106 protein-coding genes (1 of these 106 cut by a window edge) are annotated in these 113206 nt (G+C 69.4%); 53 read left to right on the forward strand and 53 right to left on the reverse strand.

From position 1 onward, the window contains the following. Window positions 1-132: 132 nt before the first annotated feature. Window positions 133-600: a BLUF domain-containing protein gene (locus AC07NX_RS12180; RefSeq protein WP_494642080.1), complete on the reverse strand. Its 468-nt coding sequence runs from the start codon at window positions 598-600 to the stop codon at window positions 133-135. A gap of 150 nt (window positions 601-750) precedes the next feature. Continuing rightward, entirely contained in the window at window positions 751-1119 is a 369-nt protein-coding gene (locus tag AC07NX_RS12185; RefSeq protein WP_494642082.1) for a response regulator transcription factor, read from the reverse strand. A 220-nt stretch (window positions 1120-1339) separates the two neighbouring features. Between AC07NX_RS12185 and AC07NX_RS12190 the strand changes: the two genes are divergently transcribed. From AC07NX_RS12190 to AC07NX_RS12210, 5 genes are all read left to right on the forward strand, one after another. After that, window positions 1340-1969: a PepSY-associated TM helix domain-containing protein gene (locus AC07NX_RS12190; protein WP_494642084.1), complete on the forward strand. Its 630-nt coding sequence runs from the start codon at window positions 1340-1342 to the stop codon at window positions 1967-1969. An 11-nt stretch (window positions 1970-1980) separates the two neighbouring features. Further along, a complete protein-coding gene (locus tag AC07NX_RS12195; RefSeq protein WP_494642086.1) occupies window positions 1981-2529 on the forward strand; it encodes a DUF2271 domain-containing protein in 549 nt (182 codons plus the stop codon). A 17-nt stretch (window positions 2530-2546) separates the two neighbouring features. Continuing rightward, window positions 2547-3437 (forward strand): DUF4198 domain-containing protein, encoded by an 891-nt coding sequence (locus AC07NX_RS12200; RefSeq protein WP_494642088.1) that lies wholly within the window; start codon window positions 2547-2549, stop codon window positions 3435-3437. Between the two features lie 192 nt (window positions 3438-3629). Further along, the gene (locus AC07NX_RS12205; protein ID WP_494642277.1) at window positions 3630-4574 is read left to right on the forward strand and encodes an FAD:protein FMN transferase; all 945 of its coding nucleotides are present in this window, start codon (window positions 3630-3632) and stop codon (window positions 4572-4574) included. After that, window positions 4571-6124 carry a flavodoxin domain-containing protein gene (locus AC07NX_RS12210; RefSeq protein ID WP_494642090.1) on the forward strand — a complete coding sequence of 518 codons (1554 nt, stop codon included), beginning with the start codon at window positions 4571-4573 and terminating at the stop codon, window positions 6122-6124. The genes AC07NX_RS12205 and AC07NX_RS12210 overlap by 4 nt, the downstream gene beginning before the upstream one ends. A 167-nt stretch (window positions 6125-6291) precedes the next feature. Here the strand turns inward: AC07NX_RS12210 and mobA are convergent, their stop codons facing one another. Beyond that, complete coding sequence (gene mobA, locus AC07NX_RS12215) at window positions 6292-6828, reverse strand: molybdenum cofactor guanylyltransferase (RefSeq protein WP_494642092.1); 537 nt, start codon at window positions 6826-6828, stop codon at window positions 6292-6294. 181 nt (window positions 6829-7009) lie between these two features. Between mobA and xylR the strand changes: the two genes are divergently transcribed. Then, window positions 7010-8068, forward strand: a complete 1059-nt coding sequence (gene xylR / locus AC07NX_RS12220) for a transcriptional regulatory XylR (RefSeq protein ID WP_494642094.1) — start codon at window positions 7010-7012, stop codon at window positions 8066-8068. A gap of 44 nt (window positions 8069-8112) precedes the next feature. Here the strand turns inward: xylR and AC07NX_RS12225 are convergent, their stop codons facing one another. Both AC07NX_RS12225 and AC07NX_RS12230 read right to left on the reverse strand, forming a co-directional pair. Further along, complete coding sequence (locus AC07NX_RS12225; RefSeq protein WP_494642096.1) at window positions 8113-10638, reverse strand: hypothetical protein; 2526 nt, start codon at window positions 10636-10638, stop codon at window positions 8113-8115. 114 nt (window positions 10639-10752) lie between these two features. Beyond that, window positions 10753-10959, reverse strand: coding sequence for a DUF427 domain-containing protein (locus AC07NX_RS12230; RefSeq protein ID WP_494642097.1), 207 nt, complete (start codon window positions 10957-10959; stop codon window positions 10753-10755). A gap of 208 nt (window positions 10960-11167) precedes the next feature. On the opposite strand from AC07NX_RS12230, the gene AC07NX_RS12235 reads away from it, so the two are divergent. The 7 genes from AC07NX_RS12235 to AC07NX_RS12265 all read left to right on the forward strand — a co-directional run bounded on the left by AC07NX_RS12235 (window position 11168) and on the right by AC07NX_RS12265 (window position 17339). After that, entirely contained in the window at window positions 11168-12319 is a 1152-nt protein-coding gene (locus AC07NX_RS12235) for a fumarylacetoacetate hydrolase family protein (RefSeq protein WP_035087907.1), read from the forward strand. Window positions 12320-12356: 37 nt separating this feature from the next. Continuing rightward, entirely contained in the window at window positions 12357-13103 is a 747-nt protein-coding gene (gene xylB, locus AC07NX_RS12240) for a D-xylose 1-dehydrogenase (protein ID WP_494642098.1), read from the forward strand. A gap of 164 nt (window positions 13104-13267) precedes the next feature. After that, window positions 13268-14149 (forward strand): SMP-30/gluconolactonase/LRE family protein, encoded by an 882-nt coding sequence (locus AC07NX_RS12245; protein ID WP_494642100.1) that lies wholly within the window; start codon window positions 13268-13270, stop codon window positions 14147-14149. Continuing rightward, on the forward strand, window positions 14136-15917 hold the full coding sequence (gene xylD, locus AC07NX_RS12250) for a xylonate dehydratase XylD (protein ID WP_494642101.1): 1782 nt from the start codon (window positions 14136-14138) through the stop codon (window positions 15915-15917). The genes AC07NX_RS12245 and xylD overlap by 14 nt, the downstream gene beginning before the upstream one ends. A 193-nt stretch (window positions 15918-16110) precedes the next feature. Continuing rightward, window positions 16111-16374 carry a hypothetical protein gene (locus AC07NX_RS12255; protein WP_494642102.1) on the forward strand — a complete coding sequence of 88 codons (264 nt, stop codon included), beginning with the start codon at window positions 16111-16113 and terminating at the stop codon, window positions 16372-16374. Window positions 16375-16383: 9 nt separating this feature from the next. Then, window positions 16384-16800: an MmcQ/YjbR family DNA-binding protein gene (locus AC07NX_RS12260; protein WP_494642103.1), complete on the forward strand. Its 417-nt coding sequence runs from the start codon at window positions 16384-16386 to the stop codon at window positions 16798-16800. After that, window positions 16797-17339, forward strand: a complete 543-nt coding sequence (locus AC07NX_RS12265) for a GNAT family N-acetyltransferase (RefSeq protein WP_494642105.1) — start codon at window positions 16797-16799, stop codon at window positions 17337-17339. Before AC07NX_RS12260 ends, AC07NX_RS12265 begins: the two co-directional genes overlap by 4 nt. On the opposite strand, the gene AC07NX_RS12270 is transcribed toward AC07NX_RS12265, so the two are convergent. Continuing rightward, the gene (locus tag AC07NX_RS12270) at window positions 17270-19474 is read right to left on the reverse strand and encodes a TonB-dependent receptor domain-containing protein (RefSeq protein WP_494642106.1); all 2205 of its coding nucleotides are present in this window, start codon (window positions 19472-19474) and stop codon (window positions 17270-17272) included. The two genes, AC07NX_RS12265 and AC07NX_RS12270, sit on opposite strands and share 70 nt — an antisense overlap. Window positions 19475-19748: 274 nt before the next feature. On the opposite strand from AC07NX_RS12270, the gene AC07NX_RS12275 reads away from it, so the two are divergent. The 4 genes from AC07NX_RS12275 (at window position 19749) to AC07NX_RS12290 (ending at window position 24485) form a co-directional block, all read left to right on the forward strand. Continuing rightward, window positions 19749-21188, forward strand: a complete 1440-nt coding sequence (locus tag AC07NX_RS12275) for a sugar porter family MFS transporter (RefSeq protein ID WP_494642107.1) — start codon at window positions 19749-19751, stop codon at window positions 21186-21188. Between the two features lie 154 nt (window positions 21189-21342). Then, the gene (locus AC07NX_RS12280) at window positions 21343-21594 is read left to right on the forward strand and encodes a DUF6289 family protein (protein ID WP_494642109.1); all 252 of its coding nucleotides are present in this window, start codon (window positions 21343-21345) and stop codon (window positions 21592-21594) included. Window positions 21595-21815: 221 nt separating this feature from the next. Then, on the forward strand, window positions 21816-23456 hold the full coding sequence (locus AC07NX_RS12285; RefSeq protein ID WP_494642111.1) for a family 43 glycosylhydrolase: 1641 nt from the start codon (window positions 21816-21818) through the stop codon (window positions 23454-23456). Between the two features lie 162 nt (window positions 23457-23618). Continuing rightward, complete coding sequence (locus AC07NX_RS12290) at window positions 23619-24485, forward strand: rhamnogalacturonan acetylesterase (RefSeq protein ID WP_494642112.1); 867 nt, start codon at window positions 23619-23621, stop codon at window positions 24483-24485. Window positions 24486-24618: 133 nt separating this feature from the next. Here AC07NX_RS12290 and AC07NX_RS12295 read toward each other — a convergent pair whose 3' ends face one another. Both AC07NX_RS12295 and AC07NX_RS12300 read right to left on the reverse strand, forming a co-directional pair. Beyond that, on the reverse strand, window positions 24619-25386 hold the full coding sequence (locus AC07NX_RS12295; protein WP_494642114.1) for a YceI family protein: 768 nt from the start codon (window positions 25384-25386) through the stop codon (window positions 24619-24621). Window positions 25387-25605: 219 nt separating this feature from the next. Then, window positions 25606-26205 (reverse strand): TetR/AcrR family transcriptional regulator, encoded by a 600-nt coding sequence (locus AC07NX_RS12300; protein WP_494642116.1) that lies wholly within the window; start codon window positions 26203-26205, stop codon window positions 25606-25608. 188 nt (window positions 26206-26393) lie between these two features. On the opposite strand from AC07NX_RS12300, the gene AC07NX_RS12305 reads away from it, so the two are divergent. The 3 genes from AC07NX_RS12305 to AC07NX_RS12315 are packed head-to-tail and all read left to right on the forward strand — an operon-like array spanning window position 26394 to window position 32194. Then, window positions 26394-27560 carry an efflux RND transporter periplasmic adaptor subunit gene (locus AC07NX_RS12305; protein ID WP_494642117.1) on the forward strand — a complete coding sequence of 389 codons (1167 nt, stop codon included), beginning with the start codon at window positions 26394-26396 and terminating at the stop codon, window positions 27558-27560. A 12-nt stretch (window positions 27561-27572) separates the two neighbouring features. Next, complete coding sequence (locus AC07NX_RS12310; protein ID WP_494642119.1) at window positions 27573-30767, forward strand: efflux RND transporter permease subunit; 3195 nt, start codon at window positions 27573-27575, stop codon at window positions 30765-30767. A 2-nt stretch (window positions 30768-30769) separates the two neighbouring features. Then, window positions 30770-32194: an efflux transporter outer membrane subunit gene (locus AC07NX_RS12315; protein WP_494642120.1), complete on the forward strand. Its 1425-nt coding sequence runs from the start codon at window positions 30770-30772 to the stop codon at window positions 32192-32194. A 339-nt stretch (window positions 32195-32533) separates the two neighbouring features. Here the strand turns inward: AC07NX_RS12315 and AC07NX_RS12320 are convergent, their stop codons facing one another. Continuing rightward, window positions 32534-33037: a lipocalin-like domain-containing protein gene (locus tag AC07NX_RS12320; RefSeq protein WP_494642122.1), complete on the reverse strand. Its 504-nt coding sequence runs from the start codon at window positions 33035-33037 to the stop codon at window positions 32534-32536. 89 nt (window positions 33038-33126) lie between these two features. Between AC07NX_RS12320 and AC07NX_RS12325 the strand changes: the two genes are divergently transcribed. Beyond that, window positions 33127-33702 carry a CGNR zinc finger domain-containing protein gene (locus AC07NX_RS12325; RefSeq protein WP_494642124.1) on the forward strand — a complete coding sequence of 192 codons (576 nt, stop codon included), beginning with the start codon at window positions 33127-33129 and terminating at the stop codon, window positions 33700-33702. Window positions 33703-33851: 149 nt separating this feature from the next. Here the strand turns inward: AC07NX_RS12325 and AC07NX_RS12330 are convergent, their stop codons facing one another. Then, entirely contained in the window at window positions 33852-34319 is a 468-nt protein-coding gene (locus tag AC07NX_RS12330) for an Lrp/AsnC ligand binding domain-containing protein (RefSeq protein WP_132091128.1), read from the reverse strand. A gap of 602 nt (window positions 34320-34921) precedes the next feature. Between AC07NX_RS12330 and putA the strand changes: the two genes are divergently transcribed. Next, on the forward strand, window positions 34922-38014 hold the full coding sequence (gene putA / locus AC07NX_RS12335; RefSeq protein ID WP_494642126.1) for a bifunctional proline dehydrogenase/L-glutamate gamma-semialdehyde dehydrogenase PutA: 3093 nt from the start codon (window positions 34922-34924) through the stop codon (window positions 38012-38014). 166 nt (window positions 38015-38180) lie between these two features. Here the strand turns inward: putA and AC07NX_RS12340 are convergent, their stop codons facing one another. After that, entirely contained in the window at window positions 38181-38852 is a 672-nt protein-coding gene (locus tag AC07NX_RS12340) for a glutathione S-transferase family protein (protein WP_494642128.1), read from the reverse strand. On the opposite strand from AC07NX_RS12340, the gene AC07NX_RS12345 reads away from it, so the two are divergent. The 3 genes from AC07NX_RS12345 (at window position 38851) to AC07NX_RS12355 (ending at window position 42120) form a co-directional block, all read left to right on the forward strand. Beyond that, window positions 38851-39006, forward strand: coding sequence for a hypothetical protein (locus AC07NX_RS12345; RefSeq protein ID WP_494642129.1), 156 nt, complete (start codon window positions 38851-38853; stop codon window positions 39004-39006). The two genes, AC07NX_RS12340 and AC07NX_RS12345, sit on opposite strands and share 2 nt — an antisense overlap. Window positions 39007-39065: 59 nt before the next feature. After that, window positions 39066-40397 carry a glycoside hydrolase 5 family protein gene (locus AC07NX_RS12350; protein ID WP_494642130.1) on the forward strand — a complete coding sequence of 444 codons (1332 nt, stop codon included), beginning with the start codon at window positions 39066-39068 and terminating at the stop codon, window positions 40395-40397. Between the two features lie 118 nt (window positions 40398-40515). Further along, window positions 40516-42120, forward strand: a complete 1605-nt coding sequence (locus AC07NX_RS12355; protein ID WP_494642131.1) for a carboxylesterase/lipase family protein — start codon at window positions 40516-40518, stop codon at window positions 42118-42120. Between the two features lie 306 nt (window positions 42121-42426). Here AC07NX_RS12355 and AC07NX_RS12360 read toward each other — a convergent pair whose 3' ends face one another. Further along, window positions 42427-42816 carry a globin family protein gene (locus tag AC07NX_RS12360; protein WP_494642133.1) on the reverse strand — a complete coding sequence of 130 codons (390 nt, stop codon included), beginning with the start codon at window positions 42814-42816 and terminating at the stop codon, window positions 42427-42429. A 130-nt stretch (window positions 42817-42946) separates the two neighbouring features. After that, entirely contained in the window at window positions 42947-44131 is a 1185-nt protein-coding gene (gene carA / locus AC07NX_RS12365; RefSeq protein WP_035088110.1) for a glutamine-hydrolyzing carbamoyl-phosphate synthase small subunit, read from the reverse strand. A gap of 267 nt (window positions 44132-44398) precedes the next feature. Between carA and AC07NX_RS12370 the strand changes: the two genes are divergently transcribed. From AC07NX_RS12370 to AC07NX_RS12385, 4 genes are all read left to right on the forward strand, one after another. Continuing rightward, window positions 44399-44689: a DUF1272 domain-containing protein gene (locus AC07NX_RS12370; protein WP_494642134.1), complete on the forward strand. Its 291-nt coding sequence runs from the start codon at window positions 44399-44401 to the stop codon at window positions 44687-44689. 176 nt (window positions 44690-44865) lie between these two features. Then, the gene (locus AC07NX_RS12375; protein ID WP_494642135.1) at window positions 44866-44997 is read left to right on the forward strand and encodes a hypothetical protein; all 132 of its coding nucleotides are present in this window, start codon (window positions 44866-44868) and stop codon (window positions 44995-44997) included. A gap of 97 nt (window positions 44998-45094) precedes the next feature. After that, complete coding sequence (locus tag AC07NX_RS12380; RefSeq protein ID WP_494642136.1) at window positions 45095-45271, forward strand: hypothetical protein; 177 nt, start codon at window positions 45095-45097, stop codon at window positions 45269-45271. Window positions 45272-45338: 67 nt separating this feature from the next. Further along, the gene (locus AC07NX_RS12385; protein WP_494642138.1) at window positions 45339-46034 is read left to right on the forward strand and encodes an HAD family hydrolase; all 696 of its coding nucleotides are present in this window, start codon (window positions 45339-45341) and stop codon (window positions 46032-46034) included. A 133-nt stretch (window positions 46035-46167) separates the two neighbouring features. Here the strand turns inward: AC07NX_RS12385 and AC07NX_RS12390 are convergent, their stop codons facing one another. The 4 genes from AC07NX_RS12390 to AC07NX_RS12405 all read right to left on the reverse strand — a co-directional run bounded on the left by AC07NX_RS12390 (window position 46168) and on the right by AC07NX_RS12405 (window position 50876). Then, window positions 46168-47319, reverse strand: coding sequence for an acyltransferase family protein (locus AC07NX_RS12390; RefSeq protein WP_494642139.1), 1152 nt, complete (start codon window positions 47317-47319; stop codon window positions 46168-46170). Window positions 47320-47330: 11 nt separating this feature from the next. Then, entirely contained in the window at window positions 47331-48728 is a 1398-nt protein-coding gene (locus tag AC07NX_RS12395) for a M23 family metallopeptidase (RefSeq protein ID WP_494642141.1), read from the reverse strand. Window positions 48729-48965: 237 nt separating this feature from the next. Next, window positions 48966-49661 carry a response regulator transcription factor CtrA gene (gene ctrA, locus AC07NX_RS12400; RefSeq protein ID WP_029914069.1) on the reverse strand — a complete coding sequence of 232 codons (696 nt, stop codon included), beginning with the start codon at window positions 49659-49661 and terminating at the stop codon, window positions 48966-48968. Window positions 49662-50090: 429 nt separating this feature from the next. Beyond that, the gene (locus tag AC07NX_RS12405; protein WP_494642142.1) at window positions 50091-50876 is read right to left on the reverse strand and encodes a LytTR family DNA-binding domain-containing protein; all 786 of its coding nucleotides are present in this window, start codon (window positions 50874-50876) and stop codon (window positions 50091-50093) included. 124 nt (window positions 50877-51000) lie between these two features. Here AC07NX_RS12405 and AC07NX_RS12410 point away from each other — a divergent pair, with 124 nt between their 5' ends. The 4 genes from AC07NX_RS12410 to AC07NX_RS12425 all read left to right on the forward strand — a co-directional run bounded on the left by AC07NX_RS12410 (window position 51001) and on the right by AC07NX_RS12425 (window position 55109). Next, window positions 51001-51999 carry an alpha/beta hydrolase family protein gene (locus AC07NX_RS12410; protein WP_494642143.1) on the forward strand — a complete coding sequence of 333 codons (999 nt, stop codon included), beginning with the start codon at window positions 51001-51003 and terminating at the stop codon, window positions 51997-51999. Window positions 52000-52172: 173 nt separating this feature from the next. Continuing rightward, window positions 52173-53510: a flagellar protein export ATPase FliI gene (gene fliI / locus AC07NX_RS12415; protein WP_494642144.1), complete on the forward strand. Its 1338-nt coding sequence runs from the start codon at window positions 52173-52175 to the stop codon at window positions 53508-53510. Between the two features lie 14 nt (window positions 53511-53524). After that, window positions 53525-53944: a flagellar export protein FliJ gene (locus AC07NX_RS12420; protein ID WP_494642146.1), complete on the forward strand. Its 420-nt coding sequence runs from the start codon at window positions 53525-53527 to the stop codon at window positions 53942-53944. Window positions 53945-54041: 97 nt separating this feature from the next. Then, entirely contained in the window at window positions 54042-55109 is a 1068-nt protein-coding gene (locus tag AC07NX_RS12425) for an endo-1,4-beta-xylanase (protein ID WP_494642147.1), read from the forward strand. 27 nt (window positions 55110-55136) lie between these two features. On the opposite strand, the gene AC07NX_RS12430 is transcribed toward AC07NX_RS12425, so the two are convergent. From AC07NX_RS12430 to fliK, 13 genes are all read right to left on the reverse strand, one after another. Beyond that, entirely contained in the window at window positions 55137-55562 is a 426-nt protein-coding gene (locus AC07NX_RS12430; RefSeq protein ID WP_494642148.1) for a helix-turn-helix domain-containing protein, read from the reverse strand. Window positions 55563-55686: 124 nt separating this feature from the next. Further along, window positions 55687-56079 carry a DUF4282 domain-containing protein gene (locus AC07NX_RS12435; RefSeq protein WP_494642149.1) on the reverse strand — a complete coding sequence of 131 codons (393 nt, stop codon included), beginning with the start codon at window positions 56077-56079 and terminating at the stop codon, window positions 55687-55689. A gap of 114 nt (window positions 56080-56193) precedes the next feature. Then, window positions 56194-56754: a hypothetical protein gene (locus AC07NX_RS12440; protein WP_494642150.1), complete on the reverse strand. Its 561-nt coding sequence runs from the start codon at window positions 56752-56754 to the stop codon at window positions 56194-56196. A 142-nt stretch (window positions 56755-56896) separates the two neighbouring features. Next, entirely contained in the window at window positions 56897-59008 is a 2112-nt protein-coding gene (flhA, locus tag AC07NX_RS12445) for a flagellar biosynthesis protein FlhA (RefSeq protein ID WP_494642152.1), read from the reverse strand. A gap of 144 nt (window positions 59009-59152) precedes the next feature. Next, entirely contained in the window at window positions 59153-60517 is a 1365-nt protein-coding gene (gene flbD / locus AC07NX_RS12450) for a sigma-54-dependent transcriptional regulator FlbD (RefSeq protein WP_494642153.1), read from the reverse strand. A gap of 73 nt (window positions 60518-60590) precedes the next feature. Beyond that, window positions 60591-60926, reverse strand: coding sequence for a flagellar motor switch protein FliN (gene fliN / locus AC07NX_RS12455; protein ID WP_035072446.1), 336 nt, complete (start codon window positions 60924-60926; stop codon window positions 60591-60593). Between the two features lie 5 nt (window positions 60927-60931). After that, window positions 60932-61573, reverse strand: a complete 642-nt coding sequence (locus tag AC07NX_RS12460) for a FliH/SctL family protein (protein ID WP_035072444.1) — start codon at window positions 61571-61573, stop codon at window positions 60932-60934. Window positions 61574-61585: 12 nt separating this feature from the next. Next, window positions 61586-62602, reverse strand: coding sequence for a flagellar motor switch protein FliG (gene fliG / locus AC07NX_RS12465; RefSeq protein WP_035072442.1), 1017 nt, complete (start codon window positions 62600-62602; stop codon window positions 61586-61588). A 3-nt stretch (window positions 62603-62605) separates the two neighbouring features. Beyond that, on the reverse strand, window positions 62606-64252 hold the full coding sequence (fliF, locus tag AC07NX_RS12470) for a flagellar basal-body MS-ring/collar protein FliF (RefSeq protein WP_494642154.1): 1647 nt from the start codon (window positions 64250-64252) through the stop codon (window positions 62606-62608). A 247-nt stretch (window positions 64253-64499) separates the two neighbouring features. Beyond that, window positions 64500-64781, reverse strand: coding sequence for a CtrA inhibitor SciP (gene sciP, locus AC07NX_RS12475; protein ID WP_007675208.1), 282 nt, complete (start codon window positions 64779-64781; stop codon window positions 64500-64502). A 169-nt stretch (window positions 64782-64950) separates the two neighbouring features. Continuing rightward, window positions 64951-66645 carry a flagellar hook protein FlgE gene (gene flgE, locus AC07NX_RS12480; RefSeq protein WP_494642156.1) on the reverse strand — a complete coding sequence of 565 codons (1695 nt, stop codon included), beginning with the start codon at window positions 66643-66645 and terminating at the stop codon, window positions 64951-64953. 140 nt (window positions 66646-66785) lie between these two features. Next, window positions 66786-67472 carry a flagellar hook assembly protein FlgD gene (locus AC07NX_RS12485; RefSeq protein WP_494642157.1) on the reverse strand — a complete coding sequence of 229 codons (687 nt, stop codon included), beginning with the start codon at window positions 67470-67472 and terminating at the stop codon, window positions 66786-66788. Between the two features lie 11 nt (window positions 67473-67483). Next, the gene (gene fliK, locus AC07NX_RS12490) at window positions 67484-69148 is read right to left on the reverse strand and encodes a flagellar hook-length control protein FliK (protein WP_494642158.1); all 1665 of its coding nucleotides are present in this window, start codon (window positions 69146-69148) and stop codon (window positions 67484-67486) included. Window positions 69149-69551: 403 nt separating this feature from the next. Between fliK and flgK the strand changes: the two genes are divergently transcribed. From flgK to AC07NX_RS12510, 4 genes are all read left to right on the forward strand, one after another. After that, window positions 69552-71666, forward strand: coding sequence for a flagellar hook-associated protein FlgK (gene flgK, locus AC07NX_RS12495; protein ID WP_494642160.1), 2115 nt, complete (start codon window positions 69552-69554; stop codon window positions 71664-71666). Between the two features lie 9 nt (window positions 71667-71675). Then, window positions 71676-72599 carry a flagellin gene (locus tag AC07NX_RS12500; RefSeq protein ID WP_494642161.1) on the forward strand — a complete coding sequence of 308 codons (924 nt, stop codon included), beginning with the start codon at window positions 71676-71678 and terminating at the stop codon, window positions 72597-72599. Between the two features lie 56 nt (window positions 72600-72655). Further along, entirely contained in the window at window positions 72656-73882 is a 1227-nt protein-coding gene (mnmA, locus tag AC07NX_RS12505) for a tRNA 2-thiouridine(34) synthase MnmA (protein WP_494642162.1), read from the forward strand. A 312-nt stretch (window positions 73883-74194) separates the two neighbouring features. Next, window positions 74195-74326 (forward strand): hypothetical protein, encoded by a 132-nt coding sequence (locus tag AC07NX_RS12510; RefSeq protein WP_494642163.1) that lies wholly within the window; start codon window positions 74195-74197, stop codon window positions 74324-74326. 1 nt (window position 74327) lies between these two features. Here the strand turns inward: AC07NX_RS12510 and AC07NX_RS12515 are convergent, their stop codons facing one another. After that, window positions 74328-74897, reverse strand: a complete 570-nt coding sequence (locus AC07NX_RS12515; protein ID WP_494642165.1) for a sugar transferase — start codon at window positions 74895-74897, stop codon at window positions 74328-74330. Window positions 74898-75079: 182 nt separating this feature from the next. After that, the gene (locus AC07NX_RS12520; protein WP_494642166.1) at window positions 75080-75583 is read right to left on the reverse strand and encodes a winged helix-turn-helix transcriptional regulator; all 504 of its coding nucleotides are present in this window, start codon (window positions 75581-75583) and stop codon (window positions 75080-75082) included. Window positions 75584-75813: 230 nt separating this feature from the next. Between AC07NX_RS12520 and AC07NX_RS12525 the strand changes: the two genes are divergently transcribed. After that, a complete protein-coding gene (locus tag AC07NX_RS12525) occupies window positions 75814-77001 on the forward strand; it encodes an acetyl-CoA C-acyltransferase (protein ID WP_494642167.1) in 1188 nt (395 codons plus the stop codon). A 161-nt stretch (window positions 77002-77162) separates the two neighbouring features. Here the strand turns inward: AC07NX_RS12525 and AC07NX_RS12530 are convergent, their stop codons facing one another. Then, on the reverse strand, window positions 77163-77762 hold the full coding sequence (locus AC07NX_RS12530) for a DUF3617 domain-containing protein (RefSeq protein ID WP_494642168.1): 600 nt from the start codon (window positions 77760-77762) through the stop codon (window positions 77163-77165). A 79-nt stretch (window positions 77763-77841) separates the two neighbouring features. On the opposite strand from AC07NX_RS12530, the gene AC07NX_RS12535 reads away from it, so the two are divergent. Further along, complete coding sequence (locus tag AC07NX_RS12535) at window positions 77842-78111, forward strand: GNAT family N-acetyltransferase (RefSeq protein ID WP_019847996.1); 270 nt, start codon at window positions 77842-77844, stop codon at window positions 78109-78111. 37 nt (window positions 78112-78148) lie between these two features. Here the strand turns inward: AC07NX_RS12535 and AC07NX_RS12540 are convergent, their stop codons facing one another. Beyond that, a complete protein-coding gene (locus AC07NX_RS12540) occupies window positions 78149-79018 on the reverse strand; it encodes a LysR substrate-binding domain-containing protein (RefSeq protein ID WP_494642170.1) in 870 nt (289 codons plus the stop codon). 93 nt (window positions 79019-79111) lie between these two features. Here AC07NX_RS12540 and bla point away from each other — a divergent pair, with 93 nt between their 5' ends. The 3 genes from bla (at window position 79112) to AC07NX_RS12555 (ending at window position 83394) form a co-directional block, all read left to right on the forward strand. Beyond that, window positions 79112-80011: a class A beta-lactamase gene (gene bla / locus AC07NX_RS12545; protein ID WP_494642172.1), complete on the forward strand. Its 900-nt coding sequence runs from the start codon at window positions 79112-79114 to the stop codon at window positions 80009-80011. A 131-nt stretch (window positions 80012-80142) separates the two neighbouring features. Continuing rightward, entirely contained in the window at window positions 80143-82653 is a 2511-nt protein-coding gene (locus AC07NX_RS12550) for an MASE1 domain-containing protein (protein ID WP_494642173.1), read from the forward strand. Window positions 82654-82737: 84 nt separating this feature from the next. After that, a complete protein-coding gene (locus tag AC07NX_RS12555) occupies window positions 82738-83394 on the forward strand; it encodes a glutathione S-transferase family protein (protein WP_494642174.1) in 657 nt (218 codons plus the stop codon). A 259-nt stretch (window positions 83395-83653) separates the two neighbouring features. Here the strand turns inward: AC07NX_RS12555 and AC07NX_RS12560 are convergent, their stop codons facing one another. From AC07NX_RS12560 to AC07NX_RS12585, 6 genes are all read right to left on the reverse strand, one after another. Further along, entirely contained in the window at window positions 83654-84223 is a 570-nt protein-coding gene (locus tag AC07NX_RS12560) for an OmpA family protein (protein WP_494642175.1), read from the reverse strand. A 327-nt stretch (window positions 84224-84550) separates the two neighbouring features. Next, window positions 84551-87145, reverse strand: a complete 2595-nt coding sequence (gene clpB, locus AC07NX_RS12565; protein WP_494642177.1) for an ATP-dependent chaperone ClpB — start codon at window positions 87143-87145, stop codon at window positions 84551-84553. 169 nt (window positions 87146-87314) lie between these two features. Further along, the gene (locus tag AC07NX_RS12570; protein ID WP_494642178.1) at window positions 87315-88064 is read right to left on the reverse strand and encodes a M48 family metallopeptidase; all 750 of its coding nucleotides are present in this window, start codon (window positions 88062-88064) and stop codon (window positions 87315-87317) included. A gap of 86 nt (window positions 88065-88150) precedes the next feature. Next, entirely contained in the window at window positions 88151-88489 is a 339-nt protein-coding gene (locus AC07NX_RS12575; RefSeq protein ID WP_494642179.1) for a response regulator, read from the reverse strand. A gap of 10 nt (window positions 88490-88499) precedes the next feature. Further along, window positions 88500-89543 carry a sensor histidine kinase gene (locus tag AC07NX_RS12580; RefSeq protein ID WP_494642180.1) on the reverse strand — a complete coding sequence of 348 codons (1044 nt, stop codon included), beginning with the start codon at window positions 89541-89543 and terminating at the stop codon, window positions 88500-88502. 94 nt (window positions 89544-89637) lie between these two features. Further along, complete coding sequence (locus AC07NX_RS12585; protein WP_494642182.1) at window positions 89638-91053, reverse strand: M20/M25/M40 family metallo-hydrolase; 1416 nt, start codon at window positions 91051-91053, stop codon at window positions 89638-89640. 193 nt (window positions 91054-91246) lie between these two features. Between AC07NX_RS12585 and AC07NX_RS12590 the strand changes: the two genes are divergently transcribed. Together AC07NX_RS12590 and AC07NX_RS12595 are read left to right on the forward strand one after the other, a co-directional pair. Then, window positions 91247-91804 carry a hypothetical protein gene (locus AC07NX_RS12590; protein ID WP_494642183.1) on the forward strand — a complete coding sequence of 186 codons (558 nt, stop codon included), beginning with the start codon at window positions 91247-91249 and terminating at the stop codon, window positions 91802-91804. A 107-nt stretch (window positions 91805-91911) separates the two neighbouring features. Further along, on the forward strand, window positions 91912-92304 hold the full coding sequence (locus AC07NX_RS12595) for a SecDF P1 head subdomain-containing protein (protein WP_494642184.1): 393 nt from the start codon (window positions 91912-91914) through the stop codon (window positions 92302-92304). Between the two features lie 106 nt (window positions 92305-92410). Here the strand turns inward: AC07NX_RS12595 and AC07NX_RS12600 are convergent, their stop codons facing one another. Further along, window positions 92411-93490: a DUF4167 domain-containing protein gene (locus tag AC07NX_RS12600; protein WP_494642186.1), complete on the reverse strand. Its 1080-nt coding sequence runs from the start codon at window positions 93488-93490 to the stop codon at window positions 92411-92413. A gap of 295 nt (window positions 93491-93785) precedes the next feature. Then, the gene (gene prmC, locus AC07NX_RS12605; protein WP_494642187.1) at window positions 93786-94634 is read right to left on the reverse strand and encodes a peptide chain release factor N(5)-glutamine methyltransferase; all 849 of its coding nucleotides are present in this window, start codon (window positions 94632-94634) and stop codon (window positions 93786-93788) included. 84 nt (window positions 94635-94718) lie between these two features. On the opposite strand from prmC, the gene AC07NX_RS12610 reads away from it, so the two are divergent. The 3 genes from AC07NX_RS12610 to AC07NX_RS12620 are packed head-to-tail and all read left to right on the forward strand — an operon-like array spanning window position 94719 to window position 95526. Then, the gene (locus AC07NX_RS12610) at window positions 94719-94994 is read left to right on the forward strand and encodes a type II toxin-antitoxin system ParD family antitoxin (RefSeq protein ID WP_494642188.1); all 276 of its coding nucleotides are present in this window, start codon (window positions 94719-94721) and stop codon (window positions 94992-94994) included. 19 nt (window positions 94995-95013) lie between these two features. Next, entirely contained in the window at window positions 95014-95190 is a 177-nt protein-coding gene (locus AC07NX_RS12615; RefSeq protein WP_494642190.1) for a CopG family transcriptional regulator, read from the forward strand. 42 nt (window positions 95191-95232) lie between these two features. After that, window positions 95233-95526: a type II toxin-antitoxin system RelE/ParE family toxin gene (locus AC07NX_RS12620; RefSeq protein ID WP_051968741.1), complete on the forward strand. Its 294-nt coding sequence runs from the start codon at window positions 95233-95235 to the stop codon at window positions 95524-95526. On the opposite strand, the gene AC07NX_RS12625 is transcribed toward AC07NX_RS12620, so the two are convergent. Continuing rightward, window positions 95523-96284: an MOSC domain-containing protein gene (locus AC07NX_RS12625; protein WP_494642191.1), complete on the reverse strand. Its 762-nt coding sequence runs from the start codon at window positions 96282-96284 to the stop codon at window positions 95523-95525. The two genes, AC07NX_RS12620 and AC07NX_RS12625, sit on opposite strands and share 4 nt — an antisense overlap. 100 nt (window positions 96285-96384) lie before the next feature. On the opposite strand from AC07NX_RS12625, the gene AC07NX_RS12630 reads away from it, so the two are divergent. After that, on the forward strand, window positions 96385-97638 hold the full coding sequence (locus AC07NX_RS12630) for a YihY/virulence factor BrkB family protein (protein WP_494642193.1): 1254 nt from the start codon (window positions 96385-96387) through the stop codon (window positions 97636-97638). Window positions 97639-97676: 38 nt separating this feature from the next. Next, complete coding sequence (locus tag AC07NX_RS12635; protein ID WP_494642194.1) at window positions 97677-98207, forward strand: GNAT family N-acetyltransferase; 531 nt, start codon at window positions 97677-97679, stop codon at window positions 98205-98207. A 172-nt stretch (window positions 98208-98379) separates the two neighbouring features. Here the strand turns inward: AC07NX_RS12635 and AC07NX_RS12640 are convergent, their stop codons facing one another. After that, the gene (locus tag AC07NX_RS12640; protein WP_494642195.1) at window positions 98380-99246 is read right to left on the reverse strand and encodes an alpha/beta hydrolase; all 867 of its coding nucleotides are present in this window, start codon (window positions 99244-99246) and stop codon (window positions 98380-98382) included. A 260-nt stretch (window positions 99247-99506) separates the two neighbouring features. After that, a complete protein-coding gene (gene prfA / locus AC07NX_RS12645; RefSeq protein WP_019848794.1) occupies window positions 99507-100577 on the reverse strand; it encodes a peptide chain release factor 1 in 1071 nt (356 codons plus the stop codon). Window positions 100578-100738: 161 nt separating this feature from the next. Here prfA and AC07NX_RS12650 point away from each other — a divergent pair, with 161 nt between their 5' ends. Continuing rightward, the gene (locus tag AC07NX_RS12650) at window positions 100739-101251 is read left to right on the forward strand and encodes a DUF1993 domain-containing protein (protein ID WP_494642196.1); all 513 of its coding nucleotides are present in this window, start codon (window positions 100739-100741) and stop codon (window positions 101249-101251) included. Window positions 101252-101394: 143 nt separating this feature from the next. Here AC07NX_RS12650 and AC07NX_RS12655 read toward each other — a convergent pair whose 3' ends face one another. Next, window positions 101395-101874 (reverse strand): molybdopterin-dependent oxidoreductase, encoded by a 480-nt coding sequence (locus AC07NX_RS12655; protein WP_494642198.1) that lies wholly within the window; start codon window positions 101872-101874, stop codon window positions 101395-101397. A gap of 163 nt (window positions 101875-102037) precedes the next feature. Continuing rightward, window positions 102038-102712, reverse strand: a complete 675-nt coding sequence (locus AC07NX_RS12660; protein WP_494642200.1) for a LysE family translocator — start codon at window positions 102710-102712, stop codon at window positions 102038-102040. A gap of 95 nt (window positions 102713-102807) precedes the next feature. On the opposite strand from AC07NX_RS12660, the gene AC07NX_RS12665 reads away from it, so the two are divergent. Both AC07NX_RS12665 and AC07NX_RS12670 read left to right on the forward strand, forming a co-directional pair. Beyond that, window positions 102808-104190, forward strand: coding sequence for an aminotransferase-like domain-containing protein (locus AC07NX_RS12665; protein WP_494642201.1), 1383 nt, complete (start codon window positions 102808-102810; stop codon window positions 104188-104190). 77 nt (window positions 104191-104267) lie between these two features. Beyond that, entirely contained in the window at window positions 104268-104654 is a 387-nt protein-coding gene (locus AC07NX_RS12670) for an OsmC family protein (protein WP_494642202.1), read from the forward strand. Between the two features lie 206 nt (window positions 104655-104860). Here the strand turns inward: AC07NX_RS12670 and ispG are convergent, their stop codons facing one another. After that, entirely contained in the window at window positions 104861-106000 is a 1140-nt protein-coding gene (ispG, locus tag AC07NX_RS12675) for a flavodoxin-dependent (E)-4-hydroxy-3-methylbut-2-enyl-diphosphate synthase (RefSeq protein WP_494642203.1), read from the reverse strand. Window positions 106001-106136: 136 nt separating this feature from the next. Here ispG and AC07NX_RS12680 point away from each other — a divergent pair, with 136 nt between their 5' ends. Next, on the forward strand, window positions 106137-106943 hold the full coding sequence (locus AC07NX_RS12680) for a hypothetical protein (protein WP_494642204.1): 807 nt from the start codon (window positions 106137-106139) through the stop codon (window positions 106941-106943). Between the two features lie 219 nt (window positions 106944-107162). On the opposite strand, the gene AC07NX_RS12685 is transcribed toward AC07NX_RS12680, so the two are convergent. The 5 genes from AC07NX_RS12685 to AC07NX_RS12705 all read right to left on the reverse strand — a co-directional run. After that, entirely contained in the window at window positions 107163-108242 is a 1080-nt protein-coding gene (locus tag AC07NX_RS12685; protein ID WP_494642206.1) for a helix-turn-helix domain-containing protein, read from the reverse strand. A 177-nt stretch (window positions 108243-108419) separates the two neighbouring features. Then, the gene (gene ptsP / locus AC07NX_RS12690; RefSeq protein ID WP_494642207.1) at window positions 108420-110684 is read right to left on the reverse strand and encodes a phosphoenolpyruvate--protein phosphotransferase; all 2265 of its coding nucleotides are present in this window, start codon (window positions 110682-110684) and stop codon (window positions 108420-108422) included. Between the two features lie 202 nt (window positions 110685-110886). Further along, window positions 110887-111354 carry a glycine zipper 2TM domain-containing protein gene (locus tag AC07NX_RS12695; protein ID WP_494642208.1) on the reverse strand — a complete coding sequence of 156 codons (468 nt, stop codon included), beginning with the start codon at window positions 111352-111354 and terminating at the stop codon, window positions 110887-110889. 130 nt (window positions 111355-111484) lie between these two features. Continuing rightward, entirely contained in the window at window positions 111485-112429 is a 945-nt protein-coding gene (locus AC07NX_RS12700) for a DMT family transporter (protein ID WP_494642209.1), read from the reverse strand. Window positions 112430-112515: 86 nt separating this feature from the next. Continuing rightward, window positions 112516-113206 carry the 3' portion of an AraC family transcriptional regulator gene (locus tag AC07NX_RS12705; RefSeq protein ID WP_494642210.1) on the reverse strand. It continues 41 nt past the right edge of the window, so 691 of the gene's 732 nt are visible here — the last part of the coding sequence; its start codon lies beyond the right edge, outside the window; its stop codon occupies window positions 112516-112518.

Consider the following 113206-nt stretch of genomic DNA (forward strand, 5'->3'; position numbering starts at 1 on the left):
CCCTGGGTCCCGGACAAGCGCTACGCCCGCCCGCCGTCAGGCGGGCCGCTTGCGCGACCCGAGGCCGGGATGACAACGAATTAGCGCGCTGATTTCGCTTGGGTGTCACCGACACGCAATCGAGTACGGACCCTAGACCGACGCCAGGTCCTGTTGCCGGGTCAAGGCCAGTTTGTGCACGTCCGCGACGGTCCGCAGCAGGCGCATCACGGCATGCTCCGGAAAGTCCGCCGGCTCGAAGGTCGGCCGTCGATCGAGCTCTCCAAGGATCATCGCGTCGGTCGGCGAGAGTTGACGCGCGCACATGCTCCAAAGTCCGAATTCGCGAACCGTGACGACGCCTTCGCCGAGGAGGATCGCGTCGCGATGCCTACGGTCGGTGCAGATATGCTTGAAAAGCTCGTGGACCTCGTCGGTCGGCCCTTCCAGGGCCTGCAGGAACCATCCTCGATGCGCGATCAGCAGGCCGGTTATGCCTTTGAGGCGGTTGTTGCCGATCGCCGAAGCCAGGATCTGCTCGATGTTCTCGTCCAGGTTCGCCAGGCACTCGGCGGTGGCGCGACTGGCGTAGACGACGCGAACGAGAGGCTGGGTCTGCATGGATCACCTGTCGGCTGGGCTGGCCTCTAGGTACGGCGCCAACCTACCGGCCCCGGTTAATCGCCGTGTGCGGCGGATCGTCGCCTGCTCGACGGAGACGCGAGGCGACCGGGAATCCCTCTCTCATGGAGAGAGGGAAAATCAAAGCCTTCACGCCGCCTGGGGCCAGCGCGCCTCCAGGGCCCGGACCGCGCCCAGCAGGCGGCCGGGGGTGATGGGCTTTTCGAGGCGGGCGTCGCCGCGCTCGTCGTCCTTCAGCAGGTGCTCGTCGCGGGCCGAGGCCAGCAGCACGGCCGTGCGCGCGCCCCGGCGGCGGCGGGTGGCCTTGATCAGCTCGCCGCCGTTCATGCGCGGCATGGCGAAGTCGGTGATCAGCATGTCGGGATCGAAGGCGTCCATGGCCTCCAGCGCCTGCTCGCCGTCGCGGCAGATCAGGACGTCGAAACCCGCCTCGCGCAGGGTGATTTCATGGATGGTGGCCAGGAGGATGTCATCCTCCGCGACTAGGATCTTGTGCAACGCCCGCCCCAACATGCTTAACGACTGGTTAAGCACGATTAGCCCGGGCCAACGGCGCCGTCGCCGTGCGCTATCGTCGCAGCCGGCAACCCAGAAGCCCCTTATTTTCATGGGAAAACTCAGACGTGTGGCGGCGATCGCACGGGAAGGCTTGCTTTTGCAAGTCGTTCTCAAGTATGGGCTTCAAGCTCAGCCAAGACCCCTCTCGCCCCCGGATCTCGTGAAGACCGCACCCGCCCAGCAAAGCCGCTCGTTCTGGCTCAAGCAGCTGCACCAGTGGCACTGGATCAGCGCCGCCCTGAGCCTGGTCGGCATGCTGCTGTTCGCGGTCACCGGCTTCACCCTCAACCACGCCGGCCAGATCGAGGCCGAGCCCAAGGTCGTCGACCGCAAGGCCACCCTGCCCGCCGACCTGCTGGCCCTGCTGGCCAAGGGCCCGGCCGAGGGCAAGCGGCCCCTGCCGATCCGGGTCGAGACCTGGCTCGACGAGGCCGTCGACGCCGACATCGCCCGCCGCGAGGGCGAATGGTCGCAGGAGGAGGTCTATGTCGCCCTGGCCCGCCCCGGCGGCGACGCCTGGATCAGCATCGACCGCGCGACCGGCGCCGTCGAGCACGAGAAGACCACGCGCGGCGCGATCAGCCTGCTCAACGACCTGCACAAGGGCCGCAACGCCGGCAAGGCCTGGGGCTGGTTCATCGACATCTTCGCCGGCGCCTGCGTGGTCTTCGCGGTCACCGGCCTGATCCTCCTGCAGTTCCACGCCCGCAGCCGCCCCCTGACCTGGCCCCTGGTGGCCGGCGGGCTGGTGATCCCGCTGCTGCTCGTCATCCTTTTCGTCCACCTGTGAGGCGTCCCGCCATGAAGCGCTCCCCCCCGAAGCTGTCGCTGTCCCTGCTGACCTTCTCGGCCCTCGGCGCCGGCGCCGCCACGCCCGCCCTGGCCGCCGACCTGGCCGTCACCGTCGAGGTGCCGCGCCTGACGGTGGCCGAGTACCACAAGCCCTATGTCTCGATCTGGATCGAGAACCCGGCCGACGCCACCGCCGCCGGCACCCTGGCGGTCTGGTACGACGCCGGCTCCAAGGAGGACAAGGGCGTCAAGTGGCTGAAGGACATGCGCCAGTGGTGGCGCAAGGCCGGCCGCACCATGAGCTTCCCCGCCGACGGGATCAGCGGCGCGACCCGCGCCCCCGGCCCGCAGAAGCTGGTGTTCAGCGGCGCCAAGGGCCCGCTGAAGGACCTCAAGCCCGGCCAGTACAACCTGGTGGTCGAGGCGGCGCGCGAGGTCGGCGGCCAGGAGTCCGTCCGCGTCCCCTTCACCTGGGGCCCAATGGGGGGCAAACCCGGCAAGCCCGCCGCCGCCAAGGGCGCGACCGAGGTCGGCGCCGTCACCGTCGCCGTCAAATAGATCGAGAAAGACACGCCATGTCCCTGCGCACTCGCCTTCTCGCCGTCGCGGCCGCCGGCCTCGTCCTGGCCCTGCCTCTGGCCGCCAACGCCCACCGCGGCTGGATCGTGCCGTCGTTCACCGTCCTGTCGGGCGACGGCGCCTGGGTGACCGTCGACGCGGCCATCTCCAACGAGCTGTTCTACGCCGACCACAATCCGATGCGCCTGGACGCCGTGGTCGTCACCGCCCCGGACGGCTCGGTCGACAAGGTCCAGAACGCCCTGACCGGCAAGTACCGCTCGACCTTCGACGTCCAGCTCTCCAAGCCCGGCACCTACAAGATCGGCTCGGCGGTCAGCACGATCATGGCCAGCTGGACGCAGGACAGCCAGGTCAAGCGCTTCCGCGGCTCGCCGGACGACTTCGCCAAGCAGGTCCCGGCCGGCGCCGCCGACCTGAAGACCATCAAGAGCTTCAACCGCAACGAAACCTTCGTCACCCGCGACGCGCCGACCACCACGGTGTTCGCGCCGACCGGCAAGGGGCTGGAGCTGGTCCCGGTGACCCACCCCAACGACCTGGTGGCCGGCGAGGCGGCGACCTTCAAGTTCCTGCTGGACGGCAAGCCCGCCGCCGACCTGGAGGTGACCTTCGCCCCCGGCAATTCGCGCTACCGCGCCACGCCCGGCGACTTCAAGGTCAAGACCGGCGCCGACGGGTCGTTCAAGGTCACCTTCCCCGAAGCGGGCATGTACTGGATGAACGCGGTCGTGCGGACCGGCGAGACCGGCCGTGGCCCGGGCGGGCCGGGCATGGGCGGCCCCGGCGGCGCGGCTCCCGGCGGCGCCCCTGCGCCCGCCACGCCCTTGGCCGGCGACGGCATGAGCGCCAGCTACACCGCCACGCTCGAAGCGCTGCGGCCTTAGGGTTCAAAAACAGGTGTCATCCCGGAAGCCTCGCAGAGGCTGTCCGGGACCCAGGTGACTGGGTGAAGGCGGTGCGGCTGTCCTGGGTCCCGGACAAGCGCTGCGCGCTTTCCGGGATGACAACCTCTTTGAACTGCGATCCCCATGACCCGCGTCCTCGTCCCCCAGCTCGCCGAGCCCCCCGCCCGCCCGATCGGCGGCGCGGTGCTGGCGCTTGGCGGCCAGACCATGGGCACGACCTGGTCGGTCAGGCTGGTGGCCCCGCCGACCGCCGACGCCCGGGCCCTGACCGCCATGGCCCAGCGCGCGCTGGACGGCGTCGTCCGGGAAATGAGCCCGTGGGAGCCGCTGTCGGACCTGTCGCGCTACAACCGCGCCGCCGCCGGCGGCTGGACGCCCCTGCCGCCGGCCTTCGCCCGGGTGCTGCGCGCCGCCCTGGAGGTCGCCGAACAGACCGACGGCGCGTTCGATCCGACCCTGGGGGCCCTGGTCGACCTCTGGGGCTTCGGTCCCCGTCCCTTCTCCGGCGCGCCGCCGGAAAGCCAGGACATCGCCAGGGCGCGCGAGGCCGCCGGCTGGCGCCGGATCGTGCTGGACGGCGACAGCCTGTTCCAGCCCGGTGGGCTGCGGCTGGACCTCAACGGCATCGCCAAGGGCTTCGCGGTCGACCAGGTCGCCGCCGCCCTCGACCGGGCCGGCGCCCGCTCGTACCTGGTCGAGGTCGGGGGCGAGCTGCGCGGGACCGGCGCCAAGCCCGACGGCCAGCCCTGGTGGGTCGAGCTGGAGCGTCCGCCGGCGGCCAATGACGGCCTTCGCACCCTGGTCGCCCTGCACGGCCTGTCGGTGGCCACCTCCGGCGACTACCGCCGATATTTCGAGCACGGCGGCCGCCGCTACGCCCACACCCTGGACCCGGCCACCGCCGCGCCGGTCGTCCATTCCACCGTCAGCGTCACGGTGCTGGGCGAGACCTGCCTGCGGGCCGACGCCTACGCCACGGCCCTGACGGTGATGGCGCCGGACGCCGCCCTGGCCTTCGCGACCGCGCACGACCTGGCCGCGATGATCCTGGCGCGCGGCCCCGCCGGCCTGGAGGAGCGCCTGTCGCCGGCCCTGTCGGCGATGCTCGACGCATGAGCGGTTTCTGGGACGCCCTGACGCCTGAAACCCGCCGCCTGTGGGCCGCCGGCCTGGTCCTGGGGGCCTACGTCCTGTTCTGCCTGGCTATCGCCTGGCGCCAGCGGCGACGCGGCCGCGCCGCCCGCCGCGCGGCCCAGGCCCTGGCGGCCGGGACCGGCGCGCCGATCCTGGTGGTCCACGCCAGCCAGACCGGCTTCGCCGAGGAACTGGCCCTGGCCACCGCCAAGCTGCTGGGCGACGCCGGCGCGCGGGTGACCCTGAAGAGCCTGGCCGAGATCACCGTCGCCGACCTGACGACGGCCAAGAATCTCGAGGGGGCCCGGGCCCTGTTCGTGGCCAGCACCACCGGCGAGGGCGACGCCCCCGACGCCGCCCGCCGCTTCATCCGCGACGTCATGGGCGGCCAACCCGCCCTGGACGGCTTGGCCTATGGCGTGCTGGCCCTGGGCGACAGCAGCTACGCCCAGTTCTGCGCCTTCGGCCGGACGCTGGACGGCTGGCTGGCCCATCGGGGCGCGACGCCGCTGTTCGACCGGGTCGAGGTCGACGACGGCGATCCGGCCGCCCTGCGCCACTGGCAGTCGCACGTCGGCGTGCTGGCCGGCGTCACCGACGCCCCCGACTGGACCCGCCCGCGCTACGGCCGCTGGCGGCTGGCCGAGCGTCGTCACCTGAACCCCGGCGGTCCCGGCGACGCGGCCTTCCATCTTCGGCTCGAGCCGCTGGACGCCGCGACCTGGGAGGCCGGCGACATCCTGGAGGTCGGCCCGCGCAACGACCCGGCCGAGGTCGCCGCCCTGCTGGCGCGGCTGGGGCTGGATCCGTCCGCCCCCGTGGTCGCCGAAGAGGGCGCGAGGCTGGGCGAGGTCCTGTCCTGGCGCCGCCTGCCGCACGACGGCGCGACCCCGACGGCCGCCCAGGCCCTGGTCGACGCCCTGCCGCCCCTGCCCCACCGCGAATATTCGATCGCCTCCCTGCCGGCGGACGGCGGCGTCGAGCTGCTGGTTCGGGCGATGAGGCGGGCCGACGGCCGACCGGGGCTGGGGTCGGGCTGGCTGACCGCCCACGCCGCCGAGGGGGCCGAGATCGCGGCCCGGGTGCGGACCAACCGCGCCTTCCACGGCCCTTCGGACGGCCGGCCGCTGATCCTGATCGGCAACGGCACGGGCCTGGCCGGGCTGCGCGCCCATCTCAAGGCCCGGGCGGCGGCGGGACACGACCGCAACTGGCTGGTGTTCGGCGAGCGGACGGCCGCCCATGACTACTTCCACCAGGACGAGATCGAGGCCTGGCGCGCCGGGGGCGTGCTGGAGCGCCTGGACCTGGCCTTCTCCCGCGACCAGGACCGCAAGGTCTATGTCCAGCACCGCCTGATCGAGGCCGCCGACGCCCTGCGCGCCTGGGTCGCCGACGGGGCGGCGCTCTATGTCTGCGGTTCGCTGGAAGGCATGTCGGGCGAGGTCCACGCCGCGCTCGTATCGGTGCTCGGCGCGGAGACGATGGAGCGCCTGGCGGACGAGGGACGGTATCGGCGGGACGTGTACTGAGGGGCCGAGATCCGCCCCCAGCACCCCAAACCGTTGTCATCCCGGAAGCCCCGCAGGGGCTGTCCGGGACCCAGGGGACTGGGCTAGTGCGGTGCGGTTCCCCTGGGTCCCGGACAAGCGCTGCGCGCTTTCCGGGATGACAACCAAGAGGAACGCAGGTCTCCCCTTCAGCGCAACGCCGCCCGTTCCTCCGGCGTATTCGCCCCCCGCAGTCGCAGTCGCACATCCTCGTCGCAGGCCAGCGCGACCAGCCGGGCCCGCTCGACCAGCCGCCGCAGGGGCCAGCCGGCCTCCGCCTCGGCCGGCAAGGCGGCCAGGGTCACGACCATCGGCACCGGCAGGCCGTCATAGACCGCCCCCGGCTCGGCCGCCGCCAGCAGCGGCGCCAGGTCCTCCACCGTCACGGTCGGCGCGTCGACGGCCAGCACCAGGGCCCGCGTCAGGCCGTGCGCCGCCAGGGCCCGCGCTCCGGCCAGCACCCCGCCGACCGGCCCCGCCCCGGGCGCCGGATCGTCGACATGCTCCAGGCCGAGGTCGCGTCCCGCCGTCAGCACGCGGACGGCGCCGGCCGCGCGCGCCAGGGCCGCCACGCGGTCGACCGCCCGCTGGCCGTCCCAGTCCAGCGCCGCCTTGTCGGCGCCCATGCGGCGCGAGGCGCCGCCGGTCAGGATGATCGCCCCAAAGGAAGTCGCTTGCCGGGTCATGGCGCCAATCTAGGCCAGGCGAGGGGCGCCGTCTGCACCCGCCCGGTCGCGACGGGTCCGGACAATGACCGGGCAAGACCCCGCCGCCAGGACCTCTCGCCGGTTCAGAGACTTGCGGCCTGGCTTCCAAGACATGGGCGAAACGGTCTAGTGTCCGCCGCGATCAAGGGACGGACCATCGATGAACGACCGCAACGAGCGTCAACGCCGCCGCACGACCCAGAGCGCGACCATCCGCGACGTGGCGGCCCTGGCGGGGGTCTCGCCGATGACGGTGTCGCGGGTGATCAACCGCGAGACGACGGTCAAGTCCGAAACCAAGGCCCTGGTCGACGCGGCGATCCGCGACCTCAACTACGCCCCCAACCCCGCCGCCCGCAGCCTGGCCGGCTCGGCCCCGTTCCGCATCGGCCTGCTCTACGACAACCCCTCGACCGGCTACCTCTCGGAATTCCTGGTCGGCGCCCTGGACGAGAGCAGCCGCACCGGCGCCCAGGTGGTGATCGAGAAGTGCGCCGAGCCCGAACTGGCCGGCGCCACCCTGACCCGGCTGCTGAAGACCGGCGTCGACGGCCTGATCCTGCCGGCCCCGCTGTGCGAGAGCGCCCAGGTCCTGGCCGAGGTCAAGGCGGCCGGCGCCGCCGCCGTGGCCGTGGCCCCGGGCATGCCCAGCGCCGACATGGCCACCATCCGCATCGACAACGAGGCCGCCGCCTTCGAACTGGCCGAGCACCTGCTGGGCCTGGGCCACAAGCGCTTCGGCATCATCAAGGGCCACCCCAACCAGACGGTCAGCCAGCAGCGCCTGGACGGCTTTCTCTCGGCCCTGAAGGCGGCCGGCGTGCCCGACGAGAACGTCCGGGTCGAGCAGGGCTACTTCACCTATCGCTCGGGCCTGGAGGCGGCCGAGCGGCTGCTGGCCGAGGACGACCGGCCCACCGCCATCTTCGCCGGCAACGACGACATGGCCGCCGCCACGGCGGGCGTCGCCCACCGCATGGGCCTGGACGTGCCGGAAGACGTGTCGATCGTCGGCTTCGACGACACCTCGATCGCCGCCAACATCTGGCCGGCCCTGACCACCGTCCACCAGCCGATCGCCGCCATGGCCCGCGCCGCCGTCGACCTGGTGCTGGAGGAGATCCGCCGCAAGCGCGGCAAGGCCGGCGAGCCGCGCCAGCTGATGCACCCCCACACCCTGATCGTCCGCGATTCTACGGGGCCGGCGCCGGAGGGGTGAGGGACGGGTTGGGGGCTAGCCCCGGCGGCGCGGTTCGACCCATCTCAGACACTGGGATATGGGTTGACGACCGAACTGACGTACCATCCACCTTGGTAACGTTTCATGGCTCGGAACTCGCCACCGCCTTTCAAGACAATCGCAGCGTTGTCCTTGCCGAGCAATCGGTCTTCACCATAACCGCTGAGGTCGGCCCAATCGAAGTGCAAGGTCATATCGGACGACGCGTAACATGAGATTTCCTGACCAGGATAACCATCTGTAATCCTGTTCAAAGCCCCGCTCCCGGAGAGAATAAAAGACCTGCGCCCCAGGGCGGAAAATCCGCCGGAGGCAAACGACACTGTTTTCGGTTCACCGTCTCCAGAGATCACCTCTACGCGGACCCCAGGCGGTAACTTGGACAGCGGATAGGCGATCACTTCCGAAAGCTTGATCTCTCGAGCGACGATCCGGATGTTGACGTTGCTAAATGAACCGTATGCGCTGTCTATAGCGTCCCAAAGCGCGAGCGCGTACTTCGCGTTGCTGACGATCAATATCAGATCGATATTGCGCCAGACAAGCTTACCTCGGAATACGACTGACACGCCGGCTTGACTGACGGCGACGTTGAGGCTGAGCGTGAGTTCCGAGCCCCTAACAGTAAGGACAGTCGCGCCAGACGGAATGTTCGGACCGGTGACGATCGTGCCGGGTAACAGATAGCCGCCCGTGCCGAGCGGATCCCCAACGACGGTTACAACAGGCGACCCGGCGACGGTGTTGACGGTGCGGGCGACGACAATCGTGGGAGGCAACCTGCACGCCGCATCGTCGACGGGCCCATCAATCACCGCACGCAAAGTTACGTTCTCGATTAGGCCGCCGTAGTCGAGTCCCAAGAAGCAATTTGGTCCGCAAAGGACAATATCGGCAGTCATGTTCGACGTAACGTCGAATCCAGTCCCCTTTATCCGATCGGTAAAGACACCGGAGACTACGGTTCGCTGACAATTCGAGGCGTCACCACCTCCTTCGCCCAGCCCCCAGATATCCCCTGAACCGTTACCAATAAGATCACAATCCGTATAGACCTCGTCGGTGTTGTTAAAACGAGATACACAGAAGGCGACGGGGGTATAGCCGGGACCATCGTATACGCGATACGATTTTACGCTGCGATCGACGCGTAATGACCCATGAACGTGGGAGCAGCCTTGAATGTCGTAGCCGTGATATCCGCAGCCGATAACCCGCGAATGGGTCAAATCCACATCACGAACTCCATGTACGACAATGCCCGCCCAACCGACGTCTGAGACGGTCACGCCTAGCCACATGGCTTTGTTATCTTTCCAAGCTCCGTTGTAGTCGTGAATTTCCACGCCGATGAAGCTGTACCTTTTTACTTGACACAGCAACTTAAGGTTACTCACCTGCGCCGAGTTGCGGATGCCATAGACCCAAACCGACGGTGTTGTGATTCCTCCGCCGTCAAACACCACGTCCTTCTCGATCGTTACGTACGAGGTCGCGATCTGGAGGTGAATTGTGCCGGACGCCGCCTCCGGAACCAGCAAGAACCGTCCTGAACCAACGATCCGAGTCCCCGGAACGGAGATCGTCAGCCCAAGGGTGAGGTAGGTATATCCTAGAGTGTCAATGACACCGCCCATATTCAGGGCACGTTGAACGTAGGCGGTAAGGTCAGCTGTATTTGTTCCATTAATAATGGAAGCATGTTTATCGGCAGGGATAGTGTCAAACAAGGTGCGGTGCTGATTCAGCTTGTTGTCGACATCCGTCGTTTGACCAAGGGCAACATCAGGACTGTACGCGATATTACTGGCTATATCGGCCCCGATGAGGAACCGGGCCGTCGGCGCGTCCACTGCCCCGGCGATCGATCGACCGAGACTCGTAAACGGGGTTGTTCCTGCGGATCCAGTCCCATTGCCGTAAATCAACAGATCGTTGGTGAGATTGGTGTTGGCGAGCGCGTTCAAGGTCGTCGACAGGGGCTGATACCGACTGTCACCGTCTCCCCGGGTCAGGATCGCACCCGCCGCCGCGACGCCCGTGGCGGTCAACGCCACATCGCCTCCCGCGGACCGGGTGAACACACCTGAGCCAGCCACGAGATGAAGAGCCAGGGCTTGCCCCGCCAACGCAAAGGTGGAGCCCGTTAGGATTAAACCCACCCCACTGGCCGAGTATGATATCGTCGCCGACTGCTGAACAAACGTGATCGCGGTGCTGTCTAGTGTGCCGATGCTCGCGACGGTAGACGCCCAGCCGGTTGCGCCCTGTGTCGTTCCACCGCCCACGAATATTCCCGCGTCATAGACCTCTGACCAGGTATCCATGTCACTGGCCCGAGCCCACGCGCCTATGGCCGAGACGTAGATGCCGTTCTTACTCGCGACGGACTGGTTTTTGACGAGCACTCGCGACTGGTTGGTGACGACCCCGTCGATGGTTTGCTCTCCGGACAGGGTAATGTTCGCGGTCGTCGCGACGGCGACTGAGAATTTATTCAAGACATTATCGGCGTCATAGCGCGAGCCCCTCTTGATCCGCTTGGCCACGCCGGTGCGCGGCTACAACCTAGAAATGTTGGATACCTGCCTGCGGAGTGCTCGCCCAGCTTGAAATGGCCTCAACCGCTGGCCTGTCGCGCCTTTGCTGGACGTCGCCCGCCTCTATCGGCTGGCGCTGGAGCACGGACAGCCGGCGTCCAGCGGAAGGCTGTAGAACGAGAGGCTGTAGCAGGACGCCTCGCGCAGCGTCAGGGCGTCGCGGGTGTCGGCGATCACCTTGCCGCCCAGGGTGACGACCACGCGCCGGGAATTTGGCGTGACGGTGATGGGGTGGTCGGGCCCCGGGATCTTGATCGGCCGATCGGTCATGGCGTTGTCCTGCTTGAGCTTGCGCCGTTAAGATGGTTTCAAGCGCGCGCGCCCGCCAGGGGCGGCTTGCCGACCGGCGCGATTCGCCCGGCGCGGCGGGGCTTGCGTTGGGCGTCGTGTTAGCGCTAACAACGTGATCTACGAGTGACGGGGGGCGTGGGCGGCGAGTCAAGACCGGTCCAACGCGCCCGCCAGGGAGAGACGACCGGTGGCCCTCAGTGATTTCCTTCCCGACGACTGGCGCGACGCGACCCTGCTGGGCCGCATCGATTTCGGCCAGGGTCCGACTCCCGTCCTGATCCGCGGCGGGCGGATCGAGGACGTCAGCAAGATCGCCCCGACCACCTCCGACCTGATGAACGCCTTCGCGCCCGGCGCGGCGATCCCGGCCGGCGTCGACCTGGGCCCGCTGGAGGACCTGGACGTGCGGGCCGTCTGGGAGAACCCGGACGGCGCGGCCGCCAAGCTGCTGGCCCCGGTCGACCTGCAGGTGCTGAAGGCCGCCGGCGTGACCTTCGCCGTCTCGACCCTGGAACGGGTGATCGAGGAGCGGGCCCGCGGCGACGCCGCCGCCGCCCTGCAGATCCGCGAGCAGCTGTCGGCCAGCATGGGCGGCGACCTGCGCAGCGTCGATCCGGGCTCGGAGGGCGCCGAGCGCCTGAAGCAGAGCCTGATCAAGAGCGGCCTGTGGTCGCAATACCTGGAAGTGGCCATCGGCCCCGACGCCGAGATCTTCACCAAGGGCCCGACCCTGTCGTCGATGGGCTGGGGCGACCATGTCGGCGTGCGCAGCGACAGCCACTGGAACAACCCCGAGCCCGAGGTCGTGCTGCTGTGTGACGGATCGGGCCGGATCCGCGGCGCCTCGCTGGGCAACGACGTCAACCTGCGCGACTTCGAAGGCCGCTCGGCCCTGCTGCTCAGCAAGGCCAAGGACAACAACGCCTCGTGCGCCATCGGCCCGTTCTTCCGCCTGTTCGACGACGGCTTCGGCCTGGACGACGTCCGCTCGGCGGAAGTGACGCTGAAGATCACCGGCCGCGACAACTTCGTGCTCGACGGCCACAGCAACATGAGCCTGATCAGCCGCGACCCGGCGGTGCTGGCCGGCCAGGCCTACGGCAAGCAGCACCAGTATCCGGACGGCTTCGTCCTGTTCCTGGGCACGATGTTCGCCCCGATCCAGGACCGCGACGCGCCGGGCCAGGGCTTCACCCACAAGGTCGGCGACCGCGTCCGCGTGGCCACCCCGAAGCTGGGCGTGCTGGAGAACGAGGTGACCACCTGCGATCTCGCCGCCCCGTGGACGTTCGGCGTCTCCGCCCTGATCCGCAATCTGGCCGGCCGCGGCCTGCTGTGATCTCCCTGAAAATCGTCTCTTCCTGGTCGTGACGCGTATGTCCTCCGCCATCTATCCCAGCCTCAAGGGCAAACGCGTCGTCATCACCGGCGGCGGCTCCGGCATCGGGGCCGGCATCGTCGCCGGCTTCGCCCGCCAGGGCTCCGAGGTGATCTTCCTCGACGTCGCCGACGAGGACTCCAAGGCCCTGGCCGCCCAGCTGGCCGGCTCGCCGGTCGCGCCGGTCTATATCCGCTGCGACCTGACCGACCTGGACGCGGTGGCCAGGACCTTCGCCGAGATCGGCCCCGTCGACGTGCTGGTCAACAACGCCGGCAACGACGACCGCCACAAGCTGGCCGAGGTGACGCCCGCCTATTGGGACGAGCGCATCAACGTCAACCTGCGCCACATGCTGTTCTGCACCCAGGCCGTGGCCCCGGGCATGAAGGCGCGCGGCGGCGGGGCGGTGATCAATTTCGGCTCGATCAGCTGGCACCTGGGCCTGGAGGACCTGGTCCTCTACGAGACCGCCAAGGCCGGCATCGAGGGCATGACCCGGGCCCTGGCCCGCGAGCTGGGCCCCGACGACATCCGCGTCACCTGCGTGGTGCCGGGCAACGTCAAGACCAAGCGCCAGGAGAAGTGGTACACGCCCGAGGGCGAGGCCGAGATCGTCAAGGCCCAGGCCCTGAAGGGCCGGCTGGTCCCCGACCACATCGCCTCGCTGGTGATGTTCCTGGCCTCGGACGACGCCAGCCTGTGCACCGGCCACGAATACTGGATCGACGCCGGCTGGCGTTGATCGCACAAGATTGTCATAGCGTGCGCAGCGCCCTCTTCGGTGTCATCCCGGAAGCCTCGTAGAGGCTGTCCGGGACCCAGGGGCCGCCGCACCGCATTCGCCCAGTCCCCTGGGTCCCGGCCCTACGCTACGCTCCGGCCGGGATGACAACGGAGAAAGAACTGATGCCCGAACCCACCTGCGTCTGGGACCTGAAAGCCACCCTCGGCGAAGGCCCGATCTGGTCCGCCGAGGAGCAGGCGGTGTGGTTCGTCGACATCAAGAGCCACAAGGTCCATCGCTTCCATCCGGCCAGCGGCGCCACGGCCAGCTTCGACGCCCCCGACCAGATCACGTTCCTGGCTCCGCACGCCGGCGGCGGCGGTTTCCTGGCGGGGCTGAAGAGCGGCCTGCACCGCTTCGATCCCGCGACCGGCGCCTTCGTGTTCCTGGCCCAGATCGAGCCGCTCGAGCTCAACAACCGCCCCAACGACGCCACGGTCGACGCCGAGGGCCGCCTGTGGTTCGGCACCATGCACGACGGCGAGGAAACCCCGACGGGCGCGCTCTACCGCCTCGGCGCCGACGGCAAGCCGGTCCAGCAGGACGAGGGTATCTGCATCACCAACGGACCCTGCGCCTCGCCCGACGGCAAGACCTTCTACCACACCGACACCCTGGAAAAGATCATCTGGGCCTATGACCTGGACGCCGACGGCGAGCTGTCGAACAAGCGGGAGTTCTTCCGCCTGGATATGGAGGACGCCTGGCCCGACGGCTCGGTGGTCGACAGCGAGGGCTATGTCTGGACGGCCCTGTGGGGCGGCCACGGCGCCCTGCGCCTGTCGCCCCAGGGCGAGGTCGTCGACCGGGTGACCCTGGACGCCATCAACGTCACCAAGCCCTGCTTCGGCGGGCCCGACTTGAAGACCCTCTACTTCACCACCGCCCGCAAGGGCCTGAGCGACGCGCAGCTGGCCGCCTATCCGCTGTGCGGCGGCCTGTTCGCCCTGCCCGTCGCCGTGGCCGGCCAGCCCCAGTACGAGGTGCGCCTTGACCGCCCCTGACAGAACGCCTCGCCGCTTCCGCTCGCGCGACTGGTTCGACAATCCCGACCATATCGACATGACCGCCCTCTATCTGGAGCGGTTCATGAACTACGGGATCACCCCGGAGGAGCTGCGCAGCGGCAAGCCGATCATCGGCATCGCCCAGACCGGCAGCGACATCTCGCCCTGCAACCGCATCCACCTGGACCTGGTGACCCGCGTGCGCGACGGCATCCGCGACGCCGGCGGCATCCCGATGGAGTTCCCGGTCCATCCGATCTTCGAGAACTGCCGCCGCCCGACCGCGGCCCTGGACCGGAACCTGTCGTATCTGGGCCTGGTCGAGACCCTGCACGGCTATCCGATCGACGCCGTGGTCCTGACCACCGGCTGCGACAAGACCACCCCGGCCGGCATCATGGCCGCCACCACGGTCAACATCCCGGCCATCGTCCTGTCGGGCGGGCCGATGCTGGACGGCTGGCACGACGGCGAGCTGGTCGGCTCGGGCACGGTGATCTGGCGCTCGCGGCGCAAGCTGGCGGCGGGCGAGATCGACGAGGCCGAGTTCATCCAGCGCGCCGCCGACAGCGCCCCCTCGGCCGGCCACTGCAACACCATGGGCACGGCCTCGACCATGAACGCCGTGGCCGAGGCCCTGGGCCTGTCCCTGACCGGCTGCGCGGCCATCCCGGCCCCCTATCGCGAGCGCGGCCAGATGGCCTATCGCACCGGCCAGCGGATCGTCGACCTGGCCTATGAGGACATCAAGCCCAAGGACATCCTGACCAGGAAGGCGTTCGAGAACGCCATCGCCCTGGTCGCGGCGGCCGGCGGCTCGACCAACGCCCAGCCGCACATCGCCGCCATGGCCCGTCACGCGGGTCTCGAGATCACCGCCGACGACTGGCGGGCGGCCTATGACATCCCGCTGATCGTCAACATGCAGCCGGCCGGCAAGTATCTGGGCGAGCGCTTCCACCGGGCCGGCGGCGCGCCCGCGGTGCTGTGGGAGCTGCTGCAACAGGGCCGCCTGCACGGCGACGTCCTGACCGTCACCGGCAAGACCATGGCGCAGAACCTGGAAGGTCGCGAGACCAGGGACCGCGAGGTGATCTTCCCCTACGCCCAGCCCCTGGCCGAGAAGGCCGGCTTCCTGGTGCTGAAGGGCAACCTGTTCGACTTCGCGATCATGAAGTCCAGCGTCATCGGCGCCGACTTCCGGGCCCGCTACCTCAGCAAGCCCGGCCAGGAGGACATCTTCGAGGCCCGGGCTGTCGTGTTCGACGGTTCGGACGACTACCACGCCCGGATCAACGACCCGGCGCTGGAGATCGACGAGCACTGCATCCTGGTGATCCGCGGCGCCGGCCCGATCGGCTGGCCCGGCTCGGCCGAGGTGGTCAACATGCAGCCGCCGGACGCCCTGCTGAAGCGCGGGATCATGAGCCTGCCCACCCTAGGCGACGGCCGCCAGTCGGGCACCGCCGACAGCCCCTCGATCCTCAACGCCTCGCCCGAGAGCGCGGTCGGCGGCGGGCTGTCCTGGCTGCGCACCGGCGACACCATCCGCATCGACCTGAACACCGGCCGCTGCGACGCCCTGGTGGACGAGGCGACCATCGCCGAGCGCCGCAAGGAAGGTATTCCGGCCGTCCCCGCGACCATGACGCCGTGGCAGGAAATCTACCGCGCCCATACCGGCCAGCTGGAGACCGGCGGGGTGCTGGAGTTCGCGGTCAAGTACCAGGACCTGGCGTCGAAGCTGCCCCGGCACAATCACTGAAGATCGAAGGCCCTCGGAGCGATCCGGGGGCCTTTTGGTTTAAGGCGGCGATCACTTGGGGAGCAACACCCCGAAGAGCGCCGCGCCGCCGGGACGTCGAAACGCCAGCCTGTTGCCAAAGCCCAGATCCTGCCCGATCAATGACCATCCGTTCCCGCGCCGACAGGCCGGTGCTTCCAGCGAAGGTCCGCGCATGCGCCCGATCCTGACAGCCTCAATCCTGTTGGCGACGCTCGCGACGGGCGCCTGCACCGACAGCAGGAGAGCCAGTCGAGAAGCCACCTGGGGCGACAAGCCGGCGGACATCGTCTGCTGGTCCTACGGGACCCAGACCTTCGCCGGACGCTCGACCGGCAAGGTCGAGTATGATGAGGGCGGCCGGATCTCATTCGTCGACGCGGCCAACGGCCGCTACACCACTGTCGAAGGCGAGTGCCGGGTCGTCTATTCGAAGTAGCCGGACCAGATGTCGGGCACGCGTCCCCAGGTCCCGTCCCAGATCGTCGCCCGGCTTCGCGCGATCTGCCGCGCCCTGCCCGAGACCCGCCAGGAAGCCGCCTGGGTGGGAACCCGCTGGCGGGTGCGCGACAAGACCTTCGCCCATGTCCTGATGATCGCCGACGGCTGGCCGGCTGCCTACACCCAGGCGGCCGGAACCGACGGCCCGGCCTGCGTGGTGACCTTCCGCACGCTGGATCGGCAGTTCGACCCGGTCGATTTCGAGGCCCGGCCGTTCTTCCGTCCGGTCTGGTTTCCCAACATCGTGGGCGTGGTCCTGGACGCGGCCACCGACTGGGCACAGATGGCGGACCTGCTGAAGGTGAGCTACCGCGTCCTGGCCCCAAAGACGCTGGTCGACACCCTGGACGGAGCGGCGCGATGATAGCTGTGCGAGACGCCGAGCCGGCGGACCTGAAGCCCTTGGCCCATCTGTGGTGGTCCGGCTGGCGCGACGGTCACGAGGGATTGCTGCCCGAGGCCCTGACCCGTCTGCGCACGCTGGAGAGCTTCGAAGACCGCATGGCCGCCGCCTTGCCGAAGGTGCGAACGCTGGGCCCTGTCGGCGCGCCATTGGGCTTCCACCTGATCAAGGACGACGAGCTCCATCAGTTCTACCTGGCCGCCGAGGCGCGCGGGACCGGGGCGGCGGCCGTGCTGATGGCCGACGCCGAGGCGCGCCTGGCCCAGGCCGGGATTACCGTCGCCTGGCTGGCCTGCGCGATCGGCAACGCCCGCGCCGCACGGTTCTACGAGAAGTCCGGCTGGACGATGGCGCGGGTCGAGAACGTGCCGACCGAGACCTCCGAGGGGCTCTTTCCGCTGGAGGTCTGGCGCTACGAGAAGCAACTGGCCTACCCCCCCACCGCCCCGCCGCCGAAGTCGAACTGCTCGGGCCGGGCCTTGCCGCCGCCCAGGCTGTAGGTGAAGCCGAAGAACACCGCCCGCACGTTGGCCCCGCGGTCGATCCGCTCCCGCAGGCCCGGGGTGTCGAGCACGGTGGTGTCGTGGAACGAGTCGAGCACGTCGTTGGCGGTGACCACGAGGTTCAGCTTGTCGCTGACCTTGCGGCGGTAGCCCAGGTTCAGCAGCGAGATCGGCTCGCGATAGCCCTGCGGCGTCAGGCGCTTGCCCGAGGTGAAGCCGTTCAGCTGGAAGAAATCCTTGGGCGTGGCCTGCCAGCTGAGGCTGGCGCGGCCCGACAGCGTCGTGCCCGACCGCGTGTCGGTGAAGCCCAGGTCGCCGGCGTCGATCTCGTTCCAGAAGGCGTTGCCGCTGATGTTGTAGCTGAGCTTGGGGGTCAGCTTGCCGTTGGCCACCAGCTCCAGCCCGCCGTTGCGGCTCTTGGTCAGGTTCTCGCGCGTGGTCAGGAACACGCCGCCGCCCAGGTCGCGCACCACGTCGGTCACGCCGTCGCGGCTCTCGCGATAATAGGCCGTGGCCAGGTACGAGGCCGGGCCCTTGCGGTACTGCCAGCCCAGTTCGTAGGAGTCGGTGATCTGCGGCTTCAGGTCGGGATTGCCGGCCCGGTAGGTGTTGGGGTCCTGATAGATCCGGTAGGGGTTCAGGTCCTGGACCTGCGGGCGCTGGACGCGCCGGCTGTAGTTGGCGATCAGGGTCTGGGTCTGGCTCAGGGTGTAGCCCAGGTGCAGCGACGGATAGACCTTGAAGTAGCTGTTGTCGTCCTTCTGGCCCGAGGTCACCTGGTGGGTGCGGATCTCGACCTGCTCGGCCCGCAGCCCGGCCAGGGCCGTGAAGTCGCCGAACGGCCGCTCGTAGGTGACGTAGCCGGCATAGACGTCCTGGTCGTAGAGGAAGCGGTTGGTGCGGCTGGGATCCACGACCTGGCCGGCCAGCGACGGGCCGCGGGTTCCGTGGTTGTCGTAGTCGTTGTCGACGCCCTCCAGGTCGAGCCCGGTCTTCAGCTTGGACTCGCCGGACATCGGGCGGGTGTAGTCGAGCTTGAAGTTGACGCGGTCCTGGTCGGCGCCGAAGCCGTAGGTCTCGTAGACGTCGGCCCCGGTGGTGTTGTCGATGAAGGCCTGGCCGTCGCGCTGAAAGTCGGTGACCTCGTATTCCAGGTGGGCGTCCAGCGCGTGCTCGGCGCTCTTGAACTGGTGGCGCCAGTCGCCGCTGACCGCGCCGTTGTCGCGGCTCATCCTGGCGCTGGACGCGCGGGCGTAGGCCAGGGCCGAGGCGCCGGGCGTCGCGCCCAGGACCGTGAAGGTCTCCTCGCCGCCGGTGCTGTAGTCCATGCCCCGGAACCGCACCTCGCCGCTGAGTCGGTCCTTGGGGGTGAGCGTGTAGTCGACGCCGCCGCGCAGGTTCACCGCCCGGCCGGCGTTCTTGAACGCGCCGTCCTGCACGGTGCGCGCGCCCGGGTCGGTCGCGGTGACGGTGTCGCGCTCGTCGGTCGACCAGAAGGCCTGGCGGTCGTAGCGGAGGCCGGCGTCGCCCGAGAGGGTCAGCTTGCCCTTGACCAGGTTGCCGGTGACGCCGGTGTTGTAGCGGCTGTCCGGACCGACGTTCAGCTTGACCGAGCCGGTCGCGCCCGGCTTGCGGGTCTTCTTGGTGATCAGGTTGATGATCCCGGCCGTGCCGTCGGGGCGATAGGCGGCCGAGGGGTTGGTCATCACCTCGACGCGGTCGATCTGGTCGGCCGGCATCTGCTGCAGGGCGTCGGCCTTGCCGTCGCCGTTGAACATGCTGGACGGCTTGCCGTCGATCATGATCGTGACGTTCGGATCGCCGCGCAGGCTGACATTGCCTTGCATGTCGACCTCGACCGAGGGGATGTTGCGCAGGGCGTCGGCGATCGAGCCGGTCTTGGCCGACAGGTCGTTGGCGACGCTGTAGCTGCGGCGGTCGATCGAGGTGCGCATGGCGGTGGAGTCGCTGGTCACCGTCACGCCCTCGACGGCGGTCGGCGCGTCGGCGGGCTTGCCGGCCGCCGTCGGTCTCGGCGCGGCCTGGGACGGCGGCGCGGCCTGGGCCTGGGCCAGGGCCAGGCTCGGCGACAGACCGGCCACGGCGGCGAGCAGCAGAACTCTCAAACGCAACGGACTTCCCCCGAAGAAACCGCCGGCGGACGCTCGCCCCCGACGCCAAGGCTAAGACGCCATCACGGCGCGCGGGGCAAATGTCTTTTCGGCAATGTTCCGGGGCAGCCCCCGTGGAGACGGATGACAACGTTGCCAATGCACCTTAAGCCTGGACATCTAGAGGGTGCTTGCGGCCTGATACCGCTAACATTAAGGTCGGGCCAACCAAGAGCCCAAGGCGGGACTCGTTAGGGATCAAACGCGGCCTGCGGGCCAATCGGGGAAGACCAAAGTGGCATCAGTTTTGAGCGCCGGGCCCAGCCCTGGCATGAGCGCCGACGGCGCCAAGGTGAACATGGCCTTCATCGCCGCCATCGTGGCCGTCGCCACCATCGGCGGCTTCATGTTCGGCTACGACAGCGGGGTCATCAACGGCACCCAGGAGGGCCTGGAGAAGGCCTTCAGCCTCAGCAAGCTGGGCACCGGCCTGAACGTCGGCGCCATCCTGATCGGCTGCGCCGTGGGCGCCTTCGCCGCCGGCCGCCTGGCCGACGTCTGGGGCCGCCGCACGGTGATGATCGTCGCCGCCCTGCTGTTCCTGGTCAGCGCCCTGGGCACCGGGGCGGCCGACACCTCGATGGTGTTCATCGCCTTCCGCCTGATCGGCGGCCTGGGCGTCGGCGCCGCCTCGGTGCTGTGCCCCGTCTACATCTCGGAAGTCACGCCCGCCAACATCCGCGGCCGGCTATCGTCCGTGCAGCAGATCATGATCATCACCGGCCTGACCGGCGCCTTCGTGGCCAACTACATCCTGGCCCACACCGCCGGCAGCTCGACCGCCCCGTTCTGGATGGGCCTGCCGGCCTGGCGCTGGATGTTCTGGATGCAGACCATCCCCGCGGCGATCTTCTTCTTCAGCCTGCTGTCGATCCCGGAAAGCCCGCGTTTCCTGGTCGCCAAGGGCAAGGAGGCCGAGGCCGAAAAGATCCTCTCGCGCCTGTTCGGCGCGGGCCAGGGCGCCGGCAAGGTCGCCGAGATCCGAGCCTCGCTGGCCGCCGACCACCACAAGCCCAAGCTCTCGGACCTGCTGGACCCGACCACCAAGAAGATCCGCATGATCGTCTGGGCCGGCCTGGTCCTGGCCGTCTTCCAGCAGTTGGTCGGCATCAACATCGTCTTCTACTACGGCTCGGTGCTGTGGCAGTCGGTCGGCTTCACCGAGGACGACAGCCTGAAGATCAACATCCTGTCCGGCGCCCTGTCGATCCTGGCCTGCCTGGCCACCGTCGCCGTGATCGACAAGATCGGCCGCAAGCCGCTGCTGCTGATCGGCTCGGCCGGCATGGCGGTGACCCTCGGTATCCTGACCTGGTGCTTCTCGACCGCCACCACGGTGGACGGCTCGCTGCACCTGGCCGCCGGCACGGGGCCGATCGCCCTGTTCGCCGCCAACGCCTATGTGGTGTTCTTCAACCTCAGCTGGGGCCCGGTCATGTGGGTCATGCTGGGCGAGATGTTCCCCAACCAGATGCGCGGCTCGGCCCTGGCCGTCGCCGGCTTCGCCCAGTGGATCGCCAACTTCGCGATCTCGGTCAGCTTCCCGGCCCTGGCCGCGATCAGCCTGCCGATGACCTACGGCTTCTACGCCGTCAGCGCCCTGGTCTCCTACTTCCTGGTCCAGAAGCTGGTCCACGAGACCCGCGGCAAGGAGCTGGAGGCGATGGAGGGCTGAGGCTCCAGATGCGAAAGAAGGCAGTCCCCAGACGTTTCTGAGGACGCATCGCTCACCTTTAAATTCGCAAAACCGGATCACCATTTTCGGTTGATCAACCTGCAACGGCTCCCCAAGGTAGCGACGCGATTATCGCGCTTTGGGGAGTTTGATCTTGAAGAAGCTGAAACTGAAGCTGGCCGTCGCCGGCGCGGGCCTGGTGGCGGCCATCGCCATTCCGCTTATCGCCCTAGCCTATCCAAAGACCGGCTGGGATCGTGTCTATTACGACGATCCCAGCCATACCAATTCGGTCGGCGAACAGACGATGTACTGTACGGGCAAGACGTACCTCTGGTGGGGGACGACGACTCCCTACTTCGATCAAACGCCCTATGACTGCGGCGACCCGCCGCCCTGGATTTGATCCGTCCCCCGGCATGGGCTGATCCTCGGTAGATTGACCGAGCGCCCGAGAGGTTCCGCCTCTCGGGCTTTTTCTTGTGCGATTTTCGCGGCGGCAGACGTCGTTTTCAAACCTCGATTCAGCCTCGAAGAACGGCAAATGACACCGGTGGACAACGCCGTCGCCTTGCCGCTAAGTGACCCGCAACAAGCGTACGACACGCAGGTCGGGAGGACTTTTTCATGGTCGACATCAGCCGTCGCGGCGCGCTGGGTTCGCTGCTGACCGGAGCCGCCGTGGCCGCCGTTCCCGCCGCTTCGCAGGCCGCCCAGATGGGGACCCTGCCCAGCGCGCCGGCCGCCGGCGAGGGCCCGACCTGGGCCAGGGGGATCGAGGGCCAGCGCAAGGCCGACCTGGGGAACGGGACCTTCCTCAACCCCATCCTGGCCGGCGACCATCCCGACCCGTCGATCCTCAAGGACGGCGACGACTACTACATGACCCACTCGTCGTTCGACGCCTATCCGGGCCTGCTGATCTGGCGTTCGAAGGACCTGGTGAACTGGACGCCGGTCGTGGCCTCGCTGAAGACCAACATCGGCTCGGTCTGGGCGCCGGAGATCTGCAAGCACAAGGGCCGCTACTACATCTACATCCCGGCCAAGTATCCGAACAACAACACCAGCTACGTCATCTGGGCCGACCGGATCGAGGGCCCGTGGAGCGAGCCGATCGACCTGAAGCTGCCCCGCTACATCGACCCCGGCCATGTGGTCGACGAGAAGGGCGTGCGCTGGCTGTTCCTGTCGGGCGGCGACCGCATCCAGCTGGCGCCCGACGGCCTGTCGACGGTCGGCCAGCCCGAGCACGTCTACGATCCCTGGCGCTATCCGGACGACTGGGAGGTCGAGGGTTTCTCGCCCGAGGGCCCCAAGGTGATGAAGCGCGGCGACTACTACTACCTGGTCACCGCCGTGGGCGGCACGGCCGGTCCGCCGACCGGCCACATGGTCATCGTCGCCCGGTCCAAGTCCCTGGCCGGCCCGTGGGAGGACGATCCCAGGAACCCGGTCGTGCGCACGACGAACAACAGCGAGAAGTGGTGGTCGCGCGGCCACGCCACCCTGGTCGAGGGGCCCGCCGGCGACTGGTGGACCGTCTATCACGGCTACGAGAACGGCTACTACACCCTGGGCCGCCAGACCCTGCTGGCGCCGGTGACCTGGACCAGGGACGGCTGGTTCGAGGTCGGCGGCGGCGACCTGTCGAAGCCGATCGCCAAGCCTAAAGGCGGCCGGCCGGTTCCGCACGGCATGGCGCTGTCGGACGACTTCTCGACCGACAAGTACGGCGTGCAGTGGAGCTTCTTCGATCCCAAGCCGGGCGAGCGCGACCGGATCAAGCGCGAGGGCGGCGTCCTGACCCTGAAGGGCGCGGGCGAGGCCCCGTCCAGCGGCGCGCCCCTGATCTTCGTCAACGGCGACCAGGCCTACGAGATCGAGTGCGAGATCGAGGTCGATCCGGACACCCGCGCCGGCCTGATCCTGTTCTACGACCGCCAGCTCTATTGCGGCCTAGGCTTCGACACCAAGGCCTTCGTCACCCACCAGTACGGCATCGAGCGCGGCCGCCCGGCCAATCCGCACGGCGCGAAGATGCTGATGCGGCTGCGCAACGACCGCCACATCGTCAGCTTCCACACCAGCGGCGCCAATCTTGAGAAGGGGGGCGGCGCGACCTGGAAGCGGTTCGACCGCGGCATGGAGGTCTCGGGCTACCACCACAATGTGCGCGGCGGCTTCCTGATGCTGAAGCCGGGGTTGTACGCGGCGGGCAAGGGCTCGGCGCGGTTCAAGGGGTTCAAGTACCGGGCGCTGGGTTAGGTATCGTCATGCGCCCCCCAACGGTTGTCATCCCGGAAGCCTCGCAGGGGCTGTCCGGGACCCAGGGGAATCGCACCGCATCAGCCCAGTCCCTGGGTCCCGGACAGCCCCTGCGAGGCTTCCGGGATGACAACGAAAATGAGCTGGCAGGATCACAGACGCATGCGCACCCCTCTCCTCCTCGCCGCCGCGCTCCTGGCCTCCCCCGCCCTCGCCCAGCCCCCCGCCGATCCCGCGCCGTTCAAGGCGACCAGGATCCTGCTGGTCGGCGACTCGACCACGGCGGTGAACAGCGGCTGGGGCGGGGCGTTCTGCGCGACGCGGGTGACCTCGAACGTCGCCTGCGTGAACCTGGGGCGCGGCGGGCGCAGCACCAGGACCTATCGGGCCGAAGGCTCCTGGACCCTGGCCCTGGGCGAGATGAAGGGCGGGCTCTTCGCCGAGACCTATGTGCTGATCCAGTTCGGCCACAACGACGCCTACGGGCGCGCCGAGCGGCTGACCGGCCTGAAGACCAGCTTTCCCGAAAACCTGAAGCGCTATGTCGCCGAAGCCCGCGCGGCCGGCGCCCGGCCGGTGCTGGTCACGCCCCTGGCGCGCCGGCAGTTCAAGGACGGCCGGCTGGTCGACGACCTGGCCCCGTGGGCCCAGGCGGTCCGGGCCGTGGCCGCCGAGACCGGGACGCCGCTGGTCGACCTCAACGCCCGCAGCGCCCAGGCCGCCCAGGCCCTGGGCCCGCTGAAGGCCGCCGCCTCGGCCGAGACCCCGCCCTCGCCCGAACTGGCCAAGGCGATCGCCGGCGGCACGACGGTGGGCGTGAAGTTCTACGAGCCGCCGATCCCCGGCGCCGCGCCCGTGCCGATGGACCCGCCGACGCCGCCGACCGCGATCCTGCCGAAGACGGGCCGGTTCGCGCCGGTGTTCGACTACACCCACCTGGGCCCGGCGGGCGCGGCGGCCTGTTCGGAGATCGTCGCGGAGGAACTGGCAAAGGCGGTTCCGGCGCTGGCTTGGAACCTGGTCCCGTAGGACGCCCCCTCCGTCACGCTGCGTATCCGCAGCGCGCCGCCTCCCCCGCGATGCGGGTGAGGAGGATGCGGTCCCTTCTCCTCCCCCGTGCAACGGGGGAGGTGGCTGCGAAGCGGACGGAGGGGGCGTTCGACTATTGCGCCGGAGCCGCCGTCGGAGCCTTGGCGTCCGCCAGCGGCGGCCCGCTGAACTCGGCCTCGATCTGGACGTCGACCGCGTCGCTGACGCCCATGGTCGTGCCCGGGGCCGGGACGCCGTAGGCGACGCCGAAGTCCGAACGCTTGAACACGCCGTGGGCCGAGAAGCCGATGCGGGCGTGCGGATCCATCGGATGGCCGGCGTAGCCGCCGTTGAAGGTGGCGTCCAGCACCACCGGCTTGGTCACGCCGTGCAGGGTGAAGTCGCCGGTGACCTTGGCGGTGTTGGCGCCGGTGACCTCGACCTTGGTCGAGCGGAAGGTGATGGCCGGATACTGGGCCGCGTCCAGCCAGGCCTTGCCGGTCAGCTCGTCCTTGAAGCCTGGCGGCGGGTTGGGCAGGCTCAGCGACTTGGGATCGATCGTCGCCTCGACGCTGGAGGCCGAAGGGTTGGCCGGGTCGAACTTCAGCTTGGCGTCGAAGTCGCTGAACCGCGCGGTGTAGTTCGAAAAACCCAGGTGGTTGACCTTGAAGTCCAGGCTGGCGTGGGTCGGGTCCAGCTTGTAGTCGCCGGCCGGGACCTTGGGCATGACGAACTTGTCCGCCATCGCCGCGGACGCGGCGGCCGGAGCCGGGGCTGACAAGGCCGCGGGCGCTTCGGCCTTCTTGTCGGCCGGTGAACAGGCGGCCAGGGCCAGGGCGGCGGCGCCGGCGGTCAGCCAGGAAACCCGGCGCGCGCGCGGACGGACAGTCGAATAGGTCATGGCGTCTTCCCTTTTGTCTGGCGGCCCGAAGGGGCCCGCGCGCCGTTCCCGGTCGAATCCGAGGCGCGCGATCCCACGAAGGACGCACGACGGCGCGAAGTCCCGACATGGGGCCGCTTTTTTCTCGTCACAACTTGACGTTACGGAAAGGCTGACGATCCTGTCCACCGCTATGTCGACGCCCCCTGTGGGAGACGGTTCTTGAGCGGTCTCGTGGCCCTAGCCCAGCAGTTGCCGGACCGTCTCGCGCAGGACGCGGGTCAGGGACTCGCGGTCGGTGTCGGGGTGATTGACCGCGCGGATGATCATGCCGTCGAACAGCAGGCCCACGACCTCGCAGCGCGCCTGGAACTCGGCGTCGGTCCATTCGGGCCTGCGGCCGCGATCCAGCATGGCCTGGGCGTAGACCCGCTCCTGCTCGTCGGCGGCCCGCAGGATCGCGGCGACCTTCGGATTGCGGCTGGCTTCGGCCAGGACCTCCAGGGTCAGGGCCGCGCGGCCCAGGTCGAAGCACTTGCCGACGGCCTCGGGCAGGTGCTCGACCAGGGCGTCGACCAGGTCGCCCGGCCGGCTTTCCATCTCGGCGAACTTCTCGCGCATCTCGGCCAGGTCCTGGGCGACGATGGCGGCGATGATCGCCTCCTTGTTCTCGAAGTAGCGGTAGATCTGGCCCACGCTCAGGCCGGCGGCCTTGGCGATCTCGGCCATGCTGGCGCCATGGAACCCCGCCTGGCGCACGCAGTCGCATGCGGCGTCCAGGATCTGCTGCCGCCGCGCCTCGGGCGTCGGCCGCAGCGTGGTGTTGGCGTCGTCGTTCATCGAAAGCATCGCTTCCCAATTAAATTTCCGTCACGTCAAGCTGGACGGAACCCCCGAGGTTGACTTGCGACAACCTCGGACCTATGTCCAGCCCCGTTGAGAATGAACGTTCATTCTCATGTTGGTCACCAACGGGGCGTCGTCAAGGCTGAAAGCCTGCGACGCCCTGTCGCTCCTGGGGTTTCTGCATGTCTTTCGACCGTTCTCGCGCCGTCCTTTCGGCGGCTTCCCTGACGGCCATCGCCTTAACCCTGGCGGCCTGCGGCCAAGGCAAGGGCGGCCCCGGCGGCATGGGCCCCGGCGGCCCGACGCCGGTCGGCGTCGTCGTCGCCAAGACCGAGCCGGTCACCCTGACCAGCGAACTGACCGGCCGCACCTCGGCCTATCTGGTCTCGGAAGTGCGCCCGCAGGTCGGCGGCATCATCAAGGCCCGCCTGTTCCAGGAAGGCGGCTATGTCCGCGCCGGCCAGCCGCTCTACCAGATCGACCCGGCCACCTTCCAGGCCGCCTACAACAGCGCCGCCGCCGGCCTGGCCCAGGCCCAGGCGACCGCCACGGCCGCCAAGCTGAAGGCCGACCGCTACAAGGAGCTGGTCGCCATCAACGCCGTCTCCAAGCAGGACAACGACGACGCCCAGGCCGCCAGCCTGCAGGCCATCGCCAACGTCGCCGCCCAGAAGGCCGCCGTGGACAACGCCCGCATCAACCTGGGCTGGACCAAGGTCGTCTCGCCGATCTCGGGCCGCATCGGCAAGAGCTCGGTCACCCCCGGCGCCCTGGTCACCGCCAGCCAGGCCACCGCCCTGGCCACGGTGCAGGACCTATCCAGGATCTATGTCGACCTGACCCAGTCCTCGGCCGAGATGCTGAAGCTGCAGGCGGCGCTGAACAGCGGCCAGCTGGGCCGCAGCGGCTCGGCCCAGGTGACGCTGAAGCTCGAGGATGGTTCGACCTACCCGATCCCCGGCCGCCTGGAGTTCTCGGACGTCACCGTCGACCCGACCACCGGCTCGGTCGGCCTGCGCGCCACCTTCGACAACCCCAACGGCGTGCTGCTGCCCGGCATGTACGTCCGCGCCGTGCTCGGCAAGGGCGTGGCCAGCGACGGCATGCTGATCCCGCAGGCGGCCGTCAGCCGCGACCCCAAGGGCAACGCCACCGTGATGGTGGTCGGCGCCAAGGGCGCGGCCGAACCCCGCCAGATCGTCGCCACCCAGACGGTGGGCGACAAGTGGCTGGTGGCCTCGGGCCTGAAGCCCGGCGAGCAGGTCATCGTCGAGGGCCTGCAGAAGGTCCGTCCCGGCGCCCCGGTGAAGCCGGCCGTCATCACCGCCTCCGCCCCCGCTGCTCAGTAAGGCCGGCCCCCCATGCTTTCCCGTTTCTTCATCGACCGGCCGATCTTCGCTTGGGTCGTCGCGATCGTCATCATGCTGGCGGGGGCCCTGGCCATCCGCGGCCTGCCGATCGCCCAGTATCCCGACATCGCCCTGCCCCAGGTGTCGGTCAACGCCATCTATCCCGGCGCCTCGGCCAAGACCGTCGAGGACAGCGTCACCCAGGTCATCGAACAGAAGATGAAGGGCCTCGACGGCCTGGACTACATGTCGTCGACCAGCGACAGCTCGGGCTCGGCCACCACCACCCTGACCTTCAAGGCCGGCACCAACATCGACATCGCCCAGGTGCAGGTGCAGAACAAGCTGCAGACGGCCACCGCGCTCCTGCCGCAGGAAGTGCAGCAGCAGGGCCTGACCGTGGCCAAGTCGGCCCGCAACTTCCTGCTGATCGTCGGCATGTATTCCGAGGATCCGAAGACCACCAACACCGACCTGGCCGACTACATCGCCAGCAACCTGCAGGATCCGCTGAGCCGCGTCGACGGCGTGGGCGAGGTCCAGCTGTTCGGCGCGCAGTACGCCATGCGCATCTGGCTGGATCCCAACAAACTGACCAGCTACAGCCTGACGCCCGCCGACGTGATCGCCGCCATCCGGGCCCAGAACGCCCAGGTCTCGGCCGGCCAGCTGGGCGGCGTGCCCAACCTGCCGGGCACCGCCCTGAACGCCACGATCACGGCCCAGTCGCGCCTCTCCACCCCGGCCGAGTTCCAGGAGATCATCGTCAAGAACAGCCCCGGCGGCGCCATCGTGCACCTGCGCGACGTGGCCCGGGTCGAGCTGGGCGCGGAAAGCTACGGCTTCGGCGCCAAGTACAACGGCAAGCCCGCCGCCGGCCTGGCCATCCGCCTGGCCCCCGGCGCCAACGCGCTGAACACCGCCGACGCCGTCAAGGCGCGGGTCGAGCAGCTGTCCAGGACCTTCCCGGCCAGCTACCGCTACGTGGTCCCCTACGACTCGACGCCGTTCGTGAAGCTGTCGATCGAGGAGGTGATCAAGACCCTGATCGAAGCCATCGTGCTGGTCTTCATCGTCATGTTCCTGTTCCTGCAGAACTGGCGCGCGACCCTGATCCCGACCATCGCCGTGCCGGTCGTCCTGCTGGGCACCTTCGGCGTGCTGGCCGCCTTCGGCTACTCGATCAACACCCTGACCATGTTCGGCCTGGTGCTGGCCATCGGTCTGCTGGTCGATGACGCCATCGTCGTGGTCGAGAACGTCGAGCGAGTGATGAGCGAGGAAGGGCTCAGTCCCGTCGAGGCCACCCGCAAGTCGATGAACGAGATCACCGGCGCCCTGATCGGCATCGCGCTGGTCCTGGCCGCGGTGTTCGTGCCCATGGCCTTCTTCGGCGGCTCCCAGGGCGTGATCTACCGCCAGTTCTCGATCACCATCGTCTCGGCCATGGCCCTGTCGGTGCTGGTCGCCCTGATCCTGACGCCGGCCCTGTGCGCCACCCTGCTCAAGCCGGTGACCCATGGCGAGGGGCATGTCCTCAAGACCGACCACGAGGGCCCCCTGGGCTTCGTGGTGAACCTCGCCAACCGCTTCTTCAACTGGTTCAACCGCAACTTCAACGACGTCAGCCGCCGCTATCAGGGCGGGGTCCGCGGCCTGCTGGGCAAGAGCGGCCGCTGGATGCTGGCCTATGGCGTGATCATCCTGGTGATGGGCTTCCTGTTCATCCGCCTGCCCAGCGCCTTCCTGCCCGAGGAAGACCAGGGCACGATGTTCACCCTGGTCCAGCTGCCGCCCGGCGCGCCGGAAGAGCGGACCCAGGCCGTGCTCGACCAGGTGCGCAACCACTTCCTGGTCGACGAGAAGGAGTCGGTGCAGGCGGTGTTCACCGTCGCCGGCTTCAGCTTCGCCGGCGCCGGCCAGAACGCCGGCCTGGCCTTCATCCGCCTGCGGGACTTCGACGAGCGCAAGGCCGCCAACCTCAAGGCTCCGGCCGTCGCTGGCCGGGCCATGGGCAAGTTCATGCAGATCCGCGACGCCATGGTCTTCGCGGTCGTGCCGCCGGCCGTGCCGGAGCTGGGCACCTCGTCGGGCTTCGACTTCCAGCTGCAGGACATCGGCGGCGTCGGCCACGACGCCCTGATCGCCGCGCGCAACCAGGTGCTGGGCATGGCCGCCCAGGATCCCACCCTGGCCGGCGTGCGGCCCAACGGCCAGGACGACACCCCGCAGCTGAAGATCGATATCGACCAGGCCAAGGCCGGGGCGATGGGCCTGACCACGGCCGACATCAACGCCGCGCTCAGCGCCGCGTGGGGCGGCTCCTACGTCAACGACTTCATCGACCGCGGCCGGATCAAGAAGGTCTATGTCCAGGCCGACGCCCCCTTCCGCATGCGTCCGGAAGACCTGGACAACTGGTACGTCCGCACCAGCACCGGCACGATGGCGCCGTTCTCGTCCTTCGCCACCAGCCACTGGATCTACGGTTCGCCGCGTCTCGAGCGCTATAACGGCCTGTCGTCGGTCAACATCCAGGGCGCGCCCGCCCCGGGCAAGAGCTCGGGCCAGGCCATGGCCGCCATGGAGAAGATCGCCGCCCAGCTGCCGCCAGGCATCAGCTTCGAATGGACCGGCCTGTCGGCCCAGGAACGCGAGTCCGGCAACCAGGCCCCGGCCCTGTACGGCATCTCGATCCTGGTGGTGTTCCTGCTGCTGGCGGCGCTCTACGAGAGCTGGTCGATCCCGCTGTCGGTGATCATGGTCATTCCGCTGGGCATCGTCGGCGCCCTGCTGGCCACCACCCTGCGCGGCCTCAGCAACGACATCTACTTCCAGGTGGGCCTGCTGACGACCATGGGCCTGGCGTCCAAGAACGCCATCCTGATCGTCGAGTTCGCCAAGGACCTTCACGAGAAGGGCATGGACCTGATCGAGGCCACGGTGGAGGCGGTCCGCATCCGTCTGCGCCCGATCATCATGACCTCGCTGGCCTTCGTCTTCGGCGTGCTGCCGCTGGCGATCTCCAACGGGGCCGGATCCGGAAGCCAGCACGCGATCGGCACCGGCGTGATCGGCGGCATGATCTCGGCCACCCTGCTGGCGATCTTCTTCGTCCCGCTGTTCTTCGTGATCGTCGAGCGGATCTTCAAACCCAAGCCGCGTCGCCACGACGAGGCCGTCACGACTCCGGCCGAGAGCCACTAAAGATGCTTGTTCGCAACCTGACCCTGACCCTGCTGGCCGCCACGGCCCTGAGCGCCTGCACCCTGGCGCCCAAGACCGTGCGCCCGGCCCTGGCGGTCGACAACGCCTGGCCGATCGCCCAAGCCAACACGGGGGGGGCCAACGGCTCGGCGACCACCGCCGCCGACCTGGCCTGGCGCGACGTGTTCATCGATCCGCGCCTGCAAGGGGTGATCGACCTGGCGCTGAGCAACAACCGCGACCTGCGGGTGGCCGTGCTCAACATCGAGAAGGCCCGCGCCCAGTATCGGATCCAGCGCGCGGCCCTGCTGCCGGGCGTCGACGCCACGGCGACCGGGACGCGGAGCCAGAGCACCGAAGCCCAGTCCGCTCTCCAGGGGGGCGATCGCACCACCACGACCTACACGGCCGGGGTCGGCGTCACCGCCTGGGAGCTGGACCTGTTCGGCCGGGTCCGCAGCCTCAAGGACGCGGCCCTGCAGAGCTACCTGGCCACCCGCGAGACCAGCCGCTCGGTGCAGATCAGCCTGATCGCCCAGACGGCCAACAGCTGGCTGGCCCTGGCCGCCGACCAGGACCTGCTGGCCCTGGCCCAGGAGACCCTGCGCACGCGGGAAGAGTCGCTGAAGCTGACCCGGAGCCGGTTCGACGCCGGCGCGGCCAACCAGCTGGACCTGCGCCAGGCCGAGACCCTGACCGAAACCGCCCGCTCGGACGTGGCGACCTATGTCGCCCAGGTCGAGCAGGACAGGAACGCCCTGCGGCTGGTGGTCGGCGCCGACGTGCCGGCCGACCTGCTGCCGGCCGGCGGCCTGGTCACCGCCCAGATCCTGCCGGACCTGCCCGCCGGAATCCCGTCCGACGTGCTGACCCGCCGGCCCGACGTGCTGGCCGCCGAGCATGACCTGGCCGGCGCCAACGCCAATATCGGCGCGGCCCGGGCGGCCTTCTTCCCGAGCATCAGCCTGACCGCCTCGACCGGCGTCGCCAGCAACGCGCTGAGCAGCCTGTTCGACAGCGGCAACGGGACCTGGAGCTTCGCCCCGCGCATCAGCCTGCCGATCTTCGCCGGCGGGGCCAATGTCGCCAATCTCGACAGCGCCAAGGCCAGCCGCGACATCGCCGTGGCCAGTTACGAGAAGGCGGTGCAGACCGCGTTCCGCGAGGTCTCCGACGGCCTGGCCGTGCAGTCGACGATTCAGGACCGGGTGGGCTCGCAGGAGCGCCTGGTCGCCGCCGCCAACGACTCGGTCCGCCTGTCGCGGGCCCGGTACGGCGCGGGGATCGACAGCTCCCTGACCCTGCTGGACGCCCAGCGGACGCTCTACACCGCCCAGCAGGGCCTGATCGGGGCCCGCCTGGCCCGGGCCACCAACCTGGCCACGCTGTACAAGTCGCTCGGCGGCGGGGCTCCCCCAAGCCGCTGAGCCACATAGATCCCCCGACCCCAGCGGGGGAGTGCTAGCGGCGTCGCCCCCCGACGCCGTCAAGCCGGAAGGGGCGCGCTCCCCCCAGATCCCGCGCGCCCCTTCCAACCTTGCCTGGGCGCCCTCCAAGCTCGTCATCACCGACTTGTCCGGAGGCTGGGCTGTCGCATATGCGCAAATAACTGTCATCCCGGACGAGCGCGCAGCGCGAAGATCCGGGACCGGCGCGTGAACGCCGGCGCTTCCGGCGATCCCGGATCTGCGCTTCGCTTGTCCGGGATGACAGTTATTGGGGGCGAGAATCCATAGGCGTTGGCGTCGGCATTAGAGCGCCGCCTCTCACCGCTCGCGCCGCCACTCCGAGATGGGGATCGAGCCGTCGGGGCGCGGCGTCGGCGCCTGGTAGCTGAGGCTGTCGGCGGTCAGGACGTATTTGCGCCGCTGCTCGGTCCCCTCCCAGTTGGGGAACGACGCCCCCTCGATCCGGAAGACCAGCACGTGGGCGGCCGTATCGACGGCCACGGTCCCGTAGTGGGTGGAAGACCCCATCGCCGCGCTGGCGAACTCCTCCGGCGTGGCCGTCGCCTTGTCGCCCGAGGCGACGCGCAGGCGCTCGCCGTTGAAGATCTGCAGGCTGTACCGCCCCTGGGCGTCGATGATCAGCCGTCCCTTCGGATGCTGGCCGTAGTCGCGGCCGCGCGAGCCGTCCGGCGCCAGGCGGTCGGCCGCCGTCAGGGTCCAGGTTCCCGCCAGCGAGGGCTCGGCCGCCGTCGCGGCGGTGGCCAGCAGCATGGTCGCCAGCGCCAGGCCCGCGCCCAGACGTCGCCCGTGGATCAGGTTCATGTCGCCTCCAGATCATAACCTGTTTATCAGGTTAGCTTGCCGATCCTTCGCGAAACACCATAACCTGTCAATCCGGTTTGGAGCGTGCGATGGCGACGGCGAAGGCGGAGATCCGCGACGGCTTCAAGTTTCGCGGCGGCAGTCCGGCCCTGGACCTGGCGGCCACGGTCACCAGCCGGCTGGGCGCCGCGCCGCGCGACCTGCTGGCCACGCCCGCCGACCTCGACCGCTGGCTGGTGGCGGCCGAACTGGCCCGGGTCCCGCCGGGCTCCACCGAGGGCAACCTCGTCCAGGCCCGGTCGCTGCGCGAGGCGCTCTATCGCCTGGCCCTGTCGCGCGCCCAGGGCGCCGCCCTGCCCGAGGCCGACCGCGACCTGCTCAACGGCTACGCCGCCCTGCCCGCCGCCCCGCCGCAGCTGGACGCCGACGGCCGCGCCCGCCTGTCCGGCGACGTCCGCGGCCTGCTGGCCGAACTGGCCCGCGAGGGCGTGTCGCTGCTGGGCGGCGACTTTTCCGACCGCATCCGCCAGTGCGAAGGCCCGCCCTGCGCGGTGCTGTTCGTCGACACCTCGCGCAAGGGCGACCGCCGCTGGTGCTCGATGAGCGCGTGCGGCAACAAGGCCAAGGCGGCCGGGTGGCGGAAGCGCGAGAAGGGCGCGGACTAATTTGAACCCGCTCATCCCGGCGAATGCCGGGACCCAGATCCCTTAGCGGTGCGTCGGGTTGGATGTGCTCTGAGCTTGAGGAACCCACTCCAAAGCCATTCCATCTGGGTCCCGGCATTCGCCGGGATGAGCGGAATCGCAGTGTTGTCTCACAGCGGCAGCTGCACCGTGCTCTTGACCTCTTCCAGCACCGCGTAGGTCCGCGTCTCGCGCACGCCCGGCATCTTGACGAGGATGTCGCCCAGGAAGCCGCGATAGGCCTCCATGTCCCGCACCCGGGCCTTGATCAGGTAGTCGAAGCCGCCGGCCACCATGTGGCATTCCAGGATCTCGGGCGCGCGGCGTACCGCCAGGGCGAAGTCGTCGAACACGTCGCCGGTCGTGCGGTCCAGCACCACCTCGACGAAGATCAGCAGGGCGCGGTCGACCTTGGCCGGGTCGAGCAGCGCCGCGTAGCCGGTGATGAAGCCCCGCTCGCGCAGCCGCCGCACCCGGTCGAAGGTGGCGGCCGGCGACAGGTTGCAGCGCTTGGCCAGCTCGGCGTTGGTGATGCGGCCGTCGGCCTGCAGAACCCGCAAAAGCCGGCGATCGGTGTCGTCCAGAGCAGACATCGCCATTTCCCCTTTTGACCGAAGATAGTTCGGAATTTCATATCAACAAACAAAGCACCTTCGCCATAGTCAGGCCTATACCCTCGATCGTCCTAGCGAGCTTGGTCGCCACTCCCCCCCGGTGGCCCGGCGATCCAGGACCGCCTCCGCCACTCCCCCCGGCGGAGCGCAGACATGGCGCTCTCTCCCCCGTTGGCGCCGTGTGAGAGCGGAAGGGACGCGCGACCTCCCCCCGTATCGCGTCCCTTCCCACCTCTCCCCTTTTCCAATCATTGTCCGATTTGACGTTGACGCTCAGTGCGTGGCCCTCGTCCTTCGACAAGCTCAGGATGAGGACCATTTACAGGCCTGAGCGATTTACAGGCCCGAGCGGCAGAAAAACCTCATCCTGAGCTTGTCGAAGGACGAGGTTTTCGTCTCAGACTCTGATGTCGATGGATACCGGCCTATCCGCTTCAGCGTGTTTAGCGACAAGCCGACGTGGCCGTGGAGCGAATAACGAAATCCGGCGGCTTCACCGACGATCGTACAGTCCAACCTCAAAACAAACGAAGCACCTTCGAACAAGGCGGCGATATAGCGATGATATACCAATAGCTGAGGCGACCATGACCGATTGGGATTCCCTGGACGACGGCAAGTATCGTGACGAGGCGGCGGTGATCGCCGACCTGCTGGCCGCCCAGCCCCTGGGCCGCGAGGACCGCGCCGCCGTCCGCGCCGAGGCCGAGGCCCTGGTCCGCGGCGCCCGCCGCAGCGTCCGCAAGCAGGGCGTGGTCGAAAGCTTCCTGCAGGAGTTCAGCCTCGGCACCCGCGAGGGCCTGGCCCTGATGTGCCTGGCCGAGGCCCTGCTGCGCACGCCCGACGACGACACCCGCGACAAGCTGATCGCCGAGAAGATCGGCTCGGCCGACTGGGCCAGCCACCTGGGCGGCAGCGACAGCCTGTTCGTCAACGCCTCGACCTGGGGCCTGATGCTGACCGGCAAGATCGTCGAGCCCGACGACCAGGCCCAGCGGGACTTGCCGGCGTTTATCAAAAAGATCGCCGGCCGCCTGGGCGAGCCCGTGATCCGCGCCGCCGTCGGCCAGGCCATCCGCATCATGGGCGAGCAGTTCGTGCTGGGCCGCACCATCGAGGCGGCCATCAAGCGCGCCGCCAACGACGGCGACATCTGCAGCTTCGACATGCTGGGCGAAGGCGCCCGCACCGCCGCCGACGCCGCGCGCTACGAGAAGTCCTATGCCGACGCCATCGAGACGGTCGGCAAGCTGTCGAACAGGGCCGGCCCCGAAGCCGGCCACGGCGTGTCGGTCAAGCTGTCGGCCCTGACGCCGCGCTACGAGGCCACGCAAGAGGCTCGCGTCTGGAACGAGCTCTATCCGCGCGTCCTGCGCCTGGCCCTGATCGCCGCCAAGTACGACATCAATTTCACCATCGACGCCGAGGAGGCCGACCGCCTGGCCCTGTCGCTGAAGCTGCTGGACCGCCTGTGCCGCGAGCCCGAGCTGGGCGACTGGACGGGCCTGGGCCTGGCCGTCCAGGCCTATCAGAAGCGCTGCCCCGAGGTGATCAAGCGCCTGACGGCCCTGTCGCAGGAAACCGGCCGCCGCCTGATGGTCCGCCTGGTGAAGGGCGCCTACTGGGACAGCGAGATCAAGCGCGCCCAGGTCGCCGGCCGGCCGGACTATCCGGTCTATACCACCAAGCCGGCCACCGACCTGTCGTACCTGGTCTGCGCCAAAGCCCTGATCGACGCGGCCCCGCACCTCTACGCCCAGTTCGCCACCCACAACGCCCACACCCTGGCCGCCGTGGTGCGGATGTCGAAGACCGCCGGCGTCAGGATCGAGCACCAGCGCCTGCACGGCATGGGCGAGGCGCTCTACAAGGCCGCCGACGACCTCTATGACGGCGTGACCCTGCGGGCCTATGCCCCGGTCGGCGGCCACGAGGACCTCCTGCCCTACCTGGTCCGCCGCCTGCTGGAGAACGGCGCCAACACCTCGTTCGTCCACGCCCTGCTGGACGAGCGGGTGCCGGTCGAGAAGGTGGTGGTCGACCCCGTCACGGCGGTGGAGGCCCATCCCGACCGCCACGCCAAGATCCCGACGCCGGTCGACGTCTATGGCCCGCGCCGCCGCAACAGCGCGGGCCTGGACCTGTCGGTCAAGGCCGACCGCGACCGCCTGGCCGCCCACCTGGCCGAGCTGGACAGGCTGACCCTGTCGGCCGGCCCGCTGGTCGGCGGCAAGCTGACGGTCGGCGCCCCGCCGATGCCAGTGCAGAGCCCAGCCGACCACGAGCGTGTCGTCGGGGTGGTCTCCGAAGCCCAGCCGGCGCAGATCGACCAGGCCTTCCGCCTGGCCCGCGCCGCCCAGCCGGCCTGGGACCAGGCCGGCGGTCCGGCCCGCGCCGAGGTGCTGCGCGCCATGGCCGACGCCCTGGAGGCCAATCTCGAGCGCCTGTGCGCCCTCCTCTCGCGCGAGGCCGGCAAGACCCTGCCCGACGCCATCGCCGAGGTGCGCGAGGCCGTCGACTTCTGCCGCTACTACGCCAAGCTGGCCGAAGACCAGTTCGGCTTGGCCGGCGAGGTCCTGACCGGGCCGGTCGGCGAGACCAACAGCCTGCGCCTGGCGGGCCGCGGCGTCTTCGTCTGCATCAGTCCGTGGAACTTCCCGCTGGCCATCTTCACCGGCCAGGTCGCCGCCGCCCTGGCGGCCGGCAACGCGGTGCTGGCCAAGCCGGCCGAGCAGACCCCGCTGATCGCCATGGAGGCCGTGAAGCTCTATCACGCCGCGGGCCTGGACCATCGCCTGCTGGCCCTGCTGCCGGGGCGCGGCGAGACGGTCGGCGCGGCCCTGACCGCCCACGAGGGCCTGGACGGCGTGGCCTTCACCGGCGGCACCGACACCGCCTGGCGAATCAACCAGACCCTGGCCCAGCGCCAGGGTCCGATCGTCCCGTTCATCGCCGAGACCGGCGGGCTGAACGGCATGTTCGTCGACACCACCGCCCAGCGCGAGCAGGTGATCGACGACGTGATCCTGTCGGCCTTCGGCAGCGCCGGCCAGCGCTGCTCGGCCCTGCGCCTGCTGTTCCTGCCGGAAGACACCGCCGACCACATCATCGAGGGCCTGAAGGGCGCGATGGACGCTCTGGTCATCGGCGACCCGGCCCTGGCCGTCACCGACGTCGGCCCGGTGATCGACGCCGAGGCCAAGGCGGCGCTGGACCAGCACCTGGCGCGCCTGAACCGCGAGGCCAAGGTGCTGCACGCCCTGCCCGCGCCGGAAGCCGGGACCTTCTTCGCCCCGGTCCTGGCCGAGATTCCCGCCGCCGACTTCCTGGAGCGCGAGGTGTTCGGCCCGGTGCTGCACGTGGTGCGCTACCGGCCCGAGGATCTGGAGCAGGTCGCCGGCGCCCTGGCGGCCCGCCGCTACGGCCTGACCCTGGGCGTCCACTCGCGGATCGAGAGCTTCGCCGCCGACGTCCAGCGGCTGGTCCCGGCCGGCAACGCTTACGTCAACCGCTCGATGACCGGCGCCGTGGTCGGCGTCCAGCCGTTCGGCGGCGAGGGTCTGTCGGGCACCGGTCCCAAGGCCGGCGGCCCCCACGCCCTGCTGCGCTACGCGGTCGAGCGGGCGCTGAGCATCAACATCACCGCCCAGGGCGGCGACCCGTCGCTGCTGAATCTGTAAGGCCCTCGCTGAAGCGCGCTTAGTAAGTTGTCATCCCGGAAAGCGCGCAGCGCTTGTCCGGGACCCAGGTGAACCGCAAGGCCTTTACCCAGTCCCCTGGGTCCCGGACAGCCCCTGCGGGGCTTCCGGGATGACAACGAATTGGGGAGCGCGCGCCCGGCGCCCCCTACCCCGCCAGCGTCGCCTTGAAGACTTCCAGCTGGGCGGCGAAGGCGCGCTGGTAGGCCGGCCGGGCTTCGGCGCGGGCGACATAGGCGGCGAGGTTGGGATACTCGTCCAGCAGGCCCGACCCGCGCGTCCTCAGCAGCACCGAGGCCATCATCAGGTCGGCGGCGCTGAACGCGCCGTCCAGCCAGTCGGCGTCGCCGAGGCGGTCGGAGAGTTCGCCCAGCCGCGCGCGGATGCGGTCGTGGACCATGGCCAGGCGCGCCTCGTACCAGCTCTTGTCGCGCTCGGTGAACAGGACGAACTGCAGTTCGACGATCGACTGCTCGACCGTGCTGAGCGCGGCGAACATCCAGGTGATCGCCCGGGCCCGGGCGTCGGGGTCGTCCGGCAGCAGGCCCGCGCGGGTCTGGGCGATGTGGAGCACGATGCCCCCGGACTCGAACAGCACCAGGTCGCCTTCCTCGTAGGTCGGGATCTGGCCGAACGGATGCAGCGCCCGGTGGGCCGGCTGCTTCATCTCGGCGAATGTGACGAGGCGGACGTCGTAGGGCTGGCCGACTTCCTCGAGCGCCCAGCGCACGCGCATGTCGCGCGCCAGGCCCCGGCCGCGATCGGGCGAGGCCTTGAAGGCGGTGATGGTGGGCCTCATAGGCTGGGTCGCGCGGTTCATGGCGATGATCTCCCGATCGCTGGCTTCCCACCGAGGACGTGTCTTCCGCGACCTCTCCGACATGAGCCGTGATCTTTCTGCGCGCCGCAACCTGATCGGCGGCGCCATTCTTCAACGGGATAGGGACGGCTATTCTGAAAACAAATTTATTTAATGCCTTCCCCCAGGCCGCCCGCACCCTTTAGGTTGTCCCAAAACAACGGGGAGTGAACCATGCTGTCGAGACGCCACCTGCTGGCCGCCGGAACCGCCGCCCTGGCCGCCGGCGGCGCTCAAGCCGCGCCAGGCGCCGCCGCGCCCAGCACCTTCGTCACCGTCAAGGACGGCCGCCTCAGCCTGGGCGGCAAGCCCTATCGCTTCGTCGGGGCGAACCTGTGGTACGGGGCCTGGCTGGGCTCGCCGGGGCCATCCGGCGACCGCGCGCGGCTGGGCCGCGAGCTGGACCGGCTGAAGGCCCTGGGCGTCACCAACCTGCGCATCCTGGGCGCGGGCGAGACCTCGCCGGCCAAGGTGGCGATCTCCCCCACCTTCCGCGGCCCGGGCGAGGACTACGACCAGGACCTGCTCAAGGGCCTGGACGTGGCGCTGGCCGAGATGGCCAAGCGCGGCATGAAGGCGGTCATCTACGTCAACAACTTCTGGGACTGGTCGGGCGGCATGCCGGCCTATCTGCGCTGGACCGGCAATGGCGACTGGTTCCAGCAGGGCGACCCCGCCCACCCCTGGCCCGAGTTCGCCGACTATTCGGCCCGCTTCTATGGCGACGCCAAGGCCCAGGACCTGTTCCGCCGCTATCTGCGCGCTCTGGTCGGCCGGGTCAGCAGCGTGACCGGCAAACCCTATCGCGACGACCCGACCATCATGGCCTGGCAGCTGGCCAACGAGCCGCGGCCGGGCGGCAGCGAGGCCTTCGGGGTCGCCAACCTGCCGACCTACTACCGCTGGATCGCCGAGACCTCGGCCCTGATCAAGTCGCTGGACCCGCGCCACCTGGTCAGCACCGGCAGCGAGGGCGACATGGGCTGCCTGCAGCGCGAGGCCTGCGTGGTCGAGGCCCACAAGCCGGCCAGCATCGACTACCTGACCCTGCACGTCTGGCCCAACAACTGGGGCTGGATCGAGTTCAAGAACCAGCCGGCCACCTATGAAGCCGGCGAGGCCAAGTGCCGCGACTACGTGGCGCGCCACATCGCCATCGCCCGGAGCCTGAACAAGCCGCTGGTGATCGAGGAGTTCGGCCTGATCCGCGAGGATCGCGCCTTCACGCCCGGCGGCCCCACCACCCACCGCGACCGGTTCTACAGGACGATGTTCGGCCTGGTGGAAGCCGACATGAAGGCGGGCGGCCCGCTGGCCGGGACCAACTTCTGGGCCTGGAACGGCGAGGGCCGCGCCCAGCATCCCGATGCCTGGTTCAAGATGGGCGACCGCTCCTATGTCGGCGATCCGCCGCAGGAGGAGCAGGGCCTGTTCGGCGTGTTCGACACCGACGCCTCGACGCTGGACGTGGTGCGGGCGCATGCCAAGGCGGTGGCGGCGCTTTAACACCCTCTCCCTCTGGGAGAGGGTCTCGGTGAGCCCCAAAAAAGTGGATGTCACCGGTGTCAGGAACCGTGGTAGCGATTCCGCCGAGCGCGAACCCAACCGCGCCTGGAGGACGCCCATGGATCATCCCAACCTTGATCGTCGCGGCCTGATCGCCGGCGCGGGCGCGGCCCTGGCCCTGGCCTCGGGCCCCGCCCTGGCCGCCCAGCCGGGTCCGATCGTGGCCACCACCTACGGCAAGGTGCGGGGCGCGGCCGGCGACGGCGTCCAGGTGTTCAAGGGCGTGCGCTACGGGGCCGACACGGGGGGCGCGGGCCGCTTCATGCCGCCCCGGCCGCCCAGGCCGTGGACCGGCGTGGCCGACGCCCTGGCCTATGGCGCGGCCTGCCCGCAGGGCAAGGGCGAGGACGGCGAGGCGCTGAGCGAGGACTGCCTGTTCCTCAACATCTGGACCCCGGCGACCGGTAAGAACCTGGCCGACGGCAGGAAGCGGCCGGTGATGGTCTATATCCACGGCGGCGCCTACAACACCGGCTCGGGCGCCAGCCCCTGGTACGACGGGACCAAGCTGGCCAGGCGCGGCGATGTCGTCGTGGTCACCGTCAACCACCGGCTCAACGCCTTCGGCTATCTCTACCTGGCGCGGCTGTTCGACGACCCGTCGGTGGCCGACAGCGGCAACGCCGGCCAACTGGACCTGGTCCTGGCCCTGCGATGGGTGCGCGACAACATCGCCGCGTTCGGCGGGGATCCGGGCAATGTCATGCTGTTCGGCCAGTCGGGCGGCGGGGCCAAGATCGCCACCCTGATGGCCATGCCGGCCGCCAAGGGCCTGTTCCACCGCGCCGCCACCATGAGCGGCCAGCAGGTCACCGCCGCCGGCCCGTTCAACGCCACCCGGCGGGCCAAGGGCTTCATCGACAAGCTGGGCATCAAGGACCTGGCCGCCCTGCGCGCCCTGCCCGCCGACCAGGTCCTGGCCGGGCTGAAGGCCGTCGACCCGATCGCCGGCAGCGGCGGGGTCTATATGGGCCCGGTGCTGGACGAGCGGTCGCTGACCCGCCACCCGTTCTTCCCCGACGCCTCGCCGATGGGCCTGGACGTGCCGATGATGGTCGGCAACACCCACGACGAGACGCGCGGCTTCGTCGGCTACGACAAGAGCCTGATGACCCTGACCTGGGAACAGGTGGTCGAGAAGCTGCCGGCCCAGTTCAACGCCCGCATCGACATCGACCCCGCCACGGTGGTGGCCGCCTATCGCCGGATCTATCCGCACTACACGCCGGCCGACGTCTATTTCGCGGCCGGGACCGCCGGCCGGTCGTGGAAGGCGGCGATCATCCAGGACGAGGAGCGAGCCAAGGCCGGCGCGCCCGCCTTCGCCTACCAGCTGGACTGGCGCGCGCCCAAGGACGGCGGCGTCTGGGGCGCCCCGCACACCCTGGACATGCAGCTGATGTTCGGCAATTTCGACGCCCCCGGCGTGATCACCGGTTCGGGTCCGGACGCCGTGGCCATGCACGAGCGGCTGGCCGACACCTTCATCGCCTTCGCGCGCACGGGCGATCCCAACAACCCGTCCATCCCGAAGTGGGAGCCCTATACCCTGCCCCGCCGCCAGACCCTGGTGTTCGACAACACCACGCGGATGGAGGACGACCCGCGCGGCGCCGAGCGCGAGCTGTTCAACAAGGTCCCGTTCACCCAGTTCGGGACCTAGGCGGCGCGAGCCCCCTCCGGCCCTTCGGGCCACCTCCCGCAGAGGGCAGGGCTGTCGCATATGGATTTGCTCTGAAAAAACCTGTCATCCCGGACAAGCTCGGCAGAGCCGAGCGCCGATCCGGGACCGCCGGAAGCGCCTGCGTTCACGCCCCGGTCCCGGATCTTCGCGCTGCGCGCTCGTCCGGGATGACAACCGTTTTGAGGCATATGCGATACCCCTCTGCCCCAGAGGGGAGGATCTATCGAGGCGCGGATGCTCCCCCTCTGGGGGAGCTGTCGCGAAGCGACTGAGGGGGCCGACGCCCTAAGCCGCCACCTCGTCGTCTTCGTCCTCATCCTCGTCGTCCGGCCAGACGCCCAGCGCGGCGTCGCGCAGGCTTTCCGCGCGGTCGGCGATCTCGGCGATGACCTCGTCGCCGACGCCCTGGGCCTCGAGGGCCAGGGCCAGGTGACCGATCATGTGGTCCAGGTCCTCGTCCTCGGGACCGTTGTCCGAGAGCCAGGCCAGGGCCGGGGCCAGGCGGGCCTCGTCGTCGTTGTCGAGATCCAGGGCCGCCGCCATGAAGGCCCGCGCGCCCGGCGAGATCACCGGCCCGACCAGGTGGGTCAGCAGGTCGTCGTCCTGGGCGCGGCGGAAGAAGTCGTCGAGGGCGGCGTTGGCGATCGCCTCGCCGCCGATGCGTTCATAGGTCATGGGATCCTCGTCGAAGGGTCGCAGGGGAACCGGAACGCGAAAAGGCTATCACGCGCCCCGGCGGGGAACGTGATGCGGCCATGACAATTGGGTCGTCGTTTTGTGTAAGCGGGGCCGTGAGGCCGCCGACCTACTTCGCCGCGTCCATCAGGCCGGCGAAGCGCTCGAACAGGTAGAGGCTGTCGGTCGGGCCGGGCGAGGCTTCCGGGTGATGCTGCACCGAGAACACCGGCTTGCCTTCCAGGGCGATGCCGGCGTTGGTGCCGTCGAACAGCGACACGTGCGTCTCGGTCACCGCCTTCGGCAGCGAAGCGCTGTCGACGGTGAAGCCGTGGTTCATCGAGACGATCTCGACCTTGCCGGTCGTCAGGTCCTTCACGGGGTGGTTGGCCCCATGGTGCCCCTGTTCCATCTTCACGGTCTGGGCGCCCAGCGCCAGGGCCAGCATCTGGTGTCCCAGGCAGATGCCGAACACCGGCTTGCCGCTTTCGACCAGCGTCTGAATAACGGGAACCGCATACTCCCCCGTCGCGGCCGGGTCGCCCGGGCCGTTGGACAGCAGCACGCCGTCGGGATTGCGGGCCAGGATGTCCTCGGCCGAGGTGTTGGCCGGCACCACCGTGGCGCGGGCGCCGACATGGGCCAGGGCCCGCAGGATGTTGCGCTTGACGCCGTAGTCCAGGACCACGACCTCGTACTTGGGCTTGTCCAGCTTGGCGTAGCCCTCGGGCCACGACCACAGGCCCTCGTCCCAGGTGAAGGTCTGGGTGGTGGAGGCGTCCTTGGCCAGGTCCAGGCCCTCCAGCCCGGCCCAGGCCTTGGCCTTGGCGACCAGGGCGGGAAGGTCGAACTGGCCGGTCGGCGAGTGGGCGATCACGCCGTGCGGCATGCCGGTCTCGCGGATCTTGCGGGTCAGGGCGCGGGTGTCGACCCCGGCCAGGCCGATGACGCCGCGCCGCTGCATCCAGGCGTCGAAGTCGCTGTTGGCGCGCCAGTTGGCCGCATCGGTCGGGACCTCGCGGAACAGGACGCCGCGGGCGGCCGTCTCGGCCCCGCCGCTCATCTGCTCCAGATCCTCGAGATTGGTCCCCACATTGCCCACGTGCGGGAAGGTGAAGGCGACGATCTGGGCCATGTAGGAGGGATCGGTCAGGATCTCCTGGTAGCCGGTCATGGCGGTGTTGAAGCACACCTCGCCGACCGCGTCGCCGACCGCGCCGCAGCCCACGCCTTGCAGGATCGTGCCGTCGGCCAGGGCCAGAACGCCGGTAACGCCCTTGAGCAAAACAGGAGGGGGGAGAAGGTCTTTGGACATCTCGGAAGCGCCTCCTAAACGCAGGGCCAGAAACAGGCCGGTCATTGTCGCAAAAAGGCGGGCCAGGTGTAACCCCGCCCGCCGCGCAAACGGCGGCGTGTCTAGGGGGGTATGGCGGGGGGGTCAACCCCTTCGATCACGAGAGTCGGAGCGTGGCCCCACATTCCCGTGATCGACCAACAAGCCCCCTCGCGCGGCGAGCCCCAAAGCCCCTATGCTGTAAGGGTTAAGCGCCACAATCAGCATAAGAACACGGGAGGACGGCCCATGCTCGAACTGCGTCCCAATTGCGAGTGCTGCGATCGCGACCTGCCGCCCGACAGCCCGGACGCCCGGATCTGCACCTTCGAATGCACCTTCTGCATCGATTGCGTGGAGACGCGATTCTCCGGGGTCTGCCCCAATTGCGGCGGCGACCTGTCGGCCCGGCCGATCCGGCCCGCCGCCGCCCTGCACCGCTTCCCCGCCTCCTTGAAGCGCGTCTACAAGGCCCACCCGACCTGCGCCAGCGTGCGGCCGCCGCCGGATGCGCGACAGCCCCCGGCCTCGTGGGCCTGACACCCCGCTCGGGCGCACCGGAGCCTCTTTAAAACGGTTTTGCCGAACCCCGACGCCCGCGACGCTGTCGCTTCGGCGCCACGGCTGGAACAACTTGTCGCGGGGGTGCGTCCGTTCGCGCGGTCGACGTGTTAACGCCTTGAGGCTCAGGGTCGAGCTTCAATGGAGTTGGTCCCATGAGCCCGCCGGTCGCCCCTGTCGCCCCCATCGCCACCGACTGGTTCGGCCTGGTCGACACCGGCCTGCGCGTGCTGCTCGTGGCCGCCGCGTCGGTCAGCGCGGTGATCTTCGTGGCGCAGAGCTTCTAGGGCCGAAAAAACCTAACTTGGCCTTGGGAACGTCGGCCAGCCGACATCGTTTCGATGGACATGGGCGGGGCCGCCCTAGCCGTGCTTGTGTCTTTGCATGTCCAATTCCTATGACGATCGCTTCGAAGAACCGGCCTCGACCGTTTCGGCGAACCTGACCGAACAGATGCTCCACCTGACCAACCGGTTCGAGGAGGAACGCCTCAAGCTGGAGGAACGGACGTTCCGCGGCGATGGCGTCGACGAGGCCGAGGGCCGCGGCGAGGAAGGCTGACCGCCGCGGCGTCTTGGCGTCGGACGGCGACGCGGCGTATCACCGGCGCGGACCCGGAGAGCTTCCAATGCCCGTCACGACCGTCGGCGTCGACGCCGACGACACCCTTTGGCACACAGAGACCATCTTCCGCCTGACCCACAAGCGGTTCGTCGAACTGCTGGCCCCCTACGGCGACGCTGAGCAGATCGACGCCCGGCTGGCCGAGACCGAGAAGCGCAACCTGCGGCTCTACGGCTACGGGGCCAAGGGCTTCACCCTGTCGATGATCGAGACGGCGATGGACCTGACCGACAGCCAGGTCAGCATCGGCGTGATCCGCCAGATCCTGGCCGCCGGCCGCGAGATGCTGACCGAGCCGGTCGAGCCCCTGCCCGGCGTCGAGAAGGCCCTGGCCGAACTGTCCCAACGCTATCGCCTGGTGCTGGTCACCAAGGGCGACCTGCTGCACCAGGAGCAGAAGCTGGCCGCCTCGGGCCTGGGCGACCTGTTCGCCGCCGTCGAGATCGTCTCGGAAAAGGACGCCGACACCTACCGCCGGGTGTTCGCCCGCCACGGCTCGGGGCCCGAACAGGCGGTGATGGCCGGCAATTCGGTCAAGTCCGACATCATCCCGGCCCTGGACGCCGGCGCCTGGGCGGCGCTGATCCCCTATCCGCTGGTCTGGGCCCACGAGGCCGCGACCGCGCCGCAGGACCATGCGCGGTACGTGGAGCTGGGCTCGATCAGCGAGCTGCCGGCGTGGGTGGATGGCCTCGCTTAGAACCCTCTCCCAGAGGGAGAGGGAGGGGCCCATTGCGGAGCAATGGGAGGGTGAGGGGGTAAACCGTCCGACGGCGTGCCGGCAGTGGGTTCGTGAGAAAACGGCGAGGGCGTAACCCCTCTCCCTCCCACCGCTACGCGGCGGGCCCCGCCCTCTCCCTCTGGGAGAGGGTCTTTTTGGCGCCCAGCCCCGAGATCCAGTCCCGCGCCGGCCGCTCGAACAGCACCAGCGACAGGTAGGCCAGCGGGATCAGGGCCAGCACCCAGAACAGCACCCAGAGCCGCAAGGCGTCGCCGTTCAGGCCGAGCCGGGCCACCCCGACCCAGTTGATCCCCATCTTCAGGGCGATCGGATGCAGCAGGTAGAGGCTGAAGCTCAGCTGGGCCCAGGGGGCCAGGCGGCGGCTGATCCCGCCCTGCGGGCCGGCCGCGTCGGCGGCGACGCCCGCCAGGCCCAGGGCGTAGACGATCAGCAGCAGCAGGGTGCGCTCGATCCGCAGGGTCGAGGCGACCAGGAACACCGCCAGCAAGCCCCACATCCAGAAGCGCGCGAACGGCAGCCGCCCCAGCGGCGCGCGCAGCTGGAAGGCCAGCATGCCCAGCAGGAAGCCCGGCACGGCGCGCAGCACCCCGAAGTTCCAGGTCCACTGGTGGAAGGGCATGTCGCCGTCGGGGTTCAGCAGCAGCACCACGAAGCTGGCGATCGCCGCCAGGGCCGTGACGATCCGCCCGCGCGCGGTGATCCAGAACAGCAGCGGCAGGGCCAGGTACAGCCCCATCTCGGCGCTGATCGCCCAGCTGACGAAGTTCCAGGTCTGGCTGTGGCAGACATGCCAGGCGTGGATGAAGACGACGTTGGGCGCGATGCAGGCCAGGTCGTAGCGCTTGGGATCGACATCCCCGCCCCAGCCCATGACGCCGACCGCCCAGACGCCGACGAACACCAGCATCGTCGCCCAGTGCAGCGGCCCCAGCCGCGCCACCCGCTTCTTCAGGAAGGTCCCGTACCTGGCCCAGCTGGTCAGCCGACCCGTGTAGATCGCCGCCATCACATAGCCGGAGATCAGGAAGAACAGGTCCACGATCAGGCTGAAGCCCTTGATCATGTCGTCCGCCACCTGCCAGCGACCATCCAGGTTGATGTAGCGGTTGAAGTGGAAGACCACGATCATCAGCGCCCCGACGATGCGCAGGGCGTCGAGGTGCAGCATGTCCTCGGAGTCGGGCTTAAGCGGCGGGAAGATTTTCACGAAGCCAGGGATGCGGCGGGCGGCGGCTGCGGTCAAGGTTGGTGCGTCTACCGCAGCGCCGGCCCCTTGGCCTTGTCGAGGCTGGCCAGGGCCAGTTTGGGGGCCGCCTTGTCCTCGACCGCGTCGCCGCCCTGGGCCAGCAGCGTGTCGATGTGGGCGCGCTGGGCCTTGAAGCGCGACAGCTCGGCGCCGGCCAGGATCGTGCCCTGGGGCACCTTGGCGCCGATCGGATTGACCCGCTGGCCGTTGAGCCAGACCTCGTAGTGCAGGTGGGGGCCGGTCGCCAGGCCGGTGGAGCCGACATAGGCCACGACCTGGCCCTGGCGCACGCGCACGCCGGGACGGATGCCCGGGGCGTAGCGCGAGATGTGGCCGTAGCCGGTGTCCCACTGGCCCGAATGGCGGATGCGCAGCCAGTTGCCGTAGCCGCTCCAGCGGCGGGCCTCCAGCACCACGCCGTCGCCGGCCGCCAGGATCGGCGTGCCGGTCCCAGCCCCGAAGTCGACGCCCTTGTGGGCGCGGGTGTAGCCCAGCACCGGATGCCTGCGCTGGCCGAAGGTGGAGGTGATGCGGGCCCCGTCGACCGGCGTACGCAGCAGGAAGCCCTTGATGTTCTTGCCCAGTTCGTCGAAGAACTGCGGCTTGCCGTCGTCGCCCGAGCGCTCGAAGGCGTAGAACTTCTGCCCCTTGACCTCGGCGTATTCCAGGTCGCCGGCCTCGACCGTGCGGCCGCTCTCGGTGACCTTGCGCCCGAACACCAGGCAGAAGCGGTCGCCCTCCTGGATGTCGCGCGAGAAGTCGATCTTGTGCGAGAACAGCTTGGCCGCCTGGCTGATCACCGCCGGGGTGCCGCCCACGCCGGCCACGCTCTCGTAGAACGACCCCTTCATCTCGCCGCAGGCCACCTTGGTCTCGTCGGTGACCTTTTCCTCCAGCTCGCGCAGCTTCATCGCGCCGTCGAAGGTGCGCGAGACGGTCAGGGTCGAGGACGGGCCGGTGCGCATCGACAGGCCGATCAGGCGGGCCGATCCCGCCCCCCTCTTACCACTTGGGCCGTTGCGGCGCTCGGCGATGGCGGCCTCGAAGGCCATGCCGGCCTTGATGTTGACGGTGTCGATCGCCCCCTGCAGGGCGGCCACCACCTGGCGGGCGTCGTTGGGGGCGATGCCGGTGCGCAGCACGGCGCTTTCCAGGGTCTCGCCGGGGCGCACCTGGACGGGGATCGATTCCGGACGCTCGAAGCCCGGCTGGGCCTCGGCGCTGGCGAAGGCGGCGTGCTGCAGGGCGGCCAGGGCGTTGGCGTCGAGCGGCGCCTTGACCATCTGCACCGGCGCGTCCGGCGCGGTCAGCTTCCACCCCAGGCCCAGGGCGGCCAGGCCGGCGATCGCGGTGAAGACTTTCGGGGCCAGACGCAAGGTCGGCCGCCTCGGATCGAATTCCTGCATCAAGCCCCCGATGGTAACCCAAACTGGTAGCGATGCCGCGTTCGGCGTGACACGGCTGGGATGCCCCCCAGCAAAACCTCGCGCCGGAAAATGACGGATGACGCCATGTTCGAGCAAGGACTATTCGGTGCTTCGGGCGATTTGTCACGGACAGGGTTAACGCCCTGTTCCTACAAAAGAAAACGCCCGCCTCCGGGGAGGTGGGCGTCTGCTTTTCGGGTCACCGGCCTCGCGTGATTACGCGGCGTTGACCTGCTCGTTCGGGTCGCGCAGCACGTAGCCGCGGCCCCAGACGGTCTCGATGTGGTGCTTGCCCTGGGCCGAGGCCGCCAGCTTCTTGCGCAGCTTGCAGATGAAGACGTCGATGATCTTCAGCTCGGGCTCGTCCATGCCGCCGTACAGGTGGTTGAGGAACATCTCCTTGGTCAGGGTCGTGCCCTTGCGCAGGGAGAGCAGCTCCAGCATCTGATATTCCTTGCCGGTCAGATGCACGCGGTTGCCGTTCACTTCGACGGTCTTGGCGTCGAGGTTGACGATGATGTCGCCGGTCTTGATCACCGACTGGGCGTGACCCTTCGAACGACGGACCACCGCGTGGATGCGGGCGATCATCTCGTCCTTGTGGAACGGCTTGGTCATGTAGTCGTCGGCGCCGCCCGAGAAGGTCTTCACCTTCGTGTCGATTTCGGCGCTGCCCGACAGGATCATGATCGGCGTGTTCACCTTCGCCACCCGCAGGGTGCGCAGAACATCCAGGCCGCTCATGTCGGGCAGATTCAGGTCCAGCAGGATGAGATCGTAGTCATAGATCTTGCCCAGATCCACGCCCTCTTCGCCAAGATCCGTCGTGTAGACGTTGAAGCCTTCAGACTTCAGCATCAGCTCGATGGTCTGCGCGGTGGCGCTGTCATCCTCGATCAACAGTACGCGCATGCAGCCCTCCCCGCCCGTGGGCGGCATTATTCGACAGCTAGGCGGAATACCGCCGGTGAAACCCGTCCTGCACTCTGCCGGACAGTTAATTTAAGACAGGTTAATGGTGAATGATCTCGCTGGAGAAATGGTTAATCTGATTTGCGAATCGGGTGCAAGCGGTCAGCGACTCATTTGGCGCAAAGGTCGCAGGGGGCTGTGGACGGTCCGTCAAGACGATTCCTTTTGATCCGAAAGCCCGGAAATCGGGAGTTGTAAAGGGGTCGGGCGCCGCCTTTCGACCCCGATCGCCAAGCCGCGCCGTTCACCAGTAAGGCGAGATTGCGGCGTTCTGTCGCGAGAAGTTTACAGGCTTGGCCGCGGGGGTGGAGCGTCGCCGTGAGCCTGGCCGTTCAAGGGGCGCGACGTCCGGCCGCGGCGGGTTTCACCCTATTGTTCGCGGACGGCTTCCGGCGCCAGCCATCCGGCTTCCCGAAGCTTGGCCACCGAAGCGCGGGAGACCGGCGCGTGAAGGTCGCCCTTCAAGGTCAGGCGCAGGTTACGGCCGTCGGCGACCACCCCGGTCACCGCCGCCCGGGCCACCCACCATGACCGGTGCACGCACATCCCCTCCTGGGCCATGCCGGCGATCACCCGCTCGAACGGCCCGGCGACCAGGCGCGAGCCGTTCAGCGTGTGGACCCGCACATAGTGGTCCTCCATGCGCAGGCACAGCACCTCGCCCGACGGCATGGGCGAGGTCGGCGGCGCCGAGGCCGCCATCGCCGGGGCCGCGCCCCGGGCCTTCAACGCCCGGCGGAGGATCACGAAGGCCAGGACCGGCCCCGACAGCACCACGCACTGGCCGTACCATTCCAGGGGCGTGATCCGGCCGCGCAGGAACGGCCACAAGGTGGTGGCCAGCCAGCTGATGAACGCCGCCAGCGGGACGCAGCCGACCAGCAGCGCGACCGCGATCGCCGGCCAGGCCGGGACCCCCACGCGGCGTGCGCCCGCCACGGCCAGGCGCTGCAGGAGGCCGAAGATCAGGGTCCCCACGCAGAAGCTGACGACGAAGTGGAAGATCCGCGGCCAGGGCGGGCCGTTATAGTAGCTGCCATAGGGTCCGATCACGCCCACGAACACGCCGATGACCGCGGCGACGGCGAAGTCGACCGTCCAGTCCCGGGCGGTTCCCAGCATCGGCTCGGCCTTGGCGATCGTGGGGACGGTCATACCCTTGCTATAGGCGCGGTTCGCCGGTTCGCGAACCCGTTCGCCCATTCGCGAAGCGGGCGTGGCGCGGCTGAACCCGGCGAGGGATGACCTTGGCCGTGTTCCACCCCGTCCGAGGACTGCCATGTCGATCCGCGCTCTCCTGCTCCTCCAGCTTCTCGCGTCCCTGGCGGCCCTGGCCGGCGTCAACCCCGCCCTCGCCGCCAGCGCCGGCTTCACCGTCGTCCAGGTCGCCGATCCGCAAGGCCCGCCGATCACCGTCGGCGTCTGGTACCCGACCGATGCTCCGGCCAAGCCGATGACGCTGGGCATCGGCGGCCAGACCGTGGCGGCCGGCGCGCCGCCGGTCGGCGACCACCTGGCGCTGATCGTGATGTCGCACGGCAACGGCGGCTTCTTCGGCGGCCATGCCGACACCGCCCAGGCCCTGGCCGAGGCCGGCTTCGTGGTCGCCGCCCTGACCCACACCGGCGACAACTACGCCGACCAGAGCCGCGCGACCGACATGGCCAACCGGCCGCGCCAGCTGTCGGTGCTGATCGACTACATGCTGAAGGCCTCGCCCCTGCGGGCGGCCATCGATCCCGACCGGGTGGGGGCGTTCGGCTTCTCGTCCGGCGGCTTCACGGTGCTGGCGGCGGCCGGCGGCGAGCCGGACCTGCGGACCATGGCCCCGCACTGCCAGGCCCATCCCGACTTCTTCGACTGCAAGCTGGCCGCCTCGCGCCCGCCGCCCGCCGACGCGATGAAGGCGACCTGGACCCATGACGCCCGGATCCGGGCCGTGGTCTCGGCCGCCCCGGCCATGGGCTACGCCTTCGGCAAGGCCGGCCTGGCGAAGGTGACCGCGCCGCTGCAGCTGTGGCGGGCCGGGAACGACGAGATCCTGCCCGACCCGTTCTACGCCTCGGCGGTGCGCGCCAGCCTGCCCCGGACGCCGGACTATCACCTCGTCCCCGGCGCGGGTCACTTCGACTTCCTGACGCCCTGCAACGACCAGGGCCGGGCGACCGCCGCCGCCATCTGCACCAGCGCGCCGGGCTTCGACCGCGCCGCGTTCCACAGGGATTTCGACGCCAAGGTGGTGGGATTTTTCACGGCCAACCTGCCGCCCAGGCCGTGATCCCGGACCCCGCTCGTCCCGGCGTTCGCCGGGAGGGGCGGATCGCAAGACATATGGACGCAGGCCCCATCCTAACCACAATCCTCAAGGGCCGATTAACCATGTCGGTCTACTTCACTCCCCATTAACGCGCCGGGCCCAAAGCTAAGCCTCGAGCCGTCGGGAGCCCCTTCTTGCGTAGCCTGATCGCCGCCGTCGAACGTATCGATCCGCTGACCATCTTCGGTCGCGTCGCCGCCGTGAACGGCCTCCTGATCGAGGCCCGCGGCGGACTGACCCGGCTCGCCGTCGGCGCCCGGGTCGAGATCGAGCGCCTGGGCCTGCCGGTGCTGCCGGCCGAGGTCGTCGGCTTCCGCGAAACCCGCGCCCTGCTGATGCCGTTCGGCCCCGTTGAAGGCGTGGCCCCCGGCGCCGAGATCCGGATCATGCCCGAGGGCGCCGTGGTCCGTCCGACCAAGGCCTGGCTGGGCCGCATCATCAACGCGTTCGGCGAGCCGATCGACGGCCTGGGCCCGCTGCCGCAGGGCGACGTCCCCTATCCCCTGAAGACCCCGCCCCCGCCCGCCCACGCCCGCGGACGGGTGGGCGAGCGCCTGGACCTGGGCGTGCGGTCGATGAACGTCTTCACCACCACCTGCCGCGGCCAGCGCCTGGGCATCTTCGCCGGCTCGGGCGTGGGCAAGTCCGTGCTGCTGTCGATGCTGGCCAAGGAGGCGACCTGCGACGCCGTCGTGGTCGGCCTGATCGGCGAGCGGGGCCGCGAGGTCCGCGAGTTCATCGAGGAGACCCTCGGCGAGGAAGGCCTCAAGCGCGCCATCGTCGTGGTCGCCACCTCGGACGAGCCGGCCCTGACCCGGCGCCAGGCCGCCTACATGACCCTGGCCGTCGCCGAGTTCCTGCGCGACCAGGACCAGGAAGTCCTCTGCCTGATGGACTCGGTGACCCGCTTCGCCATGGCCCAGCGCGAGATCGGCCTGGCCGCCGGCGAACCGCCGACCACCAAGGGCTACACCCCCACCGTCTTCACCGAACTGCCCAAGCTGCTCGAGCGCGCCGGCCCGGGCCCGATCCGTCCCGACGGCACCACCGCCGCTCCGATCACCGCCCTGTTCACGGTGCTGGTCGACGGCGACGACCACAACGAGCCGATCGCCGACGCCGCCCGGGGCATCCTGGACGGCCACATCGTCATGGAGCGCAGCATCGCCGAGCGCGGCCGTTTCCCCGCCATCAACGTGCTGAAGTCGATCTCGCGGACCATGCCCGGCTGCCAGACCCTGGAGGAGCGCGAGGTGGTCAAGGCCGCCCGCCAGAGCCTGGCGGCCTATTCGAACATGGAAGAGCTGATCCGTATCGGCGCCTATCGCGCCGGGGCCGATCCGATCATCGACCGCGCCATCCGCCTCAACCCCGCCGTCGAGGCCTTCCTCAGCCAGAGCCCCGACGAGGCCACCAGCCTCGACGACAGCTTCGGCTACCTCGCCCACATCCTGCAGAGTGACGCCGCCTAGATGGAAACCCCTGCATGACCAAGTGGGCCGACTCCCTGATCCGCATCTCGAACCACGAGGTCGAGACCCTGCAGAAGCGCCTGGCCGACATCGTCGAGCGCCGCCAGACCGCCGAAATGAAGGTCGCCACGCTGGACGCGGAATCCGAGGCCGAGGCGATGCGCGCCCAGGGCGACGTCGAGGCCGGCTGGTACATGATCGGCTTCCGCCAGGGTTCCAGGATCCGCCGCGACCAGGCCATGCTGGAGATCGACCAGATCCTGATCGAGGAGGCCGGCGCCCGCGACGCCCTGGCCCTGGCCTTCGAGAACCTCAAGAAATACGAGCACGTCGCCGAGGCCGCCAAGGTCGCCAAGGCCAAGCTGATGGGTAAGCTGGAGACCGCGGCCCTGGACGAACTGGGCCTGCGCCGGGCGGCCGCCGGTGGGCGATAGGCGGCCCGTTACCCCCTCAGTCGCTGCGCGACAGCTCCCCCAGGGGGGGAGCATCTACGAGCTCGGCGCCAACCTGGATCCTCCCCCCCTGGGGGAGGTGGCCCGGAGGGCCGGAGGGGGCCTGCACCGTCGCGCGGTCCTGACGTCGGCCCTGGCCCTGTCCGCCTGCGGTCCCCAGGTCGCCAAGAGCCAGCCCGCGCCGCTGCCGCCGCTGAAATCCATCGCGCCGTTCCGGATCGGCAGCTGCGTCCAGGCCCTGCACCTGGACGACCCCGCCCTGGCCGCCCTGCTGGCCCGCGAGGTCAGCCAGCTGACCCCCGAGTGGCAGATGAAGATGGAGTATATCGTCCAGCCGGACGGGTCCTTCCGCTTCGACGCTCCCGACCGCATCGCCGCCTTCGCCCGGGCCCACGGCATGGGCCTGCTGGGCCACACCCTGGTCTGGTACGCCCAGGTCCCGGACGCCTTCCAGCGGCTGGACGAGAACCGCATCGGCTTCGCCGACGCCTATCGCAACTACATCCACGCCGTGGCCGGCCGCTATCGCGGCCAGGTGGTCGGCTGGGACGTGGTCAACGAGGCCGTGGCCGAGGACGGAAACGGCTGGCGCGACAGCCTGTGGGCCCAGCGCCTGGGCGCCTTCGAGCACATCGCCCTGGCCTATCGCACGGCCCGCGAGGCCGACCCGGACGCCGTCCTGCTGCTGAACGACTACAATCTCGAATACTTTCCCAGGAAGCGCGCCACCTTCCTGAACCTGGCCGAGCGCCTGCTGGCCTCGGGCGCGCCTCTGACGGGCCTGGGAACCCAGATGCACGTGGCGGCCGACGTCCCGCCGGGCGAGATCACCCGGATGATCCGCGAGCTGGCCGGCCTGGGCCTGCCGATCCACGTGTCGGAACTGGACGTGTCCCTGACCCGCGCCGAGAACAAGCTGCTGTCCCGCGCCGAGCTGCAGCGCCGGCAGGCGGCCGTCTACGCCGAGACCGCCGAGGCGTTCATGGCCCTACCGGAGCGGCAGCGCTTCGCCTTCACCGTCTGGGGCCTGCGCGATCGCGATTCGTGGCTGACGGCCGAGAACGCCGCCGACGCCCCTGCCGTCTTCGACAACGCCGGCCGCCCCAAGCCGGGCGCCGTGGCCCTGGCCGAGGCGTTCAGGCGCTAGGCGCCGCGTGGAGGCCGGGCCACGCCCTCAGCCTGCCCCCGTCCCGCCGGGTTCGTCATCGTCGCCGTCCGCGCTCAGCGTCCTGGCCAGGGCCAGGATCTGCCGGCGCTGGGCTATCGGCAGCTGCGGCACCAGCGAAGCCAGCTCCACCCCTTCTTCGGTGGCCATGAAGCGACGCACGGCCAGGATGCGCTGATCGATGTCGCCCTCGCCCTCCATCGGCGGAATGCCCTCGAAGAACCAGGCCACCGAGGTCTGCAGCGTCACGGCCATGCCGTAGAGCTTGGACGCGCTGACGCGATTGGATCCGCGCTCGTACTTCTGCAGTTGCTGGAAGGTGATGCCCACGCTGTCGGCCAGTTGCGTCTGGCTCAGGCCCATGGATTTGCGGCGCATCCGAATGCGCGCGCCCACATGGATGTCGACGAGGTGGGGTTCATGATCGGCGGCCAAGGTGCGTCTCCGGACGGAGACTCGAGCGGTCTCCTGCCGCTTAGACGCCGGGGACCGCCCTCACCCTCAAGTTTCAAGGCTAATTTTCGCGGACCGCGTTATTCGGTCGCAGGGGGGCGCGGGCTCAGCCGACCGGCTTCTGGGCCGGCGGGCGCGTGGCGGTGGCCACCGCGTGGTCGGCGTCGCTGGCCTGGCGCAGGGCGCGCAGGTCTTCGCTGATCCGGAAGATGGCGACGTAGAACTCGCAGAAGGCGCGCCACAGCAGCACCATGGCCGCGGCGACCAGCAGGCCCGCGATCAGCACCGGGAAGGCCAGCAGCAGCGACTGCAGGCCCGGTTCCTTCAGCGCCAGGCCGACGGCGGCGCCGACCACCGAGAAGGCGAACAGCGCCACGACGCCCAGGCCCGCCCAGTAGATCAGGTGGATCACCGGCCCGGTGACGAGGCGGTCGAACGTCAGCAGGTCCCAGAACAGGCCACTCGACCCACGCGCCTTGGAATTTCTGGCCGGAGCCATCCGACACCCCTCATGTCAGCGGGAGCTCCGCCGGGTACTGGCCCATCGCTAGCAGTGCGAAGCCCGCTCGGCAATGCCGAGCGGGCTCCTCGTCGTTCCGATGACGCCGGATGGTTATTGCGGCTTGGCGCCGGCCAGGGTGGCGTCGATCTGCGCCTTGGTGGCCGTGGTCTGCAGGCCGCCGGTGGCGGCGGCGCTGAAGCTGGCCTTGGGCAGGGCGAACTTCTTGTCGCCGCTGGTCACGACCACGTTGGTCGAGCCGTCGGCGCCCGCCGCCGTGCCGGCGATGGTGCCGACCACCGCGCCCGAGGGGTCCTTGACCTCGGAGCCGACCTTCAGGTCCAGGGCGACGTTGGCCGAGGACGGCGTGCCCGCGGCGTCGGCGTCGGCGGCCGTGCCCGCGGCGCCCGTCACGCCGGTCGAGGCGGCCGCGCCCGTGGCCGGACTGGCGGGGGTGGCGGGCGAAGCCTGGGTTCCGGTCGACGGCGAGGCGGGCGTGGCCGGCGTCGCCGAAGTCGTGCCAGACGGGGTCGTCTGGGCGGACGGCATGGTCTGGTCCGAAGGCGTCGTGCCGGTGGCGGCCGGCGTCTGGCTCGAGGTCGCCGATTGGGCGAACGCGGCGCCGGCCAGCGAAAGCGTCGCGGCGGCGGCGAACATGGCAATCTTGGTTTTCATCAGTAGCGCTCCGTCGTGAAGGCCCCCGCCTTGCCAAACCGAACGCGACCTATCGGCAACGGTTCCGAAATAGTCCGTAACAGGCCGTGACCATTTCGGGGCTTTTTCTGGGCGGGCGCCGACGGCGGCGGTCGGCGCGCCTCTAGACCATCCCGACGGTGCGCAGGCGCGCGCGCGGGTGGATTTCGTTCTGGCTCATCACCACGGTCTGGCCGCGGAAGCGCTCGATGATCGAGCGGACATAGGGCCGCACGCCCGGGCTGGTCAGCAGCACGGCGCTGTCGCCGGCCATGGCGGCGCGGTCGAAGGCGTCGCGCACGCCGCGGATGAAGTCCTGCAGGCGCGAGGGCGCCAGGGCCAGCTGCTTGTCCTCGCCCGGGCCGACCAGGGCCTCGGCGAAGGCCTGCTCCCACTCGGCCGACAGGGTGATGATCGGCAGCGCGCCGTCCTCGCCGCGATTGGCCCAGCACAGCTGGCGGCCCAGGCGGGCGCGGACCTGCTCGACCAGCTGGATGACCGAGGCGGTGTGCGGCGCGGCCTCGCCGATGCCTTCCAGGATCTGCGGCAGGTCGCGGATCGACACCCGCTCCTTCAGCAGGGCCTGCAGCACGCGCTGAATGGTCGTGGCGCTGACCACCGAGGGGATCAGGTCGTCGACCAGCTTCTTCTGGCCCTCGGGCAGGTCCTTCAGCAGCTTCTGCACCTCGGCGTAGGAGAGCAGGTCGGCCATGTTCTCCTTGAGGATCTCGGTCAGGTGCGTGGTCAGCACGGTGGCCGGATCGACGATGGTGTAGCCGCGGAAAGTGGCCTCCTCGCGCATGGCCTCCTCGACCCAGGTGGCGGGCAGGCCGAAGGCGGGCTCGCGCACGTGCTCGCCGGGCAGCTCGACCTGGCCGCCGCGCGGGTCCATGGCCATCAGGCAGCCCAGGCGGACCTCGCCGGCCCCGGCCTCCATCTCCTTGATGCGGATGGCGTAGCCCTGGTTGGCCAGGCGCATGTTGTCCAGGATGCGGACCGGCGGCATGACGAAGCCGAACTCGGTGGCCAGGGTCTTGCGCAGGGCGCGAATCTGGTCGGTCAGCTTGCGGCCGTCCAGGTCGTTGATCAGGGTCAGCAGGCCGTAGCCCAGCTCGATCTTGACGTCGTCGATGGCCAGGGAAGCGCTGATCGGCTCCTCCTCCGGCTCGGCCGAGGCCTCGGCCAGGGCGGCCAGGGCGGCGGGGTCCAGCGGCTGCGGCTCCTTGGCCTTCAAGGCCCGGCGATAGGCCAGGTACCCCGACCCCACCGCCAGGGCGGCGAAGGGGATGATCGGCATGCCCGGGATCAGGGCGATGACGCCGGCCGAGGCCGAGACCATGCCCAGGGCGACCGGGTTCATGGCCAGCTGGGTGGTCAGGGCCTTGTTGGCGCTGCCCTCGACCCCGGCCTTGGACACGACCATGCCGGCGGCGATCGAGATGATCAGCGCCGGGATCTGGCTGACCAGACCATCGCCGATGGTCATCAGGGTGTAGGAGGCCGAGGCCTCGCCGAGCGGCATTTTGTGCTGGACGACGCCGATCAGGATGCCGCCGACGATGTTGATCGCGGTGATGATCAGGCCGGCGACGGCGTCGCCCTTCACGAACTTGCTGGCGCCGTCCATGGCCCCGAAGAACGTGCTCTCCTGCTCCAGGTCCTTGCGGCGCTGCTTGGCGGTGTCCTGGTCGATCAGGCCGGTCGACAGGTCGGCGTCGATGGCCATCTGCTTGCCGGGCATGGCGTCCAGGGTGAAGCGGGCGGCCACTTCGGCGATCCGGCCCGACCCCTTGGTCACGACCATGAAGTTCACCACCACCAGGATGATGAAGACGATCACCCCGATGACGAAGTTGCCCTGCATCATCAGGTTGCCGAAGGCGGCGATCACCGCGCCGGCCCCGTGCGAGCCCTCCTGGCCGTGGCCGAGGATCAGGCGCGTCGAGGCCACGTTCAGGCCCAGGCGGTAGAGGGTGGCGACCAGCAGGACGGTCGGGAACGAGGTGAATTCCAGCGGCTTCTTGATCAGCACCGCCGTCATCAGGATCAGCACCGAGCCGGTCACCGAAATGGCCAGCAGCAGGTCCAGCAGCATCGGCGGGACCGGGATGATCAGCAGGACGATGATGCCCACGACGCCCAGGGCCAGCCCCATTTCGCCGCGCAGGATCCCTTCCCACAGCGACTTGGCGCTGGGGATCGAGCTTGCGGCCTTGGGGACGGCGGCGTCGGCCATGAAACCCTTCGATCCTGTTGTCCAGCTTCCGCGGCGCTCTCGCGAGTGAAGCGATTTGCGCGACGTCGCCAGGGGTCTTAATCGAAATTAGCTATGTTGGGCGCCGGACCGATGGTCGCGGCGCCCGAACCCGGTTCGCTGTCCTCAGGCGGCGGCCACCCCGCCCTGCGGCGGCGGGACCGAAACGCCCGCGTCGGAATATTCCTTGAGCTTGTTGCGCAGGGTGCGGATCGAGATGCCCAGGATGTTGGCCGCGTGGGTGCGGTTGCCCAGGCAGTGCTCCAGCGTTTCGATGATGAGATGCTGCTCGACCTCGGCCACCGTCGAGCCGACGAAGGTGCGCGACACGGCGTCGGCGGCCATCTGGGCGCCGCGGGCCACGGCCACGTCCGGCGCGGGGGCCAGGGGCTGGCCGTCCGGCAGGCGGATGGCGAACTCCTCGATCTCCGCGCCCGGCGACAGCAGCACCGCGCGGTGCATGGCGTTTTCCAGCTCGCGGACGTTGCCCGGCCAGCGATGGGCGATCAGCCGGCGCTTGGCCTCGGCCGAGATCGGCTTTTCCGGCAGGCCGTTGGCGGCCGAGTACTTCTTCACGAAGTGCTCGCACAGGGTGATCACGTCGCCCGGACGCTCGCGCAGCGGCGGCAGGCGCAGGTTCACGACGTTCAGGCGGTAGAGCAGGTCCTCGCGGAACGTGCCGTCCTTCACCGCCTGGGCCAGGTCGCGGTTGGAGGTGGCCAGGATGCGGATGTCGACCTTGACCGGCTTGGAGCCGCCCACGCGGTCGATCTCGCGCTCCTGGATGGCCCGCAGCAGCTTGGCCTGCAGGCGGGCGTCCATCTCGCTGATTTCGTCCAGCAGCAGGGTGCCGCCGTTGGCTTCCTCGAACTTGCCGACCCGGCGGGCCACGGCGCCGGTGAAGGCGCCCTTCTCGTGGCCGAACAGTTCGCTTTCCAGCAGGTTCTCGGGGATGGCGGCGCAGTTGACGCTGATGAACGGCGCCTTGGCCCGACGCGACTTGGCGTGGACGTAGCGGGCCATCACCTCCTTGCCCGAGCCGCTCTCGCCGGTGATCAGGATCGAGGCTTCCGAGGGCGCCACCTGGTCGGCCAGGCGGATGACGCCTTCCATGGCCGGATCGCGGACGATCATCGGGCGGTTGTCGTCGGTGACGGCGGCCAGGACCGCGGCGATCAGCTCGGCGTCCGGCGGCAGCGGGATGAATTCCTTGGCCCCGGCCTTGATCGCCGCGGCGGCCCGCATCGGGTCGGCGTCGACGCCGCAGGCCACCACCGGCACCCGGATCCGCTCGGACTCGTTGGCGGCGATCAGGCCCGCGATGTCGAGCGTGTACTCGACCATCATCAGGTCGGCGCCCTGGCCGGCCCGCAGCGCGTGGGTCGCCGCTTCCGTGGTCTCGACATGCGAGACCTTGGCCCCGGTGTTCATCGCCATCTTCACGGCGACCGAGAGCTGTCCGTTCAGTTTTCCGACGACCAGGAGGCGCATCGTTTTCTCTCCGTTGGGGCCTTAGGCGCCCCGGCAGTGCAACAGGTTGAGCGTTCGTCGACGTCGCGCGGGATCAGCCGGCGGCGTCGCCGTCCTTGATGATTTCGGTCATGGTCACGCCCAGGCGCTCGTCGACGACGACGACCTCGCCGCGGGCCACCAGGCGGTTGTTCACATAGATGTCGATCGCCTCGCCGACCTTGCGGTCCAGCTCGAGGATGCTGCCGGCCGACAGCTGCAGCAGCTGCGCCACCGACATGTGGGCCCGGCCCAGCACGGCGGAGATGTTGACCGGCACGTCGAACACCGGCGCCAGGTCCGACGCGATCTTGTCGCTGAGTTCGACCGGCATTTCGGAGGCCAGCATGCTGCCGCCGAATTCGTCGAGGGTGAGGTTGTCTTCGGACATGGCGGTCAGCCTTCGCTAGGCACAAGGGGTTCGGCGTGGAGACCCTCGGCCGCGATGGCGGCTTCGAGGGCTTGGGTGACGCGGGCGGCCGCGTCGTCGGGATTGAAGGCCGCGCGCCCGTCGCCCCAGTCGAGGAGGAAGGCGGCGGCCGGCATGGCGTCGGCCCGGGCGACGATCTGGCCGGGAAAGCCGATGGCCTGGGCCGTCTGCTCCAGGGCGGCCTGGGTGCGCTCGACCAGATGGGCGGCGACGCGGACGGTCAGTTTCGGGCTGGCCTCGACCTCGCGGGCCAGGGCGACCAGGGCCGCCTGGGTCGGGGCCTCGGGGAACTGGTCCAGGGCGGCGTCGGCGATGGCCCGGCCGCAGGCCAGGGCCAGCATCGCCGAGCCCTCGCGGTGCTCGTGGGCCACGGCGGCCAGGGTCGAGAAGGCGCTGTGGATCGCCTGGCCGACCGTGTTCAGGGCCAGGACGGCCTCGCGCTCGGCCTGGGCCACGGCCGACTGCTCGCCGGCGGCGTAGGCCTCGGCCTTGGCGGCCTCCAGCTCCTCCAGGGTGAAGTTCTTCTTCACGCGCGGCGGCGCGCTCATGCCGCCGTGGTCGTCGAACACGGTGTCGAAGGTGAAGCGCTTGTGGGCGATGTCGGTCATTCAGCCATCCCCCTAGTAGATCAGTTCGTCTTCGGCGCCGGCGCCGGCCAGCATGATCTCGCCCTTGGCGGCCAGGTCCTTGGCGACCTGCACCATGGCGACCTGGGCCTGGTCGACGTCCTTCAGGCGGACCGGGCCCATGCTCTCCATGTCCTCGCGCATGATCTTGCTGGCGCGTTCGGACATGTTGGAGAAGAACATCTCGCGCAGCTTGTCCGAGGCGCCCTTCAGGGCCAGGGCCAGCTGTTCCTTGCCGGTGGCGCGCAGCAGGGTCTGGACGCCGCCCGGATCCAGCTTCGACAGGTCCTCGAACACGAACATCAGGGCGCGGATGCGCTCGGCCGCCTCGCGGTTGCGCTCTTCCAGCGCCGCGATGAAGCGGGCCTCGGTCTGGCGGTCGAAGTTGTTGAAGATCTCGGCCATCATCTCGTGGCTGTCGCGCTTGGACGTGCGCGCCAGGTTCGACATGAATTCGGTGCGCAGGGTCTGCTCGATCTTGTCGAGGATCTCGCGCTGGACCGGCTCCATCCGCAGCATGCGGGTGACGCATTCCAGGGCGAAGTCCTCGGGCAGCGAGGCCAGCACGCGCGCGGCGTGGTCGGACTTCACCTTGGACAGCACCACCGCGACGGTCTGCGGGTATTCGTTCTTCAGGTAGTTGGCGAGGACGGCCTCGTTCACGTTACCCAGCTTGTCCCACATGGTCCGACCCGCGGGACCGCGGATCTCTTCCATCAGCTGGTCGACCTTCTCCGGCGGCATGAAGGCCGACAGCAGGCGCTGGGTCTGCTCGTAGGAGCCCATGATCGCGCCGGTCGAGCTCATGCCCGAGACAAACTCGACCAGCAGCTCTTCCACGACCGAGGCCGAGACCGTGCCCAGGCCGGCCATGGCCTGGGAGACTTCCTTGATTTCCTCGTCGTCCAGGGCTTCCCAGATCGCGGTGTGCTCTTCGCCCAGGGCGAGCAGCACGATCGCGGCCTTCTCGGGCCCGGCCAGCTTCTTGACGTCGTTGATGGAGTTCTTCATCGCCTACTCCGACTCGTGCAGCCAGGAGCGGAGGATCGCGACGGATTCGTCGGGGTGCTTGTCGACGAACTCCGAGACGCGCTTGATCGACGAGGCCTTCACCTGGCCCTCGATCTTGGCGATGTCGATGCGCTGGTCCATGTCGGCCGGACCGGCGATGGCGATCGGCTCGCCCGTCTGGTCGACGACCACTTCCTGGGTGGTGCCGTCCGACAGGGTGACCATGCGGGTGATCTGCGGCGTGTTCAGGGCCAGGCCCAGCGGGGTCGGCGGCGGGCTCATCAGGCTCTTCAGGAACGGACGGACCGCGAACAGCAGGATCAGCAGGGCCACGACCGCCAGCACGGCCAGTTCGGCGATGCGCATCAGGTCGTTCTTGTCGATGCCGTCCATCAGGCCGGCCTTGCCCAGGCCCTGGTCCTCGGGCTGCGGGAAGCGGACATTGACCACCGAGACCTGGTCGCCGCGGGTCTGGTCGAAACCGACCGCGGTCTTCACCAGCTGCTCCAGCTGGGCCATCTCGGCGGCGGAGCGCGGGGTGTAGGCGCCCGGCTTGCCGTCCTTGCCCGGAGGGGCGGTGATGCCGTCGACGGCCACGGCGATGGCGACCTTGCGGACCTTGCCCGGCTCCTGGACGGTGGTCGTGGTGCTTTCCGAGATCTCGTAGTTGGTGACGCTCTCGTTGCTGTCCTGCTTGGTGCCCAGCGGCTGGAAGCCGTTCGGGGTCTGGCCGGGGATGTTCTGGGTCGAGGTGACGCCGCCGGTGTCGTCGTTCTTGGTCTCGCTGGAATTGTTGGCGTTGGTGCTTTCCGAGCGGATGACCTGGCCGTCCGGGTCGAACTTGCGCTCCTGGGTGGTGACGCGGTTCAGGTCGAGGTCGGCGGTGACGTTGACGCGCGCCTTGCCCGGGCCGAGCACGCCGTCGATCATGTCCTTGACCGTCTTGGCGATGCGGGCCTCGGCCTCGCTCTTGGCGTCCTGGGCCAGCTTGCCGGCCAGGCTTTCGTCGTTGCCGGCCGACAGGGTCTTGCCGTGCTGGTCGATCACGTTGACGGCGTCGGGCTTCATGCCGGCGACCGAGCCGGCCACCAGGTTCTGGACGGCGCGGACCATGTCGGCCGACGGCTCGCGGCCGGTGCTGATGGTGACGGCGGCGGTCGGCTTCTCGGCGTCTTCCTCGAACAGCTGGCGCTTGGGGATCACCAGGTGGACGCGGGCGGCGCGCACGCCGTCCCAGCCCTGGATGGTGCGCTCCAGCTCGCCCTGCAGGGCGCGCTGGCGGTTCAGCTGCTGGACGAAGTCGGTCTGGCCCAGGGCGCTGCTGGTGTCGAAGATCTCGTAGCCGACCGAGCCGGAGGTCACCAGGCCCTTGGTGAAGATCAGTTGGCGGGCGGCGTTGACCTTGTCGCGGGCGACATAGATCGTCGAGCCGTCGCTCTTGGTCTCGTACTTGATGTTGGCGGCGTCGAGCGCCTGGGTGGCGGCGGCGGATTCCTTGGGGTCGACATTGGACAGCAGCAGCTCGTTGGGCTGCTTGCTCATCATCATCATCACGGCGGCGATCACGGCGATCGCGCCCGCGGCGACGCCGATCAGGGCGGCCAGACGGCCGACGCCAAACCTTTGAATCGCGCTGAGGAACTTATCCAACCTACGCCCTACCCCTGAACGGCGCCTCCGGAGAGAGCGCCAGCCGCTGCGCGCCGGAGCACGCCGTCGCTAGGCAGGATTTACCCAGTGCAAGGTAAACGGGTCGTTTACAAAGGGCCTCTCCAAGGGGGTCCCAGGGGCGCCAAAAGGTCGCGGCCGCGCCCCGGGGGGACGCGGCCGCTGAACTGTTCGACAGGTCGCCGAGGGTTCGAAAACCCCCGCACGACATAGGCTTCCGCTCCGCCGACTAGCGGTACTGCTGAAGCCGCGTGGTCCGCAGACCCGCCAGGCCGTGACGGTCGATCGATTGTTGCCAGGCGAGGAACTCCTCGTTGGTCAACTTGTACCGATCGCACGCCTCGTCGAGCGAGAGGAGACCACCGCGGACGGCGGCCACCACCTCGGCCTTGCGCCGGATCACCCAACGCTGGGTTTCCGGAGGCGGCAAGTCGGAGAGAGTCAGCGGCGCGCCGGTCGGACCGATCACGTACTTCTCACCCCGGCTGTTCGTGCGCTGCTGCTGCAACATGGCTTTACGCCTTTCCCACAACCATCACTGTTGGAGAGGAATATACGCGCCGGGAAATAACAGGCGCTTAATTCCAATAGTAAAGAAAGACTGAAACATGAGGCTTTCTCCCTACTCCCGTGATGTATCAATGTGACACAGGGTAATTAAGGTCAGTTAAGACCTGTAATTACCGCTTAATGCTCAGAAGCTCTTCTAGCATCTGGTCAGCGGTGGTGATGATCTTCGACGAAGCCGAATAGGCTCTCTGCGTCGTGATCAACCCCGTGAACTCGGTCGACAAGTCGACGGTCGAAGCTTCCAGCGTGGACGGAGCAATCACGCCCGCGCCCCCTTGCCCCGGAGTCTTCAGGCTATAGGTGCCGCTTTCGTTGGTGACGCGATATGCATTTCCGTTCACCCCCTTCAATCCGTTGGGGTTCGAGAACGTCGCGATCGCAACCTGTGCGATCCGGCGGGTGACGCCGTTGTCGAAGATCGCCGAGACATAGCCCTGGTCGTCGACCTCGATGTTGGTGAGGTTGCCGAAGGCCGTGCCGTTGGTGTTGACCGACTGGACCACCGACTGGCTGTTGTACTGGGTCAGGCCGCCGGCGGCGCTGGCCAGGTCGATCTGGATGTCCTGCGAGTCGATGCCCAAGCCGTCGGCCCAGCGCGGGGGCGTCACCGCCGGCGGGGCCAGGTTGGCCACGGTCGGGTCCGACGCGCCGATGTTGATCGCCGTCGGGGTGACGCCGCCGAACAGGTTGCCGACCGAGTTCAGCTTGCCGTCGGTGGTGAAGGTGATCTTGCCCGAGCTGATCAGGCCGTTGGTGTTGTTGTCCAGGTCGCCCGGCTTGGCCCGCAGCTCGGCGAACCATTCGTTGGGGCCCGGGCCCTTCAGCAGCGACAGGGTGACCGTGCGCTGGCCGCCCTTGGAGTCCGAGACCGGGATCTGGATCTCGAAGTCCGGCTTGACGCCCGTGGTCGGGTCCTCGGCGTAGTCCGACATCGAGCGGGTCGCCGGGTCATAGGCGCCGCTGGCGATGGCGTCGGCCTTGGTGTTCAGGCCCAGCTGGGTCTGGGTGACCGTGACCCCCGGAGCGACCGTGATGTTCGTGCCGCCGCCCGGCAGGGTCGACGACACCAGGGCGCCGGTCGTCGGATCGTAGGTGTTGACGCCGGTGGCGACCGACACGCCCGCGCGTCGGACCTCGACCTGGTACTGGTTCCCGGTGCCCGTGGGGCTGTAATAGACCGAGTAGTTGTTGGTCGCGCCGCCGCCGCCGGTCTCGACGACGCCCGTCTTGGTCGACACGGCGTTGGCCGCGGCCGCGACGGCCTGTTCCGAGCGCAGGTTGGCGTTGACGCCGACGCGGGTGGTCTTCTCGGCGGTGCCGCCGACGGTGCCGACATTGATCGACGACAGCTGGGTCAGGTCCGACGGGTCGGGCGTGATCGTGCCGGTCACCGGATCGGCCAGCCAGCCCTGCAGATAGAGGCCGGCGTCGTTCTTCAGGTAGCCCAGGTTGTCCAGCTGGAACGAACCGGCGCGCGTGAACGAGCGGGTGTCGGTGGCGGTCAGGCCTTCCGGCTTCTCGGTGCCGACGAAGAAGCCCGAGCCGGCGATCGACAGGTCCAGGTTGGAGGTCGTGGCCTGGGTCAGGCCCTGCTGGCTGATGAACTGGTGGGTCTGGGCCTTGACGCCGCCGGCGCTGTAGGTGGCGTTCTTGCTCTGGGAGGTGACCAGCGTCGAGAAGTTGGCCGAGCTACGCTTGTAGCCGACGGTGTTGACGTTGGCGATGTTGTCCGAAATCGCGGCCAGGGCCGACGAGTTGGAGATCAGGCCGGAGACCCCGGCGAGCATGGCGCTGTTGATGCTCATGACTGCGATCCTGCGATGAAGTTCAAAAACGGATGGGTTTGAGGTTCAGCGCGGTTTGCGTTTGGGTCCCAGGATCCGGCCAAGGCCGGGGAGACCGCGACGGCGTCGTTCTGACGCCCTTCATCTCGTGGTGACGACCGTTACGTGGCCGTCGTGGTGGGGTTGGTGACGCCGATCACGGAGTCGAGCGGGACCTTGGTGTCGCCGATCCAGACCATGTTGACGCCGCTTTCGTTGGTGACCTTGGTGACGACGCCGTCGACGCGTCCCTTGGCCGTGGTGGTGATGTTGGCTCCCTGGGCGTCGGTGGCGGTCACCTTGATGGTGTATTCGCCGCCGTCGGGCTGCTTGGTCCCGTCGGCGCTCTTGCCGTCCCACTTGAAGGTGTGGTCGCCGCCGGACATGTCGTCGGGCAGCACCGTGGCGATGGTCTTGCCGAACTTGTCGATGACCTCGACCTTGACGCCCGTGGCCGCGCGGCTCTGGGTGTAGCTCCAGGCCGCCTCGCCGCCCTTGAGCACCGACTTGTCGGTCTCGGCGGTGACCTGCTTGCCCATCAGGTTGACGCCCTCGCTGATGCCGCCGCCCGTGCTCATGCCGACCAGGGCGGCCAGCAGGTCGTTGGTGACCAGTTGCTGCTCGACACCGGTCATCTGGGTGATCTGGCTGGTCATCTGGGTCGTGTCGGTGGGCGCCAGCGGATCCTGGTTCTTCAGCTGGGTGGTCAGCAGCTTCAGGAAGGTCTGCTCGTTGTTGGCGAGCGAGTTGCGGGCGTTGTTGATCTTGTCCGTGGTGGCGTTGCTGGTGTTGCTGGTGGCCGTGACCATGGCGGGCTCTCCTAGATTCTGACGTCGACGCCGCTGCTGTCGGCGACGCGGAGGCCGGGCAGCAGGGCGGACGGGGACAGGGTGGGGATTTCCTCGCCCAGCGCCGATCGGAAGGCGCGGCCCTGGAAAGCCTGACGGCCGTTCTCGCCGCCCTGGAAATTGAAGAAGGCGTTCTGGTTCTGGCCGCCCTGGTTCTGGCTGGAGCTGTCGAAGCTCAGGGCGTTGTCGGCGACGTTGAAGCCGGCCGCCGCCAGGGCCTGGCGCAGTTCGCCCGACTTGCCGCGCATGTCGGCGGCGGCGGCCGGATTGTCGAAGTTCAGGGCGGCGGTCAGCTTGCCGTCCTTGGCGATCTCGATGCGCACGTCCACGCGGCCCAGGCCTTCCGGCTGCAGCACGACGTCGAAACGGCTGGTCTTGCCGACCACCGCCTTGCTGGCGATCTCGGTCGTCAGGTGGTGGACGGTCTCGGGACTGGCCTTGGGCAGTTGGGCGGCGACGATCGGGGCCGGCGCGGCCGTCGTGCCGGGCGCGACAAAGGTCGCGGCCGGAGCCGCCGTGTCGGCCGCGGCCGTGGCCGGCGCGGCGTCCTTCAGGGCCGAGCCCTGGGCGTTGGCCTGGTCGTGGGCGCCGTCGCCCATCGCGCCTTCACCCGTCGTGGCGGTGTGGGCCGGGGCGGCGACCTGGCCATGGGCCGGCTCGGCGGCGGCGTCGGCCACGGCGGCCGCGACGGCGGTCGCCGTGGTGGAGGCGGTCGTCTTCGGTTCGGCGGCCTTGACCACCTTGGCGGTCAGGGCGGCGACCTCGGGCGCGGCGGCTTGAGCCGCGGCGGCCTGGACGGGCGCCGGTTCGGCGGTGTCGACGGCCGGGGCGGCGGCCACGGCGGCGGGTTCAGCGGTCGGAGACGCCGTTGTCGGGACCGGGGCCGGAGCCGGGGCGGCGTCGGCCTCGGCGGCCGGGGCCGGCGAGGCGGTCTTGGACTTGGCGGCGGCCACAGCGGCGGCGAGCTCGGCGGCCGAAGCCGGCGGCGGCGGCGACAGCGCCAGGTCCGGGGCGGAGTCGGCGGCCTCGGCCGCCAGGGCGGCGGCGGGAAGAGCCTGGGCCGGAGCCTGGGAGTCCTGGGCGACGACGGGCGCGGGGAGGGTTTCGGTCGGAATGGCCTGGGCGGCCTGGCCGGCGGTCGCGACGGTCTCCGCCGCGGGCTTGGGCGCCTCGACCGTCGGCGCCTGCATGGCGGCGATCAGGGCGGCGGCGGCCTGGGCGGCGGCGTCGGCTTGGCCCGCGGCGGCGGTGTCGACGGGCGCGTCGGCGACGGCCTGGTCCTTGCTGTCGGTCTTGCCGTCGACCGCGTCCGAAGCCTTGTCGGTCGTCTGGGCGTCGGCGGTCTTGGCGGCGGTCTTGGGATCGGCGGCGTCCGCGACCTTGTCTGCCTTGGCCTCGGCCTTGGCGTCGGCGGCGCGGTCGGCGGCCTTGGCGCCGGACGCCTTGTTCTCCTGCGCCCGGTCGGCGGCCTTGCCGGCGTCGCGGACGTCCCGCGGGGACGCCTTGTCGTTCGAGGCGTTCGCGCTTCCGGCCTGGGCCAGCAGCGCGCCGAAGCCTTCGGCCGCGTCCTTGTCATAGCCGCCGGCGGAGACCGGGGCGGAAGGCAGGACGGAAGCGGGAGCGGCGATCGCGGTCATGCGTCGAAGAAGTCCACGGAGGATGGCGGCCCGAAGAGGACACGCCTTGATCCGGACTTCCCTGAGCAACCGCCGGGCCAACTCGAAACGACGAACTAAATCATTGTTTTATTTGATATTAATATTGCATTCACACCTTTCGATAGGCCGACCACGGCGCTTTTTGCCGGGCTGAACCGGGTGAAAAGGGCCAGGCTTGCCGCGTCGTCCCGCCCCACCCGCAGTTGGCGCCCTCCTTGCGCATAGGTTTCTGTCGCTCGCTCGACGTCAGGAACGAATTGCCATGAATTACAATGGCTTGCACATCGCCGCAGGGGCCAAGCCCCGCAACGCCCGGCAGTTTTCGCCGGGCAAGGTCGCGTCGCGCCGTTCGTGGTTTGCCGAGCAGGCCGGAGAATAGACCATGTCGTTGAACACCATCTTGAACGTTGCGACCTCGGGGATGATGGCGGCCCAGACGGGCCTGCGCGTCGTTTCCGACAACATCGCCAACATCAATACCGCCGGCTATGTCCGCAAGACGATCGCCCAGTCCAACCTGGTGTCGAACGGCATGGGCGTGGGCGTCAACATCGACGCCATCAAGCGCGCCACGGACAAGTTCATGGCCGCCGCCAGCCTGAACGGCGCCTCCGACGCCGGCCGCACGGGCGCGGTCGCCACCGCCATGGACAACGCCCAGAAGCTGTTCGGCGACCCCAGCGACAAGACCAACTTCTTCGCGACCCTCGACGACGTCTACGCCGCCTTCTCCATGGCGGCCGACGATCCCTCCTCGACCCTGCTGCGCAGCAGCGCCATCACCAAGGTCGAGGACTTCCTGGGCGAGAGCAAGCGCATCACCTCTTCGCTGTCGAGCCAGATCAAGGACACCGACAACCGCATCGGCGCCGACGTCAGCCGCGTCAACGACCTGCTCAAGCAGATCGACGCCCTGAACGTCGACATCACCCGCGCCAAGATGGCGGGCGCCGACGGCACCGGCTCCGAGAACGTCCAGAGCGGACTGATCAACGAGCTGTCGACCTATATGAACATCCAGGTCAGCGACCGCGCCAACGGCGGCGTCATGGTCCGCTCGGCCGAGGGCGTCACCCTGGCCGGCAACGGCCCGGCCACGATCACCTATAACCAGTCGGGCCCGGCCAACGGCTATCTGACCGTCGTCACCGCCAACAGCGGCGGCCAGGTCATGCCGCTGGCCGTCACCAACGGCGAGATCCAGGGCCTGCTGGAGCTGCGCAACAAGGAGCTGCCCAATCTCTCCGACCAGCTGGGCGAGTTCGTCAGCCGCGCCGCCGAGGAACTGAACCGCGCGTCCAACGCCGCCAGCTCGGTCCCCGCGCCCAACAGCATGACCGGCAAGGACACCGGCCTGGACGCCAACACCGCCTTCGCCAACTTCACCGGCAAGACGACGATCGCCATCACCAACGCCGCCGGCGCCATCATCCAGCGCGTCGACGTCGATTTCGGCGCCGGGACCATGACCGTCAACGGCGCCGCCGGCCCGACCTTCACCAACACCAATTTCCTGACCCAGCTGAACACCGCCCTGGGCGGCACGGCCACGGCGGCCTTCGCCAACGGCCAGCTGAGCCTGAACACGGCCGTCTCGACCAATGGCGTCGCCATCGTCGATGACGCCACCACGCCCTCGACCAAGGCCGGCAAGGGCTTCAGCCAGTTCTTCGGGCTCAACGACATCATCCGCTCGGACGGTTACTCGCCCTACGAAACCGGCATGGTCGCCACCGATCCCAGCGGCTTCACGCCCGGCCAGACCATCACGCTGCGCCTGACCGACGGCGAAGGCAGCCGCATCCGCGACATCGAGGTGGCCATCCCGACCGGGACAGGCTCGATGCAGGAAACCATCGACGCCCTGAACTCCCGCAATTCGGGGGTCGGGCTCTACGGCTCGTTCACCCTGGGCTCGAAGGGCGAGCTGACCTTCACGCCGAACGGCGCCACCCCGGTCAACCTGTCGGTCGTCGAGGACACCACCCAGCGCGGCGTCGGCGGTCCGTCGCTGAGCCAGCTGTTCGGTGTCGGCATGAGCGAGCGCAGCACGCGCGGCGGCCTGTTCAAGGTGGACCCGGCCATGGACGCCGATCCCTCCAAGCTGCCGTTCGCCAAGCTGGACCTGACCGTGGCGGCCGGCGTCTCGGCCCTGGCGACCGGCGACGGCCGCGGCGCCCTGGCCCTGGCCAAGGCCGGCGACGCCACCGCCAGCTTCGCCACCGCCGGCGACACCGCCGGCTCGAAGAAAAGCGTGCTGAACTACGGCGCGGACTTCAGCGGCTCGATCGCCCGCAAGGCCGCCGCCGCCACCAGCCGCAAGGAAGCCGCCGACTCCGTCAAGACCGAGGTCGACGCCCAGCGCCAGTCGCAGGAAGGCGTCAACCTCGACGAGGAACTGGTCAACCTGACCACCTACCAGCAGGCGTTCAACGCCTCCGCCCGCCTGATCCAGGCGACGAAGGACATGTTCGATGTCCTCACCAATATCGTTTGAGGTTAAGCCATGACCCGCGTCTCCACCTCCGGCAATTTCGGCGTGATGACCAGCAACCTGATGCGCGCGCAGGTGCTGCAGAACATCGCCGGCGAGCAGGTCTCCAGCCAGAAGAACGCCAACGACCTGAAGGGCTACGCCAAGAACGCCGAGGTCCTGACGGCCATGAAGTCGGCCCAGGCCAAGGTGGCCGGCTTCCTGGACCAGACGACCCTGGTCTCCAACCGGCTGGACGTCCAGGACATCGGCATCGGCCAGGTCGCCGACGCCACCCAGGACGCCCGCGACGCCATCGCCAACGCCATCGCGGCCGGCAGCGCCGAGACCCTGATGCAGCAGTTGAACGGCGCCTTCGGCGACGTGGTCCAGGGCCTCAACAGCAAGTTCAACGGCCGCTACGTGTTCGCCGGCGCCAAGTCCGACACCCTGCCGACCACGGCCACCACCATGGCCGACCTGACCGCGGCGGCCAGCACCGCCGCGCTGTTCCAGAACGACCAGTACGTCACCACCAACCGCATCGACGACACCACCACGGTCGACACCGGCCAACTGGCCGACAAGCTGGGCACGGGCGTCTACAACGCCTTCAAGCAGATCCAGGCCTATGTCGACGCCAATGGTCCGTTCACCGGCAAGCTGACCCAGGCCCAGAGCAACTTCCTCGGCGGCCTGCTGCCCACCTTCGACTCGGTGAAGACCGGCCTCACCACCGCCCAGGCCCAGAACGGCCTGAACCAGAAGCGCTTCGAGACCGCCCAGACCGAGCTTTCGGACCGGGCCGACACCCTGAGCACCATGGTCGGCGGCATCACCGACGTCGACATGGCCGAGGCGATCACTCGCCTGGAGTCGGCCAAGCTGGCCGTCCAGGCCTCGGCCCAGGTGTTCTCGTCCCTGCAGAACTCGTCGCTGCTGGACGTGCTGAGGTAGGCGGGCGTCACCGCCGCGACACCCCAAACCTCGCAAAACCGGCCCTGAACCGCTATATGGCCGCGATGGACGCCGACATCGCTCTTCTGGACAATGCTCCGACGACAACGACCGCCCTCGACCGCGCCGTCGAGCAGGCGCGCCAGGCCGTGGGCCTGCCGGCCGGGACGCGGATCGTCGCGGCGATGTCCGGGGGCGTCGACTCCACCGTCACCGCCGCCCTGCTGGCCAGGGCCGGCTACGACGTGGTGGGCGTCACCCTGCAGCTCTACGACCACGGCGCCGCGATCGCCAAGAAGGGCGCCTGCTGCGCGGGCCAGGACATCCTGGACGCCCGCATGGCGGCCGAGCGGATCGGCATTCCGCACTACGTGCTCGACTATGAAAGCCGCTTCAAGGAGCAGGTGATCGAGGACTTCGCCGACGCCTATCTGCGCGGCGAGACGCCGATCCCCTGCGTGCGCTGCAACCAGACCGTCAAGTTCCGCGACCTGCTGGACGTGGCCCGCGATCTGGGCGCCGAGGCCATGGCCACCGGCCACTACGTGCAGCGCGCGATGCCCGCCGGTGGCGGCAACCGGCCCCAGTTGCGGCGCGCCGCCGATCCGGCCAAGGACCAGAGCTATTTCCTGTTCGCCACCACGGCCGAGCAGCTGGACTTCCTGCGCTTCCCGCTGGGCGGCATGGACAAGCCGACCGTGCGCCAGGTGGCCGCCGAGCTCGGCCTGGCCATCGCCGACAAGCCCGACAGCCAGGACATCTGCTTCGTGCCCGAGGGCAAGTACACCACGGTGATCGACCGGATCCGGCCGCAGGGCGCCCTGCCCGGCGACATGGTGCACCTGGACGGTCGGGTGCTGGGCCGCCACGAGGGCGTCACCCGCTACACCATCGGCCAGCGCCGGGGCCTGAACATCGCCGTCGGCGACCCGCTGTTCGTCGTCAAGATCGACGCCGACAAGCGCCAGGTGATCGTCGGCCCGCGCGAGGCCCTGCTGACCCAGGCCCTGTCGCTGAAGGAAGGCAACTGGCTGGGCGTGGAGGGCAGCCTGGAGGCCGCCGCCGCCGCCGGCGCGCCGGTGCTGGCCCGCGTGCGCTCGACCCGCGAACCCGTCCCGGGCCGCCTGGCCCTGGTCGACGATGAGCCTCGCCTGGTGTTCGACGGGCTGGAGGAGGGCGTCGCCCCCGGCCAGGCCTGCGTGCTGTACGATCCCGCCGACCCCGAGCGCGTGCTGGGCGGCGGCTTCATCGCCGCGACCGAGCGGGCGACGCTCCGCCCGTAGCCATGCCGGCGGGTTCGCCGACGCGCCGGATTCGCGTTCGCTTCAACCCGAGGATCCTCGCGTACACGCCGGGCGCGCATTGATGAGATATGCGCCTTAAAGACGGTAAAATCGCTCGCTTCTCGCGATTATTTGACATTTATGATAAAAAATGGCGCTCTTTCGAGGACGCGCAGCAAAATAATCGTCGTTCTCGGCGAGAAATCCCCCACTGGGCGAGTGACATACGAAACTTTTGTGGCATGCATACGTATCTACTGTACGACCGCGCCAAGTTTTTGACGCGAATGTAGAATTCGGAGTTTAGGGACCATGACGACCGCCGCCTACACTTACAAGCATCGCCAAGAGCGCCACGTCTCGCTGACCAGGCTGAGCGTGATCCTGGCCAACCTTGGTCTGTGGGCCGGCCTGATCATCGGCCTGGCGATGGTCGCGCGCTGATCTAGTCGACGCCCTGTTCCTCCCGGAACAGTCCCTGGACCGCATAGAGGGCCGCGACCCTCAGATCCACGAACACCGACCATCGGGCGACATAGTCCAGCTCGGCGCTCCAGGAGGGTTCGCCCTCCGCGCCGCGCGGCCAGATCATCCCCGGCCGCGCTTCCAGGCGCCGCGCATAGTCCGGCCGCCCCTGGCGCAGGTAGGCGTCCTGCCCGGGCGATTGCGGCCGGGGTCCGATCAGCGACATGTCGCCGTCGATGACGTTGACGGCCGAGGGCAGGTTGGTCAGCCCCGCCCGCCAGAGCACCTGATCGAACAGGCTTTCGCCCTCGACGGGCCGATGCAGGCGCCAGCGCCCGAACGTCCGGCCATGCAGGCCGAGGGTTTCCTCCCGCGCGAAGATCGGACCGGGCCGGCTGCAGCGGATCCCGATGATCATCAACACACCCACCGGTAGGAAGAACAGCAGCACGAGGATCGCGCCCAGCACGTCCAATGTCCGCTTGCTTACGCTTCTGGCGGGGCCAACCACGCCTATCCGCCCCGTCGCTTCCACCAACGCCAACCCCACTGAACCCTGGGCGCCCCCGCCCGAGCACCACGCGCTCGAGGGCTCAAAACGCGAAGGCGGCGTCGGAGTTCCGACACATCCGTCAAAACCTGTGGATCAAACGATGTCGTCGAAGCCCAGGCCGATCTTGAACAGGCGGTAGCGGTAGGTCGGCTTGGCGCGATGAACGTGGAAGCGGTAGCTCACTCGGCGGCGACGGCGGCCGAGGCCTCCAGGGCCTCGCCGACGGTCAGGGCCTGTTGCTCGTGCACCACCCGGCCCAGGTCGCGGCCGTCGACGATCTCGCCGCAGGCCTCGCAGGCCAGCTTGGGATGGAAGTCGCAGCCGCAGGTCTTGTGGACGAAGTGCACCGGCCCCTTGCCCAGGCCGTAGACGTGCTGGTCGCCCCATTCGGCCATGGTCAGCAGCACCGGCGACAGGGCCCGGCCCTTGGCCGTCAGCACATATTCCTGGCGCGGCGGGCGTTCCGAATAGCGGCGCGGCTCCAGCACGCCGTTGGCCACCAGGCTCTTGAGGCGGGCGGCCAGGACGTTGCGCGCCACGCCCAGCCGCTCCTGCCACTGCTCGAACCGCTTCACGCCCTGGAAGGCGTCGCGCAGGATCAGCAGGGTCCACGGATCGCCGACGACCTCGAGGGTGGCGGCGATGGCGCAGCGTTCATTGGTGTAGTCGGCGGTCCGGCCCATCACGCGAAGGTGAAGCCTTACGCCGGGGAATGCAAGGGTTGCTTTTGCAGACCCACGCGAGTAGGTTTTTTATAGAAATTGACTCTCTCGGTTGCGCCCTGCGGGCCGCGGCGGAAATGTCCGCATTCCGTCCCGGCCCGCTTTTTGCGCGAAAGACTTGCGCAGACTGGGACACAGGGGGTTTATTCCGCCGCGAAATCCCCGAAATACAAAATGGGTGGAGCTCCAGCATGTCCAACGCCGATCCGGTCGTCATCGTGTCGTTCGCCCGCACGCCGATGGGCGGCTTCCAGGGGGCTCTGGCCGGAGCCAAGGCCACCGAGCTGGGGGCCGCGGCGGTGAAGGCGGCGATCGAGCGGGCCGGCGTCTCGGGCGACCAGGTCGAACAGATCTTCATGGGCTGCGTCCTGCCCGCCGGCCTGGGCCAAGCCCCGGCGCGCCAGGCCGCCGTGGGCGCGGGCCTGCCCCACTCGGTCGAGGCGACCACGGTCAACAAGATGTGCGGCAGCGGCATGCAGGCGGCGATCATGGCCCATGACGCCCTGGCGGCCGGCAGCGCCGACATCATCGTGGCCGGCGGCATGGAAAGCATGACCAACGCGCCCTACCTGCTGACCAAGCACCGCTCGGGCGCCCGCATCGGCCACGACCAGATGCTGGATTCCATGTACCTGGACGGCCTGGAGGACGCCTACACCCCCGGCAAGCTGATGGGCGCCTTCGCCGAGGACAGCGCCGCGACCTACCAGTTCGGCCGCGAGGCCATGGACGACTACGCGGTCAAGGGCCTGGCCAAGGCCCAAAAGGCCGTGACCTCGGGCGCCTTCGCCGCCGAGATCACCCCGGTGACCGTCACCACCCGCAAGGGCGTCGAGACCGTCAGCCAGGACGAGCAGCCGCTGAAGGCCGACGCCGCCAAGATTCCGACCCTGCGCCCGGCCTTCGCCCGCGACGGCGGGATCACGGCGGCCAACAGCAGCTCCATCAGCGATGGCGCCGCCGCCCTGGTCATGACCCGGCAGAGCGTCGCCCAGCGCCTGGGCCTGCCGATCGTCGCCCGCGTGGTCAGCCACGCCGCCCACGCCCACGAGCCGGCCCTGTTCACCACCGCCCCCGTCCCGGCGATGAGGAAGGCCCTGAAGAAGGCGGGCTGGGAGGTCGCCGACGTCGACCTGTTCGAGGTCAACGAGGCCTTCGCCGTGGTCGCCATGATCGCCCAGCAGGAGCTGGGCATCCCGGACGACAAGCTTAACGTCAACGGCGGCGCCTGCGCCCTGGGCCATCCGATCGGCGCCTCGGGGGCGCGCATCCTCTGCACCCTGATCGCCGCCCTCCAGGCGCGCGGCGGCAAGAAGGGCCTGGCCAGCCTGTGCATCGGCGGCGGCGAGGCCACGGCGATGGCGGTGGAGCTGGTTTAGGACTCCCTGTTCCGCCCCTGAGATTGTCATCCCGGAAGCCTCGCAGAGGCTGTCCGGGACTCAGGGGACTGGGTAAAGGCCTTGCGGTTCACCTGGGTCCCGGACAAGCGCTGCGCGCTTTCCGGGATGACAACGGATGGCGCGCTGAGGAGCTTTCGCCCCTACCCACCCGAGACCGTCTCGGTCAGCAGGTTGATCCGCCGGCCGCCCGGCATCTCGACGTCGCCGCCGCTCCAGCCGGCGGGGCACGCGCCCGACCATTCGGCGGTCATCGACATCCTGTGCTCGCCGTTCATCGCCGGCTGGGCCGCGCCCGTCGTGGTGCTGGCGATGTCCATCACGTAACGGGTGTTGAAATCGCCGGCCACGTGGATGGTGCTGTCGGTCTTGCCGGCCGGGCCCATGTCGCAGGCCGAGACGACCGTCCAGCTTCCGTCGGCCCCGCGCGTCATCGACTTGCGCTGGCAACGCTTGTCGTCGCCCTGGCTGTCCAGGCCCATCTTCTCGTCGCTGGTCGCATCGACACAGAAGCGGAAGCTGCGCGTGAAACCCTGCGCCTGCAGGGTCATGGTCTGGGTCCAGAGGCCGGGCTTGCGCTTGGGCCAGTTGGTCGGCGCCGGCGTCGCGGCGGCCGGAGCCGCCGCCTCCGACGACGCGGTCGCGGCCTTGGGTCCCTCCGCCGCGCCGGTTTCCGACTTCTGGCCGCAGGCGGCCGCCGCCGCCAAGGTTCCGAACGCCACAAACGCCCATAGAGCCCGCATCGCCCACCTCGCTCGCGCGTTAGCCCCCAAAGGCATTAACACTCCTGGCGCGGCGCGCCGTCCAGCCCATATGCGAGTCATGACCGACGCCTTCAGCCACAACCCCGCCAAGAGCCGCTACGAACTGCAGGTCGACGGGCGCATCGCCTTCGCCGACTACCAGCGCAGCGGCCACCGCCTGGTGATCCCCCATGTCGAGGCCGACCCCGCCCTGCGCGGCACGGGCGCGGCCGGCCGCCTGATGCGGCAAGTGGCCCAGACCGCCCGCAGCGAAGGCATGAAGATCGTGCCCCTGTGCAGCTACGCCTCGGCGTGGTTGCGGCGGAACGATCCGGAAATCATCGCCTAGGCCAAGCTGGGGACAGGCGCATGCGCCTGTCCCCAGCTTAATGGCCGGCCTGCTCCGTCAGCCAGTCCCGGAACGCCGCCAGGGCCGGCGCGACGGGCCGCGACTTCAGCCAGGTCAGCCAGTACATCCCTGATCCCACCTCCAGGTCGAACGGCCGCACCAGCCGGCCCTGCTCCAGGTCGCGGGCGAACATCATCGACGGGGCCAGGGCCACGCCGACGCCCTGCATCGCGGCCTCGACCATGACCCAGGAACTGTCGAACACCGGCCCGCGGATCGGCGGCGGCGCCAGGCCCGCGGCGGCGAACCAGTCCGGCCAGTCGTCGGCGCGATAGCTGCGCAGCAGGACCTCGGAGGTCAGGGCCTCGGGCGCCTTCAGCCGCTCGGCGACGGCCGGGGCGCACAGGGGCGTCATCGGCGCGGCCAGCAGCGGCACGGCCTGGGCGCCATGCCAGGCCCCGTCGCCGAAGCGCACCGCGCAGTCCAGTCCCTCGCCGGCGATGTCGATGCGGTTATTGTTGGTGAACAGCCGCAGGTCGACGAACGGATGCGCCTCGCGGAAAGCCGGCAGGCGCGGCAACAGCCAGCCCACCGCGAAGGTGCCCACCACCCCGACGCTGAGCACCTCCATCACCCGCCCGGCCGAGAACCGCTCGAGCACCTCGCCCATGCGGTCGAAGCTGTCGCGCACCGTCGGCAGCAGGGCCAGGCCCTCGTCCGTCAGGGCCAGGCCGCGCGGCAGGCGGCGGAACAGGCTGGCGCCCAATCGCTGCTCCAGGCCCTTGACCTGGTGGCTGACGGCCGCCTGGGTCACGCACAGCTCGATGGCCGCCCGCGTGAAGGAGAGGTGCCGAGCCGAGGCCTCGAAGGCCCGCAGGGCGTTCAGGGGAAGCTGCGCGCGGCTCATCCTATACCCAAAATTTTCTAGGGTTTGTGCCGAAGTATCATCGTTTGATCCATCGGTCGCCCGTCGCCCATCCTGGGGGCCATGGAGGACTCGATGATCGACAGACGTCAAGTGTTAACGGCCCTATCCGCCCTGCCCGCTCTCTCGTTCGCCGCGCCGGCCGCCTCGGCCGCGACGGCACGACTGACCAGCGGCATTAGCCGAGGTATTAACGCCTTGGAGGTTCGCAGCGGCGGCCGGCTGGGCGTGGCCGTCCTGGACACCGCCACGGGCAAGACGTTCGGCCACCGCGCCGACGAGCGCTTCGCGATGTGCAGCACGTTCAAGGCCCTGGTCGCGGGCCTGGTGCTCAAGCGGGTCGACCGGGGCCAGGAGCGGCTGGACCGCCGGATCCCCTACGGCCCGGGCGTTCTGGTGGCCCACTCGCCGGCCACCGAGAAGCACGTCGGCCAGGGCATGACCGTCGGCGCCCTGTGCGAGGCGACGGTCACGCTCAGCGACAACGCCGCCGCCAACCTGCTGCTCCACACCTTCGGCGGCCCGCCGGCCCTGACCGCCTTCGTGCGCGGGCTGGGCGACAAGGTCACCCGCCTGGACGGCTACGAGCCGGGGCTGAACGTGGTCCGGCCCGGCGAGATCCACGACACCACCTCGCCCGGCGCCATGCTGGCCACCCTGCGCGCCCTGACCCTGGGCCCGGCCCTGTCGCCGGCCTCGCGCCAGCAACTGGTCGCCTGGCTGGTCGCCAACCAGACCGGGGACAAGCGCCTGCGGGCCGGCCTGCCCGCCGGCTGGAAGGTCGGCGACAAGACCGGCAGCTGGGGCGACGACAAGATCGGGACCACCAACGACATCGCCGTGATCTGGCCCCCTGGCCGCCCGCCCCTGCTGATCACCGCCTATCTGAGCCGCTCCCCGCTGGACAACGACGGCCGCAACGCGGTCATCGCCGAGGTCGCGCGGCTCGCCGTCGCGGCGGGGTTCGGATCGTAGGGCGAACCTCCCCCGGGGGCGCGGCAACGGCCCACGCCGCAAGCCACTGTTCTTTAAGGCCTTCGGCCTATGCGTGCTCCTGGGGGCGGCCAAGCTTGAGCCCAGGCTGGGCGCCCCGCGAAAGCAGGGCGATGACAGAGACCTCCTCACCCGCCTCGACCGGACCCATCTCCAGATGGACGGGCGGCGACATTCTGAAGACCCTGGTCCTGACCGTGGTCGCGGCGGTCGGCTACGCCCTGCTGGCCTATCTCTGCGTCGAATTCCCCAGCAGCTATGGCCAGGTGGCCCCCATCTGGCTGTCCAACGGCTTCGGCGTGGCCTGCCTGCTGTCATGCCGCGGTCGCCACTGGCCGGCCGTGCTGCTGGGATGCCTGGCCGGCGGACTGGCGGCCGGCGCCCATGTCCACGACCTGCTCGTCGTCAATATCGTGCTGGTCAGCTGCAACATCACGCAGGTCTTCGTCTGCGCCTGGGGCGTGCGCCGCGTGGTCGGCGAGGACGTCGACCTGGGCCGGACCCGGGACATGATCGCCTTCGCCCTGATCTGCGGCCTGGCCGTCCCGATCGCCACCGGCGTCCTGGCCGCCTCGGTCCATACGGCGATGCGCGGCGGCGTGCTGCTGGCCAATATCGGCGTCTGGTCGCTGGGCGACATCCTGGGCCTGATGACCATCACGCCCTGCCTGCTGGCCCTGGTCCGCATGCGCCGCTATCTGCGCGAGCGCCCCCTGTCGGCCAGCGGCGTCGCCTGTCTGTTGCTGCTGCTGGCGGTGACCATCGGCGTCTTCGTCCAGCGCCGGCCGCTGCTGTTCATGATCCCGCCGGTCATGCTGTTGGTCGCCTGGCGGCTGGAGGTGCTGGGCGCGGCGCTGAGCGCGACCCTGGTGGCGGTGGTGGCGGTGATCTTCACCATGGCCGGCCACGGCCCCATCACGCTGCTGCCGGCGGGTTCGCCGGACCAGGCGATCGTGCTGCAGCTGTTCCTGGCCGTGGCGATCTTCATCAGCCTGCCCGTGGCCTCGATCCAGCGGCGCCGGCGGCAGATGCTGCAAAGCATGACCGAAGCCAACGCCGCGGTGCTCCGCAGCGAGGCGCGCTTCCGGCAGCTGGCCGAAGACGCCCAGGACATGATCGTCCACAGCAACCTGCGCGGCGTCATCCAGTACGTCTCGCCGGCCTGCGTCGCCATGATGGGCTACAGGCCGGAGGAACTGGTCGGCCGCGAGGGGATGGCGACCGTGCACGCCGACGACCGCGAGGCCGTCCGCGCCGTCGTCATCGAACACATCGCCCACATGGCCACCCACCGCGACAATGGCCCCAGCCGCGTCGAATATCGCGCGGTCCGCAAGGACGGCCGGGTGATCTGGCTGGAGTCCCGCCCCAGTCTGCAGCGTGATCCGCTGACTGGGGAGCTCGTCGGCATCACGGACATTATCCGCGACGTCACCGAGCAGAAGGCCATGGAGCGGCAGCTGCGCGAAGCCCGCAACGCGGCCGAGGCCGCCGCGGCGGTGAAGGGCGACTTCCTGGCCAATATGAGCCACGAACTGCGCACGCCCCTGACCTCCGTGCTCGGTTTCGCTCGCCTGGTCGACGACGAGCCGGACCTGTCGCCCGACGCGCGCCGGTTCATCGGTCGGGTGCTGAGCGGCGGCAAGGCGCTGCTGACCACCATCAACGACATCCTGGACTTCTCGAAGCTGGAGGCCGGCCAGCTGGAGCTGAAGCTGGAGCCCGTCGCCCCCGCCCCGTTGATCGAGGAGGCGCTGGACCTGTTCTCGCTGGAGACCGAGGCCCGGGGCGTGGCCTTGCGCGCGGAAGGGCTGGACAACCTGCCCGCCGACCTGCTGATCGACGGCGGCCGCCTGCGCCAGGTGCTGCTGAACCTGATCGGCAACGCGGTGAAGTTCACCGAGACAGGGTCGATCACCGTCACCGCCGCCTATGACGCCACAACCGAGCGGCTGAGCGTCTCGGTACGCGACACCGGTCCCGGCATCGCATCCGAGAATATCGACCTGCTTTTCCGGCGCTTCTCGCAGGTCGACGCCAGCCTGACCCGCAAGCACGGCGGCACGGGCCTTGGCCTGGCCATCTGCAAGGGCCTGGTCGAGGCGATGGGCGGCCAGATCGGCGTCGCCAGCGTTCCGGGCCAAGGCGCCTGCTTCAGCTTCGACATCGTCGCGCCCTCGACGGCTCGTTCCCGGGCCCACGCCCCGCGGGAAGCCGCCGCCTCGCCGCTGCCGACCGCCTGCCGGGTGCTGATCGTCGACGACAATCCGGCCAACCGCGAGCTGGTCAACGCCATCCTGACGGCGATGGGAGCCGAGGTGTGCGAGGCCGTCGACGGCGAGGAAGGCGTGGCCGCCGCCGCGGCCCAGCCGTTCGACGCCATCCTGATGGACCTGCGCATGCCGCGCCTCGACGGCGCCCAGGCCGCCCTGCGCATTCGCGGCGGGAGCGGTCCCAACGCCGGCACGCCGATCATCGCCTTCTCGGCCGACGCCCGTCCCGAAGCCCTCGACCCGGCCTTCGACGGCTCGGTGTCCAAGCCGATGACCGCCGCCGGCCTGGTCGACGCGCTCAACGCCGCCATGGCCAAGCGGCCGGCCAGGGCGCTCGCGGCCTCGGCCTGACCACAATCTGAAAGAACACCGGTTTCCAAGATTGCGCGCGTGGCCGCGCCGGCTAGGATTGCGCCTCCTTCAGGAGGGCCGACCATGAGCGACGAACTGATCTTCTACACCAACCCGATGTCGCGCGGCCGCATCGCCCGCTGGATGCTGGAGGAGGTCGGCGTCCCCTATCGCACCGTGGTGCTCGACTACGCCTCGTCGATGAAGGCGCCCGAGTACCTGGCGATCAATCCGATGGGCAAGGTGCCGGCGATCACCCATCGCGGCGTGACGGTGACGGAGGGCGCGGCGATCTGCGCCTATCTGGCCGACGCCTTTCCCGAGGCCGGCCTGGCCCCGCCGCCCGCCTCACCCGAGCGCGGGACCTATTATCGCTGGCTGATGTTCGCCTGCGGGCCGGTCGAGTCGGCGGTGACCAACAAATCGCTGGGCTTCGAGGTTCCGGCCGAGCGCAAGGCCATGGCCGGCTACGGTTGCCTGGGGGACACCCTCGATGCGCTGGAACAGGCCGTCAGCGGCCGGCCGTACATCGTCGGCGACAGGTTCTCGGCGGCCGACGTCTATGTCGGCGCGCAGATCGGCTGGGGCATGATGTTCGGCTCGATCGACAAGCGCCCAGCGTTCGAGGCCTATTGGGCGGGGATCAGCCAGCGCCCGGCCGCCAAGCGGGCCTCGGAGATCGACGACGCCCTGATCGCCAAGGCGCGGGAAGCGGCGGAGGCTTGTCCCCCGCCGAAATAGTCATGCCCCTCGCGAAACTGGCTCTGGACCGGGAGCGGAAGGCTGGGACATCGCATATCGCCCAAACCGCTGTCATCCCGGACGAGCGCGCAGCGCGAAGATCCGGGACCGGGGCGTGAACTCAGCGCTTGGGGCGGTCCCGGATCGGCGCCCGGCTTCGCCGAGCTTGTCCGGGATGACAGGTTTTCAGGGCAAATCCATAGGCGATAGCCCTGGAGCGGAAGGGGACAGGCGCATGCGCCTGCCCCCCGGTCTTGCTCTAGGCCAGGACCTGGATCACCACGCGACGGTTCTGGGCGCGGCCGTCGGGGTTGTCGTTCGGAGCCACCGGATCGTCCTCGCCGTACGAGATCGTCGCCATGCGGTTCAGGGGCACGCCCTGCTTGCTGAGGAACTTGCGCACCGTCTCGGCGCGCTCGCTGCCCAGGGTCTCGTTGTACTGCGGGTCGCCGGTGGCGTCGGTGAAGCCCTGGATCTCCAGATAGACGTTCTTGTTGTCGCCCTTCAGCTTCGAGGCGAAGTCGGCCAGCCGCTGTTCGGCTTCCGGCGACAGCTCGTGCCGGTTCAGCGGGAACTTCACGGAGTCGTCGCTCAGCACCACCGAGTACAGGAACTTGCCCTCGGCCAGCTTGCCGGCGTCGGTCGCGCGCTTCAGCGCTTCCTGGCTGGTCCGGTCGACCTCGGCCAGCTTGGTCTCGGTCCCGTCGACCCGCGTGTTCACCACGCCGACCTGATCGTTGACATAGCCCTTGGTCGCGCAGCCGCTGACCGACAGTCCGCCGGCCACCAGAGCGCCCACCACCATCATCTTATAGTTCATGCTAATCATGGCACACCCTTCCGCCTTTTTGTTTCAACACCGAACGCCAAGCTGGACCGTCCCACACCCCAGCAGCGGCGCTTCGTCAGGTCAAAATCGACATTCGAAAGAGGCGAATTCTGGGCCTGTTCTGGACAGACTTGGCCATTGCGGCGAAGACGTCCCGGACACTCTTAAATAACGCGCGCGTACGCGGAACCCGAGGAAAGGTTCCCAATAAATATTTGCAATATACGGAGGTTGAGCAGCCATCCTGGACCCGTTTTTCCATCTCCGCCAGATAGAAAAAGGGCGCGCCCGTCGGACGCGCCCCCCAGGAATCGCTGAAGCCGCGCCTTATTGCAGCGTCGCCTTGCCGATCGCCAGGCCGTCGACCCCGGCCCCGACGGCGATCACCCCGCCGTCTTCCAGCTCGCCGGCCAGCAGCTTCCTGGCGATCGGGTCGATCAGGTCCTTCTGGATCACGCGCTTGAGCGGCCGCGCGCCATAGACCGGATCATAACCCTTGTCGGCCAGCCATTGCAGCGCCGCAGTGTCCAGCGCCACGGTCATGCGGCGCTCGGCCAGCATCTTGTCGACCCGCTGCAGCTGGATGCGGACGATGTCGCCCATGTTCGCGCGCGACAGCCGCTTGAACAGGATGATCTCGTCGATCCGGTTGAGGAACTCGGGGCGGAAATGGCCGCGGACCGTGTTCATCACCAGCGGACGAACCTCCTCGACGTCGGAACCGTCCTCCTGGTTGGCCAGGAACTCGGCGCCGAGGTTGGAGGTCATGATGATCAGGGTGTTCCTGAAATCGACCGTCCGGCCTTGCCCGTCGGTGAGACGGCCGTCGTCCAGCACTTGCAGCAGCACGTTGAAGACGTCCGGGTGGGCCTTCTCGATCTCGTCGAACAGGACCACCTGGTAGGGCCGCCGGCGCACGGCCTCGGTCAGCGCCCCGCCCTCGTCGTAGCCGACATAGCCGGGAGGCGCGCCGATCATCCGGCTGACCGAGTGCTTCTCCATGTACTCGCTCATGTCCATGCGGGTGATCGCATGCTCGTCGGCGAACATGAACTCGGCCAGGGCCTTGGTCAGCTCGGTCTTGCCCACGCCCGTCGGGCCCAGGAACAGGAAGCTGCCGATCGGCTTGGACGGATCGTGCAGGCCGGCCCGGGCCCGCCGGACGGCGTCGGACACCGCTTCCAGCGCCTCGTCCTGGCCGACGACGCGGCCGCGCAGGGCGTCCTCCATCTTCAGCAGCTTCTCGCGCTCGCCTTCCAGCATCTTCTCGACCGGCACCCCGGTCCAGCGGCTGACCACGGCGGCGATCTGCTCGGCGTCGACCACTTCCGGCGTCAGGGCCTTCTGGGACCCGCCGCCGGTCTCGCCGGCCTCGGCCTCGGCCAGGCGGCGCTCCAGGGCCGGGATCTCGCCGTACTGGATCTGGCCGGCGCGGGCGAAGTCGCCGGCCCGCTGGGCCGCCGCCAGGTCGGCGCGCAGCCGGTCCAGGGCCTCGCGGGCCTGGGCGGCCCCGCCGACCTTGTCCTTCTCGGCCTTCCAGCGGGCGGTCATCTCGTCGGAGCGGAACTGCAGGTCGTCGATCTCGACCTCCAGGTTGTCCAGCCGCTGCTTGGAGGCCGCGTCGGTTTCCTTGGACAAGGCCTCGCGCTCGATCTTCAGCTGCACCAGGCGACGGTCGATCTCGTCCAGTTCCTCGGGCTTGGAGTCGATCTGCATCCGCACCCGGCTGGCGGCCTCGTCGACCAGGTCGATGGCCTTGTCGGGCAGGAAGCGGTCGGCGATGTAGCGGTTGCTGAGCGTGGCGGCGGCGACGATGGCGCTGTCGCTGATCCGCACGCCATGGTGCACCTCGTACTTCTCCTTCAGGCCGCGCAGGATCGAGACGGTGTCCTCCACCGTCGGCTCGCTGACGAACACCGGCTGGAAGCGACGGGCCAGGGCCGCGTCCTTCTCGACGTGCTTGCGGTACTCGTCCAGCGTCGTGGCGCCCACGCAATGCAGCTCGCCGCGCGCCAGGGCCGGCTTGAGCAGGTTGGAGGCGTCCATCGCCCCGTCGCTCTTGCCCGCGCCGACCAGGGTGTGCATCTCGTCGATGAACAGGATGATCGAGCCCTCGGCGGCCGTGACCTCGCCGAGCACGGCCTTCAGCCGCTCCTCGAACTCGCCGCGATATTTCGCGCCGGCGATCAGGCTGCCCATGTCCAGCGACAGAAGCTTCTTGTCCTTCAGGCTCTCGGGCACATCGCCGTTGACGATGCGCTGGGCCAGGCCCTCGACGATGGCGGTCTTGCCGACCCCTGGCTCACCGATCAGGACGGGGTTGTTCTTGGTGCGGCGTGACAGGACCTGGATCGTGCGGCGGATCTCTTCGTCGCGGCCGATCACCGGGTCGATCTTGCCGTCGCGGGCGGCCTGGGTCAGGTCGCGGGCGTAGCGCTTGAGCGCGTCATAGCCGTCCTCGCTGGAGGCGCTGTCGGCGGTGCGACCCTTGCGGACCGCCGCGGCGGCGGTCTCCAGGCCCTGGGCCGTGGCCCCGGCGTCCTTGAGGATCCTGGCCGCGTCGCCGCCTTCCTTGGCGATGGCGATCAGCAGGCGCTCGGTGGTGACGAAGGCGTCGCCGGCCTTCTTGGCGCCGTCCTCGGCCGCGCTGAACACCCGGGCCGTGTCGGGCTTCATGTAGAGCTGGCCGCCGGCCCCGTCGACGCGCGGGGTCTTGGCCAGCAGGGCGTCGGTGGCCGCGTCGGCCGCGTCGGGCCGGCCGCCGGCGCTCTGGATCAGGGTGCGGGAAAGGCCGTCCTTCTCCTCGAGCAGGACCTTCAGCAGGTGTTCGGGCCCCAACTGCTGGTGCCCCCTGGCCAGGGCCAGGCTCTGGGCCGATTGCACGGCCGACTTGGCGCGGTCGGAATAGAGATCGATTTTCATGTGGCATCCCCTCCATGGGCGGATTTGGGCCGCTCGCCTCGTTTGAGCACGAACCACCCAGGACGGGGATTTAGGTGTGGCCGTTCGGCCACACAAGGGGCATGCGACACGAACACACCGACCCAGGCCTTCTTCTCCTCCCCCGCGATGCGGGGGAGGAGAAGAAGGCCTACCACCCGCGCTGGGCGATATAGGCTTCCAGCGCCTGGATCCGGGCGGCGTCCGACGGGTGGGTCGAGGCGAACTGCGGGGTGTTGGGACCGCCGTTGGCTTGCATGTGCAGCCACAGGATCACCGCTTCGCGCGGGCGGTAGCCGGCCCGCTGCATGAAGTCGACGCCCAGGCGGTCGGCCTCCAGCTCCTGCTTGCGCGAGAACGGCAGCAGGAAGCCGTACTTGGCCCCCGCGCCGCCGTAGCTGGAGATCGCCCGGGCCGCGTCGGACGAGCCGGCCGCCGCGCCCAGCACGCCCAGCACCAGGCTGGAGGTCAGGTTTTGCGACTGCCGCTCGGCGGCGTGGCGGGCGACCACGTGGCCGGCCTCGTGGCCGATCACGGCGGCCAGCTGGTCGTCGTTGTCGACCAGGTTCAGCAGGCCCGTGGTGACCCCGACATGGCCGCCGGGCAGGACGAAGGCGTTGGGGGCCTTGTCCTCGAACACCGCATAGTCCCACGGCCTCTGGCCCAGGCCGGCGGCGTTGACCACCCGCTGGCCGACGGCGCGCACCCGGGCGTTGGCGGCGCGGTCGCGGCTGACCGTGCTCTTGGCCAGGGCCTGGCTCCACGCCTGCTCGCCGGCCCGGGCCAGGCTGGCGTCGTCGACGATGGTCATCTGCTGGCGGCCCAGTTCGGGATTGTAGGCGCAGGCGGTCAGGCCCTGGGCGACGAGGATCAGGGCGAGGGTGGCGAACGCGGGACGCAAGGTGGGACTCCGGTGGAGAAAGGGACGGTCCCACCTTGGCGGATCGCGACCCCGCTTGTCCACGCGCCAGACGGGCGTCGGGCCTTTCAGTCGCCTCGGGTCGAGTCGATCACCTGGGCCAGGAGGCGTGGGTCGATCGGCTTGGACAGCACCGGAACGTCGCGCAGGTCCAGGCGCACGCCCTGCTCGCCATAGCCGGTCACGAAGGCGAAGGGAATCTTGCGCTCGCGCAGCACGTCGGCGGCCGCGAACGAGGTCTCGCCGTCGAGATTGACGTCCAGCAGGGCGAAATCGAAGACCGCAGCGCGCGCCGCCGCCTCCGCCTCGGTCGCCGAACCGATCGGCCCGATGATCGCGCAGCCCAGGTCGCCCAGCATATCCTCGACCAGCATGGCGACGAACAGTTCGTCCTCGACGACCAGCACGCTGAACGGCTCAGGCGGCGCCGCGGGTGAAGCGGCTGGGCTCTCCTGGCTTGGCGAACTCGGACGTGATCGTGCAGACGACGCCGGTCGGGGGATATTCGAGCCGGACCTCACCGCCAAGCTCGCGCGCCAACCCGCCGGTGATGAGGCGGCTGCCGAAACCCTGACGGCTTGGCGTGCTGACCGAAGGGCCATCGATTTCCTCCCAACGCAATTTCAGTCGCTCGACCCCGTCATCCTTGACGCGGGCCCAGGTCAGGGCCACCCGCCCCGTTTCGTTGGACAGCGCGCCGTATTTCGTCGCATTGGTCATCAACTCGTGCAGGGCCAGCGACAGCGAGAGCGCCGCCTTCGGGGCCAGTCGCAGCGGCGGCCCCTCGGTCCTGAACCGGTCCGGGTTGCCATGCGACCCGATCAGCGACGAGACCACGTCGCGCAGCTCCGCGCCGTCCCAGCTCTCGCGGGTCAAAATGTCATGTGCGCGGGCCAAGGCCAGCAGCCGCGTGTTCAGCGAGTCGCGGGCGCCGGTCAGGTCCGAGGCGTTGCGCAGGGTCTGGCCGGCGACGGACTGCACGGTGGCCAGGGTGTTCTTGACCCGATGGTTCAGCTCGTTGACCAGCAGCAGCTGCAGCTCCTCGGCGCGCTTGCGCTCGGTAACGTCGCGCATCACCCCGGTGAAGAAGCGCTTGCCGTTCTCGCGCCACTCGGCGATCGACAACTCCAGCGGAAAGGTCGAGCCGTCGCTTCGTCGGCCGGAAACCTCGCGGCCGATGCCGATGATCCGCCGCTCGCCGGTCTGGCGATAGCGAGTCAGATAGCCGTCGTGCTCGGCGTGATACGGCTCGGGCATCAGGATATGGATGTTGCGCCCGAACATCTCGGCCGACGAATAGCCGAACAGCCGCTCGGCCGCCGGGTTGAACGCCTCGACCCGGCCCATTTCGTCGATCACCACGATCGCGTCGACGGCGGTGTCGACGATGGCGCGATAGCGCGCCTCGACGCCGCCTGGGCTGACGTCCTTTCGGCGCTTGGTGTCTACAGTTCCGGACATGGCCGGGTTCGCCCCCATTCAGCGAACCCAAGCTTAACGCTGAAGTTGTGATCCGCCTAGGAACTTATCCTTAACGGGAACCGAGGCGATGGGTCTATTTCCCGTCCGCGTAAAGCTTGACGACCTCGTAGAGGAACTGGCGGCCGCTCATCAGCGCCTTGACCTGGATGCGCTCGTTCAGGCCGTGGATGTGGTCGCCGTCGACGCCCGCCATCAGGCCCGACAGGCCGTAGGTGGGAATGCCGGCGGCGTTGGTGAAGCGGCCGTCCGTGGCGCCGGTCAGCATGGCCGGGACAAAGGGCACGCCCGGCCAGATCCGGGCCGCCACCTTGGTGGCGGGGGCCATGATCCGGGGCGTCAGCGGCGGCGGGGGGCTGACCGGGTCGGGGTCGGCCGCCAGGGTGATCTTGATGGCCGGGTCGGCGACGATTTTCTCCAGCTGGTCGCGGATGGCCTTGGGATCGTTGCCCGGCAGGATGCGGCAGTTGACGTTGGCCTTGGCGCGCTGCGGCAGGGCGTTGGGCGCGTGGCCGGCCTCGACCATGGTGGCCACGCAGGTGGTGCGCATCATGCTGTTGCGGCCCGGGTCGCGGGCCAGGATGGCGGCGGCCGCCGCGTCGTTCGGGTCCTTGACCATGGCCCGCATGGCGCCGGCCACCTCGGGATCGGGCTCGATCTTGGCGTTCTGCTCGTAATAGCCCTTGGTGGCGTCGTTCAGGGCGATCGGGAAGTCGTAGGCGCCCAGCCGCGCCAGCCCATTGGCCAGGTGGTAGATCGCGTTGTCCTTCACCGGGCGCGAGGAGTGGCCGCCGGCGTTGGTCACTTCGAGATTGTAGTCCATGTAGACCTTCTCGCCGACCTGGATGCCCAGGAGGCGGGGCTGGCCCTTCTCGTCCAGCTGGCTGTCATCGCCCTCGTTCAGCGCGAAGTCGGCCTTCATGGCCTCGGGGTGCTTCTCCAGCAGCCAGGGCACGCTGTTGAACTGACCCCCCTCCTCGCCGCAGGTCAGGGCCAGCTTGATGTCGCGCCGGGGCTTGAAGCCCTCCTGCTTGTAGCGGACCAGGCTGTCGGTGAAGATCGCGGCCATGGCTTTGTCGTCGCTGGCTCCGCGGGCGTAGAAATAGCCGTCCTCCTCGACCAGCTTGAACGGATCGCGCGCCCAGTCCTCGCGCTTGGCCTCGACCACGTCGATGTGGGCCAGCAGCAGGATGGCGCCGGCCTTGGGGTCCTTGCCGTGCAGGGTGGCCAGCAGCGCCCCGGCCTTGGGGTGCTCGTCGGGAAACAGCACGCGCACGTCGCTGTCGGCGAAGCCCGCCGCCTTCAGCCGCGCGCCCATGGCCTGGGCCGCCGCCGTGCAGCTGCCGACCGAGGCCGTGGTGTTGATCTCGACCAGCTCCTTGTAGAGGCCGCGGAAAGCCGTTTCGCTGGGATCCTGGGCCCGGGCGGCGGTCGCGGCCAGGGCCGACAGGGCGGCCGCCGTCAGGAGAAAGCTCTTGGTCTTGCCGCGCATGGTCGCCCCCTAATTGTCCGGGAGGAAGCTAGGCGGGGTTTGCCGCCCAGCGCAATGGGCGACGTAGGCCGGGAAGGACCCACAAGACCCCGATCGGTCCGCGCCCGTCGCGACCCATGGCGATCCTTGCGTTGCCAAGACCGGATTGTCGGCTATCAGGGACCACGCCCGGACGCCGGACAGGAGATGGACGATGCGAATCAAGTCTATGGCGGCGCTTGCCTTGCTGGCGTCGTGCTCGGTCGCGGCCGCCAACGCCGAGGAAACCGCGCCGTTCGATCCGGCCACGGTCGACATCGCCGACATCCTGGCCTGCAAGATCGACGGCGGTCACTATGTAGGGTTTTCGATGTCGTTCAGCGATGACGACAGCCCGGGCGGCGCCAAGGCGCGCGGCTGGGTCAGGCTTCCACCGCCAAGCCCGTCCTTCTCGTCCTACCGCCTGCCCAAGCCGCTCAGCGTCTTCGGCCACACCACCAGCACCGTGGCCTTCAAGGGTTCCGCGATGCTGGCGATCCTCGACCTTCCGGACGCGACCGCGCTGGGCGCGGAGCAGGGCGTCACCAATGTTCTTGGCGGGACCGGACGCTTCATGGGCGAACGCCTCGTCGACGAATCGACCCGGGTGGACGCCGAAACGGGATTTCGTTTCAAGAACCGTTCGTCCTTGAAGATCACGACCAATCCGGCGTTTCCGGGCAAGACGCTGATCGGATGCGAGTACGACGGCCAGTTGCAGCCTCCCGCCTGATGATCACCACTAGGCCCGTCGCGCTCGCGGCGCTGATCGCGCCGTCGGCTTTCTGGCTTGGCGCGATCGATGCGCCAGCCCTCGCGCAAGACCGGGATCGCGCCGCCGTGACCGGCGAGGCGCCTTGCCCGGCCGACGGCGCCTTTTCGATCGCCGGCGAACCCTTCGGGCCAGGCGATGTGACGGAGGTCGAGACCCAGTTCAGCGACCTGGGCATGCCGCTGATCGAGATCGAGCTCAGCGACCAGGGCCATGCGCGCTTCCTGGCGCTGCAGGACGGGCGGGTGGGCGACAGACTGCCGATCTGCCTGGCCGGCGCCCTACTGTCCGCCCCCTATCTGGCGGAGCCGATCACGGGGTCCAGCCTGCAGATCGCCGGCGCCATGACGGTCCCGGAGACCCGGGATCTGGCCAGGCGAATCCGGGAACATCTGGGCCTGAAGGACAAGGCGCCCCTCTCTTCAGGCGCGGCGGATCAGCCCGCCGAACAAACCCGCTAACGCCGGCCGCCGCCGTGGCCGACGTCGGGATCCCGGGCGCGCGGCCCGGGATGACGGCTGAAAGCAGAGAGGCGGTCGCCAGCGCGCGCCGGCGACCAAAAGAAGCCTAAGCTTCTTCCGACCCCGGCGTGGCGCTTTCGAAGCTGCGCGGAGCGCGGCGGCGCTTGGGCTTGGCCGGGGCCTCGCCGTCGTCCGAAGCGACCGGCGGCGCGGCGGAAACCGCCTCGGCCGAGGCCTCGACGCGGGTCGACTTGCGGCCCAGGAAGGCCGGGGCGTGGCTGACGTCGCCATCCTGGCCGCGCAGCAGCGGCGAGGCCGGAGCCTCGCTGGTCAGCGGCGTGGCCTGGGGCTCGATCACGGCCATCGGATCGCGGTCGCGCGGCGCCCGTTCGCGGCGCGGACGCTCGCGGCGGCCTTCGCCCTGGGGCTGCTCGGCGGCCTCGGCGGCGACGGGGCGGTCCTCCCGCACGCGGTCCTCGCGCGGACGCTCGTCGCGGAAGCGGTCTTCCCGCGGGCGGTCGTCGCGCGGGCGATCTTCCCTCGGACGGTCGTCGCGGGGACGGTCATCCCGGGGCCGGTCATCACGGGGGCGATCGTCACGGGGACGATCGTCGCGCTGCCCGTCGCGCGGACGGTCGTCGCGGTCGCGCCAGCGATCCCGGCGGCTCTGGCCTTGGCCCTGGCCGTCGCGGTTCTGGTTGTTGTCGCGGGGGCGGTCGTCGCGCTGGCGATCCTCGCGGGGACGGTTCTCGAACCGGTCGCGACGCTGTTCGCCGCCCTGCCCCTCGCCGCCCTCGCCCTCGGCCTGGACCTCGGCGGCCTCGGGCGCTTCGGGCTGTTCTTCGGGCTCGGCCTCGAAGTCGATCTCGTAGGCCGAATAGGCGTCCTTGCCGATGATGTCGCTGACGGGGCGATTCGGCTGGATGGCGCGCAGGACGCGGAAATAGTGCTCGGCGTGCTGCAGGTAGTTCTCGGCCAGGACCCGGTCGCCGGACGACGTCGCGTCGCGGGCCAGCTGCTGGTACTTTTCATAAACGCTCTGGGCCGCGCCGCGCACCTTGACGCCTTCGGGACCGTTCGAATCGAAGGCCCGGTTGGCGTTGTGCTGCTGAGGCTTGCCGCCGCTACCCGCTCCGCCGCGATTGTTGCGGCCGCGCTGGCGCTTCATGCCCTTGAAATCTCTCATCTTCTCTTCTGAACCTGTCCGGCGGCGATTTGCTCGTCCGGTGTTTGGCCTCTGGAGCGGGGTGAACCCGGTTAGGTCCTGCCTTCGATGTTCTAGAGACGCTGGTTTCCGTAGAGCCTCCGCCCGGTTCGGGCGCGGCGATCAGCCTGGTCGGCCGTTCGCGCCTGCCGGGGGAGCCTTACGGTCATCGAGACGACCGCTTTTCCCATCACCCGGCGTTTTGGAAGGAGACGCTATTCGTCTACCGCCTCACGCCAGGGTTTCCAAGGGATTTTTCAAGTCGAGGCCTGGAGCGCTATTTCGTACCGGTCACAACGCGGTCGTTGACGGACAGATCCTTGATGGTCCGCACGTTCTGGGCGCCGACCTGCCTGAACAGCGTCTCGACCGCCTCGGACTGGTCATGGCCGATCTCGACGGCGAACATCGCGCCGGGCTTGAGCACCCGCAGAATCTCGCCGGCCAGGAAGCGATAGGCGTCCAGGCCGTCGGGGCCGCCGTCCAGGGCCAGGCGCGGTTCGTGGTCGCGGACCTCCGGCTCCAGGGTCTCGATCACCTCGGTGGCGATGTAGGGCGGGTTGGAGACCACCAGGTCGAAGCTGTCGTCGCCCAGGCCGTTGGTCCAGTCGCCGCGCAGCAGGGCCGTCCGGCCGGCGAGGTCCAGGTTGGCGGCGTTCTCGCGGGCCACGGCCAGGGCCTCTTCCGAGACGTCGATCCCCAGCCCCTTGGCGGCGGGCCGCTCGGCCAGCACCGCCAGCAGGATCGTGCCCGAGCCCACGCCCAGGTCCAGCATGTTGAACGGCATCTGCTCGGGGAACGCCTTGAGCACCTCGTCGACGATCACCTCGGTCTCGGGACGCGGGGTCAGGACGTGCTTGTTGACCTGCAGCAGGATCTTCCAGAACCCCTTGCGGCCGATGATGTGGCTGACCGGCTCGCGGCGGGCCCGGCGGTCCAGGAAGTCTTCCAGCGTCGCCATCTGGGCTTCGGTCAGCACCCGGTAGGGATCGGTGATGATGTCGGTGCGGGTGACGTCGGCGGCCACTTCCAGCAGCAGGCGGGCGTCGATGGCCGGCTGGTCGATCTGAACGGTCTTCAGACGATCCTTGGCGGCGTTCCAGGCTTTGACGAGGGTCAGGGTCATGGGGCGGGCTCTTACTCCGCCTTTTCGGCGGGCGCGACATTTGTCGTGGCGGCGAGGTTTGATACCCTCGGGTCGGAGGTCCCGATGAGCAAACACACCTCTGTCAGGCTCGACGAACATTTTCAAACCTTCATCGCGACGCAGCTGCGTGAAGGGCGGTATCGGTCGGCCAATGCGGTCATGCTCGCGGGGCTGGCGCTGTTGGAGCATCAGACCCGACTCGAAGCGCTCAGGACCGCTCTGATCGAAGGCCGGCATAGCGGCTTCATTGAGGATTTCGACTTCGACGCGTCCATCAAGGAGAAGGCGCAACGTGATGGCGCGGAGGTCGCCGGGGGCCGCCCTCCCCCACAAGAGTAGATCGTGCTAGGCTACATCCATGAAGCCTGAACTGTCCAATTCGCATGACGTTGACGCCGAAACCGAAGCTGCGGCCGACGCCGAGGCGCTGGCCGATCTCGACGCCGGGCGCACGGTGTCGGGCGAGGCTGTGAAGCGTTGGCTTCGTTCATGGGGAACGGCCGATGTGTTGCCGACTCCCCGCATAGGCGATTGAACCAGCCCTCAAGATCGGGCGTCATGACGCCATAATCGGCGCATGAACACCAAGCTGCCAACCTACGTCGTTTCGATCTCTCCGCAGGCGCTTCACCAGCTCGACGAGGCGCGCGCCTATATTCACGCCCAGGGCGCGCCCCTCGCGGCGCAGCGCATGGCCGCCCGGTTTCTCGCGGCCATCGAGACGCTGGAGCAACATCCGCAGAGAGGACGGCGCGTCTCGCGCGACATCCATGAACTTTTGATCGTGCGGCCCTACGTGATCCGCTACCGCATCCGACCGGGCGTCGTGGAGGTGATGCGTATCCGCCACGCAGCCCAACGGCCCCGCTAGACCACCCCCACCCAATCGCCCTCGGCCACCGCCCCGCCCTCTTCCACCCGCAGGTAGACGCCGCAGAACATGTGGCCGTAGTGGTCGAACAGCGCCTTGACCAGCTCGATGTCGCGCTCGGCCGTGACCGGATCGACGTGGGTGGCGGCGCAGCGGACGATCGGCTTGAGCACTTCGGCCCTCGCCTCGCCCACCCGCATCGCCCGGCCGGCCCAATCGTTCTCGACCCAGGCCGGCCAGCCCTCGACATAGAGGTTGGCGCGGAAGCGCAGCGGATCGACCGGTCGGCCCAGCCGGGCCTCCAGGTCGCGGACGCTGGCCAGGTTGACGACGGAGACATAGCCGCTGCGGCTGTCCATGAACCGGTGGTCGCCCGGCCCCTCGACCACGCGCAGCGGCCCCTGGACCGCGTCGCCCAACAGGTCGGCCAGCCAGGCCTCGAATCCGCGCCGCCCGTCGTCGCCGCGCAGGTCGCCGGCGAAATCCGGCCGCCCGTCGGCCCGGGCGGTGAACACGCCGGTCGCCGCGTCATAGGCGGTGCGCGCCCTGGCCACCTGCGGGACCTTGGCCAGCACCGCGAACTTCATCTTCGAGATGTGGGCCGGGGCGGCCGGATCGAAGCCGCTGGGCCCGTCCTCGACCGCGTAGAGGCGGTCGCAGGGAAAGCACTGGCCCGCGACCAGCTCGGCCCGGTCCAGGCGTTCGGGCGTGAATCCCTTGACGGGGTGGCGATAGAGGCTAGCGACGTGGGCTTGCATGACGCGCAAGGTCGTCGACGACTCGGAGCTTGGCAAGGTGAAGCCTCATCGCGGGGAACGGAGCGGCGCCGGGCGTGTTCCCCCAGCGGAGGGCCAGGCCATGACAGACACCGCGCCGCGACGCCCGATCCGGTCGTGGATCGCCTCGCGGCCCTACCACTTGGCCCCCTGGATCGCCCTGCTGGCCCTGGTCCCGTTCGTCCTGCCCAAGCCTCGGCCCGGCCACGCGCCGAACGAGACGCCGCTGGACCACCCGCCCGGCCTGTCCGAGGACCGGGCCATGCCGCCGCACGAGTTCGACAAGGCCGAGCCGATGCGCGGCCGGGCGGCCCGGCATCCGCACCGCATTCCCGTGCTGGGCTGGCGCGACATCCTGTGGCGCACCTTTCGCGAGATCAGCGTCGACCGCCTGCCCGCCGTGGCCGGCGGCGTGACCTTCTACACCCTGCTGGCCATCTTCCCGGCCATCGGCGCCTTCGTCTCGCTGTACGGCCTGTTCGCCGACGTCGGGGCGGTCGAGAAGCAGCTTCAGGAGATGTCCAGCGTCTTCCCCGCCAGTGTCGTCAACATCATCGGCGAGCAGATGCTGCGCCTGGCCAGCCAGGAACAGGCCAAGCTGGGCGTGGCCTTCGTGCTCAGCCTGCTGCTGTCGATCTGGTCGGCCAACGCCAGCATGAAGGCGCTCTTCGACGGGCTGAACATCGCCTATGACGAGGACGAAAAGCGCAACTTCGTCACCAAGACGGCCTGGACCTACGCCTTCACCCTCTGCGCCCTGCTCTACGCCGTGGTGCTGGCCGGCGTGCTGATCGCCGCGCCGATCCTGCTGGAGCGGGTCGGCCTGAGCGCCGCGGCGCCGATCTGGATTCCGCTGCGCTGGCTGATCGTGCTCCTGGTGACCGCCTTCGCCTTCGCCATGCTGTACCGCTTCGCCCCCTGCCGCGCCCGGCCCCGCTGGCGCTGGGTGATCTGGGGGTCGCTGTTCGGCGCGGCGGCCTGGCTGGGCGGGTCGCTGGTGTTCTCGGTCTATGTCAACCGCGTGGCCCACTACGACGCCACCTACGGCCCGCTGGGGGCGGTGATCGCCTTCATGGTCTGGATGTGGTTCTCGATCATGACCGTGCTGGTCGGGGCCGAGCTGAACGCCGAGATCGAGCACCAGACCGCCATCGATTCCACCACCGGCCCCGAAAAGCCGATGGGCCAGCGCGGCGCGGCCATGGCCGACACCGTGGGCCTGGCCTTCCATCCCTGGGAGTTCATCCAGCGCGAGGCGGGCACGGTCAAGCGGGTGTCGGGCCGCTACTGGGGTCACGCCACCGGCTGGAGCAAGGCCAAGCGCCCGCCCAGCTGAGCCTTGGCGAACAGCCGGGTCGTTCCTAAGTTCGAGGCATGATCTTCGCCCCCGCCGCCGAGTCCGAATTCCCCGCCATCGTGGCCCTGGTCAATTCCGCCTATCGCGGCCAGGGCGCCCAGGCCGGGTGGACCACCGAGGCCGGCTATATCGACGGCCAGCGCATCGACCTGGACAGCCTGCGCCAGGACCTGGCCGAGGCGCCCAACGCCGTCCTGCTGACCCTGCGCGACGAGGCGGACGGCCCGCTGCTGGGCTGCGTCTGGATCGAACCCGACGCCGAGGTCCCGGAAGGCGACGCCTGGTACCTGGGCATGCTGACCATCCGGCCCGACCTGCAGGACCGCCAGCTGGGCCGGGCCCTGCTGGCCCATGGCGAGGCCTATGCCCAGGCGCGCGGCGCCGCGCGGGTGCGGCTGACCGTCGTCCACCTGCGCGACACCCTGATCGCCTGGTACCAGCGCCGGGGCTACGCCCTGACCGGCGAGACCAAGCCCTTCCCGGTCGGCGAACGGTTCGGCAAGCCGCAGCGCGAGCTGTCGTTCGTGGTGCTGGAAAAGAGGCTGTAGCGTCCGCTCCGATTGAGCGGCGTAACGTTTCCAGGTGTCATCCCGGAAAGCGCGGAGCGCTTGTCCGGGACCCAGGACAACCGCAAGGCCCTCGCCCACTCCCCTGGGTCCCGGACAGCCTCTGCGAGGCTTCCGGGATGACAACCTTTGGCGGCCAGACAGCGGGATCTCGCTAAACGCCCACCGCCTCCAGCCAGCGGGCGCACAGGTTCGGCCAGGCGCCGACCGGCAACTGCGGACTACGCAGGGCGAAGCCGTGCGGCGCTTCCGCGAAGACATGCAGCTCGGCGTGACCGCCACGGTCGAGATAGGCGCGTTGCAGGCGAAGGCCGTTCTCGACCGGCACGACGGGATCGCTGGCGGCGTAGACGATGAACGCGGGCGGCGGGTCGGCGACCAGCGCCGCGTCCGGCTGCAGCGCCTCGTACAGCGCCTGCTTCTCCGGCGGCGACAGGGGCGGCTTGTCGGCGACCACCGCCCGCCCCTCGGCGTTGGTCGAGATCGGCCCGTAGGCGACGATCAGGGCGTCCGGGCGCGCGCTCTGGTCCGGAGCCGCGGAGGCCGGCGCGGTCCAGGCGTCGGGATAGGCGGCGACCAGGCAGGCGGCCAGGTGACCGCCCGACGACAGTCCGAGCACGCCCACCCGGCCGATGTCGACCCCGAGGCCGGGCGCGCGGGCGCGGATCAGCCGCATCGCCTCGATCGCGTCGTCGACCGGCGCCTGCGGTCCGCCGGCCGCGTCCGGGAAACGATGGACCAGGACGAAGGCGTGGTAGCCCAGTCCGTTCAGCCACAGCGCCACCTCGACGCCCTCCTTGCCCAGCATCAGCTGGGTGTAGCCGCCGCCGGCCAGGACCAGCATCGCCCCGCCGTTGGGGACCTCGGGCGCGAAGGCCAGGACCTGGGGCCGCTCGACGGCGGCGATCTCCAGGTCCAGGCGCGGTGCCTCCGGATCGGCCAGGATGAACCCGGGATCGGCGTCCGCCCCATCGCCCCAGACATTGAAACGGAAGGTCTCGCCAAACGGCGTTCGGGTCATGAGCAAGCCACGCGATTACGAAGGACGCCCCCGTCCGACGGACGGGGCGACCGGAGCGGCGCCGGTTCGTCGAAGCGCCTCGGCGTCGAGCTGGTTTCATATCATGGGATAAATTCCCGCCAATCGGGACGATAGCCGGGTTCTCGATTTCATGTCGAGCGCTGCGTTCGCCGCTCGGACGAAAGACGCCGGCAAGCTCGCACGAAGCGGCCGGGGCGGACGCCTTGGGCCTGCCCCGGGCCAGCTAAGACAATTATTTCCTAGAACCCGCCGTCTTCCAGACTCGCGAGACGCGCGGCCTGATCCTCGGCGATCAGCGGCTTGATGATGTCGTCCAGGGCGTCGCCCTCCATCACCTTGGCCAGGTTGTAGAGGGTCAGGTTGATCCGGTGGTCGGTGACCCGGCCCTGCGGGAAGTTGTAGGTGCGGATGCGTTCGGAGCGGTCGCCGCTGCCGACCTGGCTCTTGCGAGCGTCCGAGCGGGCGGTGTCCAGGGCCTCGCGCTGCATATCGTACAGGCGCGCCTTCAGGTTCTTCATCGCCCGGGCGCGGTTCTGGTGCTGGCTCTTTTCCGACGACGTCACCACCACGCCGGTCGGCAGGTGGGTGATGCGCACGGCCGAGTCGGTCTTGTTGACGTGCTGGCCGCCGGCCCCGGACGAGCGGTAGGTGTCGATCCGCAGGTCGCTCTCGTTGATCTCGATCTCGACGTCCTCGGCCTCGGGCAGCACCGCGACGGTGGCGGCCGAGGTGTGGATGCGGCCTTGCGCCTCGGTGGCCGGCACGCGCTGGACGCGGTGCACGCCGCTCTCGAACTTCCAGCGGCCGAACACGCCGTCGCCGGTGACCGAGGCGATGATTTCCTTGTAGCCGCCCATCTCGCCTTCGGAGACGCTGTCGACCTCGACCTTCCAGCCCTGCAGCTGGGCGTAGCGCTGGTACATGCGGAACAGGTCGCCGGCGAACAGGGCCGCCTCGTCGCCCCCCGTGCCGGCCCGCACCTCGAGGATGGCCGAGGCGTTCTCGTCCTTGTCGCGCGGGGCCAGCATCAGGGCCAGCTCGCGTTCCATGACCGGCAGCTTCTCGTCCAGCGCCGCGATCTCGTCGGCGACCATGGCCGCCATTTCCGGGTCGCCGGCCATCTCGTCCAGCTCGGCGCGCTCGGCGCTCAGCTTGGCCAGGGCCTCGACGGCCTCGGCCACCGGGCGCAGCTCGGCGTGCTCCTTGGAGAGCTTGACGATCTCGGCGCCGTCGGTGGCCGCGCCCATGCGGGCTTCGACTTCGCGGAAACGGTCGAGAACTTGGTCGAGGCGGGCCTGGGGCAGTCGCAAGGGGAAGATGTCACGCTGTGGAGGAACGGGCGGTCTCTCTACCGCTCCGAACGCCCCGCGTCACCCCTTGGCGGGCGGACCTGTAAAGCCTGACCATGCGCCCCTATCTGCCGGGGGCGGCGAAACATCCCCCGCGCCGCGTCCCGCTTTCGGAGCCTTCCATGCCCCTGTCGATGCATCGCGCCTCGGTCCCCGTCTTCGCCCGCGCCCTCGAGGTGCTGGCCACCCTGCTTGAGAAGGGCGAGGCCCACGCCAAGGCCCAGGGCCAGAACCCCGACGACCTGGTCGCCGCCCGCCTGGTCGACGACATGCTGCCGCTGTCGGGCCAGGTCCAGCGGGCGTCGGACGCCTCCAAGGGCGCCGTGGCCCGGCTGACCGGCGTCGAGGCTCCCGCCATGCCCGACGAAGAGACGAGCTTCGCCCAGCTCCGGAAGCGCGTGGCCGACACCCTGGCCTATATCCGGAGCGTCGATCCCAAGGCCTTCGAGGGCAGCGAGGACCGCACGGTCGAGCTGAAGACGCCTGGCGGGGCCCTGACCTTCACCGGCGAGGACTATCTGCTGGGCTTCGCCCTGCCGAACTTCTTCTTCCACGTGGTCACGACCTACGACATCCTGCGCCACAAGGGCGTGCAGATCGGCAAGCTGGACTATCTGGGGCCGGTGCGGGGGTAGGCCCCCTGAGTGTTGTCATCCCGGAAAGCGCGCAGCGCTTGTCCGGGACCCAGGGGACTGGGCGAATGCGTTGCGGTTCACCTGGGTCCCGGACAGCCTCTGCGAGGCTTCCGGGATGACAACGATTGGAGACCCTTCCCGATCTACGGAACCGCCTTCACCTCGACCGAGACCAGCATCCGCGGCGAGCGGCCCGGGCGCAGGTCGCCGTCGACGACCAGGCGGTAGGGCCCTTCCTTGGCGTCCAGCGGCTGGCCGTCCTTGCTGTCGGCGATGATCACCGGATTGGCGCGGTAGATCGGATCGGTCTCGCCCAGGGAATAGGTCGCGGTGAAGCCGTCCGAGCCCTTGGCGATCACCACCTGGTTCAGGTAGCGGCCCATCAGCCGGTCGCCCGAGACGACCCCGGCCTGCTTGAGGGCCGCGTTCAGCAGCACGCCCTCGTAGGTGATCGGCTTGCCATGGGCGGTGAAGGTCGCCTTGGCGCGCGGCAGGGCCTTCAGGTCGGCGGGCGTCAGCACCACGGTGTCGCGGCCCTGGACCGTAACCTTCAGGTCCTGGGCCAGGGCCGGGTTCGCGGCAAGGATGGCGGCGACGGCGGCGAGAAGAAGCGCGGGGCGCATGGGAGAGACCTCATGTGAAGCGTCCGATCTGAGGTCGATGCGCCCCGCCGCGCAACCCCTCCCCTTCCGCCGAGAGCGAGCGGATTTCTTGGGGAAGAGGCTCAATACAGCAGCGTCTTTCCCAACGCCCCGGGTCCGCCCGGCGGCGGCGAGGCGATACGCCCTACCCTCGCGACGACCAGCGCGGCGTCGCCGGCAGGTCGGCCAGCAGGCGCGGCGCTTCCTTCGAGGCGCCGGCGGGACGGGTCTCGACCACCAGCGGATAGAGCGACACGACCAGCAGGGCGGCCATGGTCAGGTTGAAGGCCCGCAGCACCGGCGGCCGGTCCAGGAACCGCCGCATGCCCTGGCCGAAGCCCGCCCAGGCGGCGCTACACGGCGCGCCGACCAGCATGAAGGTCCCGGCCACCAGGAACACCCCGCTCGTCGAGCCCTCGGGCGTGTAGGTGGTGGCGGCGGTCAGGGCCATGGCCCAGGCCTTGGGATTGACCCACTGGAAGGCGGCGGCCTGCAGGAAGGTCATCGGCCTGGCGCCCGCGCCCTTGTCGGACACGCCCCTGGCCGTGGCGATCTTCCAAGCCAGCCACAGCATGTAGGCCCCGCCCACCCACTTCAGCACGTCGTGCAGCACCGGCCAGGCCTTGAACACCCCGCCCAGGCCCAGACCCATGGCCAGCACCATCACCGCCAGGCCGACGCTGATGCCCAGGATCTGCGGCGCCGTGCGGCGGAACCCGAAGTTCGCGCCCGAGGCCAGCAGCAGCATGTTGTTGGGGCCGGGCGTGCCGGCGGTGGCGAAGGCGAACAGGACGAAGGCGAGCAGCAGTTGAGCGGTCATGGCGGACACTCCAGAAGCGGAATGTCACGGTCATCTTGCCAATTGCATCATGAGTCAAAACCTATATTGTTCCAGTGACAATTATGGAGAACCCGATGGCCGGCTGGACCCCGACCCTGCCGCCCAGCGCCGCGCCGCTGTATGAGCGCCTGCTGGACGCCCTGCGCGCCGACATCGCCTCCGGCGTCCTGAACGACGGCGACCGCCTGCCGCCGCAGCGCGACCTGGCCCACCGCCTGGGCCTGGGCCTGGGCACGGTGACGCGCGCCTATGTCGAGGCCGAGAAGGCCGGGCTGGTGCAGGGCCATGTCGGCCGCGGCAGCTTCGTGCGCGGCGTGGGCGTCTCGCCCGCGCGGTCGATCCCGCTGACGGGACCGATCAACCTGGCCCAGAACATCGCGCCGCAACGGGCCGCCGCCGACCATCTGGTCGAGGCCCTGGCCAAGCTGCGGCGGCGTTCCGACCTGCTGGACCACCTGGCCTATGCGCCCGTGGCGGGTTTGGACACCCAGCGGCGGGCTGGCGCGGCCTGGCTGGCGCGCAGCGGAAAGCTCGAGGGCGCGGACTGGACGCGGCTGGTCTGCTGCGCCGGCGCTCAACAAGGCCTGGCCCTGGCGCTCGGTGCCCTGGCCCGCCCCGGAGACACGGTGTTGTGCGAGGCCTCGACCTACCAGGGCGTCAAGGCCATCGCCGAGTACGGCGGCCTTCGGCTGCGGGGCCTAGCCATGGACGCCGACGGCATGCGGCCCGACGCGCTGGAGGCGGCCGCGCGGGACGGCGCGCGCGTGGCGGTCCTGCTGCCCACGCTGCAGAACCCCACCGGCCGGATCATGAGCCTACGCCGGCGCGAAGAGATCGTCGCCGTCGCCCGCAAGCACGACCTGTGGCTGATCGAGGACGACATCTACGCGGTCTATGCCGGCCCGAACCATCCGCCGCCGCTGGCCGTGCTCGCCCCCGAGCGGGTGTTCCACGTTTCGGGGGTGTCCAAGTCGCTCGCGCCGGGCCTGCGGGCCGGCTACCTGGTCACGCCCCCGGGCGAGCACCTGGACCTGGTGCTGCGCGCCGCCCGCGCCTTGACCTACGCCCCGCCGGCCCTCGGCGGATTGATCGCCACCCAGTGGATCGAGGACGGCACGGCGGACCTCATCGCCGCCGCCGGCGTGGCCGAGACGACCACCCGCCTGGCGATGGCGCTGGAGATCCTGGGTTCGGCGGCGGAGCCGCCCGCCTCGCCCGCCGCGCCGCACCTGTGGCTGCCGATGGGCGAGCTGGAAGCCGAACGCCTCGCCGGACGGGCCTTGCGCGACGGCGTCGAGGTCACCCCGCCCGGCGCGCCGATCGTGACGCCGGGCCTGGAGACCGGCGTCCGCATCTGCCTGGGCCCGGCGACGGACCAGGCCGAACTGGAGAAGGGCCTGCGGGTCGTCGCGGCGGCCCTGACCGGAGCGGACGAACGCTCGCGGGCGGTGATCTGAGGTTTCCGTCGATTTGTTCTAGCGCGCCGCGCGACGGCGCCCGACACCATCCTTGCAAGACTCACGAGGAGCCGCCAATGGCGACCGCCACCGCCCGCATCAGCGACGCCCACTACGCCACCACGATCACCACCGGCCGCCACGCCCTGACCGCCGACGAACCCGAGCGCAACGGCGGCGCCGACGCCGGACCCGCGCCGTTCGACCTGCTGCTGGCGTCGCTGGGCGCCTGCACGGCCATGACCCTGAAGATGTACGCCGAACACAAGCAATGGCCGCTGGAGTCGCTGGAAGTGCGCCTCCACTACCACGGCGGCGAGACCCCGCCCCGGATCGAGCGCGTGCTGCTCCCGGCGGGACCGCTGGACGAGGCGCAGCGGGCGCGACTGGCGGACATCGCCGAGCGCACGCCGGTGACCCTGGCGATCAAGGGCGGCGTGCCGATCCAGACCTCGCTGGGCTGATGCTCTCCCTGTGGGGAGCTATCGCCTCTGCCTCAAAATGATTGTCATCCCGGACGAGCGCGCAGCGCGAAGATCCGGGACCGGGGCGTGAACGCTGGCGCTTCCGGCGGTCCCGGATCGGCGCTCGGCTCCGCCGAGCTTGTCCGGGATGACAGTTTTTTTCAGAGCAGATCCATATGCGATAGCTCTGCCCCGAGGAGGAGAATCTACTCCGCCGCGATCGCCTCGGCCTCGGCCGCCGCCTTCAGCTGGGCGGCGCGCTGTTCGACCAGCTCGACGATATGGTCGATCATGCCGTCGTTCGACTGCTTGTGGTCGGGTTTGCCGGCCATGTAGATCATGCCCGACCCCGCCCCGCCGCCGGTGAAGCCCAGGTCGGTCATCAGCGCCTCGCCCGGGCCGTTGACCACGCAGCCGATGATCGACAGCGACATCGGCTGGCTGATGTGGGCCAGCCGCTGCTCCAGGGCCTCCACCGTCTTGATGACGTTGAAGCCCTGGCGGGCGCAGGACGGGCAGGCGATGATGTTGACGCCGCGGTGCCGAAGGCCCAGCGACTTCAGGATATCGAAGCCGACCTTGATCTCCTCCACCGGGTCGGCGGCCAGGGACACCCGGATGGTGTCGCCGATGCCGGCCCACAGCATCGAGCCGATGCCGATCGACGACTTGACCGTGCCTGTGCGCAGGGCCCCGGCCTCGGTGACGCCCAGGTGCAGCGGGCAGTCGATGCGCTCGGCCAGCTGATAGTAGGCGGCCACCGTCATGAACGGGTCCGAGGCCTTCACCGAGATCTTGAACTCGTGGAAGTCGTGGTCCTGCAGGATGCGGGCGTGGTTCAGGGCGCTCTCGACCATGGCGTCGGGGCACGGCTCGCCGTACTTCTCCAGCAGGTCGCGCTCCAGCGAGCCGGCGTTGACGCCGATCCGCATCGAGCAGCCGTGGTCGCGGGCCGCCTGGATCACGTCGCGCACGCGGTCGGGCGAACCGATGTTGCCCGGATTGATCCGCAGGCAGGCCGCGCCGGCCTGGGCCGCCTCGATGCCGCGCTTGTAGTGGAAGTGGATGTCGGCCACGAGCGGGACCCTGGCCTCGCGGGCGATGGTCTTGAAGGCCGCCGTCGAGTCGGTGTCCGGGCACGAGACGCGGACGATGTCGGCCCCGGCCTCCTCCAGCTGGCGGATCTGCTCCAGCGTCGCCGCCGCGTCGCTGGTCAGGGTGTTGGTCATCGACTGGACCGAGATCGGCGCGTCGCCGCCCACCTCGACGGAACCGACGCGGATCTTCCGCGACTGGCGGCGCGCGATGTGGCGCCAGGGACGGATGTGGGTGTGGTCTGCGGCCATGTCGCCAATCTAAGGGGTTTGGCCCAGGAACCCAAGAGGATCGCGGAAATGTCGCGGGCGCCACGATCCTGACGCGGGCGGGTGGTCTCTGGGTTGTCCCACGGGCGACACCAACGCGCCGAAAAGCGGAGTTTCGATGAGCGGGCGACCGCAGCCGTACGATCCCCTGGTCCCGACGCCGCGTCCGCGCCGGCGGGCGAAGGCGGACGGCCTCGTCGCCGGCCTGTTCAGCGTCGCCGCCCATGGCGCCCTGCTGCTGGCCCTGCTGACGGTGCGGGTCCAGCCGCCGATGGCGCCCGAGCCCGATCCGATCGCCGTGGCCCTGTACGAACCGCCGCCGCCTCCCCCGCCCGAGCCGCCCAAGCTCGCGCCCGAACCGGCCGGCGATCCGGCCCCGGCCAAGGTCTCGCCGCCCAAGCTGCCCGTCCGCCCGCCGCGTCTGGTTCCGCCGCCACAGGTCGAGCCCCTGCCCGCCAAGCCCGCCCCCGCGCCCCAGGTGGTGGCCGAACTGGGCGAGGCCGACCTGGTCGGCGCGGCGACCGCCGGCGGCGGCTCGGGCGCGGGCGGCGATGGCGGCGGTCCGGGCGGCGGCGGGTGCGACATGGTCCAGCTGCTGCAGGACGCCCTGCGCAAGAACCCGCGCGTGCGCGCCGCCCTCGCCCAGGTCCACCCCGAGGCGGCGGCCCGGGGCAAGGCGGTGCTGGTCTGGAACGGCGACTGGGTGCAGAGCCCTGGCCAGGAGGGCAAGGGCCTGGCCGGCGTGCGCGAGCTGATCATGCTGGAGGTCGCGTTCGCGCCGAAAGCCTGCCGCGACGACCCGATGCGGGGCCTGGTCCTGATCTCGCTCAGCGACGGGCCCGGCGCGCCGCGCCTGGCCCTGGGCTCGCGGCGGTGGAACTGGTCGGACCTGCTGTTCGCGAAGTCGGGGCGCGCGCGAGGCTGAGCCCCTGGCGGCAGGGGAACGATCGCCGTCCCGCCGCGATTTGCCCCAATGCAACGCTTCGCTGCGCCACGCGCTTGGTCGCCGGCGATGCGCGACGCTGCCGACTTGGCGGCCGCAAGCGCCCGTGCGGCCAACTCCACGGCCCATCCGCCCGACGACGTCAGCGCCGCGTCACGCTCCTGGCCGGCTTAGCGGCGCCCGCCGAACGGCCGGGGCGGATCACCCCTGCGGCTTGGCCGGCTGGGGAGCCGCGAGCGGCGCGGCGGGCGCGACCATCAGCTTGCCCAAGGCCGCCGTCGGGCCGGGCATGCGGCTGGTCAAGGCGCCGGCGTTGTAGACCTCGAAGGCGGCCGGGTCGGAGACCTCGGCGATCAGGCCGCCGTTGCGCGGGGCGCGGAACGCCTCGCCGGCCGCCATCCAGCGGGTGAAATAGATCGCGCCCGCCGCGTCGTGGACGGTCAGCGAGCCGGGCTTGCGGGCCTGCAGGATCAGGCCCGAGGCCTCGGCCTGGGCCGCGCCATAGACCGCGCCCTTGGCCCGGAACGGGGCGCCGACATTGACCACCTGGCTGGGATCGACGCCGCTCTTGGCCGCTTCGGCCGCGCGGGCCTTGGAGGCGGCGCTGACGGCGTCGGCCGAACCGCCGTTGGCGGCGGCGTCGTCGAGGCCGGGGGTCTTGTAGGGCTCGGGCGTGGTCGACTCGACCGGAGCCGGCAGGGGCGCGCCCAGCGACACCGAACCGGGCGCGGCGTTGGGATCGACCGGAACGGCGGCCGGAGCGGCGACGGCGGCGGTCGCCCGGGCCGGGGCCACCAGGGCCGGCGGGGTGTCCTTGGCGATGGCGCGCTGGGCGACGTTCCACAGCACGATGGCGGCCACGACCAGCACGCCCAGCGCCAGGATCAGGCCCAGGCGCGGATCACGCTCGTGGCGCACGCCGACCGGGGCGCGCAGCGGCTCGCTGTCCTCGGGCGCGTCCAGCTTGAAGCGGGCCACGGCGGCGTCGCCGTCCAGGCCCAGCACCTTGGCGTAGGACTTCACATAGCCGATCGTGAACGGGCGCGAGGGCAGGTCGTCCAGGCGCAGCCCCTCCAGCGCCTCGATATAGCCCTGGCGGATGCGGGTGGCGTCGGCGACGTCCTGCAGCGTCAGGCCCCGGAATTCGCGGGCCGCGCGCAGGGCCGAGCCGATGTCAGCGCCGTGATCGACGGAAGGCTGGTGGGCGGGCATCGGCGCGTCCTCGCGCTCGCCGTCGGCGACCAGATGCAAGTGCGAAACCCTGCCCGTATCCAGCGGCATGGCTGCCATGATACCCCAAAATCGCGTCGCCGGAGACATTCGCCCCATCGGGGAGACGAGCCCGACGCGCTATCCCGGCCATCCTGGCCGGGAATTGTTAATACTTTATGGTCGATATCAAAGTAAGTCGCGGGATTCAATAAACTATAAAGCCGCGCTTGGTTAACCCGTGCGTGTCTAGATGGCGACGTAGAGCTTGCGCGCCAGGGTTTCGATCTCGCCACGGAGCGATCCGGCCGAGGTCTTCAGCAGGGCCTCGACATTGCGCCGGGCGGCCTCGCGATCGCACGACAGCACCATCTGCTTGACCGGTCCGATCCCCGCCGGCGGCATCGACAGGCGATCGAAACCCAAGGCCAGCAAGGCGAAAGCCTCGAGCGGACGCCCCGCCATCTCACCGCAGACCGAGACCGGCGTGCCCGTGTCGGCGCAGGCCTGCTGGATGGTCTTCAACGCCCGCAGCGCCGCCGGGGACAGCGGGTCGTAGCGATCCGAAACCCTTGGATTGCCGCGATCGGCGGCGAACAAATACTGCATCAGGTCGTTGGTGCCGACCGAAACGAAGTCCGTCATCGGCAAAAGCGCGTCGAGATGCCACAGCAGGGACGGCGCCTCGATCATCGCCCCGACGTCCAGGCGGGCCGGCTCGGGCCGGCCGCGCTTCAGGGCCCAGGCCACCTCCTGGTCGACGAAGGCGCGGGCGGCGCGGAACTCGTCCACATTGGCCACCAGCGGGAACATGATCCGCAGCTCGCGGCCCCGCGCGGCCTTGATCAGCGCCCGGATCTGCATGCGCAGCAGGGCTGGACGGTCCAGGCCCATGCGCACGGCGCGCCAGCCCAGGGCCGGATTGTCCTCGCGCTCCAGCTCCATGTACGGCAGCAGCTTGTCGCCGCCCAGGTCGAGGGTGCGGAAGGTGACCGGCATGCCGTCGGCGGCCTCCAGCACCTTCTCGTAGAGCGCCGTCTGGGCCTCCAGCCGGGGCATTTCCTCGGCGACCATGAACTGGAACTCGGTGCGGAACAGGCCGATGCCCTCGGCCCCGGTCTCGCCCAGGATGTCCAGGTCGACGGCCAGGCCGGCGTTCATCAGCAGGGTGACCTTGTCGCCGTCCTTGGTGACGGCCGGCGTGTCGCGGATCCGGGCGAACTCGGCCTTGCGCTGGGCGCGGACCTCCATCCGGGCCTTCAGCGACTTGACCACGTCCGGGCGCGGCCGCAGCCAGGCCTCGGCGGTCTCGGCGTCAACCACCACGGGGTCGCCCTCGTTGACCCGGTCGCGCAGGCCCGGCAGACGGCCGACGCAAGGAATGTCCAGCGCCCGCGCCACGATGCCGGCGTGACTGGCGGCCGAACCTTCCTCGAGCAGGATGCCTTTCAGCTTGGTGCGATCGTATTCCAGCAGGTCGGCGGGGCCGAGATTCCGGGCGATCAGGATGGCGTCGTCAGGCAGCACCCGCACGGCGTGGACGTCGCCCGACAGGTGACGCAGCAAGCGGTCGTTGAGGTCTTCCAGGTCGTGCAGGCGCTCGCGCAGATAGGGGTCCCGGGCCTGGCCCAGGCGGGCGCGATGCTCGGAGCGGACGCGTTCGACCGCGGCCTCGGCGGTCAGGCCCGAGCGCACGGCCTCCTGCAGCGACCGGTTCCAGCCCCGGTCATGGGCGAACATGCGGTAGGTCTCGAGCACCTCGTACGAGGCGCCGACCAGGCCGTGCTGGCCTTCCAGCATCTCGTCGATCTGGGTCTGCAGCGCCTCGACGGCCCATTTCAGCCGGGCCTCCTCGGCCAGGGCGTCGTCGGACAGCAGCTGTTCGGGGGCCACCGGCTGCTCGTGCAGGACGGCGACGCCATAGGCCAGCCCCTCGGCGAAGCGCGCGCCCTTCAGCCGCTCGGGCTTGTGCGGCGCGATCTCGACGTCCTTGAGCTCGCCCTGGCCCAGCAGCTCGCTGGAACTGACCATCTCGGCCAGCACCATGGCGATGATCTGCAGGTCCTCGACCTCCTCCTCGTCATAGACCCGCTCGGTGCGGTTCTGGACGACCAGGACGCCGATGGTCCGGCCGCCGCGCAGCAGCGGCACGGCCAGGAAGGCGTGGTACGGGTCTTCGCCCGTTTCCGGACGATAGGAGAAGGCCGGATGGCTGGCGGCGTCCGACAGGTTCAGCGGCCGGCCCAGGCGCATGGTCTCGCCGACCAGGCCCTCGCCCGGCTTCATGCGGGTGACGTGGACGGCGTCGCGCGACAGGCCCTCGGTGGCGAACAGCTCCAGGTCGCCCGAGGCGCGGCGCAGATAGATCGAGCAGACCTCGGCGACCATCGAGATGGCGATGGTGCGCACCACCATGTCCAGCTTGGCCTGGGCGGGCCCGCCACCGGCCATGGCCTCGCGAATCTGCCGAAGCAGGCTGCGTGGTCCCCGAACAGCGATCCCGGACGCCGCCATGTTTGCGCGCGCACTCCCCAATGGTCCGATACGGCTGGTCTCGACAGAACGCGTCGAAGGTTAAGAAGCCGCATCGCCCTAGCCGGGCTATAGCAGATTTCGCGCGCGGCACAGCGTTCGCTCGCGGTCAAATCGTGGTTCGCGCACGAAAAAAGGCGCCGCCCGAAGGGGGCGGCGCCGGATCGTCAGGGCGCGGACGCCGTTAGCGGCGCTGGCCGTAATAGCCGTCGTAACGACCGCCGCCGTCCCGGCCGCCATAGCGGTAGCCGGTGTTGTAGCGGTCGCCGCGGTGGTCGCGGCTGTCGTAGCCGGAACGGCCGTAACCGTTGTCGTAGCCCGAGCGGCCATAGCCGCTGTTGTAGCTCGAGCCGTAGCCGGAGCCGTAGCGGCTGTCGCGATAGCCGCTGGAATAGCGGCGGTCGCGGCTGTAGCGGTCGCCATGGCCGGTCGAGGCGCCCAGGGCGGCGCCGGCGACGGCGCCGATGGCGATGCCGCCCGTGTCGCCGTCCGACAGAGCCGCGCCGGCGATACCGCCGATCACGGCGCCGAGGATGGCGCGCTCGGTCTTGTTGCTGCGGTCGCCGGCGAAGGCGGCCGAGGCGGGCAGGACCAGGGCGCCGGTCACGGCCGCGGCGATGGCGATCTTGCTGAAGTGGCCAAAGGTCTTCATGGCGTTGCTCCTCGAGAGCGTCAGGCCGGAAGAAGTCCGGTGCGGCGCTGTTGGGACCTTTGTCGCAAAGTCGCCTTGAACCCGATCTGAACGGCGATGTTCAGCTGACAGTCATGTTTGTGGTCGCCCCCTACGCCGCCGGATGGGCCTCGGCCTCCGGCCGATGCAGATGCACCGACCACAGCACGCCGGCCAGCATCAGGACGATCGCGGCCCCCTCCAGCGGCAGCGGCCAGCGGGCCTCGTGCAGGAAGCCGTACAGCAGGGCGAACAGGGTCTCGAAGACGATCAGCTGGCCCGACAGGCTGAGCGGCAGCAGCCGGCTGGCGGCGTTCCACAGGCCGTTGCCGATTACCGAGGCCCCAAGGGCCACGGCCAGGCTGACGCCCCAGAACAGGGTCCAGCCCGCCGGCGCGTGCGACACGCCGCCCAGGAAGGCGGGGATCACCAGCAGCAGCGACAGCAGGCCGGTGACCACCCCGGTCAGCAGCGACCATTCGTGACTGTTGAAGCGCGGGGTGGCGGCCAGGCGTCGGGCGTTCCAGACGGCGTAGGCGGTCCACATGACCAGGGCCCCGACCGCCGCCAGCAGCCCCAGGACCAGCCGCCCGACGCCGACCTCCCGGGCGGTCTGAAAGGTGGCGACGTTGATGCAGAGCACGCCCGCGGCGACCAGCAGCAGCGGCGCGGCCAGCCGGCGCAGGGCCACGCCCTCTCCCGGTTTCGCGCCGACCAGCGTGATGGTCACCGGCAACAGGCCGATGATCAGCGAGGCCGGGGCGACCCCGGCGATCTGCACCGACACCGCCAAGCATACATAGTAGACGATGTTGCCCAGCAGGCTCAGCCCCGCCAGGTCGCGCCAGTCGGCCAGGGTCAGCCGTCCCAGCACCCCGCGGGCGCTGGGCGCCAGCAGCACCGCCGAAGCCAGGCCGTAGCAGAGATAGCGCCCGGCGGTCATCTGCAGCGGCGTGAAGGCGTGGAGCAGCTTGGGCGCCAGGAACACCCCGCCCCAGAACGCCCCGGCGACGAGGCCGCACAGAAGTCCGATCAGGAGGCGCTGCTGGTGGGTCATGGTCGGGCGTTAGCAGAGCGGGGCGCGGGAGGCTTGGCGAAAGCTCTCGGTTATTGGGCCCGCACTCTCATAAGGCTCGAAAACGCTCAGAAACGCCCCCTCCGACGCCACGCCCCCGGAGTCGTCCCCAGCCGCGCCCGCATGCTCCGGGTCAGGGCGCTCTGGTCGGCGTGCCCCGTGCGTAGCGCGACCTGCGCGATCGACAGCGACGTCTCCGACAGCAGCCGCTGCGCCGCCCGCAGGCGCAGGTCGGCCAGATAGCCGTGCGGCGTCTGGCCGAACGCCGCGGCGAAGGCGGCGAAGAAGCGGCTCTGGCTCATCCCCGCCTCGACGGCCAGGTCCTTGACCGCCAGCGGCCGGGCGAAGTCGCGCTCGACCAGGGCCACGGCCCGGGCCAGACGCGGATCGACGATCGACGGGGCGGCGGCCAGGCCGCGCAGCAGCAGCGGCGCCCACAGGGCCGCCACGGCGTCGTCCACCTCGCCCGCCGCGTCGCCGGCGATGTAGTCAAGCAGGCCCCGCACCGGCGCGTTGACCGGCAGAAAGGCGCGCTCCCTCAGTCGTTCGAACGGCGCGATCAGCTCGGCGCCGATATTGGCCACCACGAACAGGTTGTCGCCGGCGGCGGCGAAGGCGTGGCGGGTCCCGCTGCGAACCAAGGCCGCCTGGCCGGTCTGGACCCGGCCGCCGCGGCCGTCGATCTCCATCTCCAGCACGCCCCGACGCGGCAGGACGATCTGGTCGAAATCGTCATGGACGTGCGGATCGGCGTCGGAG

The organism is Caulobacter sp. GW821-FHT09A05, assembly GCF_059418465.1.

Bases quoted from the DNA above. Each gene is read 5' to 3' on its own strand.
- AC07NX_RS12180 (WP_494642080.1), bottom strand. From the start codon at position 600: ATGCAGACCCAGCCTCTCGTTCGCGTCGTCTACGCCAGTCGCGCCACC.
- AC07NX_RS12195 (WP_494642086.1), top strand. From the start codon at position 1,981: ATGAAGCGCTCCCCCCCGAAGCTGTCGCTGTCCCTGCTGACCTTCTCG.
- AC07NX_RS12200 (WP_494642088.1), top strand. From the start codon at position 2,547: ATGTCCCTGCGCACTCGCCTTCTCGCCGTCGCGGCCGCCGGCCTCGTC.
- AC07NX_RS12210 (WP_494642090.1), top strand. From the start codon at position 4,571: ATGAGCGGTTTCTGGGACGCCCTGACGCCTGAAACCCGCCGCCTGTGG.
- mobA (WP_494642092.1), bottom strand. From the start codon at position 6,828: ATGACCCGGCAAGCGACTTCCTTTGGGGCGATCATCCTGACCGGCGGC.
- xylR (WP_494642094.1), top strand. From the start codon at position 7,010: ATGAACGACCGCAACGAGCGTCAACGCCGCCGCACGACCCAGAGCGCG.
- AC07NX_RS12230 (WP_494642097.1), bottom strand. From the start codon at position 10,959: ATGACCGATCGGCCGATCAAGATCCCGGGGCCCGACCACCCCATCACC.
- xylB (WP_494642098.1), top strand. From the start codon at position 12,357: ATGTCCTCCGCCATCTATCCCAGCCTCAAGGGCAAACGCGTCGTCATC.
- AC07NX_RS12245 (WP_494642100.1), top strand. From the start codon at position 13,268: ATGCCCGAACCCACCTGCGTCTGGGACCTGAAAGCCACCCTCGGCGAA.
- AC07NX_RS12255 (WP_494642102.1), top strand. From the start codon at position 16,111: ATGCGCCCGATCCTGACAGCCTCAATCCTGTTGGCGACGCTCGCGACG.
- AC07NX_RS12260 (WP_494642103.1), top strand. From the start codon at position 16,384: ATGTCGGGCACGCGTCCCCAGGTCCCGTCCCAGATCGTCGCCCGGCTT.
- AC07NX_RS12265 (WP_494642105.1), top strand. From the start codon at position 16,797: ATGATAGCTGTGCGAGACGCCGAGCCGGCGGACCTGAAGCCCTTGGCC.
- AC07NX_RS12285 (WP_494642111.1), top strand. From the start codon at position 21,816: ATGGTCGACATCAGCCGTCGCGGCGCGCTGGGTTCGCTGCTGACCGGA.
- AC07NX_RS12290 (WP_494642112.1), top strand. From the start codon at position 23,619: ATGCGCACCCCTCTCCTCCTCGCCGCCGCGCTCCTGGCCTCCCCCGCC.
- AC07NX_RS12295 (WP_494642114.1), bottom strand. From the start codon at position 25,386: ATGACCTATTCGACTGTCCGTCCGCGCGCGCGCCGGGTTTCCTGGCTG.
- AC07NX_RS12300 (WP_494642116.1), bottom strand. From the start codon at position 26,205: ATGAACGACGACGCCAACACCACGCTGCGGCCGACGCCCGAGGCGCGG.
- AC07NX_RS12305 (WP_494642117.1), top strand. From the start codon at position 26,394: ATGTCTTTCGACCGTTCTCGCGCCGTCCTTTCGGCGGCTTCCCTGACG.
- AC07NX_RS12310 (WP_494642119.1), top strand. From the start codon at position 27,573: ATGCTTTCCCGTTTCTTCATCGACCGGCCGATCTTCGCTTGGGTCGTC.
- AC07NX_RS12315 (WP_494642120.1), top strand. From the start codon at position 30,770: ATGCTTGTTCGCAACCTGACCCTGACCCTGCTGGCCGCCACGGCCCTG.
- AC07NX_RS12320 (WP_494642122.1), bottom strand. From the start codon at position 33,037: ATGAACCTGATCCACGGGCGACGTCTGGGCGCGGGCCTGGCGCTGGCG.
- AC07NX_RS12325 (WP_494642124.1), top strand. From the start codon at position 33,127: ATGGCGACGGCGAAGGCGGAGATCCGCGACGGCTTCAAGTTTCGCGGC.
- AC07NX_RS12330 (WP_132091128.1), bottom strand. From the start codon at position 34,319: ATGGCGATGTCTGCTCTGGACGACACCGATCGCCGGCTTTTGCGGGTT.
- putA (WP_494642126.1), top strand. From the start codon at position 34,922: ATGACCGATTGGGATTCCCTGGACGACGGCAAGTATCGTGACGAGGCG.
- AC07NX_RS12345 (WP_494642129.1), top strand. From the start codon at position 38,851: ATGGCGATGATCTCCCGATCGCTGGCTTCCCACCGAGGACGTGTCTTC.
- AC07NX_RS12340 (WP_494642128.1), bottom strand. From the start codon at position 38,852: ATGAACCGCGCGACCCAGCCTATGAGGCCCACCATCACCGCCTTCAAG.
- AC07NX_RS12350 (WP_494642130.1), top strand. From the start codon at position 39,066: ATGCTGTCGAGACGCCACCTGCTGGCCGCCGGAACCGCCGCCCTGGCC.
- AC07NX_RS12355 (WP_494642131.1), top strand. From the start codon at position 40,516: ATGGATCATCCCAACCTTGATCGTCGCGGCCTGATCGCCGGCGCGGGC.
- AC07NX_RS12360 (WP_494642133.1), bottom strand. From the start codon at position 42,816: ATGACCTATGAACGCATCGGCGGCGAGGCGATCGCCAACGCCGCCCTC.
- carA (WP_035088110.1), bottom strand. From the start codon at position 44,131: ATGTCCAAAGACCTTCTCCCCCCTCCTGTTTTGCTCAAGGGCGTTACC.
- AC07NX_RS12370 (WP_494642134.1), top strand. From the start codon at position 44,399: ATGCTCGAACTGCGTCCCAATTGCGAGTGCTGCGATCGCGACCTGCCG.
- AC07NX_RS12375 (WP_494642135.1), top strand. From the start codon at position 44,866: ATGAGCCCGCCGGTCGCCCCTGTCGCCCCCATCGCCACCGACTGGTTC.
- AC07NX_RS12380 (WP_494642136.1), top strand. From the start codon at position 45,095: ATGTCCAATTCCTATGACGATCGCTTCGAAGAACCGGCCTCGACCGTT.
- AC07NX_RS12385 (WP_494642138.1), top strand. From the start codon at position 45,339: ATGCCCGTCACGACCGTCGGCGTCGACGCCGACGACACCCTTTGGCAC.
- AC07NX_RS12395 (WP_494642141.1), bottom strand. From the start codon at position 48,728: ATGCAGGAATTCGATCCGAGGCGGCCGACCTTGCGTCTGGCCCCGAAA.
- ctrA (WP_029914069.1), bottom strand. From the start codon at position 49,661: ATGCGCGTACTGTTGATCGAGGATGACAGCGCCACCGCGCAGACCATC.
- AC07NX_RS12405 (WP_494642142.1), bottom strand. From the start codon at position 50,876: ATGACCGTCCCCACGATCGCCAAGGCCGAGCCGATGCTGGGAACCGCC.
- AC07NX_RS12410 (WP_494642143.1), top strand. From the start codon at position 51,001: ATGTCGATCCGCGCTCTCCTGCTCCTCCAGCTTCTCGCGTCCCTGGCG.
- AC07NX_RS12420 (WP_494642146.1), top strand. From the start codon at position 53,525: ATGACCAAGTGGGCCGACTCCCTGATCCGCATCTCGAACCACGAGGTC.
- AC07NX_RS12435 (WP_494642149.1), bottom strand. From the start codon at position 56,079: ATGGCTCCGGCCAGAAATTCCAAGGCGCGTGGGTCGAGTGGCCTGTTC.
- AC07NX_RS12440 (WP_494642150.1), bottom strand. From the start codon at position 56,754: ATGAAAACCAAGATTGCCATGTTCGCCGCCGCCGCGACGCTTTCGCTG.
- flhA (WP_494642152.1), bottom strand. From the start codon at position 59,008: ATGGCCGACGCCGCCGTCCCCAAGGCCGCAAGCTCGATCCCCAGCGCC.
- flbD (WP_494642153.1), bottom strand. From the start codon at position 60,517: ATGCGCCTCCTGGTCGTCGGAAAACTGAACGGACAGCTCTCGGTCGCC.
- fliN (WP_035072446.1), bottom strand. From the start codon at position 60,926: ATGTCCGAAGACAACCTCACCCTCGACGAATTCGGCGGCAGCATGCTG.
- AC07NX_RS12460 (WP_035072444.1), bottom strand. From the start codon at position 61,573: ATGACCGACATCGCCCACAAGCGCTTCACCTTCGACACCGTGTTCGAC.
- fliG (WP_035072442.1), bottom strand. From the start codon at position 62,602: ATGAAGAACTCCATCAACGACGTCAAGAAGCTGGCCGGGCCCGAGAAG.
- sciP (WP_007675208.1), bottom strand. From the start codon at position 64,781: ATGTTGCAGCAGCAGCGCACGAACAGCCGGGGTGAGAAGTACGTGATC.
- flgE (WP_494642156.1), bottom strand. From the start codon at position 66,645: ATGAGCATCAACAGCGCCATGCTCGCCGGGGTCTCCGGCCTGATCTCC.
- AC07NX_RS12485 (WP_494642157.1), bottom strand. From the start codon at position 67,472: ATGGTCACGGCCACCAGCAACACCAGCAACGCCACCACGGACAAGATC.
- fliK (WP_494642158.1), bottom strand. From the start codon at position 69,148: ATGACCGCGATCGCCGCTCCCGCTTCCGTCCTGCCTTCCGCCCCGGTC.
- flgK (WP_494642160.1), top strand. From the start codon at position 69,552: ATGTCGTTGAACACCATCTTGAACGTTGCGACCTCGGGGATGATGGCG.
- AC07NX_RS12500 (WP_494642161.1), top strand. From the start codon at position 71,676: ATGACCCGCGTCTCCACCTCCGGCAATTTCGGCGTGATGACCAGCAAC.
- mnmA (WP_494642162.1), top strand. From the start codon at position 72,656: ATGGCCGCGATGGACGCCGACATCGCTCTTCTGGACAATGCTCCGACG.
- AC07NX_RS12510 (WP_494642163.1), top strand. From the start codon at position 74,195: ATGACGACCGCCGCCTACACTTACAAGCATCGCCAAGAGCGCCACGTC.
- AC07NX_RS12520 (WP_494642166.1), bottom strand. From the start codon at position 75,583: ATGGGCCGGACCGCCGACTACACCAATGAACGCTGCGCCATCGCCGCC.
- AC07NX_RS12525 (WP_494642167.1), top strand. From the start codon at position 75,814: ATGTCCAACGCCGATCCGGTCGTCATCGTGTCGTTCGCCCGCACGCCG.
- AC07NX_RS12530 (WP_494642168.1), bottom strand. From the start codon at position 77,762: ATGCGGGCTCTATGGGCGTTTGTGGCGTTCGGAACCTTGGCGGCGGCG.
- AC07NX_RS12535 (WP_019847996.1), top strand. From the start codon at position 77,842: ATGACCGACGCCTTCAGCCACAACCCCGCCAAGAGCCGCTACGAACTG.
- AC07NX_RS12540 (WP_494642170.1), bottom strand. From the start codon at position 79,018: ATGAGCCGCGCGCAGCTTCCCCTGAACGCCCTGCGGGCCTTCGAGGCC.
- bla (WP_494642172.1), top strand. From the start codon at position 79,112: ATGATCGACAGACGTCAAGTGTTAACGGCCCTATCCGCCCTGCCCGCT.
- AC07NX_RS12550 (WP_494642173.1), top strand. From the start codon at position 80,143: ATGACAGAGACCTCCTCACCCGCCTCGACCGGACCCATCTCCAGATGG.
- AC07NX_RS12555 (WP_494642174.1), top strand. From the start codon at position 82,738: ATGAGCGACGAACTGATCTTCTACACCAACCCGATGTCGCGCGGCCGC.
- AC07NX_RS12560 (WP_494642175.1), bottom strand. From the start codon at position 84,223: ATGATTAGCATGAACTATAAGATGATGGTGGTGGGCGCTCTGGTGGCC.
- clpB (WP_494642177.1), bottom strand. From the start codon at position 87,145: ATGAAAATCGATCTCTATTCCGACCGCGCCAAGTCGGCCGTGCAATCG.
- AC07NX_RS12580 (WP_494642180.1), bottom strand. From the start codon at position 89,543: ATGTCCGGAACTGTAGACACCAAGCGCCGAAAGGACGTCAGCCCAGGC.
- AC07NX_RS12585 (WP_494642182.1), bottom strand. From the start codon at position 91,053: ATGCGCGGCAAGACCAAGAGCTTTCTCCTGACGGCGGCCGCCCTGTCG.
- AC07NX_RS12590 (WP_494642183.1), top strand. From the start codon at position 91,247: ATGCGAATCAAGTCTATGGCGGCGCTTGCCTTGCTGGCGTCGTGCTCG.
- AC07NX_RS12600 (WP_494642186.1), bottom strand. From the start codon at position 93,490: ATGAGAGATTTCAAGGGCATGAAGCGCCAGCGCGGCCGCAACAATCGC.
- prmC (WP_494642187.1), bottom strand. From the start codon at position 94,634: ATGACCCTGACCCTCGTCAAAGCCTGGAACGCCGCCAAGGATCGTCTG.
- AC07NX_RS12610 (WP_494642188.1), top strand. From the start codon at position 94,719: ATGAGCAAACACACCTCTGTCAGGCTCGACGAACATTTTCAAACCTTC.
- AC07NX_RS12615 (WP_494642190.1), top strand. From the start codon at position 95,014: ATGAAGCCTGAACTGTCCAATTCGCATGACGTTGACGCCGAAACCGAA.
- AC07NX_RS12620 (WP_051968741.1), top strand. From the start codon at position 95,233: ATGAACACCAAGCTGCCAACCTACGTCGTTTCGATCTCTCCGCAGGCG.
- AC07NX_RS12625 (WP_494642191.1), bottom strand. From the start codon at position 96,284: ATGCAAGCCCACGTCGCTAGCCTCTATCGCCACCCCGTCAAGGGATTC.
- AC07NX_RS12630 (WP_494642193.1), top strand. From the start codon at position 96,385: ATGACAGACACCGCGCCGCGACGCCCGATCCGGTCGTGGATCGCCTCG.
- AC07NX_RS12635 (WP_494642194.1), top strand. From the start codon at position 97,677: ATGATCTTCGCCCCCGCCGCCGAGTCCGAATTCCCCGCCATCGTGGCC.
- AC07NX_RS12640 (WP_494642195.1), bottom strand. From the start codon at position 99,246: ATGACCCGAACGCCGTTTGGCGAGACCTTCCGTTTCAATGTCTGGGGC.
- AC07NX_RS12650 (WP_494642196.1), top strand. From the start codon at position 100,739: ATGCCCCTGTCGATGCATCGCGCCTCGGTCCCCGTCTTCGCCCGCGCC.
- AC07NX_RS12655 (WP_494642198.1), bottom strand. From the start codon at position 101,874: ATGCGCCCCGCGCTTCTTCTCGCCGCCGTCGCCGCCATCCTTGCCGCG.
- AC07NX_RS12660 (WP_494642200.1), bottom strand. From the start codon at position 102,712: ATGACCGCTCAACTGCTGCTCGCCTTCGTCCTGTTCGCCTTCGCCACC.
- AC07NX_RS12665 (WP_494642201.1), top strand. From the start codon at position 102,808: ATGGCCGGCTGGACCCCGACCCTGCCGCCCAGCGCCGCGCCGCTGTAT.
- AC07NX_RS12670 (WP_494642202.1), top strand. From the start codon at position 104,268: ATGGCGACCGCCACCGCCCGCATCAGCGACGCCCACTACGCCACCACG.
- ispG (WP_494642203.1), bottom strand. From the start codon at position 106,000: ATGGCCGCAGACCACACCCACATCCGTCCCTGGCGCCACATCGCGCGC.
- AC07NX_RS12680 (WP_494642204.1), top strand. From the start codon at position 106,137: ATGAGCGGGCGACCGCAGCCGTACGATCCCCTGGTCCCGACGCCGCGT.
- AC07NX_RS12685 (WP_494642206.1), bottom strand. From the start codon at position 108,242: ATGCCGCTGGATACGGGCAGGGTTTCGCACTTGCATCTGGTCGCCGAC.
- ptsP (WP_494642207.1), bottom strand. From the start codon at position 110,684: ATGGCGGCGTCCGGGATCGCTGTTCGGGGACCACGCAGCCTGCTTCGG.
- AC07NX_RS12695 (WP_494642208.1), bottom strand. From the start codon at position 111,354: ATGAAGACCTTTGGCCACTTCAGCAAGATCGCCATCGCCGCGGCCGTG.
- AC07NX_RS12700 (WP_494642209.1), bottom strand. From the start codon at position 112,429: ATGACCCACCAGCAGCGCCTCCTGATCGGACTTCTGTGCGGCCTCGTC.